This window comes from Parabacteroides sp. AF19-14, assembly GCF_003635485.1.
GTDB classification, from domain to species: Bacteria; Bacteroidota; Bacteroidia; order Bacteroidales; family Tannerellaceae; genus Parabacteroides; species Parabacteroides distasonis.
The window spans coordinates 1-115,343 of sequence record NZ_QTMJ01000005.1; the positions used below are offsets into that span (position 1 = coordinate 1).

Genomic DNA, 115,343 nt, shown 5'->3' on the forward strand with positions numbered 1-115,343 from the left:
GGAGAGGAGTCAGTCCGTAAGGGGTGACTCCTTTTTCTGTTATATACACCAGCCGCCGTAGAGACCTAGCGTGCAGCGTCTCGTATCGTCTGACGGTATTCTAAGTTACCATTTGAAGGGATGAGACGCTGCACGCTACGTCTCTACAATTGGGTGAGATTTCATTGTTTGCTGAATCGGGAACAATAAAGTTCGTATCTTGCCGTTATATTAAGAATTCACCGAATGATTCTGATTTATGAGCAGCATATATGATTCTCGTCAAAGATGGAAATTAGGCTTTATTTTTGCCGCTGTATTGATCGCTATGGCTTCTGTGGTAGTCTCGGATCTCTTGATTAAAGATCTGGCCCGAGAAGAGCGTCAGAAGATCGAGGTTTGGAGTGAGGCAACCCGGGTCATGACCAGTGAGAATCCAAGCCTTAATATGAATCTTATCCTAAAAATCATCCAAGGGAATACTTCTATTCCTGTTATATTATGCAGCGAGACGGATAGCGTGGTTTCTTACAATAATATAGAGATTCCGGAAAAGAATGTAGCGCAGTTCATGACGAATAAGGTTAAGGAACTGAGAACCAAAAATCCTCCGATCGTAATTGACATGGAGGATGGTACTTACCAATATTTATATTACGATGATTCGATTATCTTAAAGCGACTGCTTGTTTATCCCTATGCGCAATTATCAGTTGTGTTTGTTTTTATATTAATCGCTTTTTTAGCCTTGGCTAGTACAAAGAAGGCAGAACAGAATAAAGTGTGGGTGGGGTTATCGAAAGAGACGGCTCACCAATTAGGAACGCCTATATCCTCGCTAATCGCTTGGATTGAATATTTGCGAACGAAAGATATAGATCCTTCTCTATTGACAGAGATGGATAAGGATGTGAAACGCTTACAAACGATAGCGGAGCGTTTCTCTAAAATCGGTTCAGATCCGGATCCGGTTCCGACAAATATCGTGGAATCCATCCGTGTGGCTTTGGGATACATGGAGACCCGTATTTCCTCGAAGGTGAAAATCAATACGTATTTACCGGAGCGGCCGATATTGGTCTTAATGAATGATTCCCTGTTCGCTTGGGTAATCGAGAACCTGACGAAAAATGCGGTGGACGCCATGGAGGGGCAGGGTGAGATTTCGCTAAAAGTAGAGGAAAGAGAGAAGGTCGTGCTGATCGATTTGGCTGATACCGGAAAAGGTATCCCGAAATCAAAATTCAAGACGGTTTTCAATCCGGGGTATACGACCAAGAAACGTGGCTGGGGATTAGGCTTGTCCTTGGTAAAGCGCATTATCGAGTCCTTCCAAGGAGGAAAGATTTTCGTGAAGAGTTCGGAGCTAGGGAAAGGGACGACTTTTCGTATAAAATTGAAGAAATATAAGGGTTAAATCGTATTATAGGAAAAAATAAGCATAAAGGTATTGTTTTTGTATTTAGTTTTTTCGTACCTTTGCAAGGTTTTTACACTAAAAGGCTTTGGGGAAATTTAAATTATATAATGTAGATTTGAAAAATCTCTCTCCGGGAGTACACGAATTCGAGTATCTTTTGGAGAACAAGTTTTTTGTGGACATTGACGGAACCGAGGTCCAGAAGGGCAAAGTGAAGGTTCATCTTACCGTAAAACGGTCGTCAATGATGTTTGAGATGAACTTTCAGATAGAAGGGGTTGTTGTTGTTCCATGCGATAGATGCTTGGACGATATGGAAATTCCTATTGATACCCACAATCGTCTGGTGGTAAAATTCGGCAAGGAATATGCCGAGGAGAGTGATGAGGTTGTCGTGATACCGGAAGAGGAGGGCGCTATTAATTTGGCGTGGTTCCTGTATGAGTTTATCGCTTTGGCGGTTCCCATGAAGCATGTACATGCGCCGGGTAAATGTAATAAGGCAATGTCGTCTAAATTGAAGAAACATACCGCCAGAAGTTCGGATGAGACCGAAGACGATTTTGAGGATGACATGGGAGGTGATGATTTGGCGTTGGAAGATGACGGAAACGCTAGTCCTGCCGATCCTCGTTGGGATGCTCTGAAAGGTTTGCTAGAGAATGATAACAATTAAATAAATAAAACAATGGCACATCCTAAAAGAAGACAAGGTAAGACAAGAACAGCCAAGAGAAGAACTCATGACAAGGCTGTAGCTCCAACAATGGCAATTTGCCCGAACTGTGGCGCATGGCACATCTATCACACTGTATGTGGTGAGTGCGGTTATTACAGAGGTAAATTAGCGATTGAAAAAGAAGCTGCTGTGTAAGTTTGTCAACTTATATGGTTTGATGAACAAAAGAAATAGCCCTAAAAGTTTTTTTTAGGGCTTTTTTTAATTGGGATAAGTAGTCCTTTTATTTTTAAAGTTATGGATAAGATAAATGCGGTTATCACAGGAGTGGGTGGATACGTTCCTGAAGATGTATTGACGAATGAGGATATTTCCAAGATGGTCGATACGACGGATGAGTGGATCATGACTCGTGTGGGTATTAAGGAGCGCAGGATATTGAAAGGGGAGGGCGTAGGACTCTCTTACATGGGTATACGGGCCGTGAAGCAATTGCTCGAGAAAACGAACCTGAATCCGGAAGAAGTAGAGGTTGTCTTGACCGCTACGACTACCCCGGATCATCATTTCCCGACAACTTCTTCTATCATCGCTTATCATACAGGTTGTAAGAACGCGATGACTTTTGATATGCAAGGTGCGTGCGCAGGCTTCTTGTATGCTTTGGAGACGGGCGCTAATTATATTCGCTCGGGGCGTTATAAGAAGGTGGTTGTCGTATCGGGTGATAAGATGACATCTATTACAGATTATCAAGATCGTTCTACTTGTCCTTTGTTCGGGGATGCTTGCGGAGCGGTCTTGTTGGAGCCAACTACCGAGGAGTTCGGTGTCTTGGATACTATTTTACGGACAGACGGCGTAGGCTATCCGCATCTGATCATGAAATCGGGCGGCTCGGCTTATCCTCCTTCTCACGAGACGGTGGACAACCGTGAGCATTTCGTTTATCAAGATGGACGTGTGGTGTTCAAGTACGCGGTTTCTTATATGGCGGACGTGGCCGCTGAGATCGCGGAGAAGAATGGCTTGACGCATGATGATATCGCGTGGATCGTTCCTCATCAAGCGAACCTGCGGATTATCGACGCTACGGCGAAACGCTTGGGCGTAGATATGGATAAGGTGATGATCAATATCCAGAAATATGGCAACACAAGCGCCGGTACGATTCCTATTTGTCTATGGGAATGGGAGAATCAATTGAAAAAAGGAGATAACCTGATCCTTGCCGCTTTTGGAGCGGGCTTTACGTGGGGAGCGGTTTATCTGAAATGGGGGTATGATGGAAAAAAAGCATAAATCGGGTTTTGTCAATATCGTTGGAAACCCAAACGTAGGTAAGTCTACGTTGATGAATCGTTTGGTCGGGGAGCGGATCTCTATTATCACCTCGAAGGCGCAAACGACAAGGCATCGTATTATGGGTATCGTGAATACCGACGATATGCAAATCGTGTATTCTGACACGCCGGGAGTCTTGCGGCCGAATTATAAGTTGCAGGAATCCATGCTTAATTTCTCTCAATCCGCCTTAGGCGACGCCGACGTGCTGTTGTACGTGACGGATGTCGTCGAGACGATTGATAAAAATAACGAGTTCCTAGCACGGGTACAGAGCATAGAGTGTCCGGTTCTCTTGTTGATCAATAAGATCGACCAGACCAATCAGCCGGAGCTGGAGAAGCTCGTGGCCCAGTGGAAGGAATTGCTTCCGAAGGCCGAGATCATCCCGATCTCCGCGCTTTCGAATTTCAATATAGATTACGTGAAGCGTCGGGTGGAGGAGTTGATGCCTGATTCCCCGCCTTATTTCGAGAAAGACGCCTTGACCGATAAACCGGCCCGTTTCTTCGTGACAGAGATCATTCGTGAGAAAATCTTGTTATATTATCAGAAGGAAATACCTTACGCGGTAGAAGTGGTCGTCGAGTTGTTCAAGGAGGATGATGAGCTGATCCATATCAAGGCGCTGATCATCGTGGAGCGTGATACCCAGAAAGGGATTATCATCGGGCATCAAGGGCAAGCATTGAAGAAAGTAGGTGCTATGGCCCGGAAGGATATCGAACGTTTCTTCGGAAAGAAGGTGTTTTTGGAAATGTTTGTCAAAGTGGAAAAAGACTGGCGTAACCGTGACAACATATTGAAGAACTTCGGTTATCAGCTGGACTAATAATAGCATACGAAAGGAGAATTTATGGGAAATATAGTAGCGATAGTGGGGAGACCCAATGTAGGTAAGTCCACCCTTTTCAACCGGTTGACGGGTACCCGTCAGGCGATCGTGAACGAGGAGGCTGGTACTACCCGCGACCGTCAGTACGGCAAGGTGGAGTGGACCGGCAAGGAGTTTTCGCTGATTGACACAGGCGGATGGGTGGTTAACTCGGAGGATGTTTTCGAGGAGGAGATCAACAAGCAGGTAAAAGTGGCTATCGAGGAGGCGGACGTGATCTTGTTCGTCGTCGATGTATTGAATGGCATCACGGATCTGGACATGGAGGTGGCGCAGATCTTGCGCCGTTGCAAGCGGCCGGTGATCGTGGTGGCGAACAAGGCGGATAATTACGAATTGCATCCGGCCTCGGCGGAGTTTTACTCGTTTGGCTTGGGAGATCCTTTCTGCATCTCGGCCATCAATGGTTCTTATACCGGGGATTTGCTGGATAAGATCGTGGCGACGTTGCCCGAGGAGAAGGTGGAGATACTGGAGGAGGAGTTGCCCCGTATCGCGATTATAGGACGCCCGAATGCGGGAAAGTCTTCTCTTATCAATGCTTTTATTGGCGAGGATCGGCATATCGTTACCGATATCGCGGGCACGACCCGTGATTCCATCTACACGAAATATAATAAATTCGGCTTGAACTTCTATTTGGTGGATACGGCGGGTATCCGTAAGAAGGGGAAGGTGAATGAGGACTTGGAGTATTACTCGGTGATCCGTTCGATCCGCGCGATCGAGAACTCGGATGTCTGCGTGCTGATGTTGGACGCTACGAGGGGCATCGAGAGCCAGGATATGAATATCTTCTCGCTGGTGCAGAAGAATAAGAAGGGATTGGTGGTTTGCGTGAATAAGTGGGACTTGATCGAGGATAAGAGCCAGAAGGTGATCGACTCGTACACGACCGCTATCCGTGAGCGTCTGGCTCCGTTTACCGACTTCCCGATCTTGTTTATCTCGGCCATGACGAAGCAGCGTATCCTGAAGGTGCTGGAGACCGCCAAGGAGGTTTACGAGAATCGCTCCAAGCGTGTCCCTACGGCCAAGTTGAACGAGGTGATGCTCCCGATCATCGAGAATTATCCTCCCCCAGCATGGAAGGGTAAGTATATCAAGATCAAATATATCACCCAGCTTCCGGCGGGCAGCGTGCCTTCTTTCGTGTTCTTCTGTAACTTGCCGCAATGGATCAAGGACCCGTACAAACGTTTCCTTGAGAACAAGATCCGCGAGAACTGGGATTTTACCGGTACGCCGATTAATATATTTATCCGGGAAAAGTAAATACTAGATACAAAAAAGCCGCTTCCTGTAATGGGGAGGCGGCTTTTTCTATTTAGAATAGGTCGGAATGCGTTCCGGTATCGGTGAAAAGCAAGATTAGTTCCGTGTCGTCTTGGCTCCATATCAGCAGCCAGTCTCCTTGGATATGACATTCCCACAATCCCGCGTATTTCCCGGATAGCTTATGCGGGTGGTATTGGGAGGGAAGGGAACCGGTTGTTTCAAGCAAGTTGGATACTTGCTCGAATAAGTTCATATCATATCCTCTTTTTTGGCATAGCCTCAAGTTCTTCTTGAACTTTTTGGTATAGTTGATGGAATATTTCATCAGCCTAGGATTTGTTTCATCAAATCCTTTGTGCTTTCCGCATGATAAATCCTTCCTGCCTTCACGTCCTCCAAGGCCTCGTCCAATCCGGATTTCTTCTGTGCCTTTACCTTGCCTTCCAGCGAGGTGATGAATTTCTTCAAGATGTCGGCGTATTTCTCGGGGATGGTTACCTCGAATGTCTTTAAGGATGTCGTTGTCTCCATATCGTTCTGTTTTAGGAATTTCCTTCGCGAATATACGGAATAAAAAGAGAAGGGGAATTGTTTTCCTTCTCTTTTTATTTCCCGCTTCCGCGTCGGGAGGGAGGGACGTGACGGTTAGATCTCGTCCGGGCTCTCGGAGTCTCCGCCGGGCGTAGGCTCGGGTGTAGGCTCGGGAGCGGGCGCCGGTTTCTTGGCGGAGGCCATGCGCTGGTTGTAGGCGGCGGTGGTCTCGGCGATCAGCTGGTTGAGGGCGGCGATGAAGGCGGTCGCTTTCTCGGACGGCTTCGCTACGCCATAGGACTGGGCCAGCAGGGTGAGATCGTCATAATACACGTCGATCCGCTTGCGCAGGTTGGCGCCGCTTTCCTTTTTGGAGGTGGTCCGGTTTTGGACGCGTTGCTGCGACAGGCGGTCGTAGGCGTTATTCTCTTTCTCCAGTTCGGCGAGGTAAGCGTCGAGGCCGAGCGTGGTGACGTACGGCTTGTTCTCGTCCTTGCGCAAATCCAGCAAGAGGCCCTTTATCTTGGCGGTCTCCTGCGCCATGGGGAGGCGGGCGATGCCGTTATAGGGTTTGATGACCTTGTATAGGTACTTGCCCGCGTCACGCTCGGCCTCCAACGGGAGGGTACCGGCCCGTGAGATGCGGGTGATGATATAGATGGCGAGGTTGTCGCGGTTGGTATCGTGCAAGGTCATTTGCTCGGTCTCCTGCGAGGTACGGCTCTCGTCCACCACGTCGGCCATGGCGAGGAGGTCTGCCTCGTAGGTATCGAGGAATTCTTTGGTGAGGCCCAGCTCGGGGATGCCGTCGCTGCCGGTCAGCAGGGAGATCTCGTCGGGGGACTCGGAATCGCCGCCACCGCTGTTTCCGTTGGCTAGGTCGAGGACGTGGTTCATGAAGGAGAGGTACTCGGCGTTGTTGAAAAGAGAGAGCGGAAGTGTCTTGATTTTTGTGTAAGTACTCATGGTAAATTTGATTTAGAGTTTAAAAACTTCTCTAAGTTAGGGATATTTACTGAATAAGGGCTTCTTAGGCCTAAAAAATGGGGATTGAATGGCGCGAATAATCATCTTAGGCCTAAGAAATGGCTTTTCAAGGGTGAAAATAGGCTTTTTAGGCCTAAGAAATGGTTTCGCGGCCTTGAAAGGCCCTTCCTATGCCAAGGAAATCACTTTTCACGGTTGAAAAACTATCTTTTAGCCCTAAGAAGTCATTTTTCACCCTTCGAGGGCATTTCTTAGGGCTAAGAGACATTAAGAATCTGATTGTTTTGCGAATGTTTTAAAAAAACACGATCTTCGTGATGTATTGGAAAAATAACGTAGAAGCGTTTCGATATTATCTTGTACTGGATCTTCTTGTATATAATAATTAATACGATAAGGCTGAATATTGTTTGTGATTCTTTTGTTTCTTGTTCTATGATTTCATTTAATGATGATTCGAAAGATAATAATATTATATCTATTGTTAAACTTAATGATTGTATAGCAAATGAAAAATGAATTGTTTTTATATGCAAATTATTATCATAAGATAGGAATGAATATATCTCCTGTTAAATGTGATGATTATAAAGGCCCTTTGATTGAAGATTGGGAAAAATATATTTTATCTAGGCAGGGCGATGAAGAAATTCAATCTTATGATTGGATTGAAGCAACAGGGATAGGTGTTATTTTAGGTTATAATGAATATAGAGCTTTAGATGTAGACTCTTTGTGTTGCTCTTTGGATGATCAGTACTCAGAGGAGACACGTGTGGAAAGAAAAAGAATGTTTATATCACAGTGTTTAGAAATACTGGGATTACCACAAAACTATTGTTGGGTGATAGATAGAGGAAGCGGGAATGGCCTTCATATTATTTTTAGATCGAGTGATTTTGTGAGTTCTAGTTGTGATTATTCATATAGTCCTAATGCTTTTTTTAAATATGAAGTTCAATTGTTTGAGCGAATGGAAATAAGATGGAAAGCTTTTTTGGTTTTACCTCCTTCTCTTCATAAATCGGGAGGTAAATATTTATTCCATGATGACATGTTCCCATTGTACAAGCCTTATTATATATCTCTAGATAAGATATATGATTTAATTAATTATTTTTGTGGAGATTTATCTTTTAAAAGATGCTATTTTAGAAAACAATATTCTTTGTATCTTGCCAAGATACAAAAAAAGGAAGCAGAAAGTTCTTTTACTAGAATGAGAGGAGATATTTTGTATGAAGTAAAAGATAATATTGACTTCTTAAAAAGTTGCCATTCAAAAGATGCATTTAATACTTTGGGTGTATATTCTGCTGTAGATAAGACAGCCGAAGATGGTTTATCAAAAGCTTTGAAATTCTTTTATTTGTCAAATAACTCAATGGCTCATTTCAATATTGCCTCTTTAATGGCTTGTGGAGCAATAGACGGAACTGAGCAGGAGATTTTATATCATTTAGATTTCTGTAAATCGTTTCCGGATGATAAAAAGGATTTAGTTAAATCTAATTTAAAAAAACGAATGTTGATGTCTGATAAAAAAATAATTAAATATTTATTTTTTGATACAGAAACGACGGGGATACCTGCTGATTATAATGCCTCAAGTTCAGATTTTGAAAATTGGCCTCGGCTTGTACAATTAAGTTGGATAATAACAGATAACAAAGGCGTTGTGATAAGTAAACATACTCATATCATTTATCCTGATGGTTTTATTATACCAGAAGATGTATCTAATTTACATGCTATAACAACCATTCGTGCAAAAGAGCAAGGAGAATCTATAATTAAAGTCCTAGATTTATTTACAAGTGATGTAAATCAAGTAAATTATTTAGTTGGACATAATATTTCTTTTGATAAAAAAATTGTGGGGGCTGAACTTGTTAGAATTGGAAGATTTGATATAATGGATTCTAAACCTTCGTATTGTACCATGAAGTTAAGTACTGATTATTGTCAAATCTTAGGCCTTTATGGCTATAAATATCCTCAATTACAGGAATTATATAAAAAATTATTTGGCTCAAATCCCGATGGTGTCCATGATGCATCTGTGGATGTTGACATAACAATGAAATGTTTTTGGGAAATGTGTAGATTAGGAATAATATCTATATCAGAATCAAGTGAAGATGTAGGAGAACTGTAATATAAGCGGTGAAATAGCTTTGATTTACTGTTATTTGTGTATAGTTAGCTCTGTTTTTTTTATCAAGTATCTCTTAAGTGTTGGGAGGTTTATTAGCAGTACATCGTAAAGATGTTTCTCTATATATTCATCCATAAATCAACGATTTTGTCCTGTCGATATTCCTTCTCAACACCGGGTTCCGGATCGCCTTGTCTTCCAGCAAGTCGATCTCCCTGTGGAAGATGGCGGACAGGGCATCCCGTAGGTCGAAGAAATTGTTTACATAATCCACCAGCTCCACCTCCTTGTCGAAATCCACCACAAGGTCAATGTCGCTCTTCTCCGTGAAGCGGCTGGTCAGCACGGAGCCGAAGGCGAATAGCCGCTTTACCTTATGCTTCTCGCATAAGGCGATGATGCTGGGGCGATATTTGCTGAAGAAATCCATAAGAGTATAAATAGAAATACGAAAGATATCCGACATATACCTATACAATACTGATAATCAAATAATAACAAAGATGCCTCTCAGAACGAAAAGTTCACATCGCTTCCCATTTGCTTCCCACTCATGATTAAAATTCGGGTGAAAAATGGGAAGTTGCTTCCCATTCCGGAGATAAAATTACCCATTTGCCTATGATTAGATAAAGAATCGCCTGAAATGCCTTTTGCGGGGCATTCAGGCGTTATTTTGTTTTGGTGACATCCATCTTATTATATTGAAATATAAATGCTTTAGATCAGCCCTGTTTAATTCGTAGATAGGAGGGCTATTCCTTGACTTACCTGCGTAACGGAGGCGATATAAGCAGATTTGTACACCACATCAAGGCTAAGACGGCTTTAGCGCAGTATTCCATCGAAAACGATCGAAAAAGGCTGCTTTTTCAACTTAGGGGGACACTTAGAGGGACACTTAGGGGGACATCTGGGTACGGTTTTATATGCCTTTCAATACGGCTTCGGTGGTTAATTCAAGTTAATAAACGGCTTTTCGGGCGTTTTCGTGTACCCTTATTTGCTATATGGTATATTTCACAAACCTGTATAATTATTGATTATCAGATATTTAACTGTGTTTTTGGGTGGATTTTACCACACAAATACTATATTTGCGGTGAAATATGAACGTTTTAATATGGTTTAGGCATGGGAAATGGCAGATCTCCGGAATTAATCAGACTACGTGATGAGAAATTGTGTAAAAGGTATGCTTATTACATAGAGTGGAAACATTTGTCGCAGGAAGAGGCTCTGAGAGTTCTTGCCGACTAAGAGTTTTTTATAAGTCAAGGACAGATAATCGAAATATTAAACAAACAATGTCTATAACATCAAAAATAAGAGCATGGAAAGAAAAACGCCTTAGAAAGAAAATCATACTAAGGCTGCTTTCAAGCCGGAACTACAATCCGAACGGTGGTCAAATAATATTTGTCGCTGAGGATATTCTCAATTATATCAATACTGGTTTGACCTACCGCATGGAATAGTAATTGGCGGGAGCGGCTTATTATCATTGTCCGAAATACTAATGATAGGGAACAGTCTCTGGGGTTGGGTTAGTTTTCTTGGTTTTTAAATGAAACTAAAATATGTGTAATATGAAGAAAAGTATTATTGATGATTTAATTAAAAGTCAGATCGATCAATATGGGAAGAAACATATCGTAAGGCGATATTCGACTATGCTGGGTGAGTTGACGCGTACAGCTTATGAGTTAGAAGACAAAGAACGTGTCTCAGTTCTTACGGATATAGAAGAAATACTTAGATATATCATAATAGGTATCAAGGAACAGTAGGCTGCCATTATCCTATACAATGGCAGCCAGATGATTATTTTATAATATTCACCTTTGAAATATTAGCACTCATATCTGTGACTGCTAAAAAATCAAGGCGTTTGATATATTCTCCGAGTTCTTTGTAAGTAACGGAGAATGTTTTCTCCACAACATCCGTAGAATCCTCTTTTCTAATATTGGCTTCAATTTCATCGAAGTTGGAGCCATACTTTTCTTTTTCCAATAACAGTACTTTACACGTGACAGCGGCATTTTCTGACGTAGGAGCTATAACATTATAGGCCGATACTCCGAACCCTATCAAGAAATATTCCTTAGTATCTATTCCATGTGCTTTACATAAGCCGGAAAAAGAGGGGTTAATTCCATGATCTTCAATTGCTATAACACCTTTCATGTCGTTGTACTGTGTACTAACAAGATCCTTTAAAATCTCAATATTCTTCATATCTGTATATTTTTATTGGCTTGCGCCCATTGATTAATCATTAGTTAGCTCTTTGCGAAGGGCTTTATGTCTGATTCTTCGTAAAGGCCTTCAAAATGCGTTCCTCCGTTGGTGTAACAAGCGTATTTGCCATCTTGAATTTCTTTGATGCGCATTTGCTTTCCTTCCTTATTTACTACTAAATCCCCGATATTCAACAATGATGAATTGGTTGGTGGCGTTTTATGGTAAGAAAGATCTTTTGCTAATAATGAGTCTTTAATAGTCTTTACATCATTAGTCATCCCCCAAATCTTGAAAAACAGAATTATTTGTAATACAGCAAATACAAGTAAAATCATAGATGTAACTAGTTCCATGGTATTGAATTTTAAATTATTAGAATAATCTGTGCATACTTCCTAATACCGCAAAGACCTTGCAAATCATTGATACAGGTATATCTTGCGGCTTGAATTCTGGGCTTTTATTGGTCGGGATCAAGCGGACAAAGCCATCCTTGTCGGAAGTGGTCATACGCTTCACTGTCCGGTAATCTTCCGTTACAATACCATATATCTCTCCGGCAGGAAGGTATTGTATTGGCGACTTCATTTCCTTCATGGCGATGAAGTCTCCGTTGTTCAGTTCTGGCTCCATAGAATGCCCTGTAATGTTGCACCATACAACACCGGGTTTGTTATAGGGCTCAAAATCAATGTAGTAATCCGGGTTTAAGGTTTGATTGTTATACACCAAATCAAACCCTCCTATAAAGTCCACGTTATAATATGGTGCTCCCTTGCGCTCATAGTTTACTTCCGGCTTTTCGTGTGTTTGTGCTTCAATAGGAGCTGTCGGCGGAACGTAGCCAACGCCGTGAACAGGATCGCTGTATGTCTCTTCTGGTGAGAATTCAGCCCTGTTTTTTAACATTGAACCACGACCGTTAAGTAACCAATTCGCATCAATATTGTATAAATCGCTTAAGGTTGCAATTAAATCAGCCCCTACATTCATTCTAGAATTCAGTATTTCTGAAAATTTAGATGGTTTTATATCCAAAGAATCAGAAATAGCACCTTTTCCGGATACTATTCTGCTTGATAGTAAATAGTTTACAGCTACTATGAATCGCTTATTGATAGATTCTTTATTCATTATTTCTGAAATATTATTTCTCTTTTTCTGAATTTTTGTTTGCTATTTCAGAAATTCTGAATAGCTTTGCAAAGTCTTCCAGATAGAAGACGCTCTAAAAGTAGTAATAAAACATATAACAATTAAAAGAATATGGAAGAAAAGCGCAATGAGATTGAAATCACGCTGGAGTTGCAGCGGGAGATCGCAAAGAAATTAGATGTAACGGAAAGAACCGTTCAGTCCGCACTCCGATTTGACACGAACAGTCCATCGGCCAAGCTGATCCGGGCTTACGCTCTGAACCACGGGGGTGATATGTATGAGATCACCAAGAGGAAGGTGGAGAATCCTTACAAGGAAGTAACAATCATTTAAATCGTATTGATATGGAAAAAGAAAAGCAATTCACCGTAGCGGAGAACCTGATAGTGATGGTTGAGCCGAACAAGGAACATGAGTTCTTGATGACTTCTGTAGAAGTTGCTAAAGGATATGGCATCAGTACTTCTGCTTTAAGAAATCATAAGTATAGAAATATTGATGAACTATCAGAAGGAAAGCATTTTGTTACCTGCGTCACAAAAAGTGGCTTAGGCTCAGAATCAGATAATTGTCCACCGAACAAGCAAACCCTTTGGACCAAGCGCGGCATCGTCCGCCTCGGTTTCTTCATCAAGTCGGAACGTGCGAAGCTGTTCCGCGACTGGGCGGAGGACTTGGTGATCTTCACGACCGAGCAGGCCATCAAGGCAGAGCAACTATCCATCTGGCCGGAGCCGGAGAAACGCAAGCATAACCGGTTGACGCAGGAACGCTTGGTCGACCTTCTGGCCGATATCGCCAAGGTTGAGGACAAGGAGCTTCGCTTATCCATCGTAGACAAACTGATAAACAATCATTGATATGACAAAGAAAACAAGACAGAAAATCGAGTTGGGCGCCAAGAAGAAGGCGGCGATAGCCAAGGCGTTCGGGGTTAGCTCGCAGAGCGTGAGCCAAGCGTTGTTGTTTAGGCGAAATAGCCCGAACGCGGCAAGGATACGGGAGGCGGCGTTGGCCAATGGGGGGACGCTGGTACAGATTATTGACGTGACGGACGAATTGAAGAAGGCGATCAAGGTTCTGGACGCGAAAGGTAACGTGGTGAAAACAATCAAGGATTAATCAACATTTAAATCGAATTAAAATGGAAACGAAACTGCAAGTCTTCTACAACGAAGAATCGAATGTGAACATTCGAACAAGAAACATCGACAATGAACCGTGGTTCGTGGCAAAGGATGTGTGCGATGCCCTCACTATCAGCAACAGCCGTGACGCAATGAATCGCCTCGAAGAAGACGAGAGAGGGGTGTCGGTAGTACCGACACCCTCCGGATCACAGTCGATGAATATGGTCAACGAATCCGGCCTTTACAACTTGATCTTCCAGTCCCGCAAGCCCGAGGCCCGTGCCTTCCGCAAATGGGTAACAAGCGAGGTTCTCCCCTCCATCCGGCGTACCGGCTTATACGGCCAAGCGGTAGCGGAACCGGAGCGCAAGCGTCTGCCCCTTCCGAAGTACCGCCCGTACTTCGAGGAGTGGAAACAGCGAGTCCGGCCTTATATCAGCCGGGACGAGCTGGAGATGGCGGCGGATCAACTGGAGGTGACGTTAAGCCACGTGCAAAAGGTGTACGCCGGGACAACGATGAGCGAGCGGATCACACGGGAGATCACGGGCTACGCACGGTATAACCGGAAAAGGAACGTGATCTACCCGGAGCGGGAGCCGGTGTACCGGCAGATGGTGATCGAGTGGGATAATGAAGATGCGGAGTGATTGATTTTGCGAAAAAAGAGCCCGATATCACTTTCTGAAAGTCTTACGAATCATATTTGCGACAAATTAAAAAACTGCATTCAAAATGGAAACAAATCGTAGTATTTATGAAGAGTTGTACAAAATGAAACATGGGCACTATCCATCCATGCTTCATTTGTACATGCGCCGACTCGGTCTATTTGTATTTGATAATATCATTGACTTATTGATAACAGCAGACTTAATATGCTTATTAATACTGCTAATACAGAGGCTCTTAGAGTAGAACGTTGATTCCTATACTGAATGTAATTAAAGAAAGAGGTATTTGCCAAATTTTGGAATGCACCTGTTTTGAAAAAAGCTAAACCTTCTGAGGTAATATGTATTTTCTCATTCGTGGCAGTGATGAACCCCAAACGGGTCAAAGATATGACAGCTTGTTTCAACTCATAGTATCCTATTTCATTAAGCAAGCTTTTATCCAAGCATAGAATCATATAGGAACGAAATTCCTGTTCGGTTAGAGGACCACGTAAGACTAATTCCTCTAATACAAATGATTGAAGCCTATATCTGATATAAGAGCACTTGGCATCTACTGTATATCTTTTGAAATATTCAAAAATCATAATCGCATAAGCTTTATAAAGACCGCCTAAAGATAGGCATTTTAACCAGAATCGAGACTATCCCGCCAAGAAAGTTAAAGGCTTGCAAGAGTCGGATCGGGTCCGGCGGCGGGGCTTGGAAATTAAAAATCGATAATTAAAAATTGAAAATTATGGCGACAGAGAAAAGGGATTACAAGGCGTTGTGCGAGGCCCCGTTCGGGATGGAGTCCGGGTATGAGGTAAACTTTAAGGTTTTGGTATACACCGAGGAGAAGGTGGTGGAATGTCCGGTGTTCAAGGTGATGCGGGCGAAGGACGCATGCAAGGTCCGGAAACAGGGGCGTTGGTACTGGGGGATCACTTGCATGGACGAGGCCACCGGCGAGGAGGAATGGGTGGACTACAACAACTGTGTCAGTCTGGAGGACTGGGCGGTATTGGACAGGTTGCTCAAGCGCAAGTTCGGATGGATGGAGCTGATGGACCCGGGACTGGTGTACGAGACAAGGATCCGGGCGAAGGCGCAATTGAGGGAGGGCGAATGATATGAGACGTATAATGATGGCCATGCTGATAGTGATATTCGCCGCGATGGGATTGTTCATGATGATTTTTGCCGTGGCAGGGTTACAGACGATCCAGTGGTGCCAGGAGGAAGGGCAGCCGATCCCATGGCAAGCGTGGGCGATGTTGGCGACGGTGGTCGTGTGGTGCGTGATCGCCGCCAATATCTCGCCAAGGAGATGGAAGGACGTGGACAGGCTTCTCACGAGGTTAACAGAGGAATAAACAATCGAAGGTGTTTTTTAGGTAAAGATTGGTTTAGGTTTGATCGGAACGCGGCCCGCGGTACGAGGGTGGTCATCCCGGAACGGTTGGAGGTGGTTCGATTCCACCCCGGGAACAAGTTGAATATGATAAAGTATAAACGATATGCCTCACGAATGGAATAATATGATAGTGGTGACGAAGGAAGAGCTGATACCAGACTTCTTCCCCTCGTGGGAAGCGTTGAAAAAGAAATTGGCACGGGACAACAAGAAAACATACGGCATTCGCCGTGCCCGTGAAGGTAAAGGAGCGGGAAACGAGGTCTTGATAGCTTATGACACGCTTCCCAGGGATTGGCGCAAGCGGCTGGGCGATCCGAGGAAAGTGGATTGCTCGCTGGAGCGTTACTACTGGGAGGACCAAGAAGCGGTCTCCTATTTCCGGGACGTATGCCCGGGTAAATACGGTACGATCGACGTGGAACGGCAAAAGGAATACGTCCTGGACGCGAGCGTATTGAAAGCCGCCATCCGATGGCGGTCAGATCACTACGAGGAGTGTATCAAGCTGAACCAGTCCGTAAAAAACACATACAAGACGCTATCCACGGTGGTCAACAACTTTAACGCATGGCGTGGGATCAAGAAACTGCCGCAGTTTAAGCTTCCCACCAACCCGATATCCTTGAAACGTAAGATCGAGAGGTTCGAGGCGGAAGGTTACGCCTCCCTGTTGAAAGGTTATGATAATAACAACCGGGGGAAGAAGGCGGAGCAGACACGCGTCTTACTGGAAAGCATGTACGCGCATCAGACGTTCAAGCCATCCCCGGCCGAGGTCTCCCGCCAATTGGCGGCTTTCCTTAGCGGATATGTCGAGGTGATCAGCAACGAGACCGGCGAGGTGTTCGACCCCAAATCTTTCACCAAGATCAGTCAACGCGCCATCACCATGTTCCTGAACTCATGGGGTAGCTCGACGGCTACCTCCCGCAAACGTACCGGAAACCGGCAGATCCGTTTGGGGAGGTTCGTCCCCTTCGAGCAACTGGAGCATCCGAGATACGCGGGGGCGATCATCTCCGTGGATGACCGCCAACCGCCATTCGAGTACAAGAAGGGGGTGCGCATGTGGTTCTATCTGGGTATCGACCTTGGCAGCGAGGCGATCACCACATGGGTATACGGGACATCGAAAGAGGGTATCATCCTGGACTTCTACCGTCAGATGGTGCGCAACTACGCCGAATGGGGTTTGCCTCTCCCTGCGGAGATCGAGTGCGAGAGCAACCTGAACGCCTCCTATCGGGAGGGATTCCTGAAGGCGGGGAACATGTTCGACCGGGTCCGGATCGAGGCAAATAGCGCACGAAGCAAACGATGCGAGGGTTACTGGAAACCGCTCCGTTACCAAGTGGAAAAGAAGCACGCGGAATGGATTGCCCGCCCGTTCGCCCGGAGCGAGTCCAATCAAGCCGGAACGAAAGAGAAAGGGATCGTACCATACGACAAGCTGGTCGAGCAAGGTCTACGGGATATCGAGGAGTGGAACAATATGCCGTGCAGCATTTACAAGGAAAAGACCCGTTGGGAAATACTTTTCGAGAAGCAACATCCGGAGAACAACCGCCCGATCCCGTACCGCTCCATCCTGCTGACATTAGGGTACAAGACGAAGAGCAGCGTCAGCATGGCGGGACAGGTTCGCTTCCGCAGCTCTATCTTCCTGCTGGCCGACGGCGGTGAGCTGGCCACGGGCGACAAGCTGATCGGCTATATGCAGGTACTCGCCGGAAAAGATATCGATATCTACTGGTTGGATGGCAACGACGGTGAATGCCTGGCCGCCATAGCCTGCCTGCGCGACACGACACGTGTGGTCTGCGAGGTGGTGGAACAACCCCGGACCGCCCGCGCGAAGATCGAGGAGACGGAAGAGCAGGCCAAGAACCGCGAGCTATTCGCCCGTTACCGCAACACGCTGGAGGGCTATAGCCAACGCCGTTATCATGGCATCGAGAAAGTGACCGTGCTGGATCACTGCGAGGCGACGCTGAACCGCAAGTTCCGGATGCCGGGCATCAAGCGGTACGAGGCGACGCAAGAACCGGAGGAGGTGGAGATACTGGAAGAGGCCGTCGTTGAGACACCGTTCGAACCCGATTCAAACCAGGCTCGAAAATCGTTCGCACCAAGTTTAAAAGATAGATTTTGACAAAATAAAAATATAACGACATGATCGAATTAACAGAGGATTATAAGGTAAAGGTTCTCGCCGCCCTTACGGAAGCCCGTGAGCGGTATGACGGGAGCGACACCAACTTCGCCAAGAAGTACGGGATCAACAAGAGCGTCTATAGCGGCTTGAAGAAAGGGGATACCGACAAGAAGATATCCCCGGGCAAATGGCTTGAGCTGGGAAGGCAGCTGGGCGTTTCCCTCAATGAGCGTAACTGGAACATGGCACGCACGGACGTGTTCAACATGATCGAGGAGGACGTGCTTTTCTGCAAGGAGTTCAGCAAGTCCATGATGTTCGTGGACGAGTGCGCGATCGGCAAGACCTATTCCGCCCGCTACCTCTCTCGCACACTGAAGAACTGCTTCTATATCGATGCCACGCAATGCCGGCAGGAACGTACGTTGATCCGGGCTATCGCCAAGGCGGTAGGCGGCGAGCCGGAGGGCACGCTGGAGGAGATCAAGGAGTCCGCTAAATATATCCTGAACATATTGCCCCATCCGATCGTGATCATAGACGAGGCCGGGGCGCTGTCGTACTCCTCCCTCTTGCTGTTGCATGAGTTCTGGAACGGCACGCAGGACTGTTGCGGTTGGTACCTGATGGGGGCCGACGGATTGCGTACGAAGCTACAGAAAGGAAAGGGAACATCGAAGAAACAATCCTACAAGGAACTCTTTTCCCGGTTCAGCAGCAAGTATAACCACATCGTACCGGACGCTCCGGACGACCGTGAGGCGTTTTTCCGTAACCTGATAGAGTCTGTGCTTGCCGTCAATATCAAGGACAAGCGCAAGATCAACAAAATCGTGAACATGTGTCTGGCTACCGACAGTCAAGAGGCCGAGACCGGTCTGCGCCGTGCGGAGACACTTCTTATCTTAAACGAGGATTAACATCATGAGAAGATTATCAGTAAGTAACCTAAACGCCCAGCGATTCAAGTTCATGCCGTTCCTGGGCGAATGGAAGAGGATATTGGGTGACCAGGAGCGTACGGGCTGCTGGCTCATCTATGGCAAGGAGAAAAACGGCAAGTCCACTTTCGCCTTGAACCTGGCGAATGACCTTTCGAGGATCGAGCCCGTATTGTACATATCGGCGGAGGAAGGCACAGGGCATTCCTATACGGCGGCGGTCAACCGGGTAGGCATATTGGATACCAACAGGAATTTCCACTCATGGCCTTTCACCTCGATCGAGGACTTGCGTGAGGAGATCAGGAATAACCGGAAGTGCGAGAAGATCATTTTCATTGATAATCTCACCGTTTATGTCGATCTGAAGAAAGAGGATATCATCAATCTTCTCCGCGACTTCCCGAACGTCCTCTTCGTGTTCCTCGCCCACGAGGATGAGCGGGGAGAGCCACAAGGAGCGCCGGCGGTGATGGCCAAGCAGATGGCATACGCCTATTTTCACGTGAAGGGTAAAGCGGCGTTCGCCACCGTCCGGGGCGGGAACGACGGGCGAATCGATATCGATGAGGAGACAGCCGCCCTTATCCATGGGGACAACACGAGACCGCAGACATCATTTCAAAAACCAAGAATATGACAACGACAAGAAAAAAACGAGTCTACAAAGGCCGCAACACCGGCATGTTTTACGGTTACCTGAAGCGGCTGGCCGGTTATGAGGAAAGCGCCAAGGACGATATAGCCCACGGTACGATCGATTGCTACCTGATCGGCAAATATGGTGCCGGACATGGCCGCCGGGTAAGCCTCTCGGCATTGACGGATCCGGAGTATGGGGAGTTGCTGGACGATCTCCGGCGACAGGTGAGCGTCTCCACGGACCCGGAGCGATTGAGCCGGGAGTTGAACGAGAAGGCGATCCGTAAGGACTGGTACCACCGGATACTACAGCGGTTGTCCCGCATCGGCGTGAACACGACAAACGGATACGACGAGGTCAACCGTCATATCCGGAGCCTCCCGATCAGCCGGGAACGGATCCTCCCGGCGATAGCCATGGAAGAGCTACCGGAACTATTCAAGGCGGTTTGCTCCTATTGTGACAATATATTGAAAAAACAACGCAAGGAACAGGCGATCGCCGAAAGGAACTGACATGGCACGCATCCCTATCGCCCAACGCCTCGCCGATATCGAGGCTCAAGGGCAAGCCGTTAAAAGGCGGATCGAGAAAATGCAGGCGGATCACGACTTCCTGGCCGATGTCCTTCTTTCCCGCCCCGTGGCGGACATGTCAGCGCAACGCCGGCTACTGGAAGAATGGAACGAGGAGATCGAACGGATGAGGCTGGATCTCCAGTTCCTCCGGGACGAATGGAAGCGGTTGGATCGTATCAAGAATAAATCATCACTAAATAAAGTAACATTATGAACATCGAGAATTTGACAAAAGAGCAAAAGGCGGAGCTGAAACGCCAGTTGGAAGCGGAAGAGAAAGCGGAGAAGGCACGTGTGCAACAGGAACGCGAGAACTACAAGTCGATCGTTGACGCGTGGGTGGAGGACAAGGTAAAGAAATTACAGAACGTATCCTCCATCCTGATGACCGAGAAAGCGGACATTTTCGCTACCGCCCAAACGATCATCGACATGAAGGACGACCTGTTCAAGGCCAAGAGCGACCGTAAGAGCGACACCTTCTCCACCTCCGACGGGACGAAGACGATCCGTATCGGAAACCGTATCAACGAGGGCTGGGACGACACGGTGAACGTGGGCGTGGACAAGGTCAAGGGGTATCTGCGTACCTTGGCCAAGGACGACAACAGCGCCAACCTGGTGGATACCGTGATGGGGCTCCTCGCCAAGGATCGCAAGGGGAACCTGAAGGCCCAAAAGGTACTGGAACTTGAGCGACTGGCCGTGAAGAGCGGTAACGAGGATTTCATGGATGGCATCCGCATTATCAAGGACGCTTACCGTCCGGTACCTACCTGCCAGTTCGTGGAGGCCATCGTCCGTGACGAGAACGGCAAGGAGCACGCCATACCGTTATCCATGAGCGCCATCGAATGACACGGGTCAAGGTAAAGTCCGTCACCCTCACCCCCGGTTACTGGATATACATCTGTCCATGCGGCTTCCCTTACAGGGTATCGAGGGTGACACGGACTTCCGCCCACCACGCCACTTATTGTTTTCATTGCAAGCAACAAAACGGTAAATACTATCGAGTCATGAACGAGAGATTGGAATTCACGCAGAACTGGAACGGGAAATTGAATTGTGACAGCTTCACCACGATGCGCTTGCACAACCCCATTAAATATTGTGTCGGGGCGGTCAAGCAGGTCTATCTGAAAGGAATCTGGAAAGGTAACGCACGGATCATCGATGTCAAGCGTATCCATCTGTCCGATATCAACCAGTTCACCGCCAAGCTGGACACCGGCCTTCCCCCGGAGGATTGCCGCCGGCTGATCCGCGCCCTGTACAAGAACCGCCCCGGAATAAACTGGGATGCTCAACTAATAGACCTATGTCTGTTGGAATATCAGAAAGAATCAAAAGAACCTACATTATTTAAATAACGAATATTATGACGCACAATTGGTTTACATGCAAGGTCTCCTACGAGAAGATGTTGGAGAACGGGATGCAAAAGAAAGTAACGGAACCCTATTTGGTGGATGCCCTGTCATTCACGGAGGCGGAGGCACGGATCATCGAGGAGATCCGTCCGTTTATCACGGGAGTGTTCACGGTGGCCGACATTAAGCGGGCCCATTTCAGCGAGTCATTCTTTAATGAGAGCGGCGACCGTTTCTACAAGGTACGCATCTACTTTATCACTATGGACGAGAAGAGCGGAGCGGAGAAACGCACTCTAGCCAAGATGTTGACGCAAGCCTCCAGCGTGAAAGAGGCCCTCGACAACTTCGAGGAAGGGATGAAAGGGACACTCGCTGATTATACGATCATGGAGATCAGTGAGACCCCGATCATGGACGTGTTCCCATTAGAGCAAAGCACACGATGAGCAAGCAACAACATATTATCAGCGTGACTCCCCCGGATTATCAAACGATACGGGAGAATATGACCCTCAGGAACTTCACCTGCCCCGTCTGTAACGGGAAAGGCTCTTTCTCCGAGCAAACAGGCCGGGATGAGTGGGAAACCACGGTTTGCGATTATTGCGACGGCACCGGCAAGGTCAAGGCGGTGGTCGAGATTGATTGGAAACCGGATTATGATTCATGAATCTAAAAAATAATAATAACATGAGCAGATTAAAGGCCGAGGAGGCACGTAAGATAGCGAATGACAACTCAGGTATCATCCAGCGCTATATGGACGAGATAATGATGTTGATAGAAAGGAGAGCGAGGCAGGGAAGTTTCATACTCAATTACAAGTCGGATATTCCTGATGTGACCTTGATAACCCCTATCGTGGAGATATTGACAGTGATGGGGTATGACGTGACGACATTTAGTGTGAAAGACTTGAGTTTAACAATCAAATGGTAAAGATCATGAACGCGAAAGATATGAAAAAAATAGAAAAATTATCCGGAGAATATAATAGTGTTTTTGCCCGCCTGTCGGTAATCGAGAGTGAGCTAACCAAGGAATGTCAGAAATATGTTTCTTGGGACACTGTTCAAGTAAGTATCACAGGCGGTGGTACCCCAATTGTAAAAGCGAAAGGAGAGATAGACGCTGTTCCATTGGAGGAATTTGTCGCACACGCAAGCAAGCATGGGAATATGTCAGAATGCGCTTATGGCCATTTGGCTTGTATTTGATTCAAACTGAAAAGGAACCTGTCCATATTTAAAGCGACACACCCGATCCGGTATCACCGGACCGGGTGTTTTTTTTAGGGTTCCCCGACATGGTCGGTTATCGTTCTTACCTGCCGTGGGGTCAATATCTTCTGGCCGGTACTATAGCCGGCATCTTCTAGCTTGGCTAGCAATTTTTCTTTGTTCATCCACTTTTTTAATTGGTTACTGGCACTTTGAGGGGTGCTGTTCGGAAAATAAAGCATGGCCAGTTCCTGAAGGCCATATGCGTGTATCTTAAAATCACTCATGTAAGAAATCCTTGGTTTCGGTAAAAGTAAGGATAAAAAACAAAGGGCGCAACCTTTTTCCGGAAAGCATACGTGCTATAGGAAAAAAGGATGCGCCCTTTTTAGTTGCCACCCGCTACCGGGCTAGATCTCGTCGGGGCTCTCGGAATCTCCCCCGGCCGCGGGCACCTCTCCCTCCACCTGCCGCTCGAAGGTGGTGAGCGCCCTCGTCGTGCGCAACTTGCCGCCCGGCGTGAACACGATCTTCGGGGTCTTGATCTGCGCCGTGCTGAAAGCCTTCGCCGTGAGCGACCCCGTGGAGCCTACCTCCATGCGAAAATTCCCAATCTCGCCGAACTGCACGATGCGCCCGGCCCGGAGGTTCTTGTCCAGGATGTAGTTCATGCGGTCCATCACCGCCTTCACGTCCGCCGATGTCAGCGTACAGTTCTCGGCTATCTCCCCGCAAAGCTCGTCGAAGGATACGTAACCATTGTTTACCGCCTGGGCGTAGAACTTCCTGGGGTTCTCCTTGTTGTCCTTACCCAGGTTCTTTCTCTCGATCAATTTGAATTTCTGTGCCATGATGAATAATGTGTTAATTAGATAATATGCCAATGTGCCAATGGAAGTGACCGTTGACATGGGCAAAGGTGGGGCTCGGGCCGTATATGGATGTGGTATATGCGGACGTTAGTGAATAATTATACGGGAAAAGGGAGAAAGTGTGGGATATATGCGTTACTTTTGTATTGAAAAGATTGTGGTTATCTATGGCGAAAGGAAGAAGCAAGAATCTGATCTCGCTCCGGGACGAGAAATTGATCCGTCGTTATTACTATTGGACAGAGATACGGCGTCGTCGTTTTGATGACGCTTTGGCGATCCTGTCCCAAGAGGAATTTTTCATTTCCGAGGCCCGCATCATGGCCATTATCCGGAAGAATTGCGACAAGCTGACGGATATAGAGGTAAGGCCGGTCCCTAAGGTCAAGATGCCACGTGTCACCGCCATGCAACTCACCCTGTTCGCCGGCGAATGACCTCAAGCCGGCTCCTCGTCGATTATACACTCATAGGTACTCTCGTACACCTTGATGGCTCCCGGTAGCGAGAACCAGCGGGAGGAGGTACGATCCAGCGGCGTGGCTCCCGCCGGATCCAGCAGGCGGACGATGTCGTGGAGTCGCTTGAACCGATCGATCCGTCCGGTTATCTTATCGGCGGTTCCGCTGGTATAGTGCGTATCGTCGTAGCAATCGATACAGAGCCGGGTGACGATCGTGGCGGTTCCCCGCTGGTAGTCATCGCAAAGCGTCTCCCACCGGATCCCCTCGATGCCGATCAAGACGCAGGGGAAGGTGACGGGATAGGTATCCTCCTCGGTTTGCAACTGCCCGTAGTCCTCGTCCACGAGCGTCAGATCCGGCATGCCCTCGGCGATGGCGGTCTGGATGGTGTTGAATAGATGCTCCATTTTGGTAATTGAAAATTGAGAGTTGAAAATTGAAAATTAAATGTCCCCGATGATCTTTAGTAACTCCTCTTCGGTATAGTCCCGTACTTTTTGGGCGAGCTCCGTGCTTTGTCCCATGAACTTTCGCTGTGGGATATGAACGACGGAGGTTTGCTTGGGCGTAAGTGCCAGACGTTTCCACATCCGGTCATGATCGTTCATGGCGGCCTCCTTTTGCTTGCGGACCTCCGGGCTGTCCTCGTCCGTGATTCCGGCGGATTCGAACCAGCGACGCCAGGCGTACTTGCGCATCCGGGGGGTGATCCGGTGCTGTACGGTTCCCCCCGTGTTATGTATCGGGGCGTATTCCACGTTGTTCTCCACGGTCACACGCCCCGATCCCGTCTTGTAGGTGAAACCGCCGTACAGGTTGTTCCGGCCGCTCAGCAAGGGGGTACGGTTGTAGTAGCTGCCTTTGCCGCCATGTTCCTGCCGTCTCGTCCTCTTCCATCTTGTCAGCCCGTTATCGTTCCATCCGCCATCCTTGAAGTTTCTCTTGAAATGGCTGATGGCGATCTCGCCTATCCGGGCGGGCCATCGTTTGTCGTGAAAGGCGATCAACGCGGATTTTTTCTCTTCCAGACGTTTTATTAATTGATTCAAGTCGCTCATATTAAAATAATTTTGTATGTTTGCGAAACAAAAGGGAGGTAGAGAAGACTGTATTGGATTGCAGATCCTTTGGCAAGTTCTTTATTTCCCTTTTAACTTTTCCACGATTGTGTAAAACATTAGCTCTCCTGTTTTCAACTCTCGTATCACTGCGTAAGAAGGCTCCCCGTTAATCTCGATCTCAAAGTAATAATACTTTTTCACCATTTGATTGTTCTTGTCATCATCACGTATCAAGGCGAGTCTAGCGTTTCCCAACAAGCGCACGATATATCTCATCGCCTCGTTCTTCTCCATCAGATACCGATGCGGTTGATTCAGCGCCTCCTTGATACCGGTAGACGTGAACGATACCGGAGCTCCCAGGCCAGGGGCGTAAGCCGTCTTCCCGATCAGGTTCTCTCTCGCCCATTCACGTATCTCGGCTCGTTGTCGCTTGATATCCTCCTTGAATATCCGGGAGTCAGGGGATAGCGATCGCTCCTCGATAAACTTCCGTACCGCCTCCCTCGCCCCCTTATACCCGTTCCGGATGTATGGATGCGTATCGCTGAATAGTTTGGCATCCTTGGCCGGGTTGTTGTCCAGCCCGGGGCTGGGACGATCGGCGGGCGATCCGTGCGGGATCTCGTCACGTGTCGTGGCGGGCTCATCAGTGGCCTCAAGATCGCATTTGCAATTCCAACGGTCACCGGGGCGGTGCACACCCCAAAACGGGTCATCGACGGGGCGGATCACGTTCCAGAATAACCGGTGATCCTCCCCGGGGTGAAGGCTGGTACTCTCCACCCACCTAAGGTTAGGGAGCACGTCGGAGTTGGCCTCGAACCGCTTCCACTGGGCCGCCTGCCGGGCACGGATCACGGCGGTACTGTATTCCGTCTGGAGCCAGTTCCGGAGATGCGTGGGGGCTACCAGCCCATGTACGTCATGGGCGAACCGCTCGAACGGCTTCAGCTCGCCGTCCCCGTCCAGCAATTGCCGGGCGATGTCGTTCTGGAAACGGTGCGTACGGAAAGCGGCGAAGACACCGTTATTATATCGCAGCTCATGATAGAAATCAGCGTCCCGGTCATTGTAGGAATGTACCCCGAATCCCTTATCGGTAGCCTCGTTGAAACAACGCCAGAACTCACGCCACGCCCCTGTCTCGATATCGGTGGCGATATCGAACTCGTGGGCGTAGATGCGCCGGATCATCTCCTGAAGGATCTCGGGGTTGAAGGCGAATCCCTCCTCTATACGTGTGGCGGGTGAGTCTTGGTTGTAATACAGCCTGTTCGTTACCAGTCTAAAGCCCCCGGATTCCCCTCGGGGGCCTCCCCGAAAAAACGGGTAAGCAGGTTCGCGAAGGAGGTTTTCTTCCCCTGTTTAGGCTCTTTTTTGCCGATGTCGTCCTCCTTGTCAGCTACGGCTTTCCCATTGGAATTTTCAATTCTCAATTTTCCATTCTCAATTTGCTCCGCGTAGTCCTTCGGCTTGTTCAATCCGAACTCCTCGTACAATTGGTCATGATCGATGGGTAGGCCCAGGCTGTCCAGCTTGACGAGAATATCCACACGCCCGGCGGGATCCGTGTTCTTGGGGAACACGAAGGAGAACTTCCCACCACGGGTATCGATGCCGAACGACTCGAAAAGGTCGGTCATCTGGTAGTTCAGCACGTTAAGGACAAACCGCTTGTCCCTCTCCAGCAAACGATCCTCCGCTTTCTTCTGTACCGTTCCCAGCGCCTGGGTGCCTTTCTCTCCCGCCTCGGTTGTCAGGGTGTTACCGAGGATATGCTTGCTTATCTCCGCGTTGCAGAAAGAGGCCAGACCTTTATAGAGGTCACTGGATCCTGTCTTGTTGGATGCCTCATGGAGCGTGAGGTTACTGCCCTCGGGATGGAGGAACACGGAGCTGGCACCCTCGCCGAAGATATCGTTGACAAGGTTATAGCGGGCCTCGTCATCGCCCACGTTATAGGTATATTCCCGGATCGGTTGCCCGAAGAGCTCGGCGAACTGCGACCAGTCCGCCACGTCCCCCCGCTTGTAGAGCACCCATGGGATGTCCCTTATCAATTCCCCGAGATCGCGGGGACGGCCCACGAAAAACATGTCATCGTAATCATCCCATGGCGTGCCGTGGATATCCGTTTGCGTACGCATGATCAGGCGGCGTACGGGTTCCACGTGCTTGCGCGGGACCAGGTCATAGGCCAACCATCCATCCTTGTCCCGTTTGAACTGGAACAGGCTGTTACCCCACCATATCGTATCCAGCAGGTCATCCAGGAAGTCGAGGAACCAAGGCGATTCCAGCATCTCGTTGATCCGTTCGTCCGGTTCACCCCCACGGGAGAACTCCACGTTGGCCGATAATACCGCCGACTTGCGTTTCTCCAATACGCTCGTGAGATGGGTATCCAACAGGGCGGTATCATATAGGTCGTACAATTTGACCCGGTTCGGGAAGTCCACCCGCTCCGCCTCGGTGACAGCCCTCATATAATGGCTGATATCCCGGTTCCACCGGGTAGCCTGCGTCAACAATATGGTATTGCCTCCGGCGGGCTGGTTGAATAACCCCCCGGCCGTGATCTGTCTTTTATTCTTGTTCTTTCTCATTTCGAATGCCGTTTAAATAAGATTTAAAAATGAACCGTCCGTTTCGGGTTGCCCATCCATAGAAAATCCCGCTCGCGCTCCTCTTTTCCCAGCAACGGGATGCCGTTTACGCTGATATTGCCTCTCTGCACGCCCTTCAGCCATTCCACGGCCCGCTCGTAGCGATCCTTCCGGATGCCGTTCTGCATCTTTTGCGGGTTGCCCGCGCAATAAAGATGGTAGGCGGCTATGTCGAGGCACATCATCAGCACGAGCGGATGCCGGTCTCCGCCACGGGCATCGAATATATCTTCCACGTCGTAGCGGGCGGAGAGGTAGGATTTCATCTCCTCAATGGCACGGTCCTCGCAGATATCAAGGATGGAATCATCCCCCCGGGTCAGCGCCTCGATGATCTCACGGCGCACGGAAGCGTCGTAATCTTCCGGATCGATAAAGTGTGTCATAACCTATATTTGTTTTTGAAGCGGAAGGCCTTGGCCGGGATCGTGACCGGAGGTGCCATCCGCTGGATTTTATGATCGATAATGCGTTTCGCCCCCTCGACGCAGTCGGGACCGTCGGCGGGGAACTTGAGCGATAGGGTGAAGAGCAGGAACTGGTCGGCGAGGCGCTGCATGTCGGGATTATCTTTCTCCGCTATATTGAAAATCAGCTTGCCCTCACGGTTTATCGGTTCTAGGTTCGCCTCGATGCGGGTCGCCTTGTCCGTTTTCTTCTCCTCGTCCGGGAAGATGGAGACACGTGTGTCATGCTCCCGGCACTTCTCCTGGAGCAACGGGCGGAACACCTGCCGGAAGAACGGGTCTTGCAGGGAGTTGTTCTCGATATAGTTGTAGACGGTCGTCTTCCCTCTCACGTAGTCGTTCAACAGGAAATACCAGTCAATGAACTCCGCGTTCAGGCCACGGTTCAGGAAGCCCTTGAACACGTAGTACGTGCCCTCCAGCTCGCCTACCAGCCAAACAGCCTTCGTGGAGCTTTTCTTCGATTTGTTCTCACCCGGGGCCGGGTCGCCATAGGCTACCACGAATTTGAATCTCGACAGCGGCGGCACCTTGCCCCAACGTAGCTCCTTGAACACCTCACCCTCGCTGACGGGGTTGTTGTAGTACTCGGTTTGCTGGGCGGAGGCGCTGATCTTACTCAACGTCTCATCAATCGCCTCTTCGCTATTCTTTTGTGGCCAAGTGCTGTTACCGTCCTTATCCCGGATATTGACGATATCCCAATGCCTCGCTATCTTTCCGGCACGCACCACGCAGCAATCCTTGGCGATAATATTGCCACAGAAGATGACCAAGAGGGCGACAGCCGGGTCACGGGTTCCATAGACCGCCTTTTCCCAGAAGCTCCACATCGCTTCTACACGGTCCGCATTGCGGCAAGCCTCGTCGGTATCGTAATCGTCTATCAGAAGCACGTCCGGGCGGTAAGATTTATTACGCGAGCCACGGGGTGCGTTACCGAAACCGATCGCACGAAAGGCTATATCGCTATTGGTGATGAATTCCCCCTCAGTCCATTTATTCATCCCTGTCTGGTTGCCATAATAAGCACGGATCCGGGGATTCTTCTCCAGCTCGTCCCGGTAGGGAGCTAGCAGACGTTTGGCGGCATCCTCGGTGGCACTGATCATCATGATGTTGCGTTTCCGTCCGGTCAATACAAGGAAGAGGACGATAAACATTACGATTGTCGATTTGGCAAGGCTTCGTGCCCATGATAGCACCTCATACCACTCATCCTGTTTGATACAACGGTTGATGGCACGGATCTGGAACGGAGCGAACGGACTTTTAGCATAATCAGGGAAGAAATATAGGATCCACTCGATAGGATTCTTCTCCAATCGAGTGAGAAATCTCGCTTTCTCGGTGTCGTTCTTATGCTCCAGCAGCACGTCTGTTTGCAAGGAGGCTTGGAACTTCTCCCAGCCTTTTAGGGCATCTCTCTCCTCTGTAGTCATAACGTACTCCTTATAAAATTATCCCACAAAACTCCGAATTCCTTGGCCTTGCCAGTGTCGATCGACCGGAGCCATACGAGGAATCGGGTGGCGGAGCTGATCAAGTCTTTCAAACCGGCATCCTTCTCCAGCTTGTCGATGGCGGCAGAGAGTTGCGCTATCGTCTTACTCTCTGTAGCAGAAGCGAACCGCTCACCCGTCGGACGCTGGGCGATTACTCTGTTGATCTCGGCGATCTGCCGTTGCAGGTTCATGATCTGTTGCTCACGGGTCATGGTGAGTCCGGCTTTCATCTCCTCCCATTTGCCCGTGGTGATCCATGTCCCCACGGTCCGGCGGCTGACACCTACCTTTTCCGCTATCTCCTGCTGCGTCAGGTTCTCACGCAAGTAGAGAAGCCCGGCGTACTCTTTCTTTTGAGCGTTCGTTAAATCTGCCATAATCACGATCTTTTTGAAGCAAAATTGGCGGTAAAAACGGGGGCTGGCAAATTGGCTTTTCAAGATGGATAGTTACGCTTTTATCATTGATATATAAAATTTTATCATGTAATTCCGATTTGCACGGGGGCTTTTTCCTTCTCACTTTTGCGTCAAAACAAGCGCAATATGGCAAAACAGTTTTTCAATATGATAGCCGGAAAAGACGGCACGGCGTGCGTGCTCCTCTATGGTAACATCGGCAGTTACGACGATGATATCCGTAGCGGCGACATTGTCCGCGAGCTGATGGAGATAGAGGCCGTCTACAAAAAAGTAGACATACGCGTCAACAGCATGGGCGGCGAGGTCTATTCCGGTATCGCGATCTTTAACGCCCTCCGCGGCAGCAAGGCGGACGTGAACATCTACATAGACGGTATCGCCGCCAGCATCGCTAGCGTGATCGCGTCGTGCGGCAAGCCCGTACACATGAGCCGGTACGCCCGCCTGATGGTTCACAGCGTATCGGGAGGGTGTTATGGCAACAAGGATGAGATCCGTCAATGCGTGGACGAGATCGAATCGCTTGAGGAGACCCTTGCGGACATCTACGCGGCACGCTGCAAGAAGACAAAAGACGAGATCAAACAACTGTTTTTCGATGGTGGAGAGCATTGGTTCACGGCGGACGAGGCGTTGGCGATGGGATTGGTGGACAGCGTCTATGATACTGACCCGGTCCCGGAGGACTGTACCCCGCGGCAAGTGTTCGATATCTATCAAAACAGGTTAAACCCAAAGAATATGTTATTGGACGAATTAAGAAAACGACCGTCGTTCGCCAACATGGCGAATGATGACGAGGTGCTCCGCCATGTCGGGCATCTGGAGACGGAAGCCGGGAAGGTTCCCGGATTGACGACCGAGAACACGGAGTTGAAAAACCGGCTCAAGGCGTACGCGGACAAGGAGGAGGCCGAGGCCGCCGCCGCCCGTACCGCCCTGGTAGACGCGGCTGTCAAGGACGGGCGCATCAAGGAGCCACAACGTGAGGTATACCTGAACCTGTTGAAGGCGGATCCGGAGAATGGCGAGGCCGCATTGAAAGCCTTGAGGCCATCCCGCCGGGTGATGGATGACCTACACACCCCTCCCGCCGGCGAGGGATCCCCATGGGAGAAACGAATGAACGAGATTAAAACCAACTTAAAAAAGTAAGAGACGATGATTGTAATTCAAGGAACCAATTACACGGGCGAGGTGCTGGAGATGCTACTGACCCGTGCCGCCACAGGAAACGAGCTGGTCGAGAAAGGACTGATCCGTATCGTGCCTGAAGTGTCGAAAAAGTTTTCCATCCCCCGCCTGCGCACCGGAAAGATGTTGCAGAAACGTAAGGAGATGCCGACCCAAGATGATGCGAAAGGTAATTTCACGTACGACGAGCGCGAGCTAGTGCCGGTAGACTTCATGGCTTTCACTGACTTCAACCCCCGTACGTTCGAGCAGATTTGGCGACCGTGGCAACCGAAAGGCAACTTGGTGTTCGCAGAGCTTCCGGCCGAGGGACAGAACGCCTTGCTGCGAGAGTTGGCGAAGTCCGTCAAGTTCGAGCTGGGCTTCCATTTCATAAACGGTGTGCTCGGGGAGGATGACAACCACTTGTTCAACGGGATCGTTACCCGTATGCTCGCCGACAAGGATGTCGTGACCATAACCTCCAAGGAGACGACCATGATCAAGAAGCTAAAGGCCGTCAAGGACAAGATCCCGACAGTCATGCGATCTAACCCGGGACTACGTATCCTGATGAGCATCACCGATTTTGACAAGTACGACGAGGAATTGACACAACAACCGAACAAGGGGGCGAATTACACGGACATGAACGTGGAGCGCTACAAGGGTATCCGTATCGTCCCGGTGTCCAACTGGCCGGACGGATTGATCGTGGCCACTATCTGTGGCATGGATTATGACACCAACCTATGGGCGGGCGTCAACCTCGTGGATGACATGGACGTGATCCAGATTGATAAGCTCACCAATGCCGGCGAGAGGTATTTCTTCAAGATGCTCATGAAAGCCGATACGAATATCGCTTGGGGTGAGGACGTGATCATGCTGGACGCTAGGGAAACGAAGGTAGCGACCTTGGCCGGTACGACCGTAACGATGGCTACACCCGTCTCCACGTTGGAGGACACACCGACGGAGGACGCTGTCTTCAGCGTTACCGGAGATGGCGTTATCCTGGGAGCCCGTCTTACCATCACGAATAAAGCTTCCGATAAGAAGATATCCGTGGGAGACATTGAGATAGCCGGGGGTAAAACCGCCGTTTTGGGCTATGATGGTAAAAAATGGTTTAAGGCGGCCGAGGCATGAGAACCAGTCAATGCGGTATTAACCTGATCAAGGGATTCGAGAGCCTCCGGCTGGAGGCGTATCGTTGTCCCGCGGGTGTTTGGACGATCGGCTACGGCCATACCGCCAACGTCCGCGGCGGTGACCGGATCGATGACCGGAAAGCCGAGCAGCTACTGGTGGAAGACTTGCGTGGTGCCGAGGCCATCGTGAACCGTGAGTGCCCGGGCGTGAGCCAGAACCAATTCGACGCGTTGGTGTCGTTCGTGTTCAACGTGGGCGAGACCCAATTCAAGAGATCAACACTCTTGAAATGCGTGAAAGCGAACCCGGACAACGTGAATATCCGCTATGAGTTCTCCCGCTGGACACGATCCAAGGGGGTGGAGCTGGCGGGGCTGATACGACGCAGGAGAGCCGAGGCGGACCTGTATTTCTCTTAATCACTAAAAAGGATGGAGCAACTTTTCGACATATTACGGGAACTGATAAACAGCGGTTTCGGACTTTGGGGTATCATCATGTTCGTTCAGACGCGGCGATACAAGAAAGCGGAGCTGACCCGTGATACCGTTTCCGTATACCAGAAAATTGCCGAGTCGAACAACGAGACATTACTGAAGCAAAATGAGAAAATTATCCTCTTGGAAGAAAAAGTGTCCGGGTTCCTGTCTATTATCACACGCATGGAGGAATGCAAGCGTTATACTGCTTGCCCTGCTCGCCCTGTCGTGCAGGACTGCAAGAGAAAATACTTCCACGCGACTGTCAGACAGTCTAAACTGGAACAAAAAGGTATCCGTTACCCCCGTGACAATCCCGTCGAGCCTGGCGGAGCTGACAATCCCGACGGACAGCCTCCGTAAGCTCCCCCGGGGAGCCGTATATACCAAGAAATCCGGTAATATCCGCGTGATGGCCAGTATAAAGGGTGACAGCCTATACGTCATAGCCGAGACGGAGAATACCCCGGGATTGAACTATACGGAAGAGGAGAGCCTGGCGCATACCCGGAACCAGCTGTCACGGTCGGAAGCGGCAAAAGAGCCGGTCATATCCTCTTTCTGGAACCGTCTTAAACACGGTTTGATCGGCATTTCAATAACAATCTTTTTAATAATCATTCTCAAAACATATAGGAAATGGAAAATAAAACAACATCCATCGGGCTGAGGAAGGCCCTGTTCGCTGACGTGAACCCCGCCGGGGGCATGCCGGCTGTGATGAGGCAGTTGGCGCGCACGATGAAGGGCACGGCCTCGTTCACCACCGAGGCGGACACGACCAGCGACTTCTATTGCGAGGAGGAACCCGCCGCCCCCGTTGAAAGCGCGCCCAACGAGCCGGGTTTGAAACAAGTGAAACTGAATTTCTTGGAGTGGGACAACGATACCTTGAAGGAGGTATTCGGAGGCACGGTATCGGAGGTCGAGGACGTGACCGTCGAGGGCAAGAGCTACTCCGTGACAAAATACCAGGCCCCACGCGATATCGTGACGGTACGTAAAGCAGTTCGTGTGATCACGCCGCACAACGTGGTGATCGATATCCCGAACGCCCAGGTGACCGCCCGCTTCGTATGGAACCTTACCCGTACCGACATCGCCCAGATCGAGGTGACGGCCAAGGCGCTCGCCCCGATCGGAGAGAACGACGGCCCGTACGCCGTCTACAAGCTGGGCGAGCCTAAACCCGGCGCATGATGGACAAGGTAGAGATGGAGGCCGCCGAGGCCCTGCTGGACCATCGGCTCAAGATCATCCTCCCAGCGCCATGGTTCTTGCGGATATTCGGTAAGAAGAGCATCGGATATTGGATGAAACGGCCGGTTGGCAGCAACGTGTTCCGTATCGCCCGGCTTTTCTGCCGGATGAATATCGACATAAAGAGGTTGATGTCCGGGGATATCGGCACGTTGATGGAGTATATCGACAAGCACGGCGTGACGGCATCGAGACTGATCGCCTACGGCATGATCCGGGGATCGATATCGGCGTGGCTGCTGAACCGCCCGTTGGCCTCATATATCCGTTCCCATATGGGGATGCGTGGCATGGCGGAGTTGATGAAGATCGTGGTACTGACTTGTGATGGGTCGGATTTCGTGAGTATTATCGCATCGGCGGCAAGTTTGAGACTGACAGAGCCGGTGACGAGCCAACCGACAGGGAAAGGGAGTTAAAGGAGGCTTACGAGCCTCCCCATAGCCCGTTCGGACAAATCCACTCGCTGATCGCCTCCGGGGCGTTCACGTACGACGAGGTGATGAACAAGATCCCTTGGTGCGTCATCCTGATGATGATCAACGACCAAGGACGTATGAGAAAGAGATCCGGGGAGGAAAACGTTATCCAAACCGAGGAGGAGGAACTGGAATTCTTAGGACTGAAATAAATGGTGAACGATCCCGTATACATAACATTCGAGTTCCGGGGGAACCTGGAGGATGAGGTCGAGAAGGTGACCCTCGGCATCAAGGGCCTGCGTGACGAGTCGGCGAAGACGTACCAACGCCTGATCGCCGACAGTGGCGAGGCCTACGGTGCCATGAGCGCCGAGAACCGGAAACTGGCCGTATCCATACAGGAGAACATCAACGCGTTGCGTGACTTGGCCGTCGTTCAGAAATCATTGGATGACGGGCTGGAGGCCGGCACCGTCACCACCCGGCAACACGCGCAGATGAAAGCGGCACTAGCGGTGCAGGAGAACAACCTGCGCGAGGCGATCAGCGCCGGTATGCGTACGCTGAACGAGCGGATACAAACGGAATCGAAAGCCGTCGATTCCGTCATGGCCCTCCAGAAACGCTTGCAGGAGCTGACCTCGGCTTACTATAACCTGTCCAAGGCAGACAGGGAAGGGAACGCCGGACAGGGAATCCTAAAACAGATCGGCGACCTTGACAAGGAGATCCAGACGGCGCAATCCCGCTTGTCCGCTTACAGCCGCTCCGCCGGTACCGGATTCAACAGCCTTTCCATGTCGGTACAACAAGTGGCCCGGGAACTACCCTCGCTCACCTTGGGTGCCAACATGTTCTTTCTGGCCATCTCCAATAACCTTCCCATCTTGGCCGACAATATCCGTGCCGCCAGAATAGAGAACGAGTTACTGAAGAAATCGAACCAGGCCACGGTTCCCGTATGGAAACAGGTGCTATCCTCCATCGTGAGCTGGCAGACGGCATTGGTGGTCGGGATCACACTGCTATCTGTATATGGAAACGACGTGATAAGTTGGACTAAAAGTCTTTTCGGGGCACAATCCGCCCTCAAGAGCATGGCTGAAATACAGGGTGATGTCAACAAGAAGTCCTTGGAGAATACGGAAACCGTAGGAAAACAAATCACCGCTTTGAGAGAGTTGCAAGATCGCTGGAAAGCCTTGGGGCCAGACGTGGCCAGACAAAAGAAATTCATAGACGAGAATAAATCATCTTTTGACTCTATGGGCATCTCCATCAATAACGTGGAGGAAGCGGAAAACCTGCTTATAAAAAATACCGGCTCCTTTATCGAGGCGCTTAAGCTAAGGGCGCAAGCCTCGGCGGCCATGACCTTGGCTAGCGAGCAATATACGAAGCAAATGCAGGCAGAGATACAGGCCGCGGATAAACGCAAGGAAGCGGATGAACGAAGAAACTCGAAAGATATCCCCGTAAGCGCCTACATGCAGGACACCCGGTATGGAAACGTGAAAACCGCCAAGCAGGCCAACGAGGAGATCGCCAATGGAATAGAGGCACAAGCCAAGGCCTTGGACAAGGAGGCGGAGGCGGCGAAAAAAACGGCCGAGGCCTTCTTCACCCTTGGTACTGCAAAGAGAAAAGAAGCCGAGGAGACCTTGAGAAAAGCCGATATAGAAGGGAAAGACAAGATATCTTCCACCAAGGACAAGGAATACTGGGAAGGTGTCAAAAAACGGGCTACCAAGGCCCTGGAGGAGATCGACGCGGAACAAAAGAAATTGCTTGATTCCGGAAAGACCGCCGGTATCGAGCCGGCCATCGTCACCGCCTACAAGACGGCCAAGGCGGATATCGACAAGGCGACAGAGGCCTTGAAGGCATATGACTCGTACGAGAAGAAACAATCCGCCGCGGACAAGCAACAGACCAAGGAGCAACGGGCCAAGGAGGCGGCGAACGTGATCAAGGCCGAGACCGCCATGCGTGAGCTGGAGATCGAGCGCCAAAAGGCCGTTCTGGGACAAAGGGAGAAGGATGCCGAGCTGGAGCTTCGCCAGCAAAATATCAACCTCAGGAAAGAGGGCTCCGACAAGGAGCTGGCCCAAATCGCTTTGGACTATGACAGAAAGATAAACGAGATCGGGAAGAAAGGCCGTGAATATATTCTCGCCCAGCAAAAGATAGAGCAAGCCCTGTGGGAGAACGAGAACCCGAACTGGAAGAAGAAGGGGCTCACGTTCAAGCCCTCCACGACCTCCGTCTCCCAGCTACCCGGAACGCAGACCAAGGAACTGTCCGACGCTACCGGGATGGCGGACTTGACCCGGGACAAGGCAGAGGCCGATCTGCTGGAGAAGACCTTGAGACAATACCAGGACTACGCGACCAAGCGACTGGAGATCGAGCGAAAATATAACGAGGATATCGCCTACCTGACCAGCCAACGCACCGAGAAGAACAAGGAGGCCATCGATGCCGCCATCGACGAGGCCGAGAGAGGCAAGAGAAAAGCCCTGTCAAGCCTATCCCTCGATGAGCTGAAGGATACGGACATGTGGGACAAGATCTTCGGGGATCTCGATAAGATGGCCCTCCCCTCGCTGGAAGGATTGCTCAAGCAAGCCCGGGAGGTCAACACGTCGGCATGGGACCCCAAGAACGTGAAGGAGTACCAGGATGCCATCACCCGGCTGGAGGAGGCGATCCGTACCCGCTCGCCGTTTAAATCGATCGGCGATGACTGGAAGAAGCTGCTGAAGGCGATGAGGGAGGGGGATGGCGACGGTATGGCCGGGGCCCTTGAGGGGATCGACTCCTCCGTCCAAAAGATCAACAACGACCTGAACACCATAGCCGGGGGAATCGGTGACATCTTCGGGGATGAGGCGGGTTACGCCGCCAGCCAAGTGGTGGAACTGACCACCGCCCTGGGAGGTTTCGCCACGGCCGCCTCACAATTCGCGCAAGGAGACTTTCTTGGCGGCATAGCGAGTGTCGTGTCAAGTGTCGGCTCCATATTCTCCATGGGTAAGAAAGTGAAGGAGATGAACCGGGAGGCCCGGGAAGAGCAACAAAAGTTCTACGACGAGGCGATCCAGGGCGAGATGGAATATCAACGGCTGTTAAGGGAACGTCTCCGTACCCAGCGGCAGATCGGCGAGATGACCTTGGCTTACAACAAACGGATCACGGAGGAACTGGAAAAACAGCGACAAGCCTCCGGGAGCGAGTACGACCGGTTGCTGCAACAGATCCAAGGAGAGCAATATATCAGCGGCGTAGGCTACCGCCATGGCACGTGGTTCCGGAAGGCGAAGACGTGGAACGAGTACTCCAGTCTCGCGGGCAAGAGCTACGAGGATATAGAGAAGCTCTATACCGAGGGTAAGCTGGAGGAGAAGGTGGCGAGATTATTCGAGCAGCTCCGGGCATTGAGAGAGGAAGGTGTCGATATCGACCAAATGCTGGATGACCAGGAGGAGTCGATGCGGGAGGTCCTGACCGGTACCACGACCGACAGTATCGCGGATAGTATCATACAGGGCTTCGCCGAGGGCAAACGATCAGCGAAGGATTTCGCCGACGATTTCCAAGAGATGTTGAATAATGCCGTCCTACAGGGAATCAAGATGAGAGCCTTGGAAGAGCCGCTCCGGAAATGGTATGAGTCGTTCGCCGAGGCGAGCGGGGCGGGATTGACGGAAAGCGATATCGCGGACCTGAAAGCGCAATACGACAAGATCGTCGAGAACGCGGCCAAGCAACTCGAGGACATGGAGAGGGTGACGGGCAACAAGATAGACTCTACCCTCACCCAACAGGCCAGAGCGGGCGCTTTCACCACGATGACACAAGACACCGCCAGCGAGCTGAACGGGAGGTTCACCGCCATACAGATCAACGTGAGCGAGATCAAGGGGTGCGTCCTCGACATGCGGACCTTTCTCAGCAAGGGGCTTGAGTACTCCGAGGAGATCGCCCGGAACACCTCCTATTGCAAGCGGCTGGACAGGATCGACCGGACGCTGTTGGAAATATTGACAAACGGATTAAAAGTGAGATAGCATGAGGGAAGGCAAGCTGTATATAAACAACCTGGACGCTTACGCGACATACGGCGTGTTCCTGGCCAATGACCGGGGCGGGACGTATGACAATCTCTCCGCGTTGATGACACCCCCGCCCGTCAAAAAATACACCACCGTCGATTACCGGGAACGGGATGGCGAGGAGGTGGACGTGACGCTCCCGAGGTACGAGGCACGCGATGTCTCCCTCCGGTTCGCCATGGTGGCGGAGAGCGAGCTGGATTTCCGGACGAGGTACAAGGCGTTTGTCGATGTCCTGAGATCCGGTACGCTCAACGTGCGTGTCACCGAGACGGGAAAGACATACAGGCTCTATTACCAGAGCTGTCCGGGCATGGTGATGAGGACACGGCTCCGGACGACCGGCAGGCTGGCGGCCATGTGGACCGTCAAGTTCAGGGAGCCTAAACCCGAGTTTTAACGGTACTAAAACGTTGTTTAAATGGAATTGAGGATATACGATCAAACAGGGGGCTTACGGGCCGTCATCTCTCCGGATGACAGTTCCACGCAACAGAAGGCCGTGATGGGGGACAATACGCTGGGCGTATCCTTCACCACCGGCGAGGCCATACCCTTCGACGTGAACGATTACGTGGACTTCGAGGGTGAGCGCTATACGCTCATGTCCGTCCCCTGTCCCCGTCAGGCCAGCACGGTCGAGTATGAATATACCCTCCGGTTCCATGGTGTCGAGAACGAGTTGTCGAAGGCGCTCTGCTTCCTCATGACGGATGGCGGGATGGACTCGGACTTCGCCCTAACGGACGGTCCGGCGACGCATTTGCAACTGGTAGTGGATAACATCAACCGGATCAAGGGAAGCACGGCCTGGAGGATCGGGAGCGTGATCGCCGCCGACTACAAGGTCATCACCTATGACGGGATCGATTGCCTCACTGCCTTGAACCGGATCGCCGAGACTTTCGAGACCGAGTGGTGGATCGTCGGGACAACCATCTATCTGGGCAAATGCGAGCACGGGGAGTTGTTGGAACTGGGCTACGCCGCCGACGGGACAGCCGTAGGAGGCCTGTTGAACATGAGCAAGCGGGAGGAGGAGAACGATAGCTTTTTCACCCGGCTTTACGCCAAGGGAAGCACCCGCAACATCGATCGCTCAAGGTACGGTTCCGATTATCTCCACCTGCCCTCGCCCTTGAGATACCTGGAGAAGAACACGGGGTACGGGATCGTCGAGCGGGAGGTGATATTCGATACGGTCTACCCCCGGCGGGTCGGTACGCTCTCCGGCGTACGTTCCATCGAGCGGGAATCCGAAGGCAAGACGATCCGGGTCTATTACGTGACGGACAGGGATATCCCCTTCGATCCGAACGACCACGAGATCGCCGGGCTGACCAAGCACGTAAAGTTCGAGACGGGTGAGCTGTCCGGGTATGATCTCGAGGCCAATTACGACTCGTCCACGGGGGAGTTCGAGCTGATCAACCAGTATCCGGACGAGAACACGCAGATACCGGACGGTGTCATGGTCCCGAAAGCCGGCGACACGTACATCCTCTATAACATCCGCATGCCGGACGAGTATTACGCCTTGGCAGAGAACGAGCTGGGGGAGACCGCCGAGGCCTATCTGGACAGGCATAGCGTGGACAGCTCGGTCTATAGCGGTGACAGCGACCCGATCATAATGAGGGAACGGGAGGTCACCGTCACGCTTGGGCAACGTGTCCGGTTATATAACCCCGTGTTCTTCTCCTCCGGATACCGGGATAGCCGTATCATCGGCTTTACCCGCAACCTGAACGATCCTTACGACGTGAAAGTCGATATATCCGAGTATGTCAGTATCGGCCGCATGGAGTCCCTGGAGAGGAAGGTGGACTCCTTCCTCCCGATGATCAGCCAGGCCGGGGGATCGATCAACATCATCAAGAGCGGTGACGATACGGCCCCGACGGACAATAACGTGTTCTCCGCCCTAAAGGCGATATCCACATTCTTGCGCAAGGACCAACCGGACCAAACTAATTACCTGCTCAAGCTGCTAGGCGGCTTGATATCGGATAACATCGAGTCGCGGGATTTCGCCGCCGGTCCTTTCGGCACGGGTTTCGTCTTGAAACGGAACGCCAAGACCGGAAAGTCCTACATGGAGATCGACGAGTTGTACGTGCGGTTGAAAGCGTATTTCGACACGCTGGAGATAAAGCACCTCTCGCACGTGGGTGGGCGTGTCGTCCTATCCCCGGCGGCGATGGAATGTATCCGGGTCGAGGAGGTCTCAGCCGAGTACGAGACCGTATATGACAGTACCGGGACACAGGTATTCGATTCCTCCGGCGAGGAGATATTGGCCCCGGTAGGAGGTGGTGAGATGGCCTATCGTTGTTACTTCAAACAAACGGACGGGGAGCGGGAGATCGTCAACGAGTTCGCCGTTGACGACCTGGCGCAATGCCGTGAGTTCAACGTGAAACCCGGTATCTCCCATAACGTGAGCAACCAATATTATTGGCGCCGGGTATTGGCCGTAGGCGACGATTACATAGACCTCTCCATGTCCGATTGCGATCCGGGCAGCATGGAGCCGAAGGCCGGGGATACGATCGTCACCATAGGCAACAAGACGGACAAGAGCCGCCAGCACGTGGTGTTCCTCTCCTCGTATGACGAGGACGCTCCTTGCATCAAGCTGTATTCCGGGATAAACTCCTATTCCATGCTGAACAAGGAGGTGACGGTGATCTCGCCGAACGCCGACAAGAACGTGTTTACCGGCAAGATGGTCATCAAGCCGGGTTCCACCGGTTTCGAGAACCTGACAGACGCCCCGGATATGGGCGAGGTAAACGAGGCGATACAGGACGCTAAGAACACCGCCTCCAACGCTCAGGAAGCGGTCAACGGGGTTCAAGGATCCGTGACGAGCCTCAAGGGTTACGTGGACGGGGCTTTCTCCGACGGCATCATCTCGGAGGCGGAGGCGAGGGGCATAGAGAAATACCTTAATATCGTGGGTAACGAGAAGATCTCGGCCGAGTCCACGTTCAACAAGCTATACGCGAACCCCTATCTGGAAGGTTCAGCCAAGGTATCCCTGTCGAACGCCAAGGCCGGCCTCCTCTCCTCGATATCGGCGTTGGCCGGCTCGATCAACAGCGCCATCGCCGACGGTAAGACGACGGTGGCGGAGAAGGCGGACGTCGACAAGAAATTCGCCGCCTTCAACACCGCGACATCCACGTTCAAGACGGCGGTAGAGACGGCGAACGAGTCCATCCAGTCCAAGCTGAAGGGTTATTCCGACGAGGCACAGAAGGCTGCTGACGAGGCGAACAACACCGCCTCCTCCGCCATGGAAGGCGTGAACGAGGCCAAGGGCGCCGTCTCTGACCTGAACAAGTACGTGGACGGGGCCTTCTCCGACGGCATCATCTCGGAGGCGGAGGCGAAATCCATCGAGAGATATATCAACACGGTAAACCAGACGAAAAAAGAGGCGGATAGCACGTATACGGCTCTATACATTAACGGTTTCCTGTCCGGTACCGCCAAGTCGAACCTGTATACCGCCAAGAATGGCCTCAACACGGCGACCTCCGACCTGATCGCCTCCATCAACGCCGCCATAGCGGACGGTAAGACGACCACGGCTGAGAAGGACAACGTGGACAGCAAGTTCACGGCATTCAACAACGCGTATGCCTCGCTCGCCACGGCCATAGAGAACGCCAACAAGGCGATCCAACGGAAGATCAAGGAGGAGGCGGTGAACGAATCCAAGAATAGCGCCAACTCCCAGATCGGCACGGTCTCCACCGCCATGAAAGAGGAGATCGCCAAGCAATTGGGCTATGGAAGCTACTCTGATTTCGAGGCGGCGGCCAAGCGCGGGGAGTCGATCACGGAGGGTGGATCGATCAACTCCAAGTTGATCAACGCCGAGCTCATGATCACGTCCGCATTGATCGCCAGCGCCATAAGGACGAACGAGTTGAACGTGAATAACAAATTTATTGTCTATACAGACGGATCTGTAAGCGTGGAGGGGCAGATTGATTCTTTAGGGAACGATTCAAAGGCGGAGCTTTCCAACGGCTATTTTCGTATCCTAAGGACAAACACGTCCATCCTTCCGGGATATGTGGATGAGGCGTTTCGAATAGCGATCGATAATTCATCCGGAGTTCCTGAGATATCGATGGTTGACAATTCCAACAGGACCGTATCCATCACTCCTAGGGGAATCACGTTCCACCAGATCGGGTTCACGAAAACCTTGACGATAGATCCGTCCGTGTTGGGGGGAGGAACTATCAAGAAAACATCGGATGGAATGCTTTATCTGTCAGAGGATGGGGGTACCAAGTCCCGGGTGGAGATCAAGGTTTCCGGGGAAGGTACGACGAGCCCGTTGCCTGGCATTCATTATTGCGATAAAGGATCTATCGTGTCTCTTTACGCTTATCCGGCATCCGGGTATGAGTTTGAGAAGTGGAGCGACAATGGATCGCAAAACCATGATGTCACGGCCAGAGACGATGAGCGTACGTATACCGTTTACTTCAAAAAGAAATCTTCCGCTAACACATATAGACTTACTTTAGATGAGAGTCCGTCCAATGGTGGTACAACATCGGGAGAGGGTACATATAGCGCCGGCACCAACGTACGTATCAGCGCTACGCCTAACAATGGATGGCGTTTTGTCAGATGGAATGACGGAGGGGCTCAAAGCCATACGGTCACGATGAATGGCAACAAGACCTTGACAGCGTACTTCGAGAGATACGCCGTCACCGGCGACGAGATATTCCAAGGGACGGCCTTGACAAGTTCGACCTATTGGAAAGGTGTCGGATCTGACGTGGTCTATAGTGTAGCCGGTGGGATGGCCATATTTAGTATGTCCGGTAAAATTGACGGTAGCTCCTATATCATTTTCAACAAGGGTTACATGGGGAGCAAGCTGGAACAAGGTCACAGATACAGGATAACCCTTACCATCAAGGCCTCCATGAACGATGTCAGTCTGATTGCGCTCATGGGAAACGCATTGGATATCCCAAGTTCTGTATCAGAGGATGCCTTATTTTACGGCGGTTACGATGGTACACTGACAACGTCCTATAAGACCATATCGGCAGAGTTTACAGTGAAGAGAGATAGTACGATCGAGGATGGGTTCCTGTTCATAGTGTCTATGGACTGTACGGTCGGTATAAGTAGCATATCATTAAAGGAGATTTAATATGAGAGGATTGATTATGGCGTTATGCGTGATCCTGTCGGGATGTAACCCGTACATCCCGGAGCCTCGTACACGGGAGGGACATCCGGTACGAGATCGGGACAGCGTCCGGATCGATGTGGATACCACGACCAGGGCGTATGGTTATGAGTTCGTGATCGGGAAAGCGGGAGGGCACCATGGGATACGGGAATGATGGCGTGTCTGTGGTCGGCACCGTGATGAAATTTGTCCTGTCTCTGGATCTTCCCGGGAGTCTAACGATGGATGACGTGGGGTTCGAGGCCGTATTTTACATCTATGGCAACAAGACGGTGGTGATACCCAAGTCCGGGATGATCCGGCAGGACAGCGGTGCGTACCTCCTTGTCCTCGACACGTCCCGCCTAGGGAGCGACGGGCGGATCAAGTGTCAGATAAGCGTGGATGTCCCGGACGCCAACTGCGAGGACGGGGTAAGGAAGGAGGTAGTACGGATCGATACGGACGAGATCGTGAGGAATGGCGTGCGTTAGGGGACATATCGTGAGATTGGAGACGGCCCGGGCGGAGCTTCGAAGGATTGAGGCCATGAGCGCCGGACTCAAGAGGATCGGGCGGATTGGAGTGGGGCTATCCAAGGTCTGCAGCGTGGATGATGGCGTATGGCTATTGGTCTCCCCCGCGGATCCGGTATGGGTGACCGAGGATACGCCGGCATATCTCACGGTACACTCGAATACGGGTTGGAACATTGAATAACTAAAAAAACAAGAAGGCATGGCAAAAGCGGCATGGGCGGTGGTCACCCCGCCCCAAGGATCGGGTGACAAGGAGGTAAGCGTAAGATCAGGCTCGGAGCATACCGGGCGTAACGCCCGTACGACGGTCCTGACGTTCAAGGCGGCGAATTGCGCGGACGTGGCACGGACGGTGAACCAGGCGGGCAAGCCCGAGTACGTGGATATAGCGGACACGGCATCGTCGGAGAAGACAGGCAAGGTGGTTACCATATCGGGGGTCAGCAACTCGAGGAAATTGACCTTCTCCCTCGGTACGGGAGACCTTGACATAGCGCTACCGGGTAATTATACGGCGAATAGCGTACAGACCGCTAACGGGGAAGCGATAGCGGGCGATCCCGGAGGACTGGCGGTATACAATTTCTCGATCGCCGTCACGGTTCCCGCCAACACGGAGATCGATCCTCTCACGAGACAGGTCATCGTCACGGACGAGGGCGGGCACCAAGACGTGTGCCTATTGACACTGGCCGCCGGTGACGCTTACCTGCGGGTGACAGAGGGGGACATCCAGCTTGATTACCTGGGAACCCCGGTAACGGTGAACGTGGAGTCTAACACGGACTGGACCGTGGAGTGATGGAAAACATCCCTTGGATAACGGGTAAGGGCAATATCGTCGTGGACCTTGCGGGAAGCGGCGATGGCCCGGCCTCATTCTCCTCTACGGAGAATGATGACGTTGACAGGTCACAAGAGGTGACGATCAAAACGACCCGGGGCGGTAACGTGGAGGTCGTACGCACCGTACGTCAGGCGGGCATGAGGGAATACCTGTATGACTCGCTTGGCGAGATAATGAAAGATTCGGATGATGTGGAACTAAAAGTATTGAAAGAAAATGGGCAATTTAATTTATACGACAACGAAGACCAACGATCTTCTGAGGAAGGTTAACGATATGCCGGATAGCGTGGCGGATGGCAAGACGCCGGTGTTGGAGACCGGCACGACTACGACGTTATTACCCACGGAGTCCGCCACGTCTGAGGTGGTGCGGAATGGTGAGGACTCGAGCGGGAATCCCAAATACAAGATAAACCTCGGTATCCCCAAAGGCAAGGACGGTACCGGAGGATCGGGAGGGGGCGTGACCGACTCCGTGGACTGGAGCGACGTGCAGAATAAGCCGGGTTGGGTAAATTCCACGACCAAGCCCACCTATACGGCGAACGAGGTCGGGGCTATGCCGTCCGACACGACGATCCCGTCCAAGACGAGCCAGCTGACCAATGACAGCAAGTTTATCAAGGAAACCGGCTTGAGGACGGTCAACGGGCAATCCCTAGTCGGTAGCGGCGACATAACCATATCCGGAGGATCGGGAGGGGGAAGCGGTAACGTGAACGTCACTAATGCCGATTCCATGGTAAAGGGACGATTGTACGCTTTCAATCCCTCGGCGAACGGTAGCGCAGAGGGCGTGTTCTCCACCATACCCGAGGCCAGCTCCAGCGAGGCGGGATTAATGGGTAGCGATCAATTCGATAAGCTGGGAAAACTTAAGGAAACCTATTTTTTCCCGGCATCCGTATTGAGCTTGACATCGACATCCTCCAGCGACGATATCCTGACTGCTTTCGGATTTGATCCGGTCACCGGCAAGGGGGATCTGGTGGGGATCACAGGCATATTGGCGAATGCCATGTCCCATGATTACGTGGTAGATATACCCGAAATGTTCATCGGCAACCACAAATGTGGCGTATACGCCAGCCGCGAGTCAACTACATACACGCTGGAACTCTCGTATATAGACCAAGGAGGAGTACTCAAGACAGTCAAGGTAACGGGCAAGGGAGGTTCGGATGGCGTGATCACCTATTCTGTAGATTTCTCCGAGAGCGGAGGCGACGAGGTGTACCTTCCTGTCACGCTCTTTGACCTAACCACCTCCTCTACCCATGAGGAGGTAGCGGGCATACTTGATTCCGTGGGAGGAATAGAGCATATAATAAGACTGGCGCAAAAAGTAACGACTAAATTCTATATCGTCAATAGTGCCAGTACTGTTAACAACATGCGCTCCAGTCTCTCCTTGGGTGGATATATTGTAGCTAACATCATTTATTATATAGATATAACTTATATTGATGCATCTCTCATCTCACATTCCATAAAGATTTCAGGAACTAAAAGTAATTATACCGTAAAGACAAGAAAGGATATCAATCTTAATTATACCATAGGTTATGAGTCTGTAAAATCGGAGGTTTATGCCTTGACATCCAGCTCGACATCCGATGAGATAAAGTCAGCGTTCTATAGCGTGGTTACATTTAAAAGAGTGATTGAGGCCGTTAAAAACGGTGCCATATTAAGGACAAGTATTCCTGCTTCCATAGGGACGGACTATACAAATCCTGTTTATCTCAATACGTTTGCCGCTTATGTCACTAATGACGGTGATGCGACTCTGGGGTATACCATAGCTGGAGTCGGAATAAACAGTTATATGGGGATGCAGTTCGTGGTGATAAACTATGAGGCTTTCAGTGATTCTTTCTCGATAAACGTGGTACCGTTTACGATTGGAGGTTAAGCCTCATAAATAGAAGAAGTCCCAAAGCGCTTTTAGTTAATTGAAAATAAATGGATTGAAATGAAAGGATTGAATAAGATTTCAAGGAAGGATTTATTGATACTTGTTGTTCTTACAAGAAAATATGGCTAGTAGTTGATTTTATCGGAACAACCTTAACACCTTATCGAGGGCGGGTAAAAAGAAAAGCCCCCGGCTGTTAGTAAAGACGCCAATCACATACTAACAAAAAATGCGAGCTACCGCACGACCGGGGGCTAAATGCCTTCTGTCGCGATAGCTCGTTTTTTTTATTATGTGATTGGCAAGACAAATGTACATTAATTTTCGAGGACATGAAAAATAAATACTATCAAATATTGGAAAAGATTCTTGCGGAAGGCAAGGCCCAAAACAACAAGAAGGGGAATATCAAGTATCTTCTGAATGAGCAGCTATGTTTGACCCCTGTTGATCTGCTGGAGATATTCGAGGGACATGATATAGCCCGAAAGAAATTGCGGGGAGAATTACAACTGTTCATGCGAGGGGAACGCTCCGTTGATAAATATAGGGAAATCGGTGTCAATTGGTGGGATTATTGCGGTTCCATCCTAGTGAATAGTTATCCGACTTATCTTGAGAAGTTACCGCCACTGATTGATAGGATCAATCGGGAGAAACGGAACAGTAAGAACTATGTGCTGTTTTTAGGATCGACAGATGCGGAAAGCAACCAAGCCCCTTGCTTGAGCCTCGTGCAATTCCAGATCGATGGCGGCGAGTTGGTCGTTTCCGCCTATCAACGCAGTTCCGATGCCAACTTGGGGCTTCCGGCTGACATATATCATTTATATCTAATGTCACGTCAGATAGATATACCCCTAAAGTCCATCACCTTGAATCTAGGCAATGTACATGTCTATGTAAACAACATGGAGAATACCCAACGATTGTTGGCCGGGGAAGAAAATGTAAGACTGCACTTGAATGTATAAGAATAAAACTTTGAATGATGAAAACCCCTATTACTTATTATGGAGGTAAGCAAACCTTGTTAAAACATATCTTATCTCTAATTCCGGAACATTCTGTTTATACAGAGACTTTTTGTGGAGGGGCGGCAGTATTGTTCGCAAAAAAACCCGTCCCTTGCGAGGTCATCAATGACATCAATGCCGAGATCATCAATTTCTATTGGATGGCCAAGTGCTATTATCCGGAGTTGAAAGCGGAAATAGACAAAACACTGCATAGCCGGGCATTGCACGACCACGCACGATACATCTATAGTAATCCGGAGCTTTTCCGACCGTCGGAAAGATCTTGCGCCCTCTGGTTCCTGACGAAAACCTCTTTTGCGAGCAAGATCAACGGCACATTCGGTTTTGATTTCAAAGGAGGACAACCAAAGAAACTTCGAAACGCCAAGGATACGTTCACGGAAGAGCTTTGTGATCGTTTGGAGCGTGTGACGATTGAATGCCAAGATGCCTTGTCCGTCATCCGCCGTTATGACCGTCCGGAAACGTTCCATTTTGTCGATCCTCTCTACATCGACACGGATTGCGGCCATTATAACGGGTTATTCAACGAACAAGCGTTCATCAAGTTATTGGACGTATTGTCCGGTTTGAGAGGGAAGTTCATGCTGACCATGTTCCCTAATGAGCATATTGAAGAATATTCCGATAAATATCACTGGACTATCCATCGCTTCGAACGAACGATATCAGCCGGTAGAACCAACAGAAGGAAACAGGAAGAATGGATCGTTTGCAATTATTGAAAATGTAGCTCAAGAGCATGAACCTTTGGTCTCATGATCCGGTTATCATAATATATAAGGTATTAGTTTAAGGTAATATGTCCACTTCCGCTCTGCCTGTGAAGGCCGAGCGGTTTTAGTTTTTAGTTCATGGCATTTAAACACTGTCTATACGGTATTTAAACACCATGATTTTTTTTATACTTTTTATTCTGAAAAACTGTACTTTTGGTTTTGCCAATTATAAGAGTCTCGTTTATATACTTTTCGCAAATATACTTAATTAAAAATAGAATCGCATGAGAAAAAGTTCTTTTATAAACTCTCTATCATCCTGTTCACTGCGAGTCTTACAGCTGGCAAATTATTTTTCATTACATCAAAAATAATATCTGCGTCAATATCGAAATAGTGATGGGCGATGATATCCCTCATACCCATTACACCTTTCCAATCGATTTCGGGATATTGGGATAACAATTGTTTATCCGTGATTTTATCGATCCGTTTTACGCTCTCGCCAATGGCGATCAACAGCATACAGATACTCTCCATTCTCTCCACTCCGCTGGGAGTTGTCAGGAAATCATCGGGAGACTGTATGGTATCGGATCTTTCCAATATTCGGTTAATGGCTGTCCCTATCTTTTGTAGCGACGAGCGGAGCAATTCCTCATCCCACATAAATCCCCTCCTTCTCTATCCTGCTTCTCAAGAAAACGTCCATGTGCTTGCGTAAGCGGACGATATCGACATCGCAGCCGAATAGTTTCTGCAAGTCCTCCTTTATATGTACCAAGGCGAACAGGCTTGGCTTCGAGGTCTCGAGGTAGATATCTACATCGCTTCCCTCGGTCTGTTCCCCACGGGCGACCGAGCCGAATATCCCCATACGGGTGATATGATATTTACCGGCGTTCTTGGCCACGTAGTCCCGTAAAATACTTATGTATTCAGCCGTTGTCTTCATATATGCTTCATTATTACCCGAACAAAAGTAATTATTATTCCTTATATCGCCAAAGCTTTCGGAAACCTCAATAATAATCGTACCTTTACCCTCCGATTATCAACCTTAAAATAGAATACCATGTTTACGCCATCAATGACCGAAGAGGAAATACAACAAGCCGCTTATAAGGATTACTTGGAGATACGGACGAGGGTGCAGATCGCTTTCGAGCGCTTCGTCCAAAGCATGCGGATCAGCGGGAAGCATAAAAGGGCCATCCATTCCTTGAGCGAGAGCCATACCCTTTGCACGCGGGCGAGGAATACGTGGAATGTCAATTTTCGCTATACGGGCTATACGCCGGACGATAAGATTAACATCGTCTGCTACCTCTACATCCCCTTGCGACGGGAGAATGGGGTGGATTACCTTTTTATGAACGACCCTAAGTGCTTCAAGGTGGAAAGGGTGAGTTCCCACTTCCTCCAACGCTATAAGGAGCGTTATCTCGATCCCGCGGGGATCGACTTGAAAGGCGTGCATCCCGCCATCTATTTCATGCAGAACAACGAGGACAGGAGGCAGACCAACTATCGGCCCAAGAACTGGACCGACGAGGAGCTGGCGGAGAAGTGCTTCATTGTCTCGCGGCAAGGCCTGTCGTTGATCAAGCTGCGTGGGAAAGTGATCACTTATATTACTTTTCTCGACCAAGAGAACCTGAGCCGTTACAAGGCGCAAGTTTATGAGGAGGAGGAATATTTTAATTTGTTGGAAAAGGCTGCGGCTGACGATATCGATCTCCTCGGGTTGCAGGCGATCTGTAAAAAACTATGCATGGATATCGAGCACACGAAAAAGGTCATGGAACGATTCGCTTGGCGGGTCGAGGGCACGAAGGAACGACGGGAAAAACTGATCCATGAACTGAACAACGCTTGGAAAACCCTCTTAGAGCAGACCGCTGATTTCGATGATAAATGGAAAGAGGCCTTGAGGAAGCACGAGGCGAGGAGCTTCTTAGACTTTGGTGTCGAGAAGATCGCCGATCAACTGAGAGCTCCTTTAGAGAGAAAAGATTTATTTTTACCTTAAAATTTAGAATAATCATGTTTACGCCATCAATGACAAACGAGGAAATAGAGGCAGTGGCCTATAAGGACTTTCTGGAGATCCGGGGAAGAGTGGAAATCGCGAAGGATAAATTCGTACAAAGGGTGAGATGCACGCCCCCGGGATTTTGGGCCTTGCATTCCTTGCAGGAGACACATACCCTTCAAACCCGCTCCAAGAATACATGGACTGTATATTTCTATTATTTGTACACGACACCGGCCGGTGCCGTGAAAGTCTCATCTATGATCTACACCTCCCTGCCGGGAGATGAAGGCACGGATTACCTGTTTATGAATAATCTCGACCGCTTCCGGCTGGAGAGGGTGAGCTCGCGTTTCTCGCGACAATACGAGGAACGCTATATCGACCCGAACCAGATCCAACTGAACGGCCTTCTGCCCGCTATCTATTTCATGAGGACTGCCGGCGACCGGAAGATCGCTCCCTACACTCCCGATACATGGACCGAGGAGGAGAAAAAGGACAAATATCTCTTCGTGTCGGAGCAAGGGACCATGGAGGCGAAGCTGGAGGGGCGTGTGGAGACCTACCTTACTTTCAGGAAGCCGGAACACTCGGGTGATTAAATAAGTAGAGGGCGAGGTTGATACCCCGCCCTCCCGATAACTAGGTAGATACCTCCGGGCTTATCTTTTCAGAAGATCGATCCTCTCGCCGGGCAACAGTACCGCATGAACCTTCTCCGTTACCCGCCCCTTCACGTTGAAGGAATCCCTTAGGCGGATGTCGTCGGCGGAGGAGCCAATCTGCGCCTCATATTTACCGGACTCTACGACCCAATGACTGGCGCTCTCGTCGAAGGAGGCCAGATCCGTATCTTTCACCTTGAAGATGATCTCACGGCTCTCCCCCGGCTGGAGGAGTTGGGTCTTGACGAAACCTCTCAACTCTTTCGCCGGCTTATCCATGCTCTTGCCGGGGGCGGAGATATATAGCTGGACCACTTCCTTCCCGGCTACCGGGCCATTGTTCGTGATCGTGCAACTGATGCTGTAGTCCGTATCGCCCATGAACACTTTCAAGCTCGAATAATTGAAAGTTGTATACGACTGTCCGTAGCCAAACGGATAGGAGACGGGCACGCCGAACGTATCGAAGTAACGGTAGCCCACGTAGATACCCTCCTCGTAGTTGGTATAGTCAATATTCTTACGATCCGTATGCTCCGGGCCTCCTCCCATGAAACCGGCTAACATTTCTTTCAGGTCGATACCCGAAGCGTCCGGGAAATTCTTCGTGGAGGCTACGTCGGCGATGCTCACGGGGAAAGTCATCGGGAGCTTACCGGAAGGATTCACCTTTCCGGACAGGATATCGGCTACCGTGTTACCCCCTTCCTGCCCGGCTTGCCAAGCCAATAGGATGGCGTCCGGTTCCGATTTCCAGCTGGCGGTCTCGATCACGCCCCCGATATTCAAGATTACGACCACCTTCTTCCCTTCCTTATGGAAAGCGTCGGAAACCGATTGGATCAACGCTCGCTCATTCTCCGTCAGGTTGAAATCTCCCTCGATCTTCCGGTCTTGGAACTCTCCCGAGCTACGGCCTATCGTAACGAAGGCGATATCCGCCTCTTTCGCCTTAGCGGCCAGCCCTGCGGCATCCGGTACGAACTCCGGGATACGAGGGTGGTTGAAGAAAGCGGCGGCGGGACTCGTGTCTTTCGGCTGTTTCGCCTTTTCCTCGGTACTGTATTTCTCGTATAAGGCTTTCACTTCGGCGTCCATGGTATAACCGGCGTTCTCCAGACCTTCCACGAGGGATACGGTATAAGCCTCGTTCACGTCGCCGCTGCCGGTGCCTCCGGCGATAAAATCGTACGAGGTGGTACCGTAAGCCGCTATCTTCTTGATACCCGGGGCCAGCGGCAAGGCATTGTTCGTATTCTTTAATAAAACCATACCTTCGGAAGCGGACGCACGGGTTACCTCGGCGTGAGCTTTCAGGTCCGGTTTGTCGGAATAGGCGTATTGGGCAAAGCGGGGGGCTTGAAGGATCAGTCGTAATACACGGGTTACGTCCGTATCCACGTCGTCGATAGAGAGAGAACCGTCCTCAAGCGCTTTTAGGAGGGCCTCTTTCTGGTCCGTCCGTCCGGGCATCAGCAGATCGTTTCCGGCGTGGATCTGGGCGGGGGCGTTCTTGCCGCCAAACCAGTCGGTCATGACAAGGCCGCTAAAGCCCCATTCGTCACGGAGGATGGTCGTTAATAAATCACGGCTTTCGGAGGCATACTCACCATTTATCTTATTGTAGGAAGACATGACCGTCCACGGGCTTGCCTCTTTTACGACCATCTCGAAACCTCTTAGGTAAATCTCCCGCAAGGCACGAGGGGTGAGGCGGGCATCCGTTCCTGTCCGGTTGGTCTCTTGATTATTGACGGCGAAATGCTTGATGGAGGTTCCCACGCCATTGCTTTGGATACCGTTTACCATCGCTGTCGCTATCCGGCCCGTCAAGTAGGGATCTTCGGAATAATACTCGAAGTTACGTCCGCAGAGAGGGCTTCGGTGGATATTCAGCGCGGGGGCCAAGAGTACGTCGCAACCGTATTCTTTCACCTCGTCGCCCATGGCGTTGCCTACGTTTTTGACCAATGCGGTGTTCCATGTGGAGGCTAGCAAGGTAGCGACCGGGAATGCCGTGCAATAATAGGTCGCCTCGTTCCCCTCGCGAGTCGGGGAGATACGTAATCCGGCGGGACCGTCGGCCACTACGATAGCGGGGATTCCCAGACGTTCGATCGGGAAGGTCGTTCCGGCGGCTCCCGGCACTATATTTTGCGTGCTGCCGACTACGGCTGATTGGCCGCCGAACCCGGGCATTCCGGTTCCGACTAACAGGGATACTTTCTCTTCGGCAGTCATGGCGGCTACGATTTTCTCGATAGGATCTTTACCCAATTGCGGCAAGGTTTGGGAGTGCCCTACTTGCATGGCCATCGTAAGGCATGCGCCCATTAATAGTTTGTTCATATAGAATGGTTTTTGTGTTTTTCAGTGCCCCAAAAATAGGCGAAGGAATCGAGGCGGACAAAGAAAAAGAAAGGTATCGGAGGTAAGGATTTCGTTTTTTGATGAATATCAAACATTGTAGGGGTTTGATGATATATTTAGGGGACGCCGACTGCGCAGTCGGCGTCCGGTACTATTTATAATGTATTCAGAAGTTTATGAATCTCATTAACCATCTGCGTAGCGGATTCTTGTGTCTCGGATAAACCTTCCGGAGTGATCTTGGCAACCGTCTTGTTCAACTTCTCGAGTTTGCCTTTAGCTCCTTTCGTTGTCAGCTCTTCCCGGAGGATGCGGATCTTCTCGCAATCTTGTATACCCTCGACCAAACGTTCGAAGCGAATGCTACTGCGTGGACCGGGATAAATACTGTATGTATCGCCTGCCGCCCAAGTGCGGAAACGCGAGTCACGCAGAGGATCGGCGGTCCAGCTATTAACTGCCCAACGTAGATAACCGTCGTAACCACCGGCTACGGCGTGCAAGACCGTCCATGCCGCTTCCGCCGGGTCGGAGAAGGTGAAGGTATTCGGGAACGCTTCCGCGCAACAGGTATAAACGGTACTGATCTGTCCCGCTTTATCACGGGCAGCCTTTACGTCTTCTGGGAATTTATGCCCATAGGGAATACTTAAATAGTATAAGTCCGATTGAATTTCCGGATGATAATTTCCGGCCAGCGTGATCTTGAACTCCGGATCGGCTTGCTTGATAACCTTGATCGCCTCACGCATCGCCTCCATCGGACGCTCGTCCATAGAGATGGCGGTTTTCTCGAACCAACCTTTCTCGCGAAGGTGGCGGGAGAAATCTTTTAGGAAAGTACCCCAATAGTCTGCGTAAGCGGCATCACCCGGTTTCGTGTTGAGAAACTGTACACGATTTGTCGCCTCGTCGTAATAATCGAAAGATAAAGCCCAAGGGATCATGGTGTAGCAACTGATCATATCATCGATACCGATCTCGTTCATCATGAATTCCACCCATTTGTCGAAGACGGCGTAATCATATGCCCAAGTGCCGTCTATCTTCTTGATCCGGGTGATCATGCTGTCGAAATGATCCTCGGTCTGTCCGGCCCAAGGTTTATGCATGATACTGGTGGTGATAGCGCGCTGTCCGGCGTTCGCCAGCATCTTCATGATCGGGCGCATAGCGTCGAAATGCTCTTTACTCCAAAGAGGAACTTGGTAGTAACGGGCCACGGAATACGGGTTCTGCCATAAGTCCAGATGGAAAGCCCAGTCCTTCGGGGCGGGAAGTGTGCGGTTCAATACGTCCACTTCTATTTGTAATTCCATGGGGGAGGCATTTTTTCCCGTGACGGTCAATGTCCCTTTATATTTACCGGCTTTCGCGGATTGAGGTACCCAGATATTCATCCAGATCGGCTGGGTGGTGCGTGCCTTGATATCACGGATCTTTACGATATCCAATACATCTGCTACGACGGAGGAATCCCATTCCGCCTTATTCTCTCGGTGGCCGCAACCGCCTTGGCGGTCTTTATTCAATTCATCGGTCATGACGTATCGGACAAAGTTCGTCGTGATCGCGGAGGATGGGATGATGGAAGAACCGCTCTTCAAGTCGCTCACGGTGATAGAGGCATCCTCGAGTCCCACCTTGGTCCATAACACGGCTTGTGCGTTTACCCGTTCCCCTTTCCATGCTTTCGTCTGCCAGCGATTGCTTTTCTTGACATCGGGAATACTGAGTTTCGGATATCGTATATCGGTCGTGCCCCAGCTTAATTGGGTTGGGGCCGATAACTTGTCCCAGATCTCGTCGCTGTCATGCGGTTTCGTGTCGGTCAATTCCGTATAGTCGCCTAGCGGGTATTTCTCGGATTGCTGGGCTACGGTAAAAGAACTTAGTGCCAGAAAGGCACAAAGGATGAAAGTGTTTTTCATACGATTGCTTATTTTAGAATATTAACTAGGGCAAAGATAGGAATTAGTTGACAGTTGTCAACTGTCAACTAGCCTTTTATAGTGGCATACGAGTAGATTCCCCTCATCATCGTATAAGTGCATCCCGTTGCCCTCGCAATAACGGAACATCTTACAATCCGCGCATTCCCCTTTTTTAGCCCACTGGCGGTTACGATAAGGTTTAAACTCATTATTCCAGATATCGATGAAATCGTCTTTATAGATGTTCCCTTGGTGGAAGTTGGCCCGTATGCTGGGACAACCGGAGATAGAGCCATCAGCGAGGACAGAGGCTGTATTGATACCGGCGTTGCATTGGAAAATCGAGTCTCTCACCTCAGCCTCATAATTCCCGAGGAAGCCCTCACAGCCGTAGCTAACGTGTATCTTACCCTCTTTCCGGCAGAAGCGGATGAAGTTCATGACCCATGTAAACTGCTCGTTCGTCAGTTGCAAATCGGTCTCAGTCGCGGCACGCCCAACTGGGAAGATCGTAAAGATACGCCACCGTTTTACGCCCATCTCGATCAAGAAATCCTTGAAGAGCATCAAATCCTTGAAGTTGCGTTGGTTTACGCAAGTCACCACATCCCAGATGATCTCCTTTTCCTCGGCCAACATACAGATGGCATTCAGTGCCTTCTCGAAACTTTTAGGATTACGGCGAAGCCAGTTATGCGCTTCCTCGAAACCATCCAAGCTGATAGTCGCCGAGTGCAATCCGGAAGCCAAGAGCGAGTCGAGCCGTTCCCGGGTCATCAGATAACCATTGGAGACGATCCCCCAAGGATATCCCCTGCGATACAGTTCCAACCCGCATTTCTCGATATCCTTACGAACCAGCGCCTCGCCTCCGGTAAAGATGACGAGCACTTTGTTCGGCTCGACGTAAGGCGTGATATCGTCTATGACTTTCAGGAAGTCTTCGACAGGCATATCCGGGACAGAGGCCGAGACATGGCAATCGCTCCCGCAATGACGGCAGGATACATTACAACGAAGCGTACACTCCCAAAAGAGTGTACGCAATTCATGTAATTTAGCCCTGTTCTTCTTGATACTTCGAAAGAGCTCTAGGGCGATACGTTTTTTGATGTTTGGGCGTTTGTCCATATTTTATTCTTTTTTCTCTTTAAGTTTGATGTCGGGGATGTTAACCTCTGCTTTCCCATGGAACCAAGATTTACCTCCCTCAAATCCTTCGATCTTGACATCTATCGAATCCGTCTCAAATGATCCGTTTTCAGGCCCGTCAATATCTTTAGCGATAATGCGTACGATGCCCATTGGGGAATCCTCGAATTTTATATCGTAACTTCCGTCTTTTTGGGTTTGGGGTGATTTATATATTTCGCTTATATATGAGGGAGATAATACGTTATTATATATGCCCCCATAGTTGATCTCTATTCCTTGGATGGGATCTCCGTTCATATCTGTAACTTTTCCTTTCAACTCGTATTCTGCGTAAGGGCTACCATACTCATCTGTAGCGCCACAGGAAGTAACGCTGAAGCCTAGTAGAGAAAGAAGCCCCGCTAAAATCCAGTTAAAACCTTTTAATATGGAATGATAAACTGTTTCCATTTTCTAGTTTTTGCGTGTTAGTTGGAAGTTAATTTCTTTTGATCCTTTACCTATTAACATCCCTTTCCCTTGTAATAATTCAATTTCGGCGAAATTTACGATAATAGAATCAGTTTTGCAAGCGTTTGGGTCATTCCAATACGAAGATAATTTTGTGTAGATGGTATGTTCGATAGCCGTAGCCTTATCGTAGGTGAATTGATATCGTCCGGTCTCATCCGTGATGGCCGGAAAGCAGGAAAGGTCGTCCTCTAGAGTAGGGGTATATGCCGGTGAGGTTAAGATTGCGACTCCGGCCAGCGGATAGCCTTGATCATCAGTTACTTTTCCGTAGATCGTGTACAATGCGTAAGGTTCCGTATGTGTATCTACATATTCCTTAAGTGTGATCTTGATTTCCTTAGAGGCACTACCTTCGTACCATCCATCACCTCCGGTAAGTTGCTCGCTGTCGAAGATTACTTGAGTCGTATCGGATGCGAATTGTCCTCCGTTCATTTCTTCGTCTATGTCTTCCGTGATGAATCGGTATTTTAGGATCGGAAAATCAGTTTTCTTCCAATCAAACTCTCCGTTAGCGTCAGTCCTTACGGTATCGGTATGCAGCCATCCGTAAGGATAAATTCTTGCGTCATTTCGATTTATACGTATTTGGGTGTTAGGTATCGGATTATCGTTTGTATCCACGACTTTTCCTTTTATCTGAAAATTGGCGTAAGGAGTGCCATATTCACAAATTATGGGACCTTCTCCCTCGTCGTCAGTGCAGGAGAAACCTAAAAGCATTAATAAACTCGCCAATACGCAGTTGGCTTTTTTCAACAGTTGCAAGTGCATCCTTTTCATGGTGTAAATTATTTTTATTTACGATTCTATTTATTTGATGAATGGGGCAGCAAAATAGTTGCATGCGAATGCGTAAGAAAATGTGATGACTTTTTGTATCTTTGCCACTTCAATGTAACAGATCAATTTATGAGAGATTTCATACGTATTTTAAAGCGTTTCGTTCCCCCTTACAAAAAGTATATGGTTCTGAACATCGTGTTCAATGTACTTTCCGCTATCTTGAACCTGTTTTCTTTCGCCTTGATTATCCCGATCCTTCAGATCTTGTTTAAGATGGATGAGGGGAATTACACCTTTATGGATTGGAATTTTAACGCGGGAAGCTGGGAGTCGTGGAAAGCCTTGCCGGAGTTGATCAAAAATAACTTTTTTTGGTATGTATCCGATCTGATAGAGGTACACGGAGGTTCGTTCGCCTTGATTATGTTGGGAATCTTCCTGATCGTGGCGACTTTCTTGAAAGTGGCGACCATGTATCTGGCCTTTTATACGATGATCCCGATTCGAACCGGAGTCGTTCGTGATATCCGTAATCAGATTAACAAGAAGATTACGCAGTTGCCGTTGAGCTTTTTCTCCGAGGAGCGAAAAGGGGATATTATCGCCCGTGTATCCGGAGACGTGAACGAGATTGAGACATCCATCATGAGTTCATTGGACATGTTATTCAAGAACCCGATCCTGATCGTGATCTATCTTGTGGGTATGATCGCTATCAGTTGGCAACTTACCGTGTTCGTCTTGATCCTGCTGCCGTTGGCGGGTTACGTAATGGGACAAGTCGGTAAGAAGTTGAAACGGAAGTCCTTGGAAGGACAGCAACAATGGGGATTCCTGATGAGCCAGATCGAGGAGACATTAGGCGGACTCCGTATTATCAAGGCATTTAACGCCGAGAAGAAGATACAAGACCGCTTTGAGCGAAGCAATGATACTTTCCGCCGGTTGACGAACCGTATCTATCGCCGCCAACAAATGGCGCATCCGATGAGCGAGTTTTTGGGAACCGTTACGATCGCTATCGTACTTTGGTATGGAGGTACGCTGATCTTGAGCGCGAATAGCCCGATCGACGCTCCTACGTTTATTTATTATCTGGTTATTTTCTATAGCATTATCAATCCTGCGAAAGATCTAAGTAAGTCGGTTTATGCGATCCAGAAAGGTCTGGCCTCTATGGAGCGTGTCGATAAGATCTTGAAGGCGGAGACGGATATCCATGACCCGGAACATCCGAAGAAGATCGCCTTGAAAGAGAAAATCAGTTATAAAGATGTTTGGTTTAAATATCAGGAAGCTTGGGTCTTGAAAGGGATTAATCTGGATATTCGGAAAGGAACGACCGTGGCTTTGGTCGGTCAGTCCGGTTCGGGCAAAAGTACTTTGGTGGATCTATTGCCTCGCTTTTATGATGTGAATAAAGGGAATATCCGTATTGATGATACGGATATCCGTGAGGCCACCCTTTTCGATCTTAGGGGATTGATGGGAAATGTCAATCAAGAGGCTATCTTGTTTAACGATACCTTCTTCAACAATATCGCTTTTGGAGTGGAAGGGGCTACGATGGAACAGGTGGAGGAAGCCGCCCGCATCGCCAACGCTCACGATTTTATCATAGCGAGTGAGAAAGGTTACGATACCAATATAGGCGACCGGGGTGGAAAACTGTCCGGCGGACAACGCCAGCGAATCAGTATCGCCCGTGCGATCTTGAAGAATCCCCCGATCTTGATCTTGGATGAGGCCACATCCGCCTTGGATACGGAATCCGAACGTTTGGTACAAGAAGCGTTGGAGAACTTGATGAAGAATCGTACGACCGTAGTGATCGCCCACCGTCTCTCTACGATCCGTAATGCGGATGAGATCTGTGTGATGCATGAGGGTGAGATCGTAGAACGGGGCAAACACGAGGAGTTGTTGGCTTTGGATGGCTATTATAAACGACTATGTGATATGCAAAGCTTTTAGGGTGATACTGCAACCCGGGTTGCAGTGGATCGCCTCTTCGGCTTTTGATGGAAAAACAATAACAAGGAATAATCGTATGAATATGAAAGGACTTTATTTGATTTTGTTATCGTTCCTTTTCGGTTGTAATTTGCCGGATATGCAGACTGGGAAGGAGGTCTCTTATTATTTTGACCAACCAGCGCAGATATGGGAAGAAACTTTGCCTTTGGGAAACGGCCGTATCGGTATGATGCCGGATGGTGGTATTGAGCGGGAGAATGTGGTCCTGAATGAGATTTCCCTGTGGTCCGGAAGTAAGCAAGATACGGACAATCCTTATGCGTATTATTCTTTGGCGAATATTCGTCGCCTTTTATTTGAGGGACGGAATGACGAGGCACAGGATTTGATGTATAAGACTTTCGTCTGCAAAGGGACCGGAAGTAATCTGGGTGACGGTGCGAACGCTCCGTATGGGAGTTACCAATTATTCGGAAATCTAGTGCTGAGATATATGTATCCGAATGAATCGGATTCTATCGCTGAGTATCGCAGGCGGTTGAACCTAAGCGAGGCTATCGCTTCCGTCTCTTTTAAAAGGGGGAATGTGAATTATCAACGGGAAATGTTTACCTCTTTTTCCGGGGATCTGGGAGTGATTCATTTGGTAGCGGATGCGGATCGGGCCTTGAATTTCTCATTAGGTATGAATCGTCCGGAACATGCGACGATCTCTTTGGACGGAAAGGACTTGCTGATGCGGGGACAACTGCCGGACGGGGTGGATACGTTGGAGATGAAAGGGATGCGTTTCGCCTCTCGTGTCCGTATCGTCTTGCCGAAGGGGGGAGATTTGACCGCAACGGATAGTAGTTTATCGGTGCGAAGTGCCTCGGAAGCGATTATCTTGGTAAGTTTAGGTACGGATTATTTCGATAAAGACGGTGTCGGACAATCCTTGGAAAAATACTTATCGCAAGCGGAATCTAAGGATTTCTCCACCTTGCGCCGGGAACATACACTCGCTTATCGCTCCCTGTTTGATCGGGTCTCTCTGGATTTGGGAAAAGGCGAAAGGGATCATCTTCCGATCAATGAGCGTTTGGCCGCTTTCGCTCAAGATAAGAACGATCCGGGTTTGGCGGCTTTATATTTCCAGTTTGGTCGATATTTATTGATTTCCTCGACCCGGCAGGGATTACTGCCCCCGAATTTGCAGGGCTTGTGGTGTAATACGATTCATACGCCTTGGAACGGGGATTTCCACTTGAATATCAATTTACAAATGAATCATTGGCCAGCGGAGGTAACGAACCTCTCCGAGTTGCACCTTCCACTGATCGAATGGACGAAACAGCAGGTCCCTAGCGGCGAACGCACGGCCAAGGCTTTTTATAACGCACGGGGATGGGTCACGCATATTTTAGGTAATGTCTGGGAGTTTACCGCCCCGGGCGAACATCCGTCGTGGGGAGCGACGAATACATCCGCCGCATGGCTATGCGAGCATTTGTACACGCATTATCAGTATACATTAGATAAGGCGTATTTAAGGGATGTTTATCCGACGATGAAAGGGGCTGCCCAATTCTTTGTGGATATGCTGGTGCAAGATCCCCGGACTAAATATCTGGTGACGGCACCTACTACCTCTCCGGAGAACGCTTATAAAATGCCAAACGGAAGTGTCGTGAGTATTTGTGCCGGATCGACGATGGACAATCAGATCTTGCGGGAATTATTTACGAATACCATTGAGGCCGCCGGGATTTTAGGTGTGGATAGCGCGTTCGCTGCTGAGTTGGCGGCGAAACGAGATCGCTTGATGCCTACGACGATCGGTAAAGACGGCCGTATTATGGAATGGCTCGAGCCGTATGAGGAGGTAGAGCCTACCCATCGTCATGTCTCTCATTTATATGGGCTTTATCCCGGGAATGAGATCTCGATAGAGCATACGCCGGAGTTGGCAGAGGCGGCTCGTAAATCCTTGGAGGTCCGTGGCGATCAAAGCACGGGCTGGTCTATGGCTTGGAAGATTAATTTCTGGGCCCGTTTACAGGATGGCGATCATGCTTATAAATTGCTGGGTGATTTGTTACGTCCCTGTGTAGATGAGCATACGAAGGAGGTGAAGGGAGGAGGTTCTTATCCTAATTTGTTTTGTGCCCATCCTCCTTTCCAGATTGATGGTAATTTTGGAGGAACAGCCGGTATTGCGGAGATGCTGATACAGAGTCAATCCGGATTGATCGAGTTCTTGCCCGCTTTGCCATCCGCTTGGAAAAATGGAAGCTTTAGCGGTTTAAAAGTCCGGAATGGCGGGGAGGTGTCGGCTAAATGGACGGAAGGTCTGTTGACGGAAGCTCGATTGAAAGCGATCGTTCCCGGTTCTTTCCAGATCAAGCTTCCGGCGAATTCCGCGAACATGAGCCTCAAAAAGAACCAAAAGCCGGTTTCCCTACCTGTAGTCGATGGAAAAGTAACAGTGGACTTGTTACAAGGGGAAGAGCTTGTGTTGCAATTCTAAGTTACCATTCTGAGGGGATGAGACGCGGCATGCTGCGTCTCTACAACAAATGAGAAAAATTTAATATAACGGTAATCTATAAATGAAACCGATCGAAAGGCGTGCGGTGTCGTCCAGAGAGGCATCGAGCGCCTTCGCTCGTTCGGATAGGTTATATTTTTTACCTATGGCGGTCAAGAAGATATGTAGATTATCATCGGCCATCGGATAGAACTCAAGCCCTCCTTGATACCCCCATGCCGTACGGTATTTACCTTTCTCGTAAGCATCGTAGGCTTTATAGATCGATGCGCTTTCATACATTCCTTTCGCGAATAGTTGCCATTTGGGATGGAAACGATACTGTATTTCCCCCACCAGCGAAAGATAATCGATGTTTTGCATACGAACCGGTGGTTCCGGTTCCTCCTCTCCGGAGACTTCGGGCTGGGTCAATTCGGTCAATAATCCTAATGGGTCTAATTTTCCTCGTGAATACATGACATCGAAATAAGCATAGACCGGTCCGGCCTCTATACTTTGACCGGTAAAGACGCTATACATATATTTCCCTTGGGCTTGCTCCGCGGCGGATACGGAGTACCGTAAATGAATCAACTCATCCAGAAAGTTACCGTTCCAGTTCAATGTGTAAAACAAGGGAACTCTCGGTTTCTTAAATCCTTCCGGCAGACGTCCATACTCATCTTCCATCGATCCCATACGACTGTTCGTCACCTGTAAGCGGATCTCTTGTGACTCATTCGGCTGATACCCCAGCCCGATTCCCGTAAGGTAGCAAAGGGAGTATTCATTCATATCGCTATACTCATAAATAAGCAAAGGATTCTCGTCGTACTCAAAACCACCGTAGAACACATCTTGTTTTCCGGCGGTTAAGGTAAAACGCTCATTCAGTTTATAGCCAATATACGCATATTCGATCGACTCATTCAAATTCTCCAAGGCTTGTCCCTCATAACCGCCATTCAGCGTTTGGCGATACCAATAGAATAACCGATCGTTCACTTCTCCGGTAACATCAATTTTGACATCCCTGAAACGAAAGGCGGCTTCATCCAGCTTCCCCGAGAAAAAGTCCGCGTTGAATCCTGCATGCATCTCCAAGTCCAGATTGAAAACCTTGTTGCGTTTCGGAATCTTAGTTGCGTATTCAAAAAGAGATACCGAAGAAGAATCCCGCTCTGGGATCGGAGAATTTGTCTGAGCGTAAGACGTTAACGCGGAACCGATAAATAAGAAGGCCGACAGCCAAGCCACTGTGAGTCGTTTCATTTACTGATGTTAATTATTAAAGTGGCCGCAAAGATACGAATTATTGCTCGGTTTTGCCCATATGCTTCATGACTTTAGCGTCCAGATAGAAAATGAGTTCTTCCGCTATATTCGTACAATGATCTCCGAAACGTTCCATTTTCCGGATAACACCGGCCATATATAACCCTGCCAACGCGCTACCTTTATGCTCCTCTATATATTTGGCGATAATAGCGGTAGAATTATGATTGATCTCATCGATCAAATTATCCTTCAAGAAGATACGGGAAGCGATCTCTGAGCTTTCTTTCTCAAAAGCCTCTTTGGTGAGTGAGATCATGCTTAATAACTCCGACAGCATTTCTTCTACCCGGGTTTCCTTGACCAGTTGCGGGTCAATCGGTTCCCCCTCGGGAAGGTTTCCTGCGAAACGGGCGATGCTTTCTGCGAAATCTCCCAGACGCTCTAGGTTTGTATTAATCTTATACATCGCCAATACGAAACGTAGGTCGATCGCTACCGGTGCGTACAAGGCGATGATATCCTCGCAATCACTGTCGATCTTTAGCTCGAAAGCATTTACCCGGCGTTCCCGGCTGATTACCTTATAAGCGAGTTCCTTATCTCCGGTAAGCATAGCCTCCCCTGCGTTGTATAATTGCTGGTGAACCAATGCCCACATCTCGCTGATACTATTTTTTAAAGAATGAATCTCCTGCTCTATAACCTTCATACTCTTCTAATTTTCAATTTTCAATTTTTAATTTTCAATTACCCAAACCGTCCGGTAATGTAATTCTGTGTAGACTCTTTCTCCGGATTGGTGAAAATCTTCCGGGTATTATCATATTCAATCAATTCCCCTAAATAGAAATATCCGGTCTTGTCGCTAACACGAGCCGCTTGTTGCATATTATGGGTAACGATTACGATCGTATAATCATTTTTCAGCTCATGTATCAAATCCTCGATCTTGCTGGTTGAAATCGGGTCCAACGCGGAAGTCGGCTCGTCCATCAATAGGATAGAGGGCGAGATCGCCAAGGCACGGGCGATACATAAACGTTGCTGTTGTCCGCCGGAAAGAGCGAATGCCGATTCTTTCAGTTTATCCTTTACCTCGTCCCAAAGGACGACCTGCTTTAAAGTCTTGACCACCGTCTCCTCAATATAATTCTCATCGTTGACACCGTTTACCCGCAGGCCATAAGCGACATTCTCATAAATCGTCTTAGGAAAAGGATTCGGTTTCTGGAAAACCATCCCCACGTTTTTACGTAAGCGATCCACTTTCTCACTTTTCGTATAGATATCTCTTCCATCAATCAGGATCTGACCTTCCATGCGAGTGCCCGGAATCAAATCATTCATGCGGTTGAACAGGCGGAGGAAAGTAGACTTTCCGCAACCGGACGGTCCGATGAAAGCGGTGGACGTATTCGGCTCTATCTCCATGGAAATGTTCTTCAACGCATGGAAATCCCCATAATAAAAGTCTACGTTTTTAGCATCAATCTTTATCATAATTGTCTTATTTTTTTAATTCATTTTTACCTTCTTGGCGAAATAACTACGCAAGGCATTTGCCAAAAGGTTTACTAATAATACGATGACAATCAGTACGAGTGCCGTGCCATAAGCCATTCCCCGGGAAGCCTCGATATCCGTACCGCTTGTAGATATAACATATAAGTGATAGGGTAATGCCATACATTGGTCGAAAATACTTTTCGGTAATTGCGGCAAGAAATAAGCGGCCACCGTAAAAAGGATAGGAGCGGTCTCTCCGGACACACGCCCGATCGAAAGAATCAATCCCGTAATAATATTGGGGAACGCCATCGGTAGCACGACCCTGCGAATGGTCTGCAATTTCGTAGCCCCTAACGCTAGGCTACCGTGGCGGAAAGAATCATCGATACTTTTCAAAGCCTCTTCCGTCGTACGGATGATAAGTGGCAAGGACATCAGCGCCAAGGTAAACGAACCCGCTATAATAGAGTCTCCCCATCCCAAGGTGCTTACGAATAGAGACATACCAAATAACCCGAAAACAACGGATGGGACACCACTTAGATTATTCGTCATGATACGGATGAAGCGGATGAGTTTCCCGTTCGTGGCGTACTCGTTCATATAAATACCACTCATGATGCCGATAGGAAAACTAATCAAGCTACTTCCGATCACTAAATAGAGTGTACCTACGATAGCCGGAAAAATCCCCCCGGAGGTCATGCCCTCTTGGGGTGCTTGTGTCAGGAAATCCCAACTGATCACGCTCGCTCCCTTTAAGATAATGAATCCCAGTATTACGAATAAGATCACTACGACCAAATAACTCAGGAAAGAAAAGAAACCGAAAGCAACCTGTTGAGAGGCCCGTTTCCTCTTGTCTATATTCCCTAAATGTTGAATAGGTGCCATATCTTTAATTAAATTTTACGTTTGGATGAAATATATTCTACGGCGATGCTCAACCCCAAGGTGATGAGGAACAACACGGCTCCCAGCATAAACAAGGCTTGGTAATGTGCTCCACCTGCGGGAGCCTCACCCAATTCCGCCGCTATCGTGGCAGGAATTGTCCGTACCGGTTCGAAGAACGAGGTAGGGATAACGGCGGCGTTTCCGGTTACCATCAATACGGCCATCGTCTCACCGATCGCACGTCCTATACCTAATACGACAGCGGACGTGATACCGGATATGGAGTAGGGGATTATTACTTTATAGATGGTTTGCCATTGCGTGGCTCCCAATGCCAAGCTGGCCTCTTTCATGGCTCGTGGTGTAGTTCGCATGGCATCTTCCGCTACCGTGATGATGGTCGGCAACGCCATGATCGCTAAAACCACGCTTCCGGCGAAAGCGGTCTCGCCTACCGGAAGGTCTAAAGTCTTTTGGATAAGGGGAACGATCACCACCAATCCGAAGAAACCATAAACGACTGAGGGAATACCTGCCAGCAACTCGATAAGCGGTTTTAATAAATTGCGTGTTTTTGTATTGGCGATCTCTGCCATATAGATCGCTACCGCTACTCCGAAGGGGAGGGATAAGGCGATCGCACCTATACTTACCAACAGCGTTCCTAGTAATAGAGGGATCAGCCCAAAGATCGGAGCGGGAGTTGAGGTCGGATACCATTTCGTCCCTCCAAAGAATTCCGAAGGCTTGATCGTGGCTCCCGATATGATTTTTCCCGTAAAGTTTTCCGACTTGTATTGTTCCGGAAAGAATGCGATAATCCCGGGCTCTTTATGGATAAGTTCATTGATTTTCTCGGGAACATATTGAAATTCTTCACCTAGCTCTTCTTCCGTATAATAGTTGGTTAGATCCGAGAACCGGAAGACTAGTATATCTTGATTTTCTCCGTTTAAATCTTCCCAATTGGTGATATTGGCATCGAAGACATCCATGATTTGCTCGGGCGACAAATGTTCGACCGGATTTTCCTGATTCACGGCCAATATATATCCTTCCTCTACCTCCGGGCTGTTAAAAAGACCTGCGGCCTCTTTAAATAAGAAGACAATGATCAACAAGATCGTAAAGCTACTGACGCTTCCACTGATCAAGAATCCTCCTTCCACTAATTTTTCTATAAACTTTCTCACAATCTTTGCCTATTTATTCTGCTGCAAAGAAAGGATATCCATATTAAGAAGCTGTTAAGCCTGTTTGAAAGAATTATTACAAACATATTACGAGTTTGTAATATATACAATTGAAATAAAAAAGGCTCCGTTATGCGGAGCCTCAAAATATATTGGAGATTATAGATTTTCTAGCCATTTTTTACCAGGCTTGGTATATAGCCATACGAGGAATCCACCTCCAACAATAGCACTGATCGTGAAAACTAAACTTAGCATATCCATAATAAACCTTATTTAAAAATTTTATTTCCAATCCAGGCGAATATCACTGTTGCTATTCCACCAACGATAGCTCTATATATAAATATTGACTCTTTTAGCTCTGTATCAAAAGTAGCAATACCTCCAATAACCAGACCCGCAAAAGTTAATTTAGCCAAATCATAGAAGAACTTTCCCAGGTTTTCTCTACGGGATTGATCTCTTTCCCTGCTTTCTTTTTTTTCATCCTGTTGTTTCTCCCAGTTTCCCATATAACAAAGATATGAATAGTTTTTAGATAAACAAAAGGCCATCCCGAAATTATTCGGAATGGCCTTGAGATAAGTATGTAATATGTTTGTATTACTTATTATACTTGCTCCAATCCACATTGTGCATATCTCCGCTGGCCGCTAGTTCCTCATGGAAAGCGAAACAGCATTTCAGGTTTTGAGGCGTATGTCCCTTGATACCCATAGCGAGGTACTCTTCCAATAACGGTTTGTAATCCGGGTGAACACAATTGTCGATGATACAACGAGCGCGTTGGATCGGAGATTTACCGCGTAAGTCCGCTACACCATATTCCGTGATGATGATCTTCACGGAGTGCTCGCTATGATCCAAGTGAGATACCATCGGTACGAACGCACTGATCTTTCCATCCTTCGCCGTAGACGGAGTCGTGAAGATCGACAACATAGCCGAACGGGTAAAGTCGCCGGAACCACCGATACCATTCATCATACGAGTACCGGATACGTGTGTAGAGTTGATATTACCGAAGATATCAGCCTCCAAAGCCGTATTGATCGCAACCAAACCTAAACGGCGGGCAACCTCCGGATTGTTTGAGATCTCTTGCGGACGAAGCAAGATCTTATCCTTGAAGAAATCAAGATTAGCGTAGATCTCACGGATCACCTCGTTACTTACGGACAAAGAGCAACCGCTGGCGAATTTAACGCGACCTTGTTTCATCAATTCGATAACCGCATCTTGAATAACCTCAGTATATACATTGAATGCGGGGATAGACTCATTAGCTCCCATGCAGCCCAAGACTGCGTTAGCCACGTTACCTACGCCACTCTGCAATGGAACGAATTCTTTCGGAAGACGGCCGGCCTTGATCTCGCTAACCAAGAAGTCCGCAACGTTTTTACCGATCGCCATCGTAACATCATCCAGCGGAGAGAATTTTCCACCTTCATTCGGCTCATCGGTCCTTACCACACCAACGATCTTAGCCGGGTCTACTTTTACACAATCGTTACCGATCCTGTCAGAAGGAGTGTAGATAGGGATCTCACGGCGTAAAGGAGGATCAGCCGGCTCGTAAATATCATGCATACCGCGGATTTCTTTCGGGTGACGGCAGTTCAACTCAACGATGATACGGTCTGCCATACGACAGATAGTAGGTAAGATACCAACACCTGAAGTCGGAACGATCTCACCATCCTCAGTAACATCGGCAGCCTCTACGATCGCTACATCGATCTTACCCAAGAATCCGTAACGCAAGCTTTGTGCCAATTCAGACAGGTGCAAATCGAAATATTGTGCCTGATGAGCGTTTAATGCGGCACGTAAGTCTTTGTTCGATTGGTACGGTGTACGGAATTTGATGGCGTTAGCGCGAGCCAACTCTCCGTCTAGCTTATCACCGGTAGAAGCACCGGTAAACATACCGATTTGGAAAGGGTTACCTTTAGCGTGTTCTTCCGCTGCCTTCCGGGCGATAGCTCCGGGAACGACTTTCGGGCATCCTGCGGGTGTAAAACCACTGAAACCAACATTGTCATTATGATGCACATAAGATGCGGCTTCTTCAGCTGTAATGAATTTTAATGCCATGATAATTAGTTTTTATGTTTTTAGGTAAATACTTACTGTTCAATATTTCGGGCGCAAACTTACATAAAATTACGCTGAATCGAATATAAGTGTGGCGTAAATTAATACTTCCGGTTTAGAATCTCCGCACAAATGATCGCTTTCTTCAATTCCTCGATGTCTCTGAAGGTATCTTCCGGCATAAGCCCCGGTTCTTCCTCGATAGCACTCATCCTTACGGATGGCCGGGTCGCGATATGATTCGGGATATTCTTCTCGGCGGAAAGGAATGGAGATGAGGCAGGCGATGAGGTTACGACTTGCGGTTTCTCAACCTTTGGCGTTACCTGCTTTTGTCGGGGAGCGGGCTTAGGTTTTTGCGTTTCCTTTTGCATATCCTCCAGTATCTCCCAGAAGCCTTTTCCTTCTGTAGGCTGGTCATTAGGCACGATTTCCCTGTCGGGTTGCCCCAATATATCGGGGCGACTCTTCTTCTTTTTGTCTTTCGAACTGAATAAGCCACTGACGGCGGCGATAATCAGGAAAACAATATATAACCAATCTCCTACGTTATCCATAAACTTTGATTATTTTTGCACCTCCAAATGTAAGAAGAATAATTGAGAAGTGAAAAGATGGGAGTATATAAAACATCAGATAGGTATAAAAGTAAATAAGGGTAACTTCACAGCCACCCTTATTCGATTTAACCAAAACCTTAACTATGAAAAAATTTACGTTTTTCGAATGCAAATATAACGGTGGGATTCGAACTATGCAAGCGTTTGCGTAATTATTTTTAAGAATCTTGCTTATTTAAATTCTATTAACATATAGTATGGTAAATCAAGAAAACGGTGTGGACTTAAAATCCGCTACCCAAAGCGATGAACGAAAGTTGTTTATCGAGACCTACGGCTGTCAGATGAATGTGGCGGACAGCGAAGTTGTAGCTTCTATCATGAAGATGGATGGCTATAGTATGACGGAGAATATCGAGGAGGCGGATGCCATCTTCGTGAATACTTGCTCCGTACGCGACAACGCCGAACAGAAAATCTATGGGCGGCTACAGTATTTCCAGTCTTTAAAACGGAAAAAGAAGTCATTAATTGTCGGTGTATTGGGATGTATGGCCGAACGAGTGAAGGAAGACCTGATCCATGTGCATCATGCCGACTTGGTGGTAGGACCGGATTCTTATCTGGACTTGCCGAACTTGGTGGGAGCGGTAGAGCACGGAGAGAAAGCGATCAACGTGGAGCTTTCTACCCAAGAGACCTATAAGGATGTTATCCCTTTGAAGTTACCGGGTGTACATATCTCCGGTTTCGTGTCTATTATGCGCGGTTGTAATAATTTTTGTACGTATTGCATCGTACCTTATACAAGAGGACGCGAGCGTAGCCGGGACATCGAGAGTATCTTGAATGAGATACGGGATATGCACGAGAAAGGCTTTAAGGAAGTTACGTTGTTGGGACAAAATGTAAACTCCTATTCTTTCGAGAAAGAAGGTGAGACCATAACCTTCCCGATCTTGTTGGATCGTGTGGCGAAAGAGGTTCCCGATATGCGGATTCGTTTTACGACCTCCCATCCGAAGGACATGAGCGATGATACCTTACGTGTGATTGCCGCGAACGACAATATCTGTAAGTTTATCCATCTGCCTGCCCAATCCGGCAGCAGTCGCATCTTGAAGGTCATGAATCGTAAATATACTCGTGAATGGTATCTGGACCGTATAGCGGCGATCCGTCGTATCGTACCGGATTGCGCTATCTCGACTGATTTATTCTGCGGTTTCCATTCCGAGACCGAGGAGGATTATCAAGAGACTTTATCCTTGATGCGTGAAGTGGGATATGATAGTGCTTTCTTATTTAAATATTCCGAACGTCCGGGTACATATGCCGCTAGCCATTTGGAGGATAATGTGCCGGAAGAAGAGAAGGTACGCCGTTTGCAAGGTATGATCGATTTGCAAAATAAGTTGTCCGAGGAAAGTAACTTGCGGGATATAGGCAAGACTTTCGAGGTTCTGATAGAAGGATTCTCGAAACGTTCCCGTGAGCAGTTGTTCGGACGAACCAGCCAAAACAAGGTGGTCATCTTTGATAAGAAGAACTATCATGTAGGTCAATTCATAAAAGTCAAGATTCATAAGGCTTCCTCGGCAACCCTGTTCGGGGAACCTGTGGAGGAATAAGAAAAAGAAAACGCCAATACGTTCCATTTCGAGCGATATTGGCGTTTCTCTTATTATCTTCTATCTTTGGAATATCTCCGGGTATTTGTTGATGAAATAAACCGGCGTGCAACTCCATGCGTGGCAATAACTATTGATCGGGAAAAATCCGTAAGGTGATAATTCGTCATTGTTCGGATCATATACCTCCCAGAATGTATCGGCTCCTTTATTCACCATGCCGCCCCAATAACTGGTTAAGAGCGAACGGGCCTCTTGCCGCATTCCACATTTCAACAAGGTTTCCATTACATAATGATAAGCGTACGGACATCCCGGATAGCATGCGTCGGGCATCGATAGGACGGTGGCCATCGCTTTTGCTCCTTCCTTGGCGGTAAGCGTCTCTGATAGGATCATCCACACTTGTGATAGGTAAGATACCTGACGGTTAGGGCCGCTTACGATCACCCCGTTCTTTTGGTCATAGAATGTTTTCCGGGCGGCTTTCTTTATCTGGCCGGCGATACGAGGCCAATCTCTAGCCTCCTTCTCTTTTCCCAGCATTTTAGCTAGCTCATAGCTTTTCTCTAATGAGAATGCCGTAAGTCCCTGCATAGATGCTTGGCGATCATAATTATCTTTCCAGTCGAATACCAACCAATAAATCGGCTTCTTTTGCATATCGTAGATCCAATCGTCCGAGTATTGACGCAAGGCCATCTCTATTTGGCGGACCACTACCGGCCATAAGTCCAAGGCGACCTCCTTGTCTCCGGTCTCTTTCAGGTATTCCAGCAACGCTACGTTATACAGCAGGGAATAGTCCAAGCAATGCGTACCGTTTTGCGGATGAGGGGTCGGTGTCTCCAATACGGTGGCGTGCAGCAGGCCTTCATCATTGGCTAGAGCCGCTAATAAATAGAGGCAACGTTTCGTCAAGTCGTGGTTTTTATACGACCATGCGTTCGCTAGCGCCTCCAGATACAAGTCTCCGATCCATAACCGGCGATCCCGTTTCGGGCCATCCTCATAGACGGTCTGCATACATTCTTTTAATGTAAGCAATCCTACCTCATTGATTTTACGGATCAAGGGATCGGTAGTGGAAGCCAGTGGCAATGGAGCCGTCTTAGCCGATGTCTGCGCACGGAACGTTAGCTTGTCGAAGGCGAAATCGAAACTGGAAGCGCCTAGCAACTCTATCTTGAGATACCGGAAAGACACCCTTCTGGGAATGGAGGCCTCTATGGGTACGGTCATTAACGTCATCACCTCATCTTGTAGCCAAGCCCTTGACAGACCGCCCGGATAAGGGTCGAAAGGCGTGTTCAATTCCGAGGGAACTTCGGCGAACGTGAATTTGATACGTACCGGAGCGTCCGAAACCTGTTGGCTAAGGAGCTTGAGCGAGAAATCCAAATAACCCGTCAGATGCTCACCGAAGTCAACTATAACCGATGGATGTTTCTTCAGGGACTCATTGAATAACAGATCCGTGCTTCCTTCGTCCCGCATGCGCCAACCTTGGTAGGCTGACGCGTCTTTGATGGAAGTGACCCGTTTGACCGGCTTATGTTCCGTATAGGTTAACACTGGCTTGCAGGCCTCACTCTTTTGAAGCCATGAAGCGCTTTCTTTGAAATAACGACTTTGTGCTGATAGGGTGAATACACCGACACAGTATAGTAAACTTAGCAGGATTTTCATATGTGTTCTTTTCATGATGCGAATATAAGAATAACTTCGTTAATATCCGGGATTTTGTTTAAGCTCGCTGTTCAAGTCGATTTCTCGCAGAGGTATGGGCAACAAGCATTTATCTGGGTTGAACAGATAAGCGTTCGCCACGGGTTGAACACCGTCGGGCCAATAATAAGATTCGGGATTTGCCTTTATCTTTTGTCCATGTCGTGTCATGACTTCCACGGCTCGTCCCGTTCTCAGAAGGTCTGTCCAGCGTTTGTTCTCGAATGCCAGCTCGATCCGTCTCTCTTGGTAGATAGACTCTCTCAACGCATCTACATTCTGGGATTTGACAGGAGCTAATCCCGCCCTTCCCCGGATACTCGCTTGCCCGAAGGTGTTATTCAGATAATGGATAGCCTCGTCCGGCCTATTCTGCTCGTTGATAGCTTCCGCCAGAAAGAGCAATACCTCCGCGTACCTGTAGACCGGCCAGTTGTCATCCGTGTAATAGGGTTTTATATGCTCATGAAAATATTTTTTGATAAAAGGATAGGCGGTTATTCCCGGAGCTGGCTCATAGTCAACTATACTTTTCACGCCGGTAGCGTCGAGGGCATAGCTATCGGTGAGCTTACCTTCCACCATACCGATGGATGCGTCCAACCGTTTGTCTCCCTTTTCGTATGCGTTGATTAGATCGATCGTAGGGGTGTTAAACCCTCCATGGTCTACGTTGGAAGGACAAGGATTAGGGGTTGTTCCCGTGATGGCAGACGGATTCGTCATATAGGGCAAGAATCTGTATATGAAATCACTTTGCTGTCCTAATGAGGCGTCTTGCATGTATTGGATCTCGAAGATAGATTCCTTATGGTTCTTGTTCGAGATGGAATAGATGGAGCCGTAATCCGCTAATAACTCATACTCGCCTGAGGATACCACCTCTTTCAGCGTTTGTTCTGCTTCCGCCCATCGTTTTAGTACCATGTATACGTTTCCCAATAAGGTCTGTGCGGAGCCTTTGGAAGCTCTTCCTATCTCTTGCCTTGATTTTACAGGTAGGAGATCACTGGCTTCTTGTGCGTCTTTTATGATTTGCTCATATACTTCGTCTACGCTCGCCCGGGGTTTAAATGCCTCCTCATACACAGTAGAGGGTGTCGTATGCAGAGGTACGCCGCCAAAGTATTGTACTAGGTTGAAATAGCTGAATGCCCGAAGGAACAAAGCTTGTCCTTTGAGGCTGTTTTTTGCTTCCGCGTCAAAATCCGCTTGGTCTATTTCTGAGATAATCCGGTTACATCGTCCGATGATTACGTAGCAGTTATTATACTTCGTACCGACATTACCATTGGTGGATGTCTCAAGGAACTGATCCGGATCTTCTCCGTCCAAGGATGATTTGGCGATATGGATGATATACGTCGTATTATCCGATTTGGCCTCTCCCAGATTCCATTCTTCCGTGTTGTACATGTTCTGTAAAGGTTCGTAAGCTCCGTTTACGGCTTGCCTGAAATCCTCCTCGTTCTGGTAGAAGTTCTCGGCTGTGATCTCGCTATACGGCGTAAGATTCAAGAAATCACTACAGGAGGCACAACTACATCCTAAAGCGATGCTTATGGCTATATTGAATATCGTTTTCATATATTTCGTATAATTAGATAGTTAGAAGTTAACATTTAAACCCAGCGTAATGGTCCGTGGAACGGGATAGGTGGTATAATCGAATCCTTGTTGCAAGCTATTCGCCGTCGTTCCCGTATTGCTGATATTCACCTCAGGATTAGCGCCGATGTAGCTAGTGAACGTATATACGTTCTGGAAACTGACGTAAGCTCGCAAACCTTTAATGATATCCCGGTTTCTTAACGGAACTTGGTAGCCTAAGGTGATATTCTTGATCGTCAAGTAGTTTCCGTTATAAAGGAAACGGGAACTGAACCAGTCACGTTCTGGTGCCGTGGTACCCATCTTGGTCGTTCCATAACGGCCGTTACCCGGATTCTCCGGTGATTTCCAGCGATTGTCTACCGCTTTATACACGTTGAACACACCATCCAGATTTCCAGCGAACTGATCTACCATATTGGCTAACTCAAAACCAAAACCGCCGGATACGACAATTGACAAATCGAAATTCTTGTAGGTGAACGAGTTTGTCATGCCTACTATCCATAAAGGGACCGGATTGCCGATGATATCGCGGTCATCCCCTTGGGTAACTTTGCCATCCCCGTTCACATCCTTGAAGCGAATGGTTCCGACATCGGCTTGCGCATGCTTCGGGTATTTGTCGAATTCTTCCTTGTTCTTGTAGACCCCTTCCCATACTAAGCCGTAAAACTGTCCGATCCGTTCCCCGACTTGCGTGATGTTGTTACCGATGATCGGGGCGTCATCTACACCCAGTTGCAAGCATTTATTGTCATTGTAAGATATGTTCAGGTCGGTAGTCCATTGTAATTTGCCTGTCAGGTTCTTGGAGGATACGCTTAATTCATGTCCCCAGAACTTCAGTTTGCCTGCGTTCGACTGGATGTTGTAGAAGCCGGAAGAGATCGGTACCTCTAGCGAGAACAGCAGGGCGTCCGTTCGTTTGCTATAGTAATCGTACATGATGGATAAGCGATTATTGAAGAAACCGACATCCAGACCGACATCGACTTGCTTATTCCTTTCCCAGCCCAGATTCGGGTTTCCCATTCCCGAGATGCTTCTGCCGCTGGCCAAGGCGTTATTGAAGTTGCTGTTCGTGGTAGTGATCGTTGCCAAATGCGTATAGTTACCGATTTGGTCGTTTCCCACGATACCGTAGCTGATACGGGCCTTGAGGAAAGAGATCGTTTTCTCCAATGGTTTCATGAACTCCTCGTCCGAGAGTATCCAGCCCGCCGATACGGATGGAAAATTACCCCAACGATTGTTCTTACCGAAACGGGAGGAACCATCCCTACGCATCGCCGCGCTTAAAAGGTACTTTCCTTTGTAATTATAGTTTATACGGCCGATATAGGATAAAAGGGACCATTCGTTTATGTTTCCATCCGCCGTAATGGTAGGGGCGGCATTGAATGTCGATATTTTATCGTCGGGAAAGTTCGTTCCGGTCACCATCGTATATTCGCTATGATATTTTTGTGCGGATATGCCGAACAGGAGATCAAAGGAATGATCTTTTATCTGCTTGCTGTAGGTGGCGGTATTCTCCCACAGCCAAGTGTAGAATAGATTATTGGATTCCTTCGCCTCGGGAATCTGATAGGGAGCCTTGTAGATCTCTCCGGAGGTGGAGGGCTTGAACGAGTTCCATTTATTCTGTGTCAAGTCCGCGTTGATGCTGGTCTTTACTTTTAAATCTTTGACCGGCTCTACCTCCAAGAAGGCGTTTGCGATCAGATGGGTGTTCTGGGTCTTGTTCTTGTTGAGGCGAACCACATTATACCAGTTTGGGTTATCGAACAATCCCGGTCCACTGGCCACAAGCGGAATACTGCCATCCTCATTCTTATAGGGTGCGAGAGGTGTTGTCAACATAGCTCCTTGCAGGATGGAACCTTTATCTTCCGTCCAGTTACCGTCCGATTGCGGGCTATTATTGATGGAGAAGCTAGGCGCTAGGTTCACGCCTACCTTGACGATCTTCGAGAATACGTATTCCGTATTGGCTCGTGCGGAGAACCGTTGGTAATTAGAGTTTGTCAACACTCCGTCTTGGTTGAAATAGCTGGCTACGGTGGATGATTTAAACTTCCCGTCTCCATTGCTGTACGACAAACTGTAATTCTGGATAGCGGCGGGACGGAATAATACGTCATACCAATCCGTGCCTTTACCCAGCGCTTCGGGATGTTGGTAAGCGGGATCGACCGCCAATCCGTTCTCTTCGGCGATCTCTTTCCTGAACCGTGCGTATTCGGAGGCATCCATCATATCCGGCCTCCCTTTCTCGGGTACGTATTGTATGCCTCCATATACGTCGACGCTTAGTTTTTTCCCTGATTGGGCAGTCTTTGTCTGTATCAATACGACTCCATTGGCAGCCCGCGAACCGTAAAGTGATGTGGCGGAAGCGTCTTTTAGCACACTGATACTTTCTATCTCGTCCGGATTGATCGTGCTGATATCGCCCACGATAGGCATTCCATCCACTACATAAAGGGGCGTGGTTCCTCCGGACAGTGACGCTTGTCCCCTAATTCGCATGGTCATTCCTTGTCCGGGTTTACCGGATACTTGATTGATTTGGACACCGGCGAACTTGCCTTGCATCTTTTGCGAGATCTGGGCTACGGGCATATCCGCCATCTCTTCCGACTTGATGGATTGCACGGAGCCGGTTACCGCCCGCTTGATCTGTGTTCCGTACCCGACTACTACCACTTCATCGAGCTTCTGCGTGTCTTCCCGCAGCTGTACCTTGATATGATTCTCTCCTGCGCCGACCATAACGTCCTTGCTGTTATAGCCGATAAAAGATACTTGCAGGGTTTCACCATCCGATAATTCGATCGAGAATTTACCATCTAGATCCGTGATTGTCCCATTATTGGTACCTTTCACCACTACGTTCGCCCCGATGATAGACTCTCCGTTGGCGTCGAGCACGACACCTGTCACTTTTCTTGTTCTCTGTTGAGTTACGGAATCATCATTCTGCTCCGTATACGGGTTCTCTTGTGATGGATTTGTAGCGATAGCCAATGCCGGCGATACGCAGAGGAAGAGCAAAGACAATGATCCCATCGCCACATTCCAAGTTTTCATTTTACTTTTCATACTTTTCATTTGTTCATAATTGAATAGATAATGTTAACTACATACGATAAGTCTGATAGATTCAGATTAACTAATACATTATTAGATATACTCCATAGGCTATATGTTATAAAGTTATTAAGTACCGTAGGGACTCAATGGGTAATTTATGTATAGGATGTTAGAGGCGAGTGGTTTAGGATTGATTGCGGATCTGTTATGTCATTTATCTAACAAGAAATGTCATTTTTGTAACCATTTGATTCTTATTACTTCCCATCTTTGCCATATCGAAAGAGAGAGATAGTAAGGATTTAGTTCCTACGGAACTGTGGTTTTTTCTTGCGTATTATTTATAGCACACGTACGTAAAATTATGTTTATAGCTTCCCTTTTCATAATAGCGACAGCTTACCTTGATTTTTATTAGCCGTTCTTTTGGGTTCTTAATGCATTGTACTGATATTTTTCTGGAGTGGTACCTTGAGTATGAAATGAAAAAACACTGGCACAACCTTTTTTCTGCGTAAAGTCCGGACTTTCCTAAGCCCGAGGGAACCTTATCAATAGAAGTCAACCACCGGTTAAACCAATACAAAAATTAGGTTGTTGACATAAGCAAAAGCTATCTCATGCTTCTAACTTGTTCTTGTAATTCTTTCATTCTTTGCATCAGTGTATCAAACTCCAGAGATTCTCCATAGATGAAGAAACGTTGCATGTCTGTATAATCTGTTTTCCATACTTCCATTTCCGACTCTGGAATCATGAAATTAATCGTCTTAGGACTGTGGTGGTCATAATTGACATATTTCAGGGCGTAGTATGCCTTACGATGCTCCACTATGGTATTATATAAGGAAATGTCAGACAAAGCCTCACGTCCATATTTAGTATCCATAAGTTTTTCTAAATCGTACAAATGTCGTGACATACGTACACTTCGTGGCTTCTCCTTTTGAAACTCCTCTGCAAGTAAAAACAACTTCTCCAAGAAAGTGCGAGTAGGTACAACTGTCTTTACCTTGCAGTTTGAATCGGAATCTTCACCTTCAAAGCTTTCTTCTATCAAAGAATGAATGTCTCGCAACTCTGTCGGTTCATCCATAGATAGAACGCTAATTTCAATCTTTACACGTGGAGGAATGTAGGTTATTATATCTTCAACAATAGAATGGTAATGTAAAAGAATGACCGTAGGATCCTTATCTGAATCTATCGGACGCCATTTTCCATTCTTGTCCTGTACTTTTGTTACATTTTCTATGCTATAGCCTGTAATACCCATTCCCTTCAATTTGGCATCTAATTGAAAAGAAAGCGTGTTATGTATATATGCACGAGCTATTTTACGCAATTTCTCACGTTGATTTTTACTTGTCTTTTCTATACCAAAGAATGAATGGCTTATAGCCAAGTCTATATCCTCAGAAAAGCGCTCAATAATATTGAATCCTTTAGAAAGGGATGTGCCTCCCTTAAATATCAACGATTCATGATAATCCGTTTGAAATAATGCTTTTAAAGTGGCAGTTACCCACCAATCTTTTTCTATTGCCACTTGATTGATACCAAGATGTTCTATCTCTGTCTGTTGCAACATTGCCAAGCGATCAATCAATTCGTTATTAAGCCATAGTTTTCCCATAAATCCTTTCTCTTTAAACATTAAGCATCGGTTTAACAATTCTTTTCATCCATGCAGGCATCATATCAACATCCCCCATTAAGGCGGCCTTATCTGGTTCTTTTGATATCAACTGTCGTATTGTCTGTAATTCCCCTTGTCTTACATTTTCTTTCTTTAATGTCCTTAAAGCCTGCACAAGTAACGAAATAAGACGAGTGGAATAGCAAAAATTTTTAGGAACTCCACGTTTCAATATCACATTTCGATTTGACAATTTGATTGTTCTTTCACTACCAGTGGTTAAATACGTATAGTTCATCGGTACTTGAGTTGACAGTCCTAATACGTTCAAAGCAGTCATACCAGATGGTAATACTTCTGCATTATCACGAGTTGCAATAGCCTGTACAATCTTATCAACAGAAGGAAGTACCACTCCGAAACGGCTCTTTCTTGGCTTTGCATATATTCCTTGAGTAATTTTTACGAGGATTCCTTCTGTCGTTAACTCAGACAAAATGCTACCCACGAATTCTGTGTGATATTCAGGAAAGTCGGAGCGAAACAAAATACGATCTTCTGGCATTGCTATTATGCGCTGCTTAAGAGTCGTACTATCTAAAGAATACTCGTTAGTCATATGACCTTTGAATTTTTGATGATTTTTCAAATGCGAATTTACAATTAATTATCGAAAAGGCAGCGTAAAAATCATTGTGCCACATTCATTTTAAGTTCTTTTCCATAAATCTTGTAGTAAACAGACGGGAAGTAGGCAGCTTTTCTGCCTTTCACAACCCAATTGGGGTACTTACATTGACGAATATAGGAATCTTCGTTAATATCTGGGATTTTGTTTAAGCTCGCTGTTCAAGTCGATTTCCCGCAGGGTATACCCATTCTCCGAAGCAGTACATTAAGTATGAAATAAAAAAACTAAATCATCTACCATATCTGCCATTATCTATATAAGTATCTAATTATAAGAAATTTGTTGAATGGTGGTAGATAATAAACATCTACCACTATCAGCTTGCATCTACCACTATTTACTGCTTTTCAACCACTAAATGCAGCCGTTCACTATTCGCTAACCACATTACTCGTTCTGCGAGGGTATGCCAACAGGCTGCCTGCTTGGTTATTTGTATACCTTGTGTGTTGATTTAAAATATTGAATAATAGGTATTTATAGTTTTAAAGGCATAAAACAAAAGTTTTCATAGCGGAAAACTTTTGGTTCGTGCTTATGAAACTTTAGTTTTCCTTAGAAGAAACTATTTGTTCGCCTAAGGGAAACTCTTATTAACCCTGTCGCTTTGCCCATCGATGTCTTTTAAAAATAACACGTATTCTTATCCAATGCAAAGAAAAAGTATCAATGTCAAGTATAAGTGGTAGATGTTGAATGATAATTGTAGATGTCAGGCTATCTACAACCTATATGTAATGCTTTGATTTATAAAGCATACATGGCGTAGTGGTAGATATTGTAGATGTTTTCATAAAATCAATATTGTAGAATTCCTTTTATCTCGATTATGTATAGTTGCAGTCTGATATTTGGTTAGTTATGCTATTCCACATGCTTTAAGAAGAGAATCTTATGGCTTGTGATGATATAAAGTTTTTATGGTAGAAAATTTTGTTTACGTAAAAATATTTGATCTATAAGTATTCTGTAATAGATAAAAACGCCTAGTCTAAACGATCGTTTATTCTAGGCGTTAAAGATAGGCTATATTTTTGAATAAAACAAAATCCAGAGAAACTTTTAAAAATTGATTATCAACGCATAAACGTAAATATGGACGCTTATGCGTTGAATTCAATAAAACGCCAGAATAAAATGATCGTTTAGACTAGTCGTTTTGTAACCGATGATTCTGCTTAACCACCTGTAAATGATGATTGTGAGAAAACTGAAGGGTCGATTACTACAGAATTTGTAATATAGGGTAAATGTTTTTAAATAATTGAATATTACTAACTTAAAAAATTAATCGTATGAAAAGAAGATTACTTTTCTTGTTCGCCTTGTTTATGGTGGCGACAAGTGTAGGGTGGGGGCAGACGGATTTGTATGTCAGCTCTAGTGGTTCTGATGATGCTGCAGGTGGTTCGGACACTCCTCTGGCTACAATTGCGAAAGCGATTGAAAAAGCCACGGATGGGGCTACCATTCATTTGGCAGAGGGAACTTTTCCTGTTTCATCAACAATCCCTAAAGCGTTAACTATTGTTGGAGAAGGAAAAGATAAATCAGTTCTCAAAGGATATCTCGTTATTTCAGCGGGTACGCAAAAGAACGTTTCTTTCCAAAATGTTCAGTTGACGAATGAGGCAAAAGTTTATAGTAGCCCCACGAAACCTGTACCTCTGATTTTAATGAAGGATCAAAGTGCGGTTTTATCGTTAAGAGGATGTGCTTTGATTAATAACGCAAAAGGATGGTACGTTGGTTATGGTGAAGGTGTATATAAAAAGATGGGTATCTCTATCCAATCTGATTCCACGGCTCTGGGTGGAGAGATTCATTTGATTAATTCTTCGATTATGATGGCAGCGGATAATCAAAGTGGTATTTCCTGCAATGGTGCGGTAAGCCAATTGACGATTGATCATTCCTCGATTACAGTTAATGAATATCCACGATCAGGCATATTTGGTATTGATGTGCATTGTGACGGTATGAACGTAGATATAAGTAAATCGACGATAGAATTAGGTAAATTTTATTATCCAATATATATCTTAGGCCCGAATCAGACTATAAATATAAAAGATGAATCACTTATTAAAGGTTGGTGTGCTATTTATGCTAATGCGGTATGTGATAACTCTGTGGTTAATGTCTCTTCTTCGAAGTTAGTAGGTTATAGTGAGATGACAGGCGCTAGTAATGGTTTCTCTACATTGCCTATACAAGCGACGATGAATGTGCGATATGTGATTACGGATTCGGAAATACAGACTTCCGTTAAAGATCAAACTATATCTCCGATGACTCCCATAAGTTTTGCGGAGAATACATATATTGAAGATTCTCATGCAAATAATTGCTATGTAGAATTGAGAGGTAATACTATAGTTAGCTTGATGCGCCAAGATAATAATCCGGCTTTCATTTCTGATGATTCTAATTACTTAAATAGAGTATTGGCTGATCAATCAGTAAAGTTTAGGACGGTAGATGCATCGGGTAATGAAATCTGTGAAGCCATTGTAATTCGTTCGGCGCAAGGTGATACGGTTCGTATGGCATTGGATACGACGGCATTTAAGAGTTGCTTGACCTCGGCTTTTGAGAATGATAATATTATTCTACCGATAGGTACTTATACTTTACCTCAGACATTGACATTGGATAGATCTCAAGGACTTATAGGTGCGGGTAAAGATAAAACAATTGTAAATGGACATATTTTCGTTAATTCACTATCCGCCGGTTCAGTTACATTGACCGCAAGCGACATGACCTTAAAAGGAACAGATAATTCCTCTGCGCATGGGCTTATTGGTATGATTGGAACGGGCAAGGATATCGTAAAGTTAATCAATTGTAAGTTAGATGGTGGTGCGGTTACCGCTCAGACCGCTGCCGTAGGTGTCCGTATGGAATCAGTGGGAGCGGAGTTAAGCTTGACGAATACGGATATCGATGTCAATTATTATGGAATAGGCTTACGGAATAAAGAGCAAGTCTTAGATATTACGGGAGGAACCTTTACCGCATGGGGGGCGATCATGACATCAGCCGGAAGTATGAGTCCAAGTGATGGTACATTAGCTAATACGAATACCCGGATAACGGCGAAAGACGCGACATTCATCAGTAGGACTCTTCTGAATGGGAAAAGCAATAGTTATGGAGCTGTTATTCTTCAGGAAAAATACAACGGAGTTACAGCTGATTTCACGAATTGCGAGTTGCGAGCGGTAGATGGATTAGATCCTTTGATAAATGCTACCCAAGCTACGGCTACGGATATACGTTCGTATGGAAATACGATCACATTTACAGGTTGTACGTTGTCTTCTTTGGAAGGAACGAATAATCTCCCGGATGGAAGTAACGGATATTTACATGCCGGAGTTATTCGGCTAGGTTGGGGTGGAACGGATGATCAGTCGACACTTGCGGAAAATACGATCACGATCAATAGTTCTACCTTGAACGGCAAGAAGGGAGAGAGCTGGGTTTATTCTCATCGCAAAAAGGAGGCGAAAAAATACGACAAGCTGACGATCAATGGAACTGTTTATGATCCGGCCTCGGGTCTTATTTGTTATGGAGGACCGGATATTCAGAGTAAGATAGATAATGCGGTAGCTGGAGAGACGATATCTGTTCCGGAGGGAGAGCATGCGGGTTTCAATGTCACTACCGCTGATATCCGGATAAAGGGAGTTTATGGAAAAACGATTATTAAAGGGCCGGAGAAGTATACGGGTTCTTCCATCGCTTGTGTCTCTGCGGATAAGGTGACTTTGATGAATCTTTCTTTCAAGAGTTCAACGGATGGCTCGAATCGTCCAACAGCATTGTTTGTCGGTGGAGGTACGGTGGAGATTGATAGTTGTATTTTTGAGGATAAGCTACTCCAAACAGGTTTATATTCGGAACCGGGTAGTACTCTTAAAGATGCGACCTTGTTGGTTCATAACAGTATTTTTAATGTATATGATAAGAATTTGTTGATCTCAGCGGGACGACTTAACGCTACGATCAAAAATAATGTTTTTACGGATAGTGATATTTCGCTAGCGAAGAATGACGGATTGAATGTCGTTGAATCGAATGAGTTCCATAATTGTATCGTGAAAGCTGAGGATGGTGTAACCTTCCAATATAATAAGATGTACCCGGGCGACCAAACATATGTGTATTCCATTCGTCCAGATAATTTTGCGGGAACGGTTAATGCGTCGAATAATTATTGGGGAAGTGATAACCCGGATTTCTCGGTCTTGATTGATAAAAGCAGGGCACCGAATGGATCTGTAGATTATTTCCCCTATTATTCGGATGTCGCTTTGAGTACCTTAATCTATAAGATGGTAACGATTTCAGAAGATACGGTCTGGGCCACTCCGCATCCAAATCAAAAGGTCACCATTTTAGATGGAGCGACTTTGACGTTATCTGCTCCAATGTCTTTAGATACCGTTACCATGAGAGAAGGTGCGCAAGTAAAGTCAAATCTTGCGGATCAAACAGGAAGCGTGACTACTAAGTCTCTTCGTTTCTCTCCGAATCTCTCCGGCACTGGGTGGAAGGCGTTTGGAATGCCATTTACCTCTGCCGTGATCAATAACTCTACGGAGGAGGAGATCTTGGCTCCAAGTCAACAATCAGCTGATAATGGTATCTGGTTCGCAAGGTTGAAGGATAATAAGACTCCGGAGTTTGTGGTGGATGAAACTGCTTTTGGCATGGCTGGTCTTTGGGCGGCTAATGGCGATACCTATACGATCTCTTCCGAAGGAGCTTTTGAATTCAAGACCTTGGAAGAACCTGCCGCTCCAACTGAAACAGGTACTTTCTTGATGTGCTCGAATCCGAATACATTTACGATTACCTTGAAACAATCTGCTTATATATTGACAGCGGATGGAACCTCTTTCGAGCAAGAGGCAAACCCGGAGATCAAGCCTTTCCAAAGTTTTGTCTTGACAGACACCAAGACATTGAGTACGCTTCGCTCTTTACGTATCGGCGATGGCGTGGTTACGGGCACGCAGGGAATCGAGCCGGTAGATGGTTATTACGTGACTACCGATCGTGGCGCTATCGTGATTCACACGCCGGAGCCTATGGACGTGGTGATCATCGGAATGAATGGCAAGGTCGCTTATCGTGGCGAGGTTACGGACGGACAGCGGATCATGGTTTCTTCGGGCATCTATGCCGTGAACGGTCAATTAGTAAGGGTTAAATAACGATTAAAACAAAGATAAACATGAAAAAGAGTATATTAGCGATATTCCTTGCTGTCATCGCGATGGCACAGGTACATGCGCAAGATTCAGATTTACGTTCCGCCCCGGATCTTCCGACGTTCAAGGTGACGTTGAATTATAGCTCGGCGAATACGGATCAAGGAACCATAACCAGTACGGTAGCCACAGGTTCCAAGGTGGCATATAATAGTAAACCCGTTTTCACGATCACGGCGAAGCCCGGATATGTCCTGTCGGATATAACGATGAATACGGCTACTATTGGCACGTTGCCGAGCGGTACTTTTCAAAATGATAATACGACCACCTATTCCTATACTTCCACCGCTTTGACCGGTAGTACGGAAATCAAGGCGGTGTTCAAGGCAAAAGAGCAGGTGACAGTCACGATCTCTCCTGAGTATGCCACCTTGGATGAGATAAGGGCGAAGGTGAATTTGCCCAAGGTTACTTTTGACCCGGTTATTACGGGGTATAAAGTACAATACAGGGAGGATGGCTCTGCTGCTTTGACGGATGAGTTACCCGAAAAGGCTGGACTTTATTATGTTGTCGTAACCAAGTCGGAGACTGATACGCAAGCCGCCATAAACAAGGAGATTCTATTCAAGGTACAACCGCCCCATACGCTTTCTTACTCGTTTGAGGAGGCGCAAGGATCTGTAACCGCTTCTATGGATGGCTCCATTATCGCCAGTGGTGATGAGATCGTTTATAATAAGCCAGCCGTATTGAAGATTGCCTCCAAGCCCGGTTATGTGTTGAGTAGACTTACCGTAGATAATAATGAGGTGACTTTGCCGAAAGGAACTTTTAATTCTTCTACGAATGAGACTTCCTACGCGGATTATACGACATCGGCGTTGACCGCTTCTACGGTTATTGACGTGCGATTTGCCGCGAAGAAAACCGTATCTGTAACAGCCAATCCATTATCTGCCACGAAGGATGAGGTTTTGGCTGGTAAGAATCTTCCGGTTATTACATTTTCCCCCAATACGATAGCGGGGCAGAAGGTTCAATATAAGAACGCTTCCGGAGCTTTATCCGATAAACTTCCTGCGGCGGATGGTGTTTACACGGTCGTCGCGACCAGTCCCGAGACCGCGGAATATGCCGCCTTGAAGGATGAGAACATGAAGTTCACGGTATCTAAAGCGAATGTATTAAATTATAACGTGGAAACGGCCGGACAAGGTACGGTTACCGCCAAGATGGGCTCTACGGACATGGCAAGCGGTAGCGAGATCATTAACGGGCAACCTGCCGTATTTACAATTATCGCTAACCCCGGATTTCTATTGAATAAGATTGTTGTGAATGGAACCGCGGTATCAGCCTTGCCAAAAGGTGCGCTTAATAAGGATAACACCATCTCTTATACCTATACGACCGCCTCGTTAACCGCCTCTACGACCTTATCGGTAGGTTTCGCCGCAAAGAAAACGATTGCTGTGAATGTAACAGGTTCTTCGGCGACAAAAGATGAGATCGTGGCCGGGAAGAATTTGCCGGTTATTAAGTTTACGCCGGAAATAGCGGGACAAGCGGTTCGATATCGTGCGGCCGATGGTTCGGAGACTTCCACGTTACCGCAGATAGTCGGAGCTTATAAGATCGTCTTATTTAGTCCGGAGATCATGGAGTATGCCGCGTTAGAGGATTCCTCTAAAACGTTTACGATCCGTAATGCCAATACCTTGGCTTACGCTGTCGATGGTGGACAGGGCACGGTTACCGCCAAGATGGATAACAAGGACATCATGAGCGGTGGTGAGATCGCTTACGGTAAGCCCGTCATTTTCTCGATCGTATCAAATGCCAACTATAGGCTAGGGGCTATTAAGCAAGCCTCTTCGGACGTGGATATCTCGAAGATCAAGGGAACGTATGCTAATGGAAATACCTCTTACACGTACACGACTCCTAATCTGATGAGTGGCGATAGCTATACTTTTGCGTTCGTCTCCAAGGATACGGTGAGGTTCGTGGCTAACAACCTTGTCCAGACGGTCGGCTCCATCAAGCCGGTCACGGTAACAAGCGCTGTCGGGGATATCAAGATCGAATATCAATTGAGCGGTACGGCTTGGGTTACGACATTGCCTTCCACGCTGGCTGTGGGTTCTTATAAGGCCCGTTTGAGCCGTGCGGAGGACTTGACATACCGTAGCCTCTCTGATACGGTTACGTTAGTGGTGGAGAGCAAGAAAGAGGTGGAGAGTTTGGTGTTACCTACTCCGGGTCGTATTGAGGAAGGACAGGCTTTATCGGCGTGTACCTTGATCGATGGTACTTCTTCCGGATCATTTATCTGGAAAGCTCCGAACGAGATCGCTTCTCCGGATAAGAAAAAGTACGACTTGATATTCGAGCCGAATGATCCTGTTCTCTATGCGGCTAAAGATACGTTTATAACCTTGAACGTAATTCCTGTTTATTCTATGAATGTTACCGCTGGTAATTTCGGTACTGTCATCTTGGAGGGGCGTACCGCAAATGATAAATACGCGAGAGGCTCGGTTTTGAAAGCGACAGCCGTCGCGGATAAGAATTACCGGTTTGCCGGTTGGAGTGATGGGAATACATCGGCTACACGGGAGTTGCAAGCGAATGCGAACTTGGATATCGTAGCCCGTTTTGATCCAGTCCTTTATGGCGTGACGTTTACGGATCCGATGAATGGTTCCTTGAAGGTCTTCGCGAATGGCGTGGAGGTAAAGAATGGTGCTGAGTTTTTGCAGGGAACCTTATTGACTATCACGGCGACTCCGGATGCGGGCTATATGGTTCAGTCCGTGAAAGTGAACGGGGCTTTGGTGAATAACGGTTCTTATACTTTGACACAAGCCGCTGATATATCGGCTGATTTCCTGCAAAAAGAACCGGATAAACATTTGGTCAAGGTTGGGGAGTTGAAGAATGGTAGCGTTAATCTGATCGAGGTGGATACGAAGGCGCCTGTTACTCCCGGAGAGGCTATCTCTGAAGGTGTGAAAGTGAAGGTGATAGGAAATGCGGATTATGGCTATGAGCTGGCATCCGTGAAAGTGGAAGGCGCGAATTATAATGAGGCTGATGGCTCATTTATGGTTGGGACCGGAGATGTTACGGTGAGCGCAAGTTTCCAATTGGTGAAATATCAAATAACCTCGGCGTTGAATATCCCCAATGCGGGTAAAGTCGTATTGAAAGATAAGGCCGGTAAAGAGGTGGCTTCCGGTTCTAAGGTTCCTTATATGACTCAATTGACCGCTTCTGTTGAGACGGAAACGGGATATCGTTTTATGAATATGATGGTGAACTCTTCCGAGATCAAGGATGGAGATGTGTTCACCGTTTCCGGCCCTATGGTTGTTACCGCTAATTATGTGGAGAAGAAAGATTTGGCCTCGCTGATTGATAAGACGACGCAAACGGTAGTCTATAATAAGCAATACCGGAATTTCGAGGTTAAGATTACGGGCTATTCCGGTTTGGACTTTAAGGTCGCATATTCCCGGAGTGGGGTAGAAATGACAGAGAATCCTAAATCGGCCGGAACTTATAAAGTTCGGATTACCCGTGGCGAGGATGATTTATTTAAAGCCGTGGATGTAACTGCCGAGCTGATTATCAAGAAGGCTGGTATGGCATTGCTGGAAGTACCGACTATAGGAGGGGATAATTATGAAAAGGTTGATGCTAAACTTACTCAAGACTTCGAGGATGTGGAATGGAATCCTTCTACACAAAAATCGGCGCTTCGTGCGAATGTGACCGGAATCCCGACAAAGGATCAGGTAAATATTCTGCGCTTTACCCCACTTGACAAGAGTAATTATGAATCGGTAGATTATTCAATGCCGGTTGGTGAAGTAAAAACGTTTTCTTTAAGTACCTCAAATACGGAGGTTACGAATGGAGGCTTGGTTATTAGCGATTATTCGGAAGTTCCGGAGAATACGGTTTTAAAGTTGCGAGCGGTAGCTCCTAGCGAGAATCAGCGTTTTGATTCTTGGAGTGATAATGTCTCAAGCGCCGATAGAAAGAAACCAGAGATAACGGTTACTTTGGCGGCTGATGCGACATACACCCCGAATTTTGTGGATAAACCTAAAATAACGGCGAATCCTTCAGATTTGGAGTTTGTTTATAATGGTTCCGTAAGGCTCGTGGAATTGAAAGACATTTTGAGCGGTAGTTATCCGACAGATGTAAATATTAAATATTCAAATACGGATGGATCGGTTGCTACCCCATTGAACGCAGGTACTTATCTTGTGACTGTAACACGTACCGGGGATGAGAACTGGCGATCTTTCGAGGCAACCAAGAAATTAGTGATAAAGAAAGCGAAGGTCGTAAAGGTAGTGGCTCCTACCGCATCTACGATCACGGAAGGTCAGTCCTTGTCGGAATCCCTATTATCCGGTGGTGTTGCGAAAGGTGCCGATGGGACTACCATATCCGGTAAATTTGAATGGGCTGATGCGTCAGCTATATTGAAACCCGGCAATAGCCAGAAAAAGGAAGTGATCTTCACGTCGTATGATCCGAATTATGAGGATGCGACTACGGAAGCGGAGGTTACGGTGAAAAGTTCGGATGCGTTAGTTGTCACGTTCGCTCAACCGGAAAATGGTTCTTTGAAAGTCTATATGTTGAAGGGTGAGGGCGAGAAGACCGAGATAACGAGTGGAACCGCTGTGGCGAAAGCGACTAAGCTAACCATTGAGGCGGAAGCCAATCCGGATTATGAATTGGCCGTTATTCAAATAGGCGAAGAGAAGTATACGACTTCGCCTGTAGAGATTGAAGTCGATAAGTCCTTGGCTATTATGGCAGAGTTCAAGCCGGTTTCTACACCTCCGGGAACAGATGTGGCTGTTACGGGAGTTTCCTTGAATATCACGTCCAAGGCATTGGCCGTAGGTGAATCTTTTGCCTTGCAAGCGAAAGTTACCCCTAATAACGCCACGATGAAAACCGTCTCTTGGAGCAGCAGCGACGAGACGGTGGCTACTGTTGACGCAGATGGTGTCGTTACCGCGCTGAAAATCGGTACCTGCAAGATTACTGTGGCTACCGATGATGGAAACAAGACGGCGTCTTGTGTGGTAACTGTCTCCGGTACGGTAGGTATCGAGCAAATCATCAACGATCATCAAATCTATTGCGAGCGAGGTGCGATAACCGTTCATCCGGCCCGTCCAATCTCGATCCGTATCATAGCGGTGACTGGAGTTAGCCTGTATGGCGACTCAATTATCGGAACTACCCGTATCCCGGTATCGACAGGAATCTATCTGATAGAGATCAACGAGAATGGTAAGCGTATAACAGTGAAAGTGAACGTTCGCTAACAACCTTATTTTAAGAAACTAACCCTTGAGTCTTTAATGTTGGGGAAGGCCGCTAGGAATACTCAGTTCCGGCGGTCTTCTTTTTTATCCTATAAGCTTTACTTTATCTGTTTTTGTTCTGATATAATTAAATAAAACGTTATCTTTGTATCATAGAAAATTAAAACAGAAAGCCTTATGGAAAAAAATGAAGAAAAGAAAAAGGAAGAAAATGCCAAAACTAAAACAACTGTGGCGAAGACTGGAAAAAGAAAGGTAAGTAAGACATGGGAAGCTATGCAGCGGTTAAAGGGAAGTCTGATTGTAAATGACCCTAAATTTTTACTGTAAATGCGATATCTCATTGACACGAATATTTTTGTATATATGGCATCTGATCCCGAATATCTAAATAGGGATATAGATGCTATTATCCAAGAACCGGAAACCCTTCTTTATATAAGTGCCGAGTCCGTACGTGAGCTGATTGTCGCTTATCGAAATAAAGGACTGTGTTCTAAACGATGGAAGTCGGCAGAAGCGATGATCGTCGCCATAGAAAAGGAGTTTTATGTGAAAATATTGCCATTGAAAAAAGAACATATGCAAACGTATGCGCATATGGAGATCAATGAGGCGCAGGGACACAAAGATCCCTCAGACCACGTAATTATTGCGCATGCCATAACGGAACATCTACCGCTTATATCAAGTGATACCCGTTTCGGATTCTATAGAAGTCAAGGGTTGGACTTGGTATTCAATCAGAAATAATCTATATATTGTATATGTACGAATGGCCTTTGTTAGAGTTGTAGAGGTTAAATATTCTAAAACCCTTTCGGCTTACTTATTTTATTCGTTCTTTTGCAAGAAAATTGGGAGGTGTGTTCTCTGTACGCATCTCCTTAATTTATTTAACGTTAATAAGTGAGAGTCTGATGGCTGAAAATAAAAAAGTTAGTTCTGTTTCTTTCTTTAACTCCCGGCTTACGTCTGTTATTAGTATCTCCTTGGTACTATTCTTGCTAGGACTCATTCTATTGATAGGGATGTTGGGTAATAAACTCTCCGTTTATGTGAAAGAGAACTTATCTTTCTCCATCGTGCTGAAAGATAACCAAAAAGAAACTGAGATAAAGAAAATGCAGAAGAGCTTGGATGCTCTTCCTTTTATAAAATCAACCGAGTATATATCGAAAGAGCAAGCCGCGAAAGAGTTGGAAGAAGAACTGGGCGAGAATCCGGAAACCTTCTTAGGCTTTAACCCTTTACAGGCCTCGATTGAGGTGAAACTGCATTCGGAGTATGCCAACCCCGATAGCCTCCAAGTGATAGAGAAGAAGATTAGAAACTATACGTCGGTCTCGGAGCTGCTTTACCGAAAAGATATGATGGAGATGGTCCATAATAATATGAAGCGGTTGGGCTTGATCCTGCTAACCTTGGCTGCGGTACTGATGATTATCTCGTTCGTGTTGATCAGTAATACGATCCGCCTGTTGATTTATTCCAAACGATTCTTAATTCATACGATGAAGCTAGTGGGGGCTACTTCCGGCTTTATACGTAGGCCTTTTGTGAAATATAACATAGTAAGTGGCATTTTCGCCTCTATCTTGGCAATATTGATGCTAACCGGAGCGTTATATTATTTGCAAAATGAATTGAAAGGTTTTATCCAGATATTGGATATGCAAACATTATTATTGGTTTATGTGGCAGTGTTTGCTTTAGGTATTGTCTTGTCCGTGATCGCGACCATTTTTGCCGTGAATAAATATTTGCGGATGGGGGTCGATAAGTTGTATTATATTTAATGTACGAATAATAAAGAGTTGAGAAAGATGGCTAAAAGAGATTTTGCTTTCGGAAAAGAGAATTTTATACTGATTGCGGTAGCGGTTGCCTGCATCGTGCTTGGTTTCATATTGATGAGTGGTGGAGGTTCCGGGGATAATACGTTCAATCCCGATATATTCAGCGCCCGCCGTATCGTGGTAGCTCCGGTGGTTACGGTTATTGGTTTCGTGATGATGATTTTTGGAATCTTGAAGAATAGCAAAGATAAAGAAGTAACAGAATGAGTTGGTTTGAGGCCTTGATACTGGGTATCGTACAGGGATTGACCGAATATCTGCCGGTGAGCAGTAGCGGTCATTTAGCGATTGGCTCAGCTTTGTTTGGTATAGAGGGAGAGGAGAATCTTGCGTTTACGATCGTCGTACATGTGGCGACCGTATTCAGTACGTTAGTGGTTTTATGGAAGGAAATCGATTGGATATTCCGTGGTTTGTTTAAATTTCAGATGAACGCGGAGACGAAGTATGTGATTAATATCTTGATTTCCATGATTCCGATCGGGATCGTTGGGGTATTCTTTAAAGATACGGTAGAACAAATCTTTGGATCAGGTTTATTGGTCGTTGGTTGTATGCTGCTATTGACGGCGGCTTTGCTGGCATTTTCGTATTATGCCAAACCACGCCAGAAAGAGTCGATCTCGATGAAAGATGCTTTTATTATCGGTCTGGCTCAGGCTTGCGCCGTGATGCCGGGTTTGTCACGTTCCGGATCAACGATCGCTACCGGTTTGTTATTGGGAAATAATAAGGCGAAACTAGCCCAGTTCTCTTTCTTGATGGTAATACCTCCGATCTTGGGAGAGGCATTGTTGGATGTGATGAAGATGGTGAAAGGTGAAGATGTGGCCGGGAGCATTCCCGCATTATCATTAGCGGTAGGTTTCGTGGCCGCTTTTGTTTCCGGTTGCGTGGCCTGTAAATGGATGATCAACATCGTGAAAAAGGGGAAACTGATTTATTTCGCTATCTATTGCGCGATCGCGGGATTGGTGACAATTGCTTGTACATTACTGAAATAAAGAATGGATTTTATAGCTGGAGAGATTTTATATTTTAATAAACCGCTAACGTGGACTTCTTTTGACCTAGTTAATAAATTTCGCTATAAGCTAAGTCGGAAACTGAAGGTAAAGAAGATTAAAGTTGGACATGCGGGGACACTGGATCCCTTGGCTACAGGTGTGATGATCGTTTGTACCGGAAGGGCTACGAAGCGGATCGATGAGTTTCAATATCAGACGAAGGAATATATCGCTACGTTGAAGTTGGGAGAGACTACCCCGTCTTTCGATTTGGAGAAAGAGATAGACGCCGTGTATCCCACGGAACATATAACCCGTGAGCTCGTGGAGGAGGTTTTAAAGACATTCGTGGGTACGATCCAACAGATTCCCCCGGTGTTCTCCGCTTGCAAAATCGAAGGTAAACGTGCTTATGAGCTAGCCCGGAAAGGAGAGGAGGTTGAACTAAAATCCAAGACATTGGTTATAGACGAACTGGAGTTGCTGGAGTGCGATTTGCCTGTTATAAAGATACGGGTGGTATGTAGCAAAGGTACCTATATTCGTGCGTTGGCTCGTGATATCGGGAAGGCCTTGGATTCCGGCGCTCATTTGATTGGCTTGGAACGGACTCGCATCGGAGAGGTAACCTTGGATATGTGTATGTCTCCGGAGGAGATCGATGATTTCTTAGAGAAGAATGTGGTAAAAATAGAAGAAGAAAAATAAATAGAGTGCATTATGAAGCTTTCGAAATTCAAATTTAACTTACCGTCGGAATTAATCGCTTTACATCCGGCGAAGAACAGAGATGAGTCGAGGTTGATGGTCGTTCATCGTGATACAGGTGAGATCGAGCATCGCGAATTCAAGGATATTCTAGACTATTATGGAAAAGGTGACGTGTTTATCTTTAATAACACGAAAGTGTTCCCCGCTCGCTTGTACGGTAACAAGGAGAAAACAGGGGCGCGTATCGAGGTGTTCTTGTTGCGCGAGCTGAACGAGGACTTACGTTTGTGGGACGTATTGGTGGATCCGGCTCGTAAGATCCGTATCGGTAATAAGTTATACTTTGGCGAGGATGATTCCATGGTCGCGGAGGTAATTGATAATACGACTTCGCGTGGTCGTACGCTCCGTTTCTTATATGACGGGAACCACGACGAGTTTAAGAAGGCTTTGTATGCCTTGGGCGAGACTCCGCTGCCTAAGTATATCGAACGTGAGGTGGAACCGGAAGACGAGGACCGTTATCAGAATATTTTTGCTGCGGAAGAAGGTGCGGTTGTGGCTCCTGCTGCGGGATTGCATTTTAGCCGTGAGTTGATGAAACGCTTGGAGATCAAGGATTGCCAGTTCGCTTTCTTGACATTGCATTCGGGCTTGGGTAATTTCCGTGAGATCGACGTGGAAGATTTGACAAAGCATAAGATGGATTCTGAGCAAATGGTCGTAAATGCCGATGTAGTGGATATCGTGAACAAGGGAAAGGATGAGGGGCACAAGGTTTGTGCGGTCGGAACTTCCGTGATGCGTGCGATCGAGACGGCCGTAAGTACGGATGGTCATCTGAAAGAGTTCGAGGGCTGGACGAATAAGTTTATCTTCCCTCCGTATGATTTCAGCGTGGCTACCAGCATGGTGACAAATTTCCACATGCCGTTGTCTACATTATTGATGATGACAGCTTCTTTCGGTGGTTATGAGTTGATCATGGACGCTTACGATATCGCTTTGAAAGAGAAATATCGTTTCGGTGCTTACGGCGACGCTATGCTAATCCTTTAATCCGGTTTCTATGGCGACAGCTTACCTTGGATTAGGTACGAACGTAGGTAATAAACGAGGAAATTTGGTGACAGCGGCGGCGCTGTTGGCTGAAAGGGTGGGAGATGTTCTTGCCCTTTCTGATATGTATGAGACGGAGCCTTGGGGATTTGAATCGGACAACACTTTCTTGAACGCCGTGATCGTTATGACGACGGAACTTTCCCCTATGGAATTATTAGACGCTACCCGTTTGATCGAGATCGAGATGGGACGTATCGAAAAAAGTGATGGTGCGTATCATGACCGTATCATCGATATCGATCTGTTAATGGTGGATGAGCAAATCCTGCATACGGAGCGGCTGACGCTACCGCACCCTCTGATGCACAAACGGTCGTTTGTAATGGAACCGTTGGCAGAAGTAGCTCCGTCGGTGAAACATCCTGTGTTTGGCAAGACGATGCGTGAACTTTTATCCGAATTATAAGTTTTAATTATGAACTACGAGATTTGAGTTATGAATAAAGAAATTAATAAAGCGATGACGCAAGGGATCGTCTTCAAGAAAGCGAAAGGCGAAGCGGAAGATTCGAATGGTAAGAAAATCAAGTTCTCTGATTTCTTGAAAGGGACACATGGCTCTGATTCAGCGAAATGGAAGGCCGGTTTTAAATATAAAAAAGCCTTACGTAATTCCAAAAAGAAGAAATAATTTTCAATTTTCAACTTTCAATTCTCAATTATTGCGTATCTTTGCGAATGAATTGACGTGGATAGATTTGTATTGCTTGCAACCACGGGAAAAAATGCTAAAAACATATCCTTTTCGTTGCCGTCCGGCAGAAAAATCCTTCCAAGTTCAATTCAGTTGTAGATTAGTAATCTTTTCAATTTAAAACGATGAGTTATTTATTCACCTCCGAATCGGTGTCTGAAGGGCACCCCGATAAAGTAGCCGATCAAATATCGGATGCTTTGCTGGATGAGTTCTTGGCGTATGACAAGAATTCGAAAGTTGCTTGCGAAACCCTTGTTACAACCGGACAGGTTGTCTTGGCTGGAGAAGTTAAATCAAGTGCGTATGTGGATGTGCAGGAAGTGGCACGTGGCGTGATCGAGAAGATTGGTTACACGAAAAGCGAGTACCAGTTTGAAGCGAAGTCATGTGGTGTGTTCTCTTCTATCCATGAGCAGAGTGGCGACATCAACCGTGGCGTAGAGCGTGCGGATCCCTATGAGCAGGGTGCCGGCGACCAAGGTATGATGTTCGGTTATGCTACTAATGAGACTGAGAATTACATGCCTTTGGCGTTGGACTTATCTCATAGTTTATTATGGGAATTGGCGAAGATCCGTAAGGAAGAACCGGATTTGATGCCTTATTTACGTCCGGACGCTAAGAGTCAGGTTACGATTGAATACGATGATAACGGTAAGCCATTGCGTATCGATACGATTGTGGTATCCACGCAGCATGATGAGTTTATCGGTCCGAAAGGTATTTCACAGAAGGAAGCGGATGAGGCTATGCAAAAGAGGATCGCCTTAGACGTGAAGAAGATATTGATACCTCGTGTGAAGGCTCAATATCCGGCTCATGTACAGGCTTTGTTTAATGATAATATCATTTATCATGTGAACCCGACCGGTAAGTTCGTGATCGGTGGTCCTCACGGTGATACCGGTTTGACCGGCCGTAAGATCATCGTGGATACATACGGTGGCAAAGGTGCTCATGGCGGTGGTGCTTTCTCTGGAAAGGACCCTTCTAAGGTAGACCGTTCGGCTGCTTATGCCGCTCGTCATATCGCTAAGAATATGGTTGCTGCCGGTGTGGCGGATGAGATGCTGGTACAGGTGTCTTATGCGATCGGTGTGGCTAAACCGATGAATATTTTCGTGAATACTTTTGGCCGTGCGAAGGTGAATATGACAGACGGAGAGATCGCCGCTAAGATCTGGGATATCTTCGATATGCGTCCGAAAGCGATCGAGGAGCGTTTGAAATTGCGTAACCCGATTTATTTCGAGACCGCTTCTTATGGTCATATGGGACGCAAACCCCAGACGGTGACGAAGACATTCTCTTCCCGTTATTTGCAGAAGCCGGTTACTTGTGATGTGGAGTTATTCACATGGGAGAAATTGGATTATGCAGATAAGATCAAGGACGTGTTTGGTCTATAAAAAATAAGTGGAAAAAGTAAGCTGGCTTAAATGGCGAAGTATGTTAAGATACTTTGCCATTTAAGTTAAGATACTTAGCCGATGAAGTTAAGATACTTTGCCAAGTATGTTAACTTACCCTTCCTCTTGGAGCATTTCTACTTCTTTTACTTTCCTGAACAGGTCGGATGCGAAGATGAAATCGTTCAACGCTTGGTTATTAGAGGTGATTACCTGCTCTTTTGTTCCTTGCCATTCCTTCACGCCTTCCTTAATAAAGATGATATTATCACCAATATTCATCACGGAGTTCATGTCGTGGGTATTGATAACGGTCGTCATATTGTACTCCACCGTAATGTCGTGAATCAAATCATCGATCAATAGAGAAGTCTTGGGGTCCAGTCCGGAGTTCGGCTCATCGCAGAACAGGTATTTAGGATTTAGGGAGATCGCTCTTGCGATGGCGGCACGTTTCATCATACCTCCACTGATCTCGGAAGGATATAGATGTCCGGCCTCGGACAGGTTTACACGTTCCAAACAGAATTCCGCACGTTTCCTGCGCTCTTTCGTTGAGTCTTTAGAGAACATATCTAAAGGAAACATTACGTTTTCCATTACCGTCATGCTGTCGAATAAAGCGGAACCTTGGAACAACATACCCATTTCCCGACGCAGCATATTTAACTCATGCTTGTTCATCGTGATCAAGTCTCTGCCGTCGTATAATATCTGTCCGGTATCAGGTTTCATTAACCCGATGATATTCTTGATCATTACCGTTTTACCCGAACCGCTTCGTCCGATGATCAGATTCGTCTTACCATCCTCGAACGTCGTACTTATATCTTTCAAGACGACACGTCCATCGAAAGACTTCGTTATATTCTTAACTTCGATCATTTTTAAGTAAGCATTAAATGGGTTAATATTACGTCGGCAAGTAAAATCATGATACTGCTCATGACCACGGCATTCGTACTTGCCTTACCTACCTCTAGGGCGCCTCCCTTTACGTTATAGCCAAAATAGGCGGCGATGGATGAGATGATGAACGCATATACTACGGATTTGATAATAGAATACCAAATGTAAAACTCGTTGAAGTAGAATTGCAAACCGTACTCGAACGAGGAAGGAGTCATTCCCGTACTCGTTGAGTAACTGGCGAATATGCCGCCCATGATACCGGTGAACATACTGAAGATAACCAATACCGGAATAAAGATCATCAAACCGAGCATTTTCGGAAGGATCAAGAAATTGGCGGAATTAACACCCATGATTTCCATGGCGTCTATCTGCTCGGTGACTCGCATGGTTCCGATCTCGGAGGCGATATTACTGCCTACTTTACCCGCTAGGATTAGTGCCATGATAGAGGAAGAGAATTCCAGCAAGATAATCTCACGGGTGGTATAGCCGATCGTAAACTTAGGAATCAAGGGGGAACTGATATTCAAGGAGATCTGGATAGCGATAACCGTACCGATAAAGACCGAGATGATTATGACAATCCAAAGAGAATCCACGCCTAGCTTGTATATCTCTTTGATCAATTGCTTAAAGAACATACTCCACCGGTCTGGAAGTGTTATACTCTTCATCATCAGTAGGGTATACTCACCCATTCTGTGTAATGCTTTATTCATTTTTATCTTGATAAATTTCTGATTTCAATTTGCAAAGATAGCGTAAAATCCACTAATAACCATATAACATCTTAGAAACAAGATTGGTTTTATTTGTAAATCCTATGGTATTAAAGTTTGCCACATCCCTCTTTTTTAACTATGTTTGCTTTCTTAAATACTAAAAAATACTTTTATGAAGCGAATTCTTTTAGGAGTGATCGGCTTGCTGTGTTTATGTGTGGCTTGCCAGCGGAAGGATCTTTCTTTTAAGCCGGGGGAAGTTTGGCCGGATGATAAAGGGGTACATATAAACGCTCATGGTGGCGGTATTCTACGGATCGGGGATACTTATTATTGGTTTGGTGAGCATAAAACGGAGGGCTCGGCTGGAAATCTGGCTCAAGTAGGCGTTCATTGCTATTCGTCGAAAGATTTATATAATTGGAAAGACGAGGGAATCGCCTTATCGGTCGTGCCGGATGATACGACGAGCCATATTGCTAAGGGATGCGTGTTGGAGCGTCCGAAAGTGATTTATAATAAAAAGAATGATCAATATGTAATGTGGTTTCATTTAGAGCCGAGAGGTGCTGGCTATTCGGGAGCATTGAGTGGAGTGGCTGTCAGTAAAAACGTGGTGGGGCCTTACTCGTTCGTAAACGCTTTCCGTCCGAATGCCGGTTTTTGGCCGGTTAATGTACAGGAACTACATAAGCAACCTTGTACGCTTTCCGCAGATCTACGTTTTAGCGGTGGAGAGTTACCAGCCCATCCGGATAGCTTGAATTTATTGGGGCGTGACCAGATCTCCGGACAAATGGCTAGGGATATGAACCTTTTCGTGGATGACGATGGCATCGCTTATCATATTTATTCCTCGGAAGAGAATAGTACCTTGCATATATCGCAGCTGACCGATGATTATACGAGTTATTCCGGTAAGTACGCCCGTTTCTTCCCGGGGCGTTTCATGGAAGCTCCAGCCTTGTTCAAACAGAAGGGGAAATATTATTTGATTATGTCCGGCTGTACGGGCTGGGCTCCGAATGCGGGACGATCGGCCGTCGCTTCCTCGATTTGGGGACCTTGGAAGGAATTGGAAAATCCGTTTAGGGGAGAGAACTCGGAGGTGTCGTTTTATTCTCAGAGCACGTACGTATTGCCTGTACCCGGCCATGCGGATCGCTTTATTTATATGGGAGATCGTTGGACTCCGGAGAACGCTATAGACGGACGTTATATCTGGCTTCCTATCCGATTCGAGAGGGAGCAACCCGTGATCGAGTGGCAATCTGAGTGGAGTTATTAAATTCTCTTATCGCTTTTTTGCGAATGTATGTGATGTAGATCTGCGGATTATCACGTACATTCGCGTTAAATTTTTAAGTAGCTTATGTCAGACGAACAACGAATGGTGCTCCGTACGGAGGACTTGGTAAAGAAATATAGGACTCGTACGGTCGTGAATCATGTATCGATTAACGTGAAACAAGGGGAGATCGTTGGTTTGCTTGGTCCGAACGGAGCGGGAAAGACGACCACCTTTTATATGACAGTAGGTTTGGTCACTCCTAACGAGGGTAAGATCTTCTTGAATGACATGGAGATTACGAAATTCCCGGTCTATAAGCGGGCTCGCAACGGCATTGGCTATCTGGCGCAAGAGGCTTCGATTTTCCGGAAAATGACGGTGGAAGATAATATCCGCTCGGTCTTGGAGATGACGGGACGTAGCGTTGAGTACCAAAAAGAGAAACTGGAAAGCTTGATTTCAGAGTTCGGTTTGAATAAGGTTCGTAAAAACTTGGGAGACCAGCTTTCGGGTGGGGAGCGGCGTCGTGCGGAGATTGCCCGCTGTCTGGCGATCGATCCGAAGTTCATTATGTTGGATGAGCCTTTCGCCGGTGTAGACCCGATCGCCGTACAAGATATCCAGACAATCGTGGCTCGCTTGAAACATAAGAATATCGGAATCTTGATTACCGACCACAATGTATACGAGACATTGAGTATTTGTGACCGGGCCTATCTTTTGTTCGAGGGAAAAGTCCTTTTCCAAGGAACCGCCGAACAACTAGCCGAGAACGAGATCGTGCGCGAGAAATATTTGGGAAAAGACTTCGTGCTGCGTAAGAAAGACTTATAGCAGCCGTTTCAATCGCCTGTTTACCAGTATGAACAGCAGGAAAGATAAGGCAGCGATAAGACAAAAGTCCAAAAGATGCTCGGCGGGAATATTGCCTGTGATAAACTCGTTATCCTTGAGACGACTGTCCGACATCCCTATTACGGCGAAAGCATTATTGACAAAGTGGGCGAACACCGGTATCCAGATGCTTTTGCTCCAATAGAGTAGATAGCCGAAATAGGCTCCGAGTATCATCCGGGGCAAGAATCCGTAAAATTGTAAATGGAAGGCGCTAAATAGTATGGCGGCGACCCATATGATCGTATGAGGGTTGGAGGTCCATTTCCCGATCACTCGTTGCAAGGCTCCTCTGAACAGGAACTCCTCGGTTATCCCGGCCGTAACGGCGATAACGATAAGGTTGGCCAGGATTACCCAAACGCTATCGCTGGATAACAGGATCGTCGTCAGTTGTTCGGCGAGGGTTTCTTGCGCCCGCATCCATTCCTCGATAGGAGCCATAAACGCGGGTAACTCCATCTGCTTGTTGAGCAATCCTAGCAAATTGATAACCGGAGAAAATAAGAACATGCAAACTAAGGTGAGAATCCAGATCCTGCCGTCTGTGATTTTCTTGACTGATAGATAATGGCGGGGATTGTCACTACATGTCCAAGCCATGGCGATAGATGGTAGCAAAAAGGTACAGATCGCCGAGATGAACTGAATGAGCCTCATTAAATTAGCGTCTTGGGTTATATCAGCCTGTAAACCGTGGGTCGCGAGTAATAAGCCCGTGGATATAATAGATGATAAAACGGCTCCAGCCAATAAGAATAGCAGGAGGATCAAAAGTTGGATTACCGCCGGACGGGTAGCATATATTCCTTTTATTCTCATAATGATTCATTCAAAGGGTAAATAATTGCCGCCAAATATAAACAAAAGAATAAAAACAGATCAAAATTTGCACGATTAAAAGAATAAGTCTAATTTTGCGACCTAAAATTCGATACGACTATTAATTAAATAAATCATTCAGAATGAACGTTTCGCTTAAAAACAATGATGCCGTAAGCGGTATCGTGAAATTAGAAATAGTGAAAGCTGACTATGCTGATCAGGTAGACAAGAGCCTGCGTAGCCTTCGTCAGAAAGCCAATGTACCGGGTTTCCGTAAGGGCATGGTTCCTATGGGCATGGTTAAAAAAATGTACGGAAAGCACGTGCTGGTAGAGGAGATAAACAAATTAGTTTCTGAGAATCTGTTCAAGTATATCCGTGAGAACGATTTGCATATCTTAGGCGAGCCGATGCCTAACGAGACAGAGCAAAAGCCGTTGGATTTCGATAAGGAAGAGGATTTCGAATTCTGTTTTGACGTGGCTTTGGCTCCGGAGATCAATATCGAGTTGAGCAAGAACGATAAACTTCCGTTCTATCAAGTCGCTATCGATGAAGAAATGCTAAATAACCAAGTAAACGCTTATCGCTCAAACTTCGGTTCTTACGACAAGGTAGACGAGGTTGAGGAAAAAGATATGGTAAAAGGTACGGTAGCCGAGCTTGAGAATGGTGCCCCGAAAGAAGGTGGTATCGTTGTGGAGGACGCTGTCTTGATGCCTATGTATATCAAGGATGAGGAAGAAAAAGCTAAGTTTATCGGTGCTAAAGTAAATGCCGTAGTGGTATTCAACCCGAATAAGGCTTATGAGGGTGCTGAGGCAGAGATCGCTTCTTTCTTGAAGATCGATAAGGAGAAAGTGGCTGAGACTACAGGCGACTTCAGCTTCGAGATCAAGGAGATCACCCGTCATAAAGATGCTGAGATGAACCAAGAGTTGTTCGACAAGGTATTTGGCGAGAACGTGGTTACTAGCGAGGAAGAGTTCAAGAACAAGATCAAGGAAGCTTTGGCTGAGCAATTCGCTCCTCAGAGTGACTTCAAGTTCTTGACAGACACTCGTGATATGTTGGTTGAGAGAGCTGGCGAGCTGAATTTCGCTGACGATTTATTGAAACGCTGGTTGCTTGCCGCTAACGAGAAGAATACGAAAGAGAAGATCGACGAGGACTTCCCTCAGATCCTTCAGGATTTGAAATATCAGTTGATCAAGGAGAACTTGGTTAAGAAGAACGGCTTGAAGGTTGAGGACGCTGACATCGAGAACTTCGCTAAACGTGTGGCTAAGGCTCAGTTCGCTCAATACGGCATGTTGTCTGTACCGGAAGATGTACTTGACAACTACGCTAAAGACATGTTGAAAAATAAGCAAACACTTCAGAACATCATCGACCGTGCGGTTGAGGAGAAATTGGCTGCTTGGTTGAAAGAGCAAGTGGAACTTGATGTTAAGGAGGTAACCGCTGACGAGTTCAACAAACTTTTTGAATAAAAAGATCTTTACTCGGCCTCTTAGGAGGTTGTTTTATATCAAAAAAGGGATTTCTCTCTAAAAATATCTTAGCGGATAGCGAAATAAATTGTTTCTTTCAGAAATTTATTTATAACTTTGTTTTTCCGTTAAGTCACAGAGGGAAATCCCTTTTTACGTCTTCTCGGTAAATAAAAGATAGGAGAAAATATGGAAGATTTTAGAAAGTATGCTACAAAGCATTTAGGTATGAGTGGTACGGCTCTGGATAGTTATATGAACATCTCCAGTAGCTATATCTCCCCGACAATTATAGAGGAACGACAGCTGAATGTCGCTCAAATGGATGTCTTCTCTCGGTTGATGATGGACCGTATTATTTTCTTGGGCACGCAAGTGGATGATTATACCGCTAACGTGATTCAAGCGCAGTTGTTGTATCTGGATTCCAGTGATCCCGGAAAGGACATCTCTATTTATATCAATTCGCCGGGTGGCTCTGTATATGCGGGCTACGGCATTTACGACACGATGCAGTTTATCTCCAGCGACGTATCTACGATTTGTACGGGTATGGCCGCCTCTATGGCGTCTGTCTTATTGGTGGCGGGAACCAAGGGAAAACGTTTCGGCTTGAAGCACTCCCGTGTAATGATCCATCAACCGCTTGGCGGCGTACAAGGACAGGCTTCAGACATCGAGATTACCGCTCGCGAGATCTTGAAGGTTAAGAAAGAACTGTACACCATAATCTCGGATCATTCAGGTAGACCCTATGAGGAGATCGAGCGCGATGGCGACCGTGATTTCTGGATGACCGCGGAGGAAGCGAAAAAGTATGGCATGATCGACGATGTTTTAACACGTAAATAACAAAAACAACAATAAGAAACTATGGCCAAAACAACAGGCGATACATGTACGTTTTGCGGCAGGAGTAGCCGTGATGTTAATTTGCTTATCAATGGGATCTCTGGTTGTATTTGCGATGATTGTGCCCGGCAGGCGTATGAGATCGTAAAGGAGCAGACAGGAGGTAAGAAAACTTCTTTTGGTTTGAAGCAGAAAGATCTGCCTAAACCGGAAGATATTAAGACTTTCTTGGATCAGTACGTGATCGGGCAGGATGATGCGAAGCGTTATCTGTCGGTATCGGTATACAACCATTACAAGCGTTTACTTCAAAAGGTTACCGCCGACGATGTGGAGATTGAGAAATCTAATATTATCATGGTGGGCGCTACCGGTACGGGCAAGACTTTGTTAGCCCGTACGATCGCTAAGTTATTGCATGTCCCGTTCGCTATCGTGGACGCTACGGTACTTACCGAGGCAGGTTACGTGGGGGAGGATATCGAGAGTATCTTGACCCGGCTATTGCAAGCGGCGGATTATGATGTGGAGGCGGCCCAACGGGGTATCGTCTTCATCGATGAGATCGATAAGATCGCACGTAAGAGCGATAATCCGTCTATCACTCGGGATGTCAGCGGTGAGGGTGTACAGCAAGGTTTGCTGAAACTTCTAGAAGGATCGATCGTGAATGTGCCTCCTCAGGGGGGACGTAAGCATCCTGAGCAAAAGATGATTGCGGTGGATACGAAGAATATCCTGTTCGTTTGCGGTGGTGCTTTCGATGGAATCGAAAAGAAGATCGCTCAACGCTTAAATACCCGTGTGGTCGGTTATTCGGCTAGTTTGGGTACGGCTACCGTAGACCGGAATAATTTACTGAAATACATCACCCCGACTGATTTGAAGTCGTTTGGCTTGATCCCGGAGATTATCGGTCGTTTACCTATCCTCACGTATCTGAATCCGCTGGATCGTGATACGCTTCGTAACATCTTGACCGAGCCGAAGAACTCCATTATCAAGCAATACGTCAAATTGTTCGAGATGGATGGCATTAAGCTGACGTTCGATGAGAAAGTCTATGAGTTTATCGTGGATAAGGCGCTTGAGTTTAAGCTGGGTGCCCGTGGGTTACGTTCAATCGTAGAAGCCGTGATGATGGACGCTATGTACAGTATGCCATCTCAAAAAGTAAAGGAACTCCATGTAACGTTGGAGTATGCGAAAGAGAAATTTGAAAAATCGGACGTGAACCGTTTACAGGTCGCGTAAACGTAGGCGGTTTACTATAAATAATACGAAGTATGGCAAAGAAGGATCATTTAACAGAAGAGCTAAATCGGCACTTTGGCTTCGGTACCTTTAAGGGGAACCAGAAGGCTATTATTGAGAACGTGCTGGCCGGGAAGGATACTTTTGTATTAATGCCGACGGGGGGAGGTAAATCCCTTTGTTATCAATTACCATCCATACTAATGGAAGGAACCGCGATCGTGATATCTCCGTTGATCGCTTTGATGAAGAATCAGGTGGACGCGATGCGGAATTTCAGTGAGGAAGATGGGGTCGCCCATTTTATCAATTCCTCTTTGAATAAGTCGGCTATCGACCAGGTGAAATCGGATATATTATCAGGACGTACCAAGTTGCTGTATGTAGCACCGGAGTCCTTGACCAAGGAAGAGAACGTGGATTTTCTGCGTCAGGTAAAGATCTCTTTCTATGCGGTGGACGAGGCGCATTGTATCTCGGAATGGGGACATGATTTCCGTCCGGAATATCGAAGAATCCGTCCGATCATCAATGAGATCGGTAAACGTCCGTTAATCGCTCTGACCGCTACCGCCACACCTAAGGTGCAGCACGATATCCAGAAGAATCTGGGTATGATAGACGCTACAGTCTTTAAATCATCCTTCAACCGCTCTAATTTGTATTATGAGGTTCGTCCGAAAGGAACGAATATAGACCGCGAGATCATTAAGTATATTAAAGCCAACGAGGGTAAATCGGGTATCGTATATTGTTTGAGCCGTAAAAAGGTGGAGGAATTTGCCGACATCTTGAAAGCCAACGGGATAAAGGCGTTGCCTTACCATGCGGGAATGGATTCGCAAGTACGTTCCGCCAATCAGGATGCCTTCCTGATGGAACAGGCGGATGTGATCGTGGCTACGATCGCTTTCGGTATGGGTATCGACAAGCCGGATGTCCGTTATGTGATTCATTACGATATCCCGAAGAGCCTAGAAGGTTATTACCAGGAAACCGGTCGTGCCGGTAGGGATGGCGGAGAAGGCCAATGTATCGCTTTCTATGCTTATAAGGACTTGCAAAAATTGGAGAAATTCATGCAAGGAAAGCCCGTGGCCGAACAGGAAATCGGCAAACAGTTGCTTTTAGAGACTGCGGCCTATGCCGAGACTTCCGTCTGCCGGAGAAAAGTGCTATTGCATTATTTCGGTGAGGAATACCTGGAAGATAATTGTGGTAATTGTGATAATTGTTTGAACCCAAAGAAGCAGGTGGAAGCGAAGGAATTGTTAAGTGCGGTACTGGAGGTTATCAGTACGTTGAAAGAAAAGTTTAAGGCAGATTATATCGTAAATATTTTGGTAGGTAACGAAACCTCCGAAATCCAAAATTACAAGCACAATGAATTAGAGGTCTTCGGTTCCGGACAGGACGAGGATGATAAAACTTGGAACGCCGTTATTCGCCAGGCTTTAATCGCTGGCTATTTAGCGAAGGATATTGAGAATTATGGTTTGCTGAAAATCACGGAAAAAGGTAAGGAGTTCATGAAGAAGCCGGTATCGTTCAAGATTACCGAGGACAATGAATTCGAGGAAGAGGAAGAGGAAGTTCCGGTTCGTGGGGGAGCCTCTTGTGCGGTAGACCCGGTTCTTTATTCCATGATGAAGGATTTGCGTAAGAAATTATCCAAGCGGTTGGAAGTTCCGCCTTTCGTGATTTTCCAAGATCCCTCTTTGGAGGCTATGGCTACTACTTATCCGATCACGTTGGACGAGTTGCAGAATATCCCGGGAGTGGGCGCTGGTAAGGCGAAACGTTATGGCAAGGAGTTCATTGAGTTGATCAAGAAACATGTAGAGGAGAACGAGATTGAGCGTCCGGAGGATTTGCGCGTACGTACGGTCGCTAATAAGTCCAAGTTGAAGGTCTCAATCATTCAGCGGATCGACCGCAAGGTGGCGCTGGACGAGATCGCGTTGACTAACGGACTTGAGTTCACCGAGCTTTTGGATGAGATCGAGGCGATCGTATATTCCGGTACACGTATCAATATCGATTATTTCTTGAATGATGTGATGGATGAGGATCATATCGAGGATATTTACGAGTATTTCAAGGACTCGGAGACCGACGGTCTGGAAGACGCCATCGAGGAATTAGGCGGTGACTATACGGAAGAGGAGATTCGCTTGGTCCGTATCAAGTTCTTGTCTGAAATGGCAAACTAATGGAAGGGTGGCCCGGTTCCACTCTAAAGAAAAAACAAATAAAGAAGCTTATTGTTCCTTCCGAAAGAGATTTATTTTTCCTTCGGAAGGAATTTTGTTTTCGTTCGGATGAAAGTTTATTTTCTTCTGAATCGAATTTTTAATTTCTCCCGTATCGATTTATTGCGTGAAAAGTCGTATATTTGCACGCAATAATTTTTAAAGCATAAGTTCTATGTCATTTATTGCAGACAGGGTCGTTATGGATGGGTTAACGTTTGACGATGTATTGTTAATCCCAGCTTATTCGGAAGTTCTTCCTCGTAATGTCGATCTCACGACAAAGTTTTCACGTAATATCACATTGAATATACCGATGGTATCGGCCGCTATGGATACGGTTACCGAGGCCAAGTTGGCTATCGCTATCGCCCGTGAGGGAGGTATTGGTGTGATTCATAAAAACATGACGATCGCCGAGCAGGCAAAGCAGGTCCAGACCGTTAAACGTGCGGAGAATGGAATGATCTATGATCCGGTGACTATCACGAAGGGCAAACGTGTGGCGGATGCCTTGGCAATGATGGCTGAATATAAGATTGGCGGTATTCCCGTGGTGGATGAAGGCGGGTATTTGGTTGGTATCGTGACGAACCGTGACTTGCGTTTCGAAAAGGATATGAACCGCTCTATCGATGAGGTGATGACGAAAGAGAATTTGGTCGTAACCGGACAATCTACGGATATGGAGGCCGCCGCTCAGATCCTTCAGGAACATAAGATCGAGAAGTTACCGGTGGTTGATAGCCATAATAAGTTGATCGGCTTGATTACCTATAAAGATATAACGAAAGCGAAAGATAAACCGAAGGCTTGCAAGGATTCGAAAGGTCGTTTGCGTGTAGCTGCCGGTGTAGGCGTTACGTTCAATACCTTCGAGCGTGTAGCCGCTTTGGTGGATGCCGGGGTGGATGCTTTGGTGATCGACACGGCACATGGTCACTCAAAAGGTGTGGTGGATGTCTTGAAACAGATTAAGGCGCAATATCCGCATATTGATTGTGTGGTCGGTAATATCGCTACGGGCGAGGCTGCTAAATATTTAGTGGAAGCCGGGGCGGACGCCGTGAAGGTAGGTATCGGTCCGGGTTCGATTTGTACAACTCGTGTGATCGCTGGTGTGGGTGTTCCCCAGTTGTCGGCTATTTACGATGTGGCGAAGGCGTTGGAAGGAACTGGTGTGCCTTTGATCGCTGACGGTGGCTTGCGTTACTCCGGTGATATCGTGAAGGCGATCGCCGCTGGTGGATCTTCCGTGATGATGGGATCTCTGTTGGCGGGTGTAGAGGAGTCGCCGGGCGATACGATTATCTTCAATGGCCGAAAGTTTAAGTCTTACCGTGGAATGGGGTCGTTGGAAGCTATGCAAAAGGGGTCCAAGGATCGGTATTTCCAAGATGTGGAGGACGACGTGAAGAAGCTGGTTCCGGAGGGAATCGCTGCCCGTGTTCCGTTTAAGGGTTCTTTGTATGAGGTCATTTACCAAATGGTAGGTGGTTTACGTGCGGGAATGGGTTATTGCGGGGCTCATAATATCGAGGAGTTGCATAAAGCTCGTTTTACTCGAATCACCAATGCAGGTGTGCAAGAGAGCCATCCGCATGACGTAGCGATCACGCAAGAGGCTCCGAATTATAGCCGCGGTGAATAGTAATACAAGTTTTACGTTTTATAAAAAACACTAATTTAATGGGATAGCATACTTTTCTTGTCGGCTCTCCGTTAGATTAGTGTTATTTTTGTAATGTATATTCGTGCTATGGTAAAAGAATTTTTGATGAAAAAGTTACTTATTTCATTAGGGGTATTCGCTTGTGTGACAGTTAACGCTCAAACCGCATCCGATTCGGTCGTTATGATGGTCGCTGGAAAACAAGTGCCTTTATCTGAATTTATTTTTATCGCAGAGAAGAATGGAGAGGTGGATTTATCGAATACAAAGTCCGTCAAAAACTATGTCGAGCTATTTAAAAATTTTAAGCTAAAAGTAGCGGAGGCGGAATCTTTAGGGATCGACCAGACATCCTCATTCAAAAGTGAGCTGGATGGATACCGGGCTCAGTTGATCGATAGCTATATGTCGGATAAGGAGGGTGAGAAAGCGGCTGCCCGTGCGGTATATGACCGGGGGGATCACTCGGTAGAGTTGACCCACATCTTATTCCGTTTGCCGGAGAAGACGGTCTCCAAAGATACGGTAGCTGTATATCAAGAAGCCATGCGAGTATACGAACGTCTCCAGAAAGGAGAAGATATGGAAACAGTCGGAAAAGCTTTGGCCGAGAAGGACAAGGAGCATGTCGCTTGCGAATATGTACGTTGCTTGCTCCCGATGCAATCCCTGAAAGTGTTCGAGGATGCCGCCTATTCTTTGCCGATTGGCGTGGTGTCTGAACCTGTTCGCACGAAATTAGGATTTCATTTAATAAAAGTCCATAGCCGCAAACCTAATCCGGGACGGGTACGTGTCGCTCATATCTTGATCGCATTCCCGAAAGATTCCGCTATTCAGGACTCATCGGCTTTTCTGGCAAAAGCGCAAGCTGTCTATAAGCAAGTACAAGAGGGTGCGGATTTCGGTGAGTTGGCGAAAGAGTATTCGGGGGATGCGGCTTCCGCTAAAAAAGGGGGGGTATTACCTTGGTTCGGGATCGGCGAGATGGTCCAGCCTTTTGAGCAAGCCGCTTTTGCGTTGAGCAAGCCGGGTGATTTATCCGGGGTGGTGGAAACTCGTTTTGGTTACCATATCATTAAGTTGATCGATAAGAAGGGACGCCCTTCGTTTGAGGAAGAGGAAAAAGCCTTGTCGAGACGTATGGGGCAGGGTGAACGTAACTTCGAGTTATATAAAGCTTTCGACGATCGTATGAAAAAAGAATACGGATACGTTTTCTATCCGGAAGCCTATGCGGAGCTGCAAGCGTTATGTAATGATTGTTTCCCCACGGACGAGGCGTTTTATGAGAAAGCGAAGGATATGAACAAGACGCTTATGCAATTGGATGGAAAGGATTTCCCGCAAGCGGAGTTCGCTTATTATATCCAACGTTGCCCGTTCTCGACAAAAACGTATGCGGGTGATTTTATGCAAGAGGTCTATGATTTGTTTATCCGCGATATCGTAACGACCGCCGAGCGTAAGAATCTGGAGACAAAACATCCGGAGATCCCTCATTTGATGCAGGAGTACCGGGATGGGATTCTGTTGTTTGAGGTCAGCAACCGGGAGATCTGGAGCAAACCCTCCGCCCAGCAGAAGGTGTTGGAAGCGAAGTGGATTGCGGATTTGAATAAAAAATATCCGGTGACTGTCAACTGGAAATTATTGAAGAAACTAAAGAAATAAAATAAAGATAGATATGAGGATAGTCTTCATGTTCCTAGCGTTCGTTGTGTTGTTGGGTGCCTGTAAAGGTTCTCAGCCAGCTGATACTACGGATGTCTTGGTTAGCGTGAAAGGACGTACCCTAAATCGTTCGGAGGTGAATAAGCTAATACCCCGGGGGATTTCCTCCGCTGATAGTCTGTTGCTGGCCGAGAGCTTTACCAAGAAATGGGTAAAGGATGTATTGGTGTACGATGTGGCTTTGCGTAACTTGGGGGATGAGAAAGAGGAGGTCGATAAATTGGTAGAGGAGTACAGGCGTTCCTTGGTTCGTTACCGTTATCAGGAACGATTGGTGGAGGAGAAGCTGAAAACTGATATCCGGGAAAGTGATAAATTAAACTATTACGAGGAAAACCAGAAAAAGTTTATCTTGGATAAAGGCTTGATCAAGGGATTATTCTTGAAAATCCCGGTTGATGCCCCGGGACTTACCGACGTCAAAAAGTGGTACAAATCCACAGATGTGGCCTCTTTAGAAAAAATTGAGAAATATAGTGTGCAAAATGCCACGATTTATGAGTACTTTTACGACAAATGGGTTGATTTCGATGAGGTAATGGATAATATACCGATCCATGTGTCGAATCCGAATGCGTTTCTGAAGGCGAATAAGTATGTTGAGGTGGCGGATAGCAGTTATTGTTATCTGTTGAATATCAAGGAATATTTACCTTCCGGCAGTGTGGAGCCATATGATTATGCCAGTCCGCACGTCACGGAAATGCTGGTCAACCAACGAAAAGTTGAATTCTTGAAAAAATTTGAAGACGAGTTATATAACGATGCGATCCGGAGCGGTGACGTGGAATTCCATTCCGAGCCGTGATCTCTAATTTTATAAATGGGTAGACATGATGAAAAAGATTTTAAGTGTATTCTTTCTTGCCTGTTGTTCTTGCATTGTAATGGCGCAAGACAATGTGATCGATGAAATTGTGTGGGTGGTAGGAGATGACGCTATTTTACGTTCGGATATTGAGACGCAGCGTTTGTATAATCAAAACGAGGGGGTCCGTTTGGATGGCGACCCGTATTGCGTGATCCCGGAGCAGATGGCGATACAGAAACTATATCTGAATCAAGCTAAGATTGATAGTATTACCGTGAACGAGAACCAAGTGATCCAGAGCGTGGATCAATGGATGAACATGGCTGTGAACCAAATCGGGTCTCGCGAGAAATTGGAGGAATATTTCGGTAAGAAATTTTCCCAGATCAAGGATGAGCGTAAGGAGATGGTGCGGGAGCAGCAGGTAGTGCAACAGATGCAGCATCAATTGATCGGCGAGATCAAGCTGACACCTTCTGAGGTGCGTAAATATTTCAGCCAGTTGTCTCAGGATAGCCTGCCGAACATCCCTACGACAGTAGAGGTGCAAATCGTTACCTTGGAACCGAAGATTCCGTTTGAGGAAACAGACGCTATCAAGGCCCGCTTACGTGATTTCACGGAGCAGGTTAATTCCGGCAAGATGGAATTCTCTACGTTGGCTCGTTTGTACTCGGAAGATCCGGGTTCGGCGTCTCGAGGTGGTGAGCTGGGTTTCATGAGCAAGACACAGCTGTTGCCGGAGTTCGCGAACGTCGCATTCAACCTGAAAGACCCGAAACGTGTCTCCCAGATCGTACAGACGGAGTATGGTTACCATATCATCCAATTGATCGAGAAGCGTGGAGACCGTATCAACTGCCGCCATATCTTATTGAAACCGAAGGTTTCCGATAAGGAGTTGGCGGATGCTACCACTCGTCTGGATTCATTGTACAATGATTTGCAAGCGAATAAATTTACGTTCGAGGAAGCCGCCACATTCGTCTCTTACGACAAGGATACACGTAATAATAAAGGTTTGATGGTAAACCAAGATTACGAGAGCAGCAATATGGGAACCCCTAAGTTCGAGATGCAAGAACTTCCGCAGGAAATCGGTAAGGTGGTATATGGCATGAAAGTCGGAGAGATCTCCAAGCCTTTTACCATGTTGACGAACAAGCAGAAAGAGGTAGTAGCTATTGTTAAGCTGAAAGCTCGGACGGAAGGACATAAGGCGAATTTGGCCGATGACTTCCAAGCTTTGAAAGCGATCGTAGAGGCTAAGAAACGTGAGGAATTATTGAACGACTGGATCACGAAGAAACAAAAATCAACCTACGTGCGTATTAGTGACGGTTGGAGGAATTGTGATTTCAAATATCCGGGTTGGATTAAGGAATGAGACTAATTAACAGGTTATTTCTAGCGCTCTTATCGTGTGCTTTATCGGTTGGCGTATTTGCGCAAACGCAAGATAGCACGGTGGTAGCCGCCAAAGATAGTGTCGCTCCCAAGAAGACGAAGGTCTTTTTGGAGCATGCGAATACGCTTTCGTTCGATAAGGAGAGGAACGCCGAGGCTCAAGTACTGAATGGTGATGTTTGTTTTCGCCATGATAGTTCGTATATGTATTGCGATAGCGCATATTTCTTTGAGCAGACCAATTCCTTGGAAGCGTTTAGTAATGTCCGGATGGAACAAGGGGATACCTTGTTCGTGTATGGAAATTACCTGTTTTACGATGGAAATACCCAGATCGCTTATTTGCGGGAGAATGTCCGCATGGAGAATGGGCAGGTTACCTTGTTTACGGATAGCTTGAACTATGAGCGAATCCCGGATATCGGATATTATTTCGACGGAGGTCTGATTGTCGATTCCTTGAATCAGCTCTCTTCTTTTTACGGGCAATATTCGCCTAGTACGAAATTGGCTATCTTCAATGATAGCGTTCGTCTGGAGAATGAGCAATTCACGTTGTATTCCGATACCTTGCATTATAATACGGACTCGAAGATCGCCACGATACTCGGACCATCCATTATCGTGTCGGATAGCGGCACGATCTATTCTTCCAGAGGTTGGTACGATACCGTGAATAATACCTCTTTGCTATTGGATCGTTCTCAGGTGGTTTCCGGCGACCGTATCTTGACGGGCGACTCTATCGCCTACAACCGGGAACTGGGTTTTGGGGAAGCGTTCGG

General features: G+C 47.3%; 113 protein-coding genes (1 of these 113 running past the window's edge). 71 read left to right on the plus strand and 42 right to left on the minus strand.

Annotation, left to right across the window (positions count from 1 at the left end; genetic code table 11):
* Positions 1 to 238 precede the first annotated feature (238 nt).
* The 6 genes from DWX33_RS06370 (at position 239) to der (ending at position 5,592) form a co-directional block, all read left to right on the plus strand.
* Positions 239 to 1,396 (plus strand): HAMP domain-containing sensor histidine kinase, encoded by a 1,158-nt coding sequence (locus DWX33_RS06370; protein WP_122380053.1) that lies wholly within the window; start codon positions 239 to 241, stop codon positions 1,394 to 1,396.
* An 88-nt stretch (positions 1,397 to 1,484) separates the two neighbouring features.
* Positions 1,485 to 2,075 (plus strand): DUF177 domain-containing protein, encoded by a 591-nt coding sequence (locus DWX33_RS06375; RefSeq protein ID WP_005867041.1) that lies wholly within the window; start codon positions 1,485 to 1,487, stop codon positions 2,073 to 2,075.
* A 12-nt stretch (positions 2,076 to 2,087) separates the two neighbouring features.
* On the plus strand, positions 2,088 to 2,273 hold the full coding sequence (rpmF, locus tag DWX33_RS06380) for a 50S ribosomal protein L32 (RefSeq protein ID WP_005634607.1): 186 nt from the start codon (positions 2,088 to 2,090) through the stop codon (positions 2,271 to 2,273).
* 102 nt (positions 2,274 to 2,375) lie between these two features.
* On the plus strand, positions 2,376 to 3,380 hold the full coding sequence (locus tag DWX33_RS06385) for a beta-ketoacyl-ACP synthase III (protein WP_008779906.1): 1,005 nt from the start codon (positions 2,376 to 2,378) through the stop codon (positions 3,378 to 3,380).
* Entirely contained in the window at positions 3,364 to 4,254 is an 891-nt protein-coding gene (era, locus tag DWX33_RS06390; protein WP_008773803.1) for a GTPase Era, read from the plus strand. The genes DWX33_RS06385 and era overlap by 17 nt, the downstream gene beginning before the upstream one ends.
* A 24-nt stretch (positions 4,255 to 4,278) precedes the next feature.
* On the plus strand, positions 4,279 to 5,592 hold the full coding sequence (gene der, locus DWX33_RS06395) for a ribosome biogenesis GTPase Der (protein ID WP_087346995.1): 1,314 nt from the start codon (positions 4,279 to 4,281) through the stop codon (positions 5,590 to 5,592).
* Between the two features lie 52 nt (positions 5,593 to 5,644).
* On the opposite strand, the gene DWX33_RS06400 is transcribed toward der, so the two are convergent.
* From DWX33_RS06400 to DWX33_RS06410, 3 genes are all read right to left on the minus strand, one after another.
* Entirely contained in the window at positions 5,645 to 5,920 is a 276-nt protein-coding gene (locus DWX33_RS06400) for a type II toxin-antitoxin system YafQ family toxin (RefSeq protein ID WP_044545263.1), read from the minus strand.
* Complete coding sequence (locus DWX33_RS06405) at positions 5,920 to 6,126, minus strand: hypothetical protein (protein ID WP_005867049.1); 207 nt, start codon at positions 6,124 to 6,126, stop codon at positions 5,920 to 5,922. The genes DWX33_RS06400 and DWX33_RS06405 overlap by 1 nt, the downstream gene beginning before the upstream one ends.
* 114 nt (positions 6,127 to 6,240) lie before the next feature.
* Entirely contained in the window at positions 6,241 to 7,092 is an 852-nt protein-coding gene (locus DWX33_RS06410) for a DUF6261 family protein (RefSeq protein ID WP_122380054.1), read from the minus strand.
* Positions 7,093 to 7,621: 529 nt separating this feature from the next.
* Between DWX33_RS06410 and DWX33_RS06415 the strand changes: the two genes are divergently transcribed.
* The gene (locus DWX33_RS06415; protein ID WP_122380055.1) at positions 7,622 to 9,271 is read left to right on the plus strand and encodes an exonuclease domain-containing protein; all 1,650 of its coding nucleotides are present in this window, start codon (positions 7,622 to 7,624) and stop codon (positions 9,269 to 9,271) included.
* 127 nt (positions 9,272 to 9,398) lie between these two features.
* On the opposite strand, the gene DWX33_RS06420 is transcribed toward DWX33_RS06415, so the two are convergent.
* Positions 9,399 to 9,701: a nucleotidyltransferase family protein gene (locus tag DWX33_RS06420; RefSeq protein ID WP_122380147.1), complete on the minus strand. Its 303-nt coding sequence runs from the start codon at positions 9,699 to 9,701 to the stop codon at positions 9,399 to 9,401.
* 1,159 nt (positions 9,702 to 10,860) lie between these two features.
* On the opposite strand from DWX33_RS06420, the gene DWX33_RS06425 reads away from it, so the two are divergent.
* On the plus strand, positions 10,861 to 11,061 hold the full coding sequence (locus DWX33_RS06425) for a hypothetical protein (RefSeq protein ID WP_122380056.1): 201 nt from the start codon (positions 10,861 to 10,863) through the stop codon (positions 11,059 to 11,061).
* A gap of 34 nt (positions 11,062 to 11,095) precedes the next feature.
* On the opposite strand, the gene DWX33_RS06430 is transcribed toward DWX33_RS06425, so the two are convergent.
* The 3 genes from DWX33_RS06430 to DWX33_RS06440 are packed head-to-tail and all read right to left on the minus strand — an operon-like array spanning position 11,096 to position 12,652.
* Positions 11,096 to 11,512 (minus strand): hypothetical protein, encoded by a 417-nt coding sequence (locus DWX33_RS06430; RefSeq protein ID WP_122380057.1) that lies wholly within the window; start codon positions 11,510 to 11,512, stop codon positions 11,096 to 11,098.
* 44 nt (positions 11,513 to 11,556) lie between these two features.
* The gene (locus DWX33_RS06435; RefSeq protein ID WP_122380058.1) at positions 11,557 to 11,871 is read right to left on the minus strand and encodes a hypothetical protein; all 315 of its coding nucleotides are present in this window, start codon (positions 11,869 to 11,871) and stop codon (positions 11,557 to 11,559) included.
* Between the two features lie 19 nt (positions 11,872 to 11,890).
* Entirely contained in the window at positions 11,891 to 12,652 is a 762-nt protein-coding gene (locus DWX33_RS06440) for a S24 family peptidase (protein ID WP_233570129.1), read from the minus strand.
* A 132-nt stretch (positions 12,653 to 12,784) separates the two neighbouring features.
* Here DWX33_RS06440 and DWX33_RS06445 point away from each other — a divergent pair, with 132 nt between their 5' ends.
* The 4 genes from DWX33_RS06445 to DWX33_RS06460 are packed head-to-tail and all read left to right on the plus strand — an operon-like array spanning position 12,785 to position 14,456.
* Positions 12,785 to 13,009 (plus strand): hypothetical protein, encoded by a 225-nt coding sequence (locus DWX33_RS06445; RefSeq protein WP_122380059.1) that lies wholly within the window; start codon positions 12,785 to 12,787, stop codon positions 13,007 to 13,009.
* Between the two features lie 11 nt (positions 13,010 to 13,020).
* On the plus strand, positions 13,021 to 13,536 hold the full coding sequence (locus DWX33_RS06450) for a hypothetical protein (RefSeq protein ID WP_122380060.1): 516 nt from the start codon (positions 13,021 to 13,023) through the stop codon (positions 13,534 to 13,536).
* 1 nt (position 13,537) lies between these two features.
* Positions 13,538 to 13,798 carry a hypothetical protein gene (locus DWX33_RS06455; protein ID WP_122380061.1) on the plus strand — a complete coding sequence of 87 codons (261 nt, stop codon included), beginning with the start codon at positions 13,538 to 13,540 and terminating at the stop codon, positions 13,796 to 13,798.
* Positions 13,799 to 13,820: 22 nt separating this feature from the next.
* Positions 13,821 to 14,456, plus strand: a complete 636-nt coding sequence (locus DWX33_RS06460; RefSeq protein WP_122380062.1) for a Bro-N domain-containing protein — start codon at positions 13,821 to 13,823, stop codon at positions 14,454 to 14,456.
* Positions 14,457 to 14,653: 197 nt separating this feature from the next.
* On the opposite strand, the gene DWX33_RS22495 is transcribed toward DWX33_RS06460, so the two are convergent.
* Complete coding sequence (locus tag DWX33_RS22495; protein ID WP_122380063.1) at positions 14,654 to 15,070, minus strand: hypothetical protein; 417 nt, start codon at positions 15,068 to 15,070, stop codon at positions 14,654 to 14,656.
* Positions 15,071 to 15,213: 143 nt separating this feature from the next.
* Here DWX33_RS22495 and DWX33_RS06470 point away from each other — a divergent pair, with 143 nt between their 5' ends.
* The 13 genes from DWX33_RS06470 (at position 15,214) to DWX33_RS06530 (ending at position 22,795) form a co-directional block, all read left to right on the plus strand.
* Positions 15,214 to 15,597, plus strand: coding sequence for a hypothetical protein (locus tag DWX33_RS06470; protein ID WP_147425497.1), 384 nt, complete (start codon positions 15,214 to 15,216; stop codon positions 15,595 to 15,597).
* A 99-nt stretch (positions 15,598 to 15,696) separates the two neighbouring features.
* Positions 15,697 to 16,005, plus strand: a complete 309-nt coding sequence (locus DWX33_RS22285; protein ID WP_147425498.1) for a hypothetical protein — start codon at positions 15,697 to 15,699, stop codon at positions 16,003 to 16,005.
* Positions 15,986 to 18,037, plus strand: a complete 2,052-nt coding sequence (locus DWX33_RS06480) for a hypothetical protein (RefSeq protein WP_122380066.1) — start codon at positions 15,986 to 15,988, stop codon at positions 18,035 to 18,037. Before DWX33_RS22285 ends, DWX33_RS06480 begins: the two co-directional genes overlap by 20 nt.
* Positions 18,038 to 18,057: 20 nt before the next feature.
* Positions 18,058 to 18,960 carry an ATP-binding protein gene (locus tag DWX33_RS06485; protein WP_122380067.1) on the plus strand — a complete coding sequence of 301 codons (903 nt, stop codon included), beginning with the start codon at positions 18,058 to 18,060 and terminating at the stop codon, positions 18,958 to 18,960.
* A gap of 4 nt (positions 18,961 to 18,964) precedes the next feature.
* Positions 18,965 to 19,621, plus strand: a complete 657-nt coding sequence (locus tag DWX33_RS06490; RefSeq protein WP_122380068.1) for an AAA family ATPase — start codon at positions 18,965 to 18,967, stop codon at positions 19,619 to 19,621.
* A complete protein-coding gene (locus DWX33_RS06495; protein ID WP_147425499.1) occupies positions 19,618 to 20,139 on the plus strand; it encodes a hypothetical protein in 522 nt (173 codons plus the stop codon). The genes DWX33_RS06490 and DWX33_RS06495 overlap by 4 nt, the downstream gene beginning before the upstream one ends.
* A 1-nt stretch (position 20,140) precedes the next feature.
* Positions 20,141 to 20,416, plus strand: a complete 276-nt coding sequence (locus DWX33_RS06500) for a hypothetical protein (RefSeq protein WP_122380070.1) — start codon at positions 20,141 to 20,143, stop codon at positions 20,414 to 20,416.
* On the plus strand, positions 20,413 to 21,060 hold the full coding sequence (locus tag DWX33_RS06505; protein ID WP_122380071.1) for a DUF3164 family protein: 648 nt from the start codon (positions 20,413 to 20,415) through the stop codon (positions 21,058 to 21,060). The genes DWX33_RS06500 and DWX33_RS06505 overlap by 4 nt, the downstream gene beginning before the upstream one ends.
* Before the next feature lie 161 nt (positions 21,061 to 21,221).
* Entirely contained in the window at positions 21,222 to 21,575 is a 354-nt protein-coding gene (locus DWX33_RS06510; protein WP_122380072.1) for a hypothetical protein, read from the plus strand.
* An 8-nt stretch (positions 21,576 to 21,583) separates the two neighbouring features.
* On the plus strand, positions 21,584 to 22,024 hold the full coding sequence (locus DWX33_RS06515; protein WP_122380073.1) for a DUF4494 domain-containing protein: 441 nt from the start codon (positions 21,584 to 21,586) through the stop codon (positions 22,022 to 22,024).
* Complete coding sequence (locus tag DWX33_RS06520) at positions 22,021 to 22,248, plus strand: zinc finger-like domain-containing protein (RefSeq protein ID WP_122380074.1); 228 nt, start codon at positions 22,021 to 22,023, stop codon at positions 22,246 to 22,248. Before DWX33_RS06515 ends, DWX33_RS06520 begins: the two co-directional genes overlap by 4 nt.
* Before the next feature lie 20 nt (positions 22,249 to 22,268).
* On the plus strand, positions 22,269 to 22,517 hold the full coding sequence (locus DWX33_RS06525; RefSeq protein WP_122380075.1) for a hypothetical protein: 249 nt from the start codon (positions 22,269 to 22,271) through the stop codon (positions 22,515 to 22,517).
* 20 nt (positions 22,518 to 22,537) lie between these two features.
* Entirely contained in the window at positions 22,538 to 22,795 is a 258-nt protein-coding gene (locus DWX33_RS06530; protein WP_147425500.1) for a hypothetical protein, read from the plus strand.
* A 74-nt stretch (positions 22,796 to 22,869) separates the two neighbouring features.
* Here DWX33_RS06530 and DWX33_RS06535 read toward each other — a convergent pair whose 3' ends face one another.
* Together DWX33_RS06535 and DWX33_RS06540 are read right to left on the minus strand one after the other, a co-directional pair.
* Positions 22,870 to 23,085, minus strand: a complete 216-nt coding sequence (locus DWX33_RS06535) for a DUF4248 domain-containing protein (RefSeq protein WP_122380077.1) — start codon at positions 23,083 to 23,085, stop codon at positions 22,870 to 22,872.
* Between the two features lie 123 nt (positions 23,086 to 23,208).
* Positions 23,209 to 23,649 (minus strand): HU family DNA-binding protein, encoded by a 441-nt coding sequence (locus DWX33_RS06540; RefSeq protein WP_122380078.1) that lies wholly within the window; start codon positions 23,647 to 23,649, stop codon positions 23,209 to 23,211.
* A 188-nt stretch (positions 23,650 to 23,837) separates the two neighbouring features.
* Here DWX33_RS06540 and DWX33_RS06545 point away from each other — a divergent pair, with 188 nt between their 5' ends.
* The gene (locus DWX33_RS06545) at positions 23,838 to 24,107 is read left to right on the plus strand and encodes a transposase (RefSeq protein WP_122380079.1); all 270 of its coding nucleotides are present in this window, start codon (positions 23,838 to 23,840) and stop codon (positions 24,105 to 24,107) included.
* Between the two features lie 2 nt (positions 24,108 to 24,109).
* Here DWX33_RS06545 and DWX33_RS06550 read toward each other — a convergent pair whose 3' ends face one another.
* The 7 genes from DWX33_RS06550 to DWX33_RS06580 all read right to left on the minus strand — a co-directional run bounded on the left by DWX33_RS06550 (position 24,110) and on the right by DWX33_RS06580 (position 30,213).
* Positions 24,110 to 24,541 (minus strand): hypothetical protein, encoded by a 432-nt coding sequence (locus DWX33_RS06550; RefSeq protein ID WP_122380080.1) that lies wholly within the window; start codon positions 24,539 to 24,541, stop codon positions 24,110 to 24,112.
* A 36-nt stretch (positions 24,542 to 24,577) separates the two neighbouring features.
* Positions 24,578 to 25,192, minus strand: a complete 615-nt coding sequence (locus tag DWX33_RS06555) for a phage virion morphogenesis protein (protein ID WP_122380081.1) — start codon at positions 25,190 to 25,192, stop codon at positions 24,578 to 24,580.
* Between the two features lie 81 nt (positions 25,193 to 25,273).
* The gene (locus DWX33_RS06560) at positions 25,274 to 26,392 is read right to left on the minus strand and encodes a phage minor head protein (RefSeq protein ID WP_122380082.1); all 1,119 of its coding nucleotides are present in this window, start codon (positions 26,390 to 26,392) and stop codon (positions 25,274 to 25,276) included.
* 83 nt (positions 26,393 to 26,475) lie between these two features.
* Positions 26,476 to 27,804, minus strand: a complete 1,329-nt coding sequence (locus DWX33_RS06565) for a DUF935 family protein (protein WP_122380083.1) — start codon at positions 27,802 to 27,804, stop codon at positions 26,476 to 26,478.
* A 23-nt stretch (positions 27,805 to 27,827) separates the two neighbouring features.
* Complete coding sequence (locus tag DWX33_RS06570) at positions 27,828 to 28,250, minus strand: phage protein Gp36 family protein (RefSeq protein WP_122380084.1); 423 nt, start codon at positions 28,248 to 28,250, stop codon at positions 27,828 to 27,830.
* Positions 28,247 to 29,773 carry a hypothetical protein gene (locus DWX33_RS06575; protein ID WP_122380085.1) on the minus strand — a complete coding sequence of 509 codons (1,527 nt, stop codon included), beginning with the start codon at positions 29,771 to 29,773 and terminating at the stop codon, positions 28,247 to 28,249. Before DWX33_RS06575 ends, DWX33_RS06570 begins: the two co-directional genes overlap by 4 nt.
* The gene (locus DWX33_RS06580) at positions 29,770 to 30,213 is read right to left on the minus strand and encodes a helix-turn-helix domain-containing protein (RefSeq protein ID WP_122380086.1); all 444 of its coding nucleotides are present in this window, start codon (positions 30,211 to 30,213) and stop codon (positions 29,770 to 29,772) included. The genes DWX33_RS06575 and DWX33_RS06580 overlap by 4 nt, the downstream gene beginning before the upstream one ends.
* 168 nt (positions 30,214 to 30,381) lie before the next feature.
* Here DWX33_RS06580 and DWX33_RS06585 point away from each other — a divergent pair, with 168 nt between their 5' ends.
* From DWX33_RS06585 to DWX33_RS06600, 4 genes are read left to right on the plus strand one after another with little or no spacing between them, the layout of a single operon-like run.
* Positions 30,382 to 31,413 carry a head maturation protease, ClpP-related gene (locus DWX33_RS06585; RefSeq protein WP_233570130.1) on the plus strand — a complete coding sequence of 344 codons (1,032 nt, stop codon included), beginning with the start codon at positions 30,382 to 30,384 and terminating at the stop codon, positions 31,411 to 31,413.
* 6 nt (positions 31,414 to 31,419) lie between these two features.
* Positions 31,420 to 32,583, plus strand: coding sequence for a hypothetical protein (locus DWX33_RS06590; RefSeq protein WP_199713279.1), 1,164 nt, complete (start codon positions 31,420 to 31,422; stop codon positions 32,581 to 32,583).
* On the plus strand, positions 32,580 to 33,005 hold the full coding sequence (locus DWX33_RS06595; protein ID WP_122380087.1) for a lysozyme: 426 nt from the start codon (positions 32,580 to 32,582) through the stop codon (positions 33,003 to 33,005). Before DWX33_RS06590 ends, DWX33_RS06595 begins: the two co-directional genes overlap by 4 nt.
* Positions 33,006 to 33,017: 12 nt before the next feature.
* Positions 33,018 to 33,428: a hypothetical protein gene (locus DWX33_RS06600; protein ID WP_122380088.1), complete on the plus strand. Its 411-nt coding sequence runs from the start codon at positions 33,018 to 33,020 to the stop codon at positions 33,426 to 33,428.
* 114 nt (positions 33,429 to 33,542) lie between these two features.
* Here DWX33_RS06600 and DWX33_RS22360 read toward each other — a convergent pair whose 3' ends face one another.
* On the minus strand, positions 33,543 to 33,686 hold the full coding sequence (locus DWX33_RS22360; protein ID WP_158595288.1) for a hypothetical protein: 144 nt from the start codon (positions 33,684 to 33,686) through the stop codon (positions 33,543 to 33,545).
* An 18-nt stretch (positions 33,687 to 33,704) separates the two neighbouring features.
* Between DWX33_RS22360 and DWX33_RS06605 the strand changes: the two genes are divergently transcribed.
* Both DWX33_RS06605 and DWX33_RS06610 read left to right on the plus strand, forming a co-directional pair.
* Positions 33,705 to 34,265 (plus strand): hypothetical protein, encoded by a 561-nt coding sequence (locus DWX33_RS06605; protein ID WP_122380089.1) that lies wholly within the window; start codon positions 33,705 to 33,707, stop codon positions 34,263 to 34,265.
* Positions 34,265 to 34,744, plus strand: a complete 480-nt coding sequence (locus DWX33_RS06610; RefSeq protein ID WP_122380090.1) for a hypothetical protein — start codon at positions 34,265 to 34,267, stop codon at positions 34,742 to 34,744. The genes DWX33_RS06605 and DWX33_RS06610 overlap by 1 nt, the downstream gene beginning before the upstream one ends.
* A gap of 7 nt (positions 34,745 to 34,751) precedes the next feature.
* On the opposite strand, the gene DWX33_RS22290 is transcribed toward DWX33_RS06610, so the two are convergent.
* Entirely contained in the window at positions 34,752 to 34,979 is a 228-nt protein-coding gene (locus DWX33_RS22290) for a hypothetical protein (RefSeq protein ID WP_147425502.1), read from the minus strand.
* Here DWX33_RS22290 and DWX33_RS06615 point away from each other — a divergent pair.
* The 11 genes from DWX33_RS06615 (at position 34,957) to DWX33_RS06660 (ending at position 49,151) form a co-directional block, all read left to right on the plus strand.
* Complete coding sequence (locus DWX33_RS06615; protein ID WP_122380091.1) at positions 34,957 to 38,817, plus strand: hypothetical protein; 3,861 nt, start codon at positions 34,957 to 34,959, stop codon at positions 38,815 to 38,817. The genes DWX33_RS22290 and DWX33_RS06615 overlap by 23 nt on opposite strands.
* Before the next feature lies 1 nt (position 38,818).
* Complete coding sequence (locus DWX33_RS06620; protein WP_022192617.1) at positions 38,819 to 39,262, plus strand: hypothetical protein; 444 nt, start codon at positions 38,819 to 38,821, stop codon at positions 39,260 to 39,262.
* A 21-nt stretch (positions 39,263 to 39,283) separates the two neighbouring features.
* On the plus strand, positions 39,284 to 44,059 hold the full coding sequence (locus DWX33_RS06625) for a hypothetical protein (protein ID WP_122380092.1): 4,776 nt from the start codon (positions 39,284 to 39,286) through the stop codon (positions 44,057 to 44,059).
* A gap of 1 nt (position 44,060) precedes the next feature.
* Positions 44,061 to 44,255: a hypothetical protein gene (locus DWX33_RS06630; protein WP_122380093.1), complete on the plus strand. Its 195-nt coding sequence runs from the start codon at positions 44,061 to 44,063 to the stop codon at positions 44,253 to 44,255.
* A complete protein-coding gene (locus DWX33_RS06635) occupies positions 44,239 to 44,574 on the plus strand; it encodes a hypothetical protein (protein WP_122380094.1) in 336 nt (111 codons plus the stop codon). Before DWX33_RS06630 ends, DWX33_RS06635 begins: the two co-directional genes overlap by 17 nt.
* Positions 44,575 to 44,584: 10 nt before the next feature.
* Positions 44,585 to 44,800: a hypothetical protein gene (locus DWX33_RS22295; protein ID WP_147425503.1), complete on the plus strand. Its 216-nt coding sequence runs from the start codon at positions 44,585 to 44,587 to the stop codon at positions 44,798 to 44,800.
* Between the two features lie 18 nt (positions 44,801 to 44,818).
* The gene (locus DWX33_RS06640) at positions 44,819 to 45,421 is read left to right on the plus strand and encodes a hypothetical protein (protein ID WP_122380095.1); all 603 of its coding nucleotides are present in this window, start codon (positions 44,819 to 44,821) and stop codon (positions 45,419 to 45,421) included.
* On the plus strand, positions 45,421 to 45,738 hold the full coding sequence (locus DWX33_RS06645) for a hypothetical protein (RefSeq protein WP_122380096.1): 318 nt from the start codon (positions 45,421 to 45,423) through the stop codon (positions 45,736 to 45,738). Before DWX33_RS06640 ends, DWX33_RS06645 begins: the two co-directional genes overlap by 1 nt.
* Positions 45,683 to 47,383, plus strand: coding sequence for a hypothetical protein (locus DWX33_RS06650; RefSeq protein ID WP_147425504.1), 1,701 nt, complete (start codon positions 45,683 to 45,685; stop codon positions 47,381 to 47,383). Before DWX33_RS06645 ends, DWX33_RS06650 begins: the two co-directional genes overlap by 56 nt.
* Before the next feature lie 335 nt (positions 47,384 to 47,718).
* Positions 47,719 to 48,360: a thymidylate synthase gene (locus DWX33_RS06655; RefSeq protein WP_122380098.1), complete on the plus strand. Its 642-nt coding sequence runs from the start codon at positions 47,719 to 47,721 to the stop codon at positions 48,358 to 48,360.
* A 17-nt stretch (positions 48,361 to 48,377) separates the two neighbouring features.
* On the plus strand, positions 48,378 to 49,151 hold the full coding sequence (locus DWX33_RS06660) for a DNA adenine methylase (RefSeq protein WP_122380150.1): 774 nt from the start codon (positions 48,378 to 48,380) through the stop codon (positions 49,149 to 49,151).
* 294 nt (positions 49,152 to 49,445) lie between these two features.
* On the opposite strand, the gene DWX33_RS06665 is transcribed toward DWX33_RS06660, so the two are convergent.
* A complete protein-coding gene (locus tag DWX33_RS06665) occupies positions 49,446 to 49,814 on the minus strand; it encodes a DUF86 domain-containing protein (RefSeq protein WP_122268431.1) in 369 nt (122 codons plus the stop codon).
* The gene (locus DWX33_RS06670; RefSeq protein WP_122380099.1) at positions 49,804 to 50,100 is read right to left on the minus strand and encodes a nucleotidyltransferase family protein; all 297 of its coding nucleotides are present in this window, start codon (positions 50,098 to 50,100) and stop codon (positions 49,804 to 49,806) included. Before DWX33_RS06670 ends, DWX33_RS06665 begins: the two co-directional genes overlap by 11 nt.
* Before the next feature lie 120 nt (positions 50,101 to 50,220).
* Here DWX33_RS06670 and DWX33_RS22500 point away from each other — a divergent pair, with 120 nt between their 5' ends.
* The gene (locus DWX33_RS22500) at positions 50,221 to 51,177 is read left to right on the plus strand and encodes a hypothetical protein (protein ID WP_199713281.1); all 957 of its coding nucleotides are present in this window, start codon (positions 50,221 to 50,223) and stop codon (positions 51,175 to 51,177) included.
* A gap of 14 nt (positions 51,178 to 51,191) precedes the next feature.
* Positions 51,192 to 51,785, plus strand: coding sequence for a hypothetical protein (locus DWX33_RS06680; protein WP_122380100.1), 594 nt, complete (start codon positions 51,192 to 51,194; stop codon positions 51,783 to 51,785).
* A 60-nt stretch (positions 51,786 to 51,845) separates the two neighbouring features.
* Here DWX33_RS06680 and DWX33_RS06685 read toward each other — a convergent pair whose 3' ends face one another.
* The 5 genes from DWX33_RS06685 to DWX33_RS06705 all read right to left on the minus strand — a co-directional run bounded on the left by DWX33_RS06685 (position 51,846) and on the right by DWX33_RS06705 (position 58,603).
* Complete coding sequence (locus tag DWX33_RS06685) at positions 51,846 to 54,197, minus strand: glycoside hydrolase family 3 N-terminal domain-containing protein (protein ID WP_048928517.1); 2,352 nt, start codon at positions 54,195 to 54,197, stop codon at positions 51,846 to 51,848.
* Between the two features lie 176 nt (positions 54,198 to 54,373).
* Positions 54,374 to 56,149: a DUF4091 domain-containing protein gene (locus DWX33_RS06690; protein WP_122380101.1), complete on the minus strand. Its 1,776-nt coding sequence runs from the start codon at positions 56,147 to 56,149 to the stop codon at positions 54,374 to 54,376.
* A gap of 57 nt (positions 56,150 to 56,206) precedes the next feature.
* Positions 56,207 to 57,283 carry a TIGR04133 family radical SAM/SPASM protein gene (locus tag DWX33_RS06695; protein ID WP_122380102.1) on the minus strand — a complete coding sequence of 359 codons (1,077 nt, stop codon included), beginning with the start codon at positions 57,281 to 57,283 and terminating at the stop codon, positions 56,207 to 56,209.
* A 3-nt stretch (positions 57,284 to 57,286) separates the two neighbouring features.
* The gene (locus tag DWX33_RS06700; RefSeq protein WP_008773789.1) at positions 57,287 to 57,757 is read right to left on the minus strand and encodes a radical SAM-associated putative lipoprotein; all 471 of its coding nucleotides are present in this window, start codon (positions 57,755 to 57,757) and stop codon (positions 57,287 to 57,289) included.
* Between the two features lie 3 nt (positions 57,758 to 57,760).
* The gene (locus DWX33_RS06705) at positions 57,761 to 58,603 is read right to left on the minus strand and encodes a radical SAM-associated putative lipoprotein (RefSeq protein ID WP_122380103.1); all 843 of its coding nucleotides are present in this window, start codon (positions 58,601 to 58,603) and stop codon (positions 57,761 to 57,763) included.
* A gap of 129 nt (positions 58,604 to 58,732) precedes the next feature.
* Between DWX33_RS06705 and DWX33_RS06710 the strand changes: the two genes are divergently transcribed.
* Both DWX33_RS06710 and DWX33_RS06715 read left to right on the plus strand, forming a co-directional pair.
* A complete protein-coding gene (locus DWX33_RS06710) occupies positions 58,733 to 60,580 on the plus strand; it encodes an ABC transporter ATP-binding protein (protein WP_005853867.1) in 1,848 nt (615 codons plus the stop codon).
* An 82-nt stretch (positions 60,581 to 60,662) separates the two neighbouring features.
* Positions 60,663 to 63,092, plus strand: a complete 2,430-nt coding sequence (locus DWX33_RS06715; RefSeq protein WP_122380151.1) for a glycoside hydrolase N-terminal domain-containing protein — start codon at positions 60,663 to 60,665, stop codon at positions 63,090 to 63,092.
* Between the two features lie 60 nt (positions 63,093 to 63,152).
* On the opposite strand, the gene DWX33_RS06720 is transcribed toward DWX33_RS06715, so the two are convergent.
* The 8 genes from DWX33_RS06720 to DWX33_RS06755 all read right to left on the minus strand — a co-directional run bounded on the left by DWX33_RS06720 (position 63,153) and on the right by DWX33_RS06755 (position 70,632).
* On the minus strand, positions 63,153 to 64,367 hold the full coding sequence (locus tag DWX33_RS06720) for an OprO/OprP family phosphate-selective porin (protein WP_034532078.1): 1,215 nt from the start codon (positions 64,365 to 64,367) through the stop codon (positions 63,153 to 63,155).
* 40 nt (positions 64,368 to 64,407) lie between these two features.
* Positions 64,408 to 65,082, minus strand: coding sequence for a phosphate signaling complex protein PhoU (phoU, locus tag DWX33_RS06725; protein WP_005853873.1), 675 nt, complete (start codon positions 65,080 to 65,082; stop codon positions 64,408 to 64,410).
* A 38-nt stretch (positions 65,083 to 65,120) separates the two neighbouring features.
* Complete coding sequence (gene pstB, locus DWX33_RS06730; RefSeq protein WP_005867076.1) at positions 65,121 to 65,873, minus strand: phosphate ABC transporter ATP-binding protein PstB; 753 nt, start codon at positions 65,871 to 65,873, stop codon at positions 65,121 to 65,123.
* Positions 65,874 to 65,888: 15 nt separating this feature from the next.
* Positions 65,889 to 66,776: a phosphate ABC transporter permease PstA gene (pstA, locus tag DWX33_RS06735; RefSeq protein ID WP_005867077.1), complete on the minus strand. Its 888-nt coding sequence runs from the start codon at positions 66,774 to 66,776 to the stop codon at positions 65,889 to 65,891.
* 8 nt (positions 66,777 to 66,784) lie between these two features.
* Positions 66,785 to 67,972: a phosphate ABC transporter permease subunit PstC gene (gene pstC, locus DWX33_RS06740; RefSeq protein WP_005867078.1), complete on the minus strand. Its 1,188-nt coding sequence runs from the start codon at positions 67,970 to 67,972 to the stop codon at positions 66,785 to 66,787.
* Positions 67,973 to 68,244: 272 nt separating this feature from the next.
* Entirely contained in the window at positions 68,245 to 68,487 is a 243-nt protein-coding gene (locus DWX33_RS06745) for a DUF6722 family protein (protein WP_008778724.1), read from the minus strand.
* 91 nt (positions 68,488 to 68,578) lie between these two features.
* Entirely contained in the window at positions 68,579 to 70,075 is a 1,497-nt protein-coding gene (locus DWX33_RS06750; protein WP_005867081.1) for an acetyl-CoA hydrolase/transferase family protein, read from the minus strand.
* Between the two features lie 101 nt (positions 70,076 to 70,176).
* Positions 70,177 to 70,632: a hypothetical protein gene (locus DWX33_RS06755; RefSeq protein WP_121961092.1), complete on the minus strand. Its 456-nt coding sequence runs from the start codon at positions 70,630 to 70,632 to the stop codon at positions 70,177 to 70,179.
* A 260-nt stretch (positions 70,633 to 70,892) separates the two neighbouring features.
* On the opposite strand from DWX33_RS06755, the gene miaB reads away from it, so the two are divergent.
* Entirely contained in the window at positions 70,893 to 72,266 is a 1,374-nt protein-coding gene (gene miaB, locus DWX33_RS06760; RefSeq protein ID WP_005853885.1) for a tRNA (N6-isopentenyl adenosine(37)-C2)-methylthiotransferase MiaB, read from the plus strand.
* Positions 72,267 to 72,326: 60 nt separating this feature from the next.
* On the opposite strand, the gene DWX33_RS06765 is transcribed toward miaB, so the two are convergent.
* The 5 genes from DWX33_RS06765 to DWX33_RS06785 form a co-directional block, all read right to left on the minus strand.
* Complete coding sequence (locus DWX33_RS06765; RefSeq protein ID WP_122380104.1) at positions 72,327 to 73,970, minus strand: family 78 glycoside hydrolase catalytic domain; 1,644 nt, start codon at positions 73,968 to 73,970, stop codon at positions 72,327 to 72,329.
* Between the two features lie 24 nt (positions 73,971 to 73,994).
* Entirely contained in the window at positions 73,995 to 75,581 is a 1,587-nt protein-coding gene (locus tag DWX33_RS06770; protein WP_122380105.1) for a RagB/SusD family nutrient uptake outer membrane protein, read from the minus strand.
* 21 nt (positions 75,582 to 75,602) lie between these two features.
* Positions 75,603 to 78,713: a TonB-dependent receptor gene (locus DWX33_RS06775; RefSeq protein ID WP_122380152.1), complete on the minus strand. Its 3,111-nt coding sequence runs from the start codon at positions 78,711 to 78,713 to the stop codon at positions 75,603 to 75,605.
* Positions 78,714 to 79,317: 604 nt separating this feature from the next.
* Positions 79,318 to 80,340 carry a nucleotidyl transferase AbiEii/AbiGii toxin family protein gene (locus DWX33_RS06780; protein WP_122380153.1) on the minus strand — a complete coding sequence of 341 codons (1,023 nt, stop codon included), beginning with the start codon at positions 80,338 to 80,340 and terminating at the stop codon, positions 79,318 to 79,320.
* 13 nt (positions 80,341 to 80,353) lie between these two features.
* Positions 80,354 to 80,962: a DUF6088 family protein gene (locus DWX33_RS06785; RefSeq protein ID WP_122370047.1), complete on the minus strand. Its 609-nt coding sequence runs from the start codon at positions 80,960 to 80,962 to the stop codon at positions 80,354 to 80,356.
* A 1,367-nt stretch (positions 80,963 to 82,329) separates the two neighbouring features.
* Between DWX33_RS06785 and DWX33_RS06790 the strand changes: the two genes are divergently transcribed.
* The 12 genes from DWX33_RS06790 (at position 82,330) to metK (ending at position 98,436) form a co-directional block, all read left to right on the plus strand.
* A complete protein-coding gene (locus DWX33_RS06790; RefSeq protein ID WP_122380106.1) occupies positions 82,330 to 86,265 on the plus strand; it encodes a DUF1565 domain-containing protein in 3,936 nt (1,311 codons plus the stop codon).
* Positions 86,266 to 86,285: 20 nt separating this feature from the next.
* Positions 86,286 to 91,631 (plus strand): Ig-like domain-containing protein, encoded by a 5,346-nt coding sequence (locus DWX33_RS06795; protein WP_122380107.1) that lies wholly within the window; start codon positions 86,286 to 86,288, stop codon positions 91,629 to 91,631.
* Between the two features lie 177 nt (positions 91,632 to 91,808).
* Entirely contained in the window at positions 91,809 to 91,961 is a 153-nt protein-coding gene (locus tag DWX33_RS22505; protein WP_005853901.1) for a hypothetical protein, read from the plus strand.
* On the plus strand, positions 91,962 to 92,384 hold the full coding sequence (locus DWX33_RS06800; RefSeq protein WP_005867093.1) for a type II toxin-antitoxin system VapC family toxin: 423 nt from the start codon (positions 91,962 to 91,964) through the stop codon (positions 92,382 to 92,384).
* A gap of 167 nt (positions 92,385 to 92,551) precedes the next feature.
* The gene (locus tag DWX33_RS06805) at positions 92,552 to 93,430 is read left to right on the plus strand and encodes an ABC transporter permease (protein WP_005853905.1); all 879 of its coding nucleotides are present in this window, start codon (positions 92,552 to 92,554) and stop codon (positions 93,428 to 93,430) included.
* 27 nt (positions 93,431 to 93,457) lie between these two features.
* Complete coding sequence (locus DWX33_RS06810; protein ID WP_005853907.1) at positions 93,458 to 93,697, plus strand: DUF3098 domain-containing protein; 240 nt, start codon at positions 93,458 to 93,460, stop codon at positions 93,695 to 93,697.
* On the plus strand, positions 93,694 to 94,494 hold the full coding sequence (locus DWX33_RS06815; RefSeq protein WP_005867094.1) for an undecaprenyl-diphosphate phosphatase: 801 nt from the start codon (positions 93,694 to 93,696) through the stop codon (positions 94,492 to 94,494). Before DWX33_RS06810 ends, DWX33_RS06815 begins: the two co-directional genes overlap by 4 nt.
* Before the next feature lie 3 nt (positions 94,495 to 94,497).
* A complete protein-coding gene (truB, locus tag DWX33_RS06820) occupies positions 94,498 to 95,205 on the plus strand; it encodes a tRNA pseudouridine(55) synthase TruB (protein WP_005867095.1) in 708 nt (235 codons plus the stop codon).
* Positions 95,206 to 95,217: 12 nt separating this feature from the next.
* Positions 95,218 to 96,267 carry a tRNA preQ1(34) S-adenosylmethionine ribosyltransferase-isomerase QueA gene (queA, locus tag DWX33_RS06825; protein ID WP_005853911.1) on the plus strand — a complete coding sequence of 350 codons (1,050 nt, stop codon included), beginning with the start codon at positions 95,218 to 95,220 and terminating at the stop codon, positions 96,265 to 96,267.
* A 10-nt stretch (positions 96,268 to 96,277) separates the two neighbouring features.
* Complete coding sequence (gene folK / locus DWX33_RS06830) at positions 96,278 to 96,736, plus strand: 2-amino-4-hydroxy-6-hydroxymethyldihydropteridine diphosphokinase (RefSeq protein WP_005867096.1); 459 nt, start codon at positions 96,278 to 96,280, stop codon at positions 96,734 to 96,736.
* Between the two features lie 30 nt (positions 96,737 to 96,766).
* On the plus strand, positions 96,767 to 96,961 hold the full coding sequence (locus DWX33_RS06835; protein ID WP_008778718.1) for a hypothetical protein: 195 nt from the start codon (positions 96,767 to 96,769) through the stop codon (positions 96,959 to 96,961).
* A gap of 188 nt (positions 96,962 to 97,149) precedes the next feature.
* Entirely contained in the window at positions 97,150 to 98,436 is a 1,287-nt protein-coding gene (gene metK / locus DWX33_RS06840) for a methionine adenosyltransferase (RefSeq protein WP_005867099.1), read from the plus strand.
* A 114-nt stretch (positions 98,437 to 98,550) separates the two neighbouring features.
* Here metK and DWX33_RS06845 read toward each other — a convergent pair whose 3' ends face one another.
* On the minus strand, positions 98,551 to 99,321 hold the full coding sequence (locus DWX33_RS06845) for an ABC transporter ATP-binding protein (protein WP_005853918.1): 771 nt from the start codon (positions 99,319 to 99,321) through the stop codon (positions 98,551 to 98,553).
* A gap of 2 nt (positions 99,322 to 99,323) precedes the next feature.
* Positions 99,324 to 100,070: an ABC transporter permease gene (locus DWX33_RS06850; protein WP_008773770.1), complete on the minus strand. Its 747-nt coding sequence runs from the start codon at positions 100,068 to 100,070 to the stop codon at positions 99,324 to 99,326.
* Positions 100,071 to 100,245: 175 nt separating this feature from the next.
* Between DWX33_RS06850 and DWX33_RS06855 the strand changes: the two genes are divergently transcribed.
* The gene (locus DWX33_RS06855; protein WP_122380108.1) at positions 100,246 to 101,361 is read left to right on the plus strand and encodes a glycoside hydrolase family 43 protein; all 1,116 of its coding nucleotides are present in this window, start codon (positions 100,246 to 100,248) and stop codon (positions 101,359 to 101,361) included.
* 84 nt (positions 101,362 to 101,445) lie between these two features.
* Positions 101,446 to 102,198: an LPS export ABC transporter ATP-binding protein gene (gene lptB / locus DWX33_RS06860; protein WP_005853924.1), complete on the plus strand. Its 753-nt coding sequence runs from the start codon at positions 101,446 to 101,448 to the stop codon at positions 102,196 to 102,198.
* Here the strand turns inward: lptB and DWX33_RS06865 are convergent.
* The gene (locus tag DWX33_RS06865) at positions 102,193 to 103,080 is read right to left on the minus strand and encodes a CPBP family intramembrane glutamic endopeptidase (RefSeq protein ID WP_005867102.1); all 888 of its coding nucleotides are present in this window, start codon (positions 103,078 to 103,080) and stop codon (positions 102,193 to 102,195) included. The two genes, lptB and DWX33_RS06865, sit on opposite strands and share 6 nt — an antisense overlap.
* A 143-nt stretch (positions 103,081 to 103,223) precedes the next feature.
* On the opposite strand from DWX33_RS06865, the gene tig reads away from it, so the two are divergent.
* From tig to DWX33_RS06910, 9 genes are all read left to right on the plus strand, one after another.
* Entirely contained in the window at positions 103,224 to 104,576 is a 1,353-nt protein-coding gene (gene tig / locus DWX33_RS06870; protein WP_005853929.1) for a trigger factor, read from the plus strand.
* Between the two features lie 189 nt (positions 104,577 to 104,765).
* The gene (clpP, locus tag DWX33_RS06875) at positions 104,766 to 105,428 is read left to right on the plus strand and encodes an ATP-dependent Clp endopeptidase proteolytic subunit ClpP (RefSeq protein WP_005853931.1); all 663 of its coding nucleotides are present in this window, start codon (positions 104,766 to 104,768) and stop codon (positions 105,426 to 105,428) included.
* A gap of 21 nt (positions 105,429 to 105,449) precedes the next feature.
* Positions 105,450 to 106,682, plus strand: a complete 1,233-nt coding sequence (gene clpX / locus DWX33_RS06880; protein WP_005867105.1) for an ATP-dependent Clp protease ATP-binding subunit ClpX — start codon at positions 105,450 to 105,452, stop codon at positions 106,680 to 106,682.
* A 32-nt stretch (positions 106,683 to 106,714) separates the two neighbouring features.
* Entirely contained in the window at positions 106,715 to 108,895 is a 2,181-nt protein-coding gene (gene recQ / locus DWX33_RS06885) for a DNA helicase RecQ (protein ID WP_005853936.1), read from the plus strand.
* Between the two features lie 214 nt (positions 108,896 to 109,109).
* Entirely contained in the window at positions 109,110 to 110,585 is a 1,476-nt protein-coding gene (gene guaB / locus DWX33_RS06890) for an IMP dehydrogenase (RefSeq protein ID WP_005853938.1), read from the plus strand.
* Between the two features lie 108 nt (positions 110,586 to 110,693).
* Entirely contained in the window at positions 110,694 to 112,280 is a 1,587-nt protein-coding gene (locus tag DWX33_RS06895) for a peptidylprolyl isomerase (RefSeq protein ID WP_057326857.1), read from the plus strand.
* 13 nt (positions 112,281 to 112,293) lie between these two features.
* On the plus strand, positions 112,294 to 113,148 hold the full coding sequence (locus tag DWX33_RS06900; RefSeq protein WP_005867108.1) for a hypothetical protein: 855 nt from the start codon (positions 112,294 to 112,296) through the stop codon (positions 113,146 to 113,148).
* A gap of 25 nt (positions 113,149 to 113,173) precedes the next feature.
* On the plus strand, positions 113,174 to 114,538 hold the full coding sequence (locus tag DWX33_RS06905) for a peptidylprolyl isomerase (protein ID WP_008778716.1): 1,365 nt from the start codon (positions 113,174 to 113,176) through the stop codon (positions 114,536 to 114,538).
* Positions 114,535 to 115,343 carry the 5' portion of an OstA-like protein gene (locus tag DWX33_RS06910; protein ID WP_005867109.1) on the plus strand. It continues 793 nt past the right edge of the window, so 809 of the gene's 1,602 nt are visible here — the first part of the coding sequence; the start codon lies at positions 114,535 to 114,537; the stop codon falls past the right edge of the window. The genes DWX33_RS06905 and DWX33_RS06910 overlap by 4 nt, the downstream gene beginning before the upstream one ends.

Excerpts from the sequence above, each read along its gene's own strand:
- DWX33_RS06370 (WP_122380053.1), top strand. The coding sequence starts at position 239 with ATGAGCAGCATATATGATTCTCGTCAAAGATGGAAATTAGGCTTTATT.
- rpmF (WP_005634607.1), top strand. The coding sequence starts at position 2,088 with ATGGCACATCCTAAAAGAAGACAAGGTAAGACAAGAACAGCCAAGAGA.
- DWX33_RS06385 (WP_008779906.1), top strand. The coding sequence starts at position 2,376 with ATGGATAAGATAAATGCGGTTATCACAGGAGTGGGTGGATACGTTCCT.
- era (WP_008773803.1), top strand. The coding sequence starts at position 3,364 with ATGGAAAAAAAGCATAAATCGGGTTTTGTCAATATCGTTGGAAACCCA.
- der (WP_087346995.1), top strand. The coding sequence starts at position 4,279 with ATGGGAAATATAGTAGCGATAGTGGGGAGACCCAATGTAGGTAAGTCC.
- DWX33_RS06400 (WP_044545263.1), bottom strand. The coding sequence starts at position 5,920 with ATGAAATATTCCATCAACTATACCAAAAAGTTCAAGAAGAACTTGAGG.
- DWX33_RS06405 (WP_005867049.1), bottom strand. The coding sequence starts at position 6,126 with ATGGAGACAACGACATCCTTAAAGACATTCGAGGTAACCATCCCCGAG.
- DWX33_RS06410 (WP_122380054.1), bottom strand. The coding sequence starts at position 7,092 with ATGAGTACTTACACAAAAATCAAGACACTTCCGCTCTCTCTTTTCAAC.
- DWX33_RS06415 (WP_122380055.1), top strand. The coding sequence starts at position 7,622 with ATGAAAAATGAATTGTTTTTATATGCAAATTATTATCATAAGATAGGA.
- DWX33_RS06420 (WP_122380147.1), bottom strand. The coding sequence starts at position 9,701 with ATGGATTTCTTCAGCAAATATCGCCCCAGCATCATCGCCTTATGCGAG.
- DWX33_RS06425 (WP_122380056.1), top strand. The coding sequence starts at position 10,861 with ATGAAGAAAAGTATTATTGATGATTTAATTAAAAGTCAGATCGATCAA.
- DWX33_RS06430 (WP_122380057.1), bottom strand. The coding sequence starts at position 11,512 with ATGAAGAATATTGAGATTTTAAAGGATCTTGTTAGTACACAGTACAAC.
- DWX33_RS06435 (WP_122380058.1), bottom strand. The coding sequence starts at position 11,871 with ATGGAACTAGTTACATCTATGATTTTACTTGTATTTGCTGTATTACAA.
- DWX33_RS06440 (WP_233570129.1), bottom strand. The coding sequence starts at position 12,652 with ATGAATAAAGAATCTATCAATAAGCGATTCATAGTAGCTGTAAACTAT.
- DWX33_RS06445 (WP_122380059.1), top strand. The coding sequence starts at position 12,785 with ATGGAAGAAAAGCGCAATGAGATTGAAATCACGCTGGAGTTGCAGCGG.
- DWX33_RS06450 (WP_122380060.1), top strand. The coding sequence starts at position 13,021 with ATGGAAAAAGAAAAGCAATTCACCGTAGCGGAGAACCTGATAGTGATG.
- DWX33_RS06455 (WP_122380061.1), top strand. The coding sequence starts at position 13,538 with ATGACAAAGAAAACAAGACAGAAAATCGAGTTGGGCGCCAAGAAGAAG.
- DWX33_RS06460 (WP_122380062.1), top strand. The coding sequence starts at position 13,821 with ATGGAAACGAAACTGCAAGTCTTCTACAACGAAGAATCGAATGTGAAC.
- DWX33_RS22495 (WP_122380063.1), bottom strand. The coding sequence starts at position 15,070 with ATGATTTTTGAATATTTCAAAAGATATACAGTAGATGCCAAGTGCTCT.
- DWX33_RS06480 (WP_122380066.1), top strand. The coding sequence starts at position 15,986 with ATGCCTCACGAATGGAATAATATGATAGTGGTGACGAAGGAAGAGCTG.
- DWX33_RS06485 (WP_122380067.1), top strand. The coding sequence starts at position 18,058 with ATGATCGAATTAACAGAGGATTATAAGGTAAAGGTTCTCGCCGCCCTT.
- DWX33_RS06490 (WP_122380068.1), top strand. The coding sequence starts at position 18,965 with ATGAGAAGATTATCAGTAAGTAACCTAAACGCCCAGCGATTCAAGTTC.
- DWX33_RS06495 (WP_147425499.1), top strand. The coding sequence starts at position 19,618 with ATGACAACGACAAGAAAAAAACGAGTCTACAAAGGCCGCAACACCGGC.
- DWX33_RS06500 (WP_122380070.1), top strand. The coding sequence starts at position 20,141 with ATGGCACGCATCCCTATCGCCCAACGCCTCGCCGATATCGAGGCTCAA.
- DWX33_RS06505 (WP_122380071.1), top strand. The coding sequence starts at position 20,413 with ATGAACATCGAGAATTTGACAAAAGAGCAAAAGGCGGAGCTGAAACGC.
- DWX33_RS06510 (WP_122380072.1), top strand. The coding sequence starts at position 21,222 with ATGAACGAGAGATTGGAATTCACGCAGAACTGGAACGGGAAATTGAAT.
- DWX33_RS06515 (WP_122380073.1), top strand. The coding sequence starts at position 21,584 with ATGACGCACAATTGGTTTACATGCAAGGTCTCCTACGAGAAGATGTTG.
- DWX33_RS06520 (WP_122380074.1), top strand. The coding sequence starts at position 22,021 with ATGAGCAAGCAACAACATATTATCAGCGTGACTCCCCCGGATTATCAA.
- DWX33_RS06525 (WP_122380075.1), top strand. The coding sequence starts at position 22,269 with ATGAGCAGATTAAAGGCCGAGGAGGCACGTAAGATAGCGAATGACAAC.
- DWX33_RS06530 (WP_147425500.1), top strand. The coding sequence starts at position 22,538 with ATGAAAAAAATAGAAAAATTATCCGGAGAATATAATAGTGTTTTTGCC.
- DWX33_RS06535 (WP_122380077.1), bottom strand. The coding sequence starts at position 23,085 with ATGAGTGATTTTAAGATACACGCATATGGCCTTCAGGAACTGGCCATG.
- DWX33_RS06540 (WP_122380078.1), bottom strand. The coding sequence starts at position 23,649 with ATGGCACAGAAATTCAAATTGATCGAGAGAAAGAACCTGGGTAAGGAC.
- DWX33_RS06545 (WP_122380079.1), top strand. The coding sequence starts at position 23,838 with ATGGCGAAAGGAAGAAGCAAGAATCTGATCTCGCTCCGGGACGAGAAA.
- DWX33_RS06550 (WP_122380080.1), bottom strand. The coding sequence starts at position 24,541 with ATGGAGCATCTATTCAACACCATCCAGACCGCCATCGCCGAGGGCATG.
- DWX33_RS06555 (WP_122380081.1), bottom strand. The coding sequence starts at position 25,192 with ATGAGCGACTTGAATCAATTAATAAAACGTCTGGAAGAGAAAAAATCC.
- DWX33_RS06560 (WP_122380082.1), bottom strand. The coding sequence starts at position 26,392 with ATGATCCGGCGCATCTACGCCCACGAGTTCGATATCGCCACCGATATC.
- DWX33_RS06565 (WP_122380083.1), bottom strand. The coding sequence starts at position 27,804 with ATGAGAAAGAACAAGAATAAAAGACAGATCACGGCCGGGGGGTTATTC.
- DWX33_RS06570 (WP_122380084.1), bottom strand. The coding sequence starts at position 28,250 with ATGACACACTTTATCGATCCGGAAGATTACGACGCTTCCGTGCGCCGT.
- DWX33_RS06575 (WP_122380085.1), bottom strand. The coding sequence starts at position 29,773 with ATGACTACAGAGGAGAGAGATGCCCTAAAAGGCTGGGAGAAGTTCCAA.
- DWX33_RS06580 (WP_122380086.1), bottom strand. The coding sequence starts at position 30,213 with ATGGCAGATTTAACGAACGCTCAAAAGAAAGAGTACGCCGGGCTTCTC.
- DWX33_RS06585 (WP_233570130.1), top strand. The coding sequence starts at position 30,382 with ATGGCAAAACAGTTTTTCAATATGATAGCCGGAAAAGACGGCACGGCG.
- DWX33_RS06590 (WP_199713279.1), top strand. The coding sequence starts at position 31,420 with ATGATTGTAATTCAAGGAACCAATTACACGGGCGAGGTGCTGGAGATG.
- DWX33_RS06595 (WP_122380087.1), top strand. The coding sequence starts at position 32,580 with ATGAGAACCAGTCAATGCGGTATTAACCTGATCAAGGGATTCGAGAGC.
- DWX33_RS06600 (WP_122380088.1), top strand. The coding sequence starts at position 33,018 with ATGGAGCAACTTTTCGACATATTACGGGAACTGATAAACAGCGGTTTC.
- DWX33_RS22360 (WP_158595288.1), bottom strand. The coding sequence starts at position 33,686 with ATGATTATTAAAAAGATTGTTATTGAAATGCCGATCAAACCGTGTTTA.
- DWX33_RS06605 (WP_122380089.1), top strand. The coding sequence starts at position 33,705 with ATGGAAAATAAAACAACATCCATCGGGCTGAGGAAGGCCCTGTTCGCT.
- DWX33_RS06610 (WP_122380090.1), top strand. The coding sequence starts at position 34,265 with ATGGACAAGGTAGAGATGGAGGCCGCCGAGGCCCTGCTGGACCATCGG.
- DWX33_RS06615 (WP_122380091.1), top strand. The coding sequence starts at position 34,957 with ATGGTGAACGATCCCGTATACATAACATTCGAGTTCCGGGGGAACCTG.
- DWX33_RS22290 (WP_147425502.1), bottom strand. The coding sequence starts at position 34,979 with ATGTATACGGGATCGTTCACCATTTATTTCAGTCCTAAGAATTCCAGT.
- DWX33_RS06620 (WP_022192617.1), top strand. The coding sequence starts at position 38,819 with ATGAGGGAAGGCAAGCTGTATATAAACAACCTGGACGCTTACGCGACA.
- DWX33_RS06625 (WP_122380092.1), top strand. The coding sequence starts at position 39,284 with ATGGAATTGAGGATATACGATCAAACAGGGGGCTTACGGGCCGTCATC.
- DWX33_RS06630 (WP_122380093.1), top strand. The coding sequence starts at position 44,061 with ATGAGAGGATTGATTATGGCGTTATGCGTGATCCTGTCGGGATGTAAC.
- DWX33_RS06635 (WP_122380094.1), top strand. The coding sequence starts at position 44,239 with ATGGGATACGGGAATGATGGCGTGTCTGTGGTCGGCACCGTGATGAAA.
- DWX33_RS06640 (WP_122380095.1), top strand. The coding sequence starts at position 44,819 with ATGGCAAAAGCGGCATGGGCGGTGGTCACCCCGCCCCAAGGATCGGGT.
- DWX33_RS06645 (WP_122380096.1), top strand. The coding sequence starts at position 45,421 with ATGGAAAACATCCCTTGGATAACGGGTAAGGGCAATATCGTCGTGGAC.
- DWX33_RS06650 (WP_147425504.1), top strand. The coding sequence starts at position 45,683 with ATGGGCAATTTAATTTATACGACAACGAAGACCAACGATCTTCTGAGG.
- DWX33_RS06655 (WP_122380098.1), top strand. The coding sequence starts at position 47,719 with ATGAAAAATAAATACTATCAAATATTGGAAAAGATTCTTGCGGAAGGC.
- DWX33_RS06660 (WP_122380150.1), top strand. The coding sequence starts at position 48,378 with ATGAAAACCCCTATTACTTATTATGGAGGTAAGCAAACCTTGTTAAAA.
- DWX33_RS06665 (WP_122268431.1), bottom strand. The coding sequence starts at position 49,814 with ATGTGGGATGAGGAATTGCTCCGCTCGTCGCTACAAAAGATAGGGACA.
- DWX33_RS06670 (WP_122380099.1), bottom strand. The coding sequence starts at position 50,100 with ATGAAGACAACGGCTGAATACATAAGTATTTTACGGGACTACGTGGCC.
- DWX33_RS22500 (WP_199713281.1), top strand. The coding sequence starts at position 50,221 with ATGTTTACGCCATCAATGACCGAAGAGGAAATACAACAAGCCGCTTAT.
- DWX33_RS06680 (WP_122380100.1), top strand. The coding sequence starts at position 51,192 with ATGTTTACGCCATCAATGACAAACGAGGAAATAGAGGCAGTGGCCTAT.
- DWX33_RS06685 (WP_048928517.1), bottom strand. The coding sequence starts at position 54,197 with ATGAACAAACTATTAATGGGCGCATGCCTTACGATGGCCATGCAAGTA.
- DWX33_RS06690 (WP_122380101.1), bottom strand. The coding sequence starts at position 56,149 with ATGAAAAACACTTTCATCCTTTGTGCCTTTCTGGCACTAAGTTCTTTT.
- DWX33_RS06695 (WP_122380102.1), bottom strand. The coding sequence starts at position 57,283 with ATGGACAAACGCCCAAACATCAAAAAACGTATCGCCCTAGAGCTCTTT.
- DWX33_RS06700 (WP_008773789.1), bottom strand. The coding sequence starts at position 57,757 with ATGGAAACAGTTTATCATTCCATATTAAAAGGTTTTAACTGGATTTTA.
- DWX33_RS06705 (WP_122380103.1), bottom strand. The coding sequence starts at position 58,603 with ATGAAAAGGATGCACTTGCAACTGTTGAAAAAAGCCAACTGCGTATTG.
- DWX33_RS06710 (WP_005853867.1), top strand. The coding sequence starts at position 58,733 with ATGAGAGATTTCATACGTATTTTAAAGCGTTTCGTTCCCCCTTACAAA.
- DWX33_RS06715 (WP_122380151.1), top strand. The coding sequence starts at position 60,663 with ATGAAAGGACTTTATTTGATTTTGTTATCGTTCCTTTTCGGTTGTAAT.
- DWX33_RS06720 (WP_034532078.1), bottom strand. The coding sequence starts at position 64,367 with ATGAAACGACTCACAGTGGCTTGGCTGTCGGCCTTCTTATTTATCGGT.
- phoU (WP_005853873.1), bottom strand. The coding sequence starts at position 65,082 with ATGAAGGTTATAGAGCAGGAGATTCATTCTTTAAAAAATAGTATCAGC.
- pstB (WP_005867076.1), bottom strand. The coding sequence starts at position 65,873 with ATGATAAAGATTGATGCTAAAAACGTAGACTTTTATTATGGGGATTTC.
- pstA (WP_005867077.1), bottom strand. The coding sequence starts at position 66,776 with ATGGCACCTATTCAACATTTAGGGAATATAGACAAGAGGAAACGGGCC.
- DWX33_RS06745 (WP_008778724.1), bottom strand. The coding sequence starts at position 68,487 with ATGGGAAACTGGGAGAAACAACAGGATGAAAAAAAAGAAAGCAGGGAA.
- DWX33_RS06750 (WP_005867081.1), bottom strand. The coding sequence starts at position 70,075 with ATGGCATTAAAATTCATTACAGCTGAAGAAGCCGCATCTTATGTGCAT.
- DWX33_RS06755 (WP_121961092.1), bottom strand. The coding sequence starts at position 70,632 with ATGGATAACGTAGGAGATTGGTTATATATTGTTTTCCTGATTATCGCC.
- miaB (WP_005853885.1), top strand. The coding sequence starts at position 70,893 with ATGGTAAATCAAGAAAACGGTGTGGACTTAAAATCCGCTACCCAAAGC.
- DWX33_RS06765 (WP_122380104.1), bottom strand. The coding sequence starts at position 73,970 with ATGAAAAGAACACATATGAAAATCCTGCTAAGTTTACTATACTGTGTC.
- DWX33_RS06770 (WP_122380105.1), bottom strand. The coding sequence starts at position 75,581 with ATGAAAACGATATTCAATATAGCCATAAGCATCGCTTTAGGATGTAGT.
- DWX33_RS06775 (WP_122380152.1), bottom strand. The coding sequence starts at position 78,713 with ATGAAAAGTAAAATGAAAACTTGGAATGTGGCGATGGGATCATTGTCT.
- DWX33_RS06780 (WP_122380153.1), bottom strand. The coding sequence starts at position 80,340 with ATGGGAAAACTATGGCTTAATAACGAATTGATTGATCGCTTGGCAATG.
- DWX33_RS06785 (WP_122370047.1), bottom strand. The coding sequence starts at position 80,962 with ATGACTAACGAGTATTCTTTAGATAGTACGACTCTTAAGCAGCGCATA.
- DWX33_RS06790 (WP_122380106.1), top strand. The coding sequence starts at position 82,330 with ATGAAAAGAAGATTACTTTTCTTGTTCGCCTTGTTTATGGTGGCGACA.
- DWX33_RS06795 (WP_122380107.1), top strand. The coding sequence starts at position 86,286 with ATGAAAAAGAGTATATTAGCGATATTCCTTGCTGTCATCGCGATGGCA.
- DWX33_RS22505 (WP_005853901.1), top strand. The coding sequence starts at position 91,809 with ATGGAAAAAAATGAAGAAAAGAAAAAGGAAGAAAATGCCAAAACTAAA.
- DWX33_RS06800 (WP_005867093.1), top strand. The coding sequence starts at position 91,962 with ATGCGATATCTCATTGACACGAATATTTTTGTATATATGGCATCTGAT.
- DWX33_RS06805 (WP_005853905.1), top strand. The coding sequence starts at position 92,552 with ATGGCTGAAAATAAAAAAGTTAGTTCTGTTTCTTTCTTTAACTCCCGG.
- DWX33_RS06810 (WP_005853907.1), top strand. The coding sequence starts at position 93,458 with ATGGCTAAAAGAGATTTTGCTTTCGGAAAAGAGAATTTTATACTGATT.
- DWX33_RS06815 (WP_005867094.1), top strand. The coding sequence starts at position 93,694 with ATGAGTTGGTTTGAGGCCTTGATACTGGGTATCGTACAGGGATTGACC.
- truB (WP_005867095.1), top strand. The coding sequence starts at position 94,498 with ATGGATTTTATAGCTGGAGAGATTTTATATTTTAATAAACCGCTAACG.
- queA (WP_005853911.1), top strand. The coding sequence starts at position 95,218 with ATGAAGCTTTCGAAATTCAAATTTAACTTACCGTCGGAATTAATCGCT.
- folK (WP_005867096.1), top strand. The coding sequence starts at position 96,278 with ATGGCGACAGCTTACCTTGGATTAGGTACGAACGTAGGTAATAAACGA.
- DWX33_RS06835 (WP_008778718.1), top strand. The coding sequence starts at position 96,767 with ATGAATAAAGAAATTAATAAAGCGATGACGCAAGGGATCGTCTTCAAG.
- metK (WP_005867099.1), top strand. The coding sequence starts at position 97,150 with ATGAGTTATTTATTCACCTCCGAATCGGTGTCTGAAGGGCACCCCGAT.
- DWX33_RS06845 (WP_005853918.1), bottom strand. The coding sequence starts at position 99,321 with ATGATCGAAGTTAAGAATATAACGAAGTCTTTCGATGGACGTGTCGTC.
- DWX33_RS06850 (WP_008773770.1), bottom strand. The coding sequence starts at position 100,070 with ATGAATAAAGCATTACACAGAATGGGTGAGTATACCCTACTGATGATG.
- DWX33_RS06855 (WP_122380108.1), top strand. The coding sequence starts at position 100,246 with ATGAAGCGAATTCTTTTAGGAGTGATCGGCTTGCTGTGTTTATGTGTG.
- lptB (WP_005853924.1), top strand. The coding sequence starts at position 101,446 with ATGTCAGACGAACAACGAATGGTGCTCCGTACGGAGGACTTGGTAAAG.
- DWX33_RS06865 (WP_005867102.1), bottom strand. The coding sequence starts at position 103,080 with ATGAGAATAAAAGGAATATATGCTACCCGTCCGGCGGTAATCCAACTT.
- tig (WP_005853929.1), top strand. The coding sequence starts at position 103,224 with ATGAACGTTTCGCTTAAAAACAATGATGCCGTAAGCGGTATCGTGAAA.
- clpP (WP_005853931.1), top strand. The coding sequence starts at position 104,766 with ATGGAAGATTTTAGAAAGTATGCTACAAAGCATTTAGGTATGAGTGGT.
- clpX (WP_005867105.1), top strand. The coding sequence starts at position 105,450 with ATGGCCAAAACAACAGGCGATACATGTACGTTTTGCGGCAGGAGTAGC.
- recQ (WP_005853936.1), top strand. The coding sequence starts at position 106,715 with ATGGCAAAGAAGGATCATTTAACAGAAGAGCTAAATCGGCACTTTGGC.
- guaB (WP_005853938.1), top strand. The coding sequence starts at position 109,110 with ATGTCATTTATTGCAGACAGGGTCGTTATGGATGGGTTAACGTTTGAC.
- DWX33_RS06895 (WP_057326857.1), top strand. The coding sequence starts at position 110,694 with ATGGTAAAAGAATTTTTGATGAAAAAGTTACTTATTTCATTAGGGGTA.
- DWX33_RS06900 (WP_005867108.1), top strand. The coding sequence starts at position 112,294 with ATGAGGATAGTCTTCATGTTCCTAGCGTTCGTTGTGTTGTTGGGTGCC.
- DWX33_RS06905 (WP_008778716.1), top strand. The coding sequence starts at position 113,174 with ATGATGAAAAAGATTTTAAGTGTATTCTTTCTTGCCTGTTGTTCTTGC.